The organism is Alkalimonas cellulosilytica (assembly GCF_036325985.1).
Lineage (GTDB): Bacteria > Pseudomonadota > Gammaproteobacteria > Enterobacterales > Alteromonadaceae > Alkalimonas > Alkalimonas cellulosilytica.
Genome location: NZ_JAUHLI010000008.1, coordinates 1 through 115,343 on the forward strand (window position 1 = coordinate 1; position 115,343 = coordinate 115,343).

98 protein-coding genes, 4 tRNA genes, 1 other RNA gene and 1 pseudogene (1 of these 104 running past the window's edge) are annotated in these 115,343 nt (G+C 51.2%); 31 read left to right on the plus strand and 73 right to left on the minus strand.

What is annotated here, in order from left to right; genetic code table 11:
- The 8 genes from QWY20_RS08995 to pspA all read right to left on the minus strand — a co-directional run.
- Positions 1 to 507 (minus strand): hypothetical protein (locus QWY20_RS08995; protein ID WP_330128690.1); only part of this gene is annotated, 507 nt, incomplete at its 3' end.
- Between the two features lie 20 nt (positions 508 to 527).
- Complete coding sequence (locus QWY20_RS09000; protein WP_330128691.1) at positions 528 to 1,274, minus strand: hypothetical protein; 747 nt, start codon at positions 1,272 to 1,274, stop codon at positions 528 to 530.
- Positions 1,275 to 1,465: 191 nt separating this feature from the next.
- Entirely contained in the window at positions 1,466 to 1,807 is a 342-nt protein-coding gene (locus QWY20_RS09005; protein ID WP_330128692.1) for a 4a-hydroxytetrahydrobiopterin dehydratase, read from the minus strand.
- Positions 1,808 to 1,817: 10 nt separating this feature from the next.
- Complete coding sequence (gene phhA / locus QWY20_RS09010; protein ID WP_330128693.1) at positions 1,818 to 2,618, minus strand: phenylalanine 4-monooxygenase; 801 nt, start codon at positions 2,616 to 2,618, stop codon at positions 1,818 to 1,820.
- Positions 2,619 to 2,777: 159 nt separating this feature from the next.
- Positions 2,778 to 3,983: a methionine gamma-lyase gene (gene megL, locus QWY20_RS09015; RefSeq protein ID WP_330128694.1), complete on the minus strand. Its 1,206-nt coding sequence runs from the start codon at positions 3,981 to 3,983 to the stop codon at positions 2,778 to 2,780.
- Between the two features lie 130 nt (positions 3,984 to 4,113).
- Positions 4,114 to 4,524, minus strand: coding sequence for an envelope stress response membrane protein PspC (pspC, locus tag QWY20_RS09020; RefSeq protein WP_330128695.1), 411 nt, complete (start codon positions 4,522 to 4,524; stop codon positions 4,114 to 4,116).
- Positions 4,517 to 4,753 carry an envelope stress response membrane protein PspB gene (pspB, locus tag QWY20_RS09025; protein ID WP_330128696.1) on the minus strand — a complete coding sequence of 79 codons (237 nt, stop codon included), beginning with the start codon at positions 4,751 to 4,753 and terminating at the stop codon, positions 4,517 to 4,519. Before pspB ends, pspC begins: the two co-directional genes overlap by 8 nt.
- 27 nt (positions 4,754 to 4,780) lie before the next feature.
- Positions 4,781 to 5,458, minus strand: coding sequence for a phage shock protein PspA (gene pspA / locus QWY20_RS09030; RefSeq protein WP_330128869.1), 678 nt, complete (start codon positions 5,456 to 5,458; stop codon positions 4,781 to 4,783).
- Between the two features lie 176 nt (positions 5,459 to 5,634).
- Between pspA and pspF the strand changes: the two genes are divergently transcribed.
- From pspF to QWY20_RS09060, 6 genes are read left to right on the plus strand one after another with little or no spacing between them, the layout of a single operon-like run.
- Positions 5,635 to 6,756, plus strand: a complete 1,122-nt coding sequence (gene pspF / locus QWY20_RS09035; protein ID WP_330128697.1) for a phage shock protein operon transcriptional activator — start codon at positions 5,635 to 5,637, stop codon at positions 6,754 to 6,756.
- Positions 6,737 to 8,371, plus strand: a complete 1,635-nt coding sequence (locus QWY20_RS09040) for an ABC transporter substrate-binding protein (RefSeq protein ID WP_330128698.1) — start codon at positions 6,737 to 6,739, stop codon at positions 8,369 to 8,371. Before pspF ends, QWY20_RS09040 begins: the two co-directional genes overlap by 20 nt.
- On the plus strand, positions 8,368 to 9,396 hold the full coding sequence (locus QWY20_RS09045; protein WP_330128699.1) for an ABC transporter permease: 1,029 nt from the start codon (positions 8,368 to 8,370) through the stop codon (positions 9,394 to 9,396). Before QWY20_RS09040 ends, QWY20_RS09045 begins: the two co-directional genes overlap by 4 nt.
- Positions 9,389 to 10,282, plus strand: a complete 894-nt coding sequence (locus QWY20_RS09050; RefSeq protein ID WP_330128700.1) for an ABC transporter permease subunit — start codon at positions 9,389 to 9,391, stop codon at positions 10,280 to 10,282. The genes QWY20_RS09045 and QWY20_RS09050 overlap by 8 nt, the downstream gene beginning before the upstream one ends.
- Complete coding sequence (locus QWY20_RS09055) at positions 10,282 to 11,277, plus strand: peptide ABC transporter ATP-binding protein (RefSeq protein WP_330128701.1); 996 nt, start codon at positions 10,282 to 10,284, stop codon at positions 11,275 to 11,277. Before QWY20_RS09050 ends, QWY20_RS09055 begins: the two co-directional genes overlap by 1 nt.
- On the plus strand, positions 11,274 to 12,035 hold the full coding sequence (locus QWY20_RS09060; RefSeq protein ID WP_330128702.1) for an ATP-binding cassette domain-containing protein: 762 nt from the start codon (positions 11,274 to 11,276) through the stop codon (positions 12,033 to 12,035). Before QWY20_RS09055 ends, QWY20_RS09060 begins: the two co-directional genes overlap by 4 nt.
- A gap of 74 nt (positions 12,036 to 12,109) precedes the next feature.
- On the opposite strand, the gene QWY20_RS09065 is transcribed toward QWY20_RS09060, so the two are convergent.
- The 11 genes from QWY20_RS09065 to QWY20_RS09115 all read right to left on the minus strand — a co-directional run bounded on the left by QWY20_RS09065 (position 12,110) and on the right by QWY20_RS09115 (position 28,055).
- Entirely contained in the window at positions 12,110 to 14,026 is a 1,917-nt protein-coding gene (locus QWY20_RS09065; protein WP_330128703.1) for a SurA N-terminal domain-containing protein, read from the minus strand.
- Between the two features lie 211 nt (positions 14,027 to 14,237).
- Positions 14,238 to 14,510, minus strand: a complete 273-nt coding sequence (gene hupB / locus QWY20_RS09070; protein WP_330128704.1) for a nucleoid-associated protein HU-beta — start codon at positions 14,508 to 14,510, stop codon at positions 14,238 to 14,240.
- A 207-nt stretch (positions 14,511 to 14,717) separates the two neighbouring features.
- A complete protein-coding gene (gene lon, locus QWY20_RS09075) occupies positions 14,718 to 17,114 on the minus strand; it encodes an endopeptidase La (protein WP_330128705.1) in 2,397 nt (798 codons plus the stop codon).
- Positions 17,115 to 17,267: 153 nt separating this feature from the next.
- Positions 17,268 to 18,548, minus strand: coding sequence for an ATP-dependent protease ATP-binding subunit ClpX (gene clpX / locus QWY20_RS09080; protein ID WP_330087854.1), 1,281 nt, complete (start codon positions 18,546 to 18,548; stop codon positions 17,268 to 17,270).
- 76 nt (positions 18,549 to 18,624) lie between these two features.
- Positions 18,625 to 19,251: an ATP-dependent Clp endopeptidase proteolytic subunit ClpP gene (gene clpP / locus QWY20_RS09085; RefSeq protein WP_330128706.1), complete on the minus strand. Its 627-nt coding sequence runs from the start codon at positions 19,249 to 19,251 to the stop codon at positions 18,625 to 18,627.
- A gap of 109 nt (positions 19,252 to 19,360) precedes the next feature.
- Positions 19,361 to 20,674 carry a trigger factor gene (gene tig, locus QWY20_RS09090; protein WP_330128707.1) on the minus strand — a complete coding sequence of 438 codons (1,314 nt, stop codon included), beginning with the start codon at positions 20,672 to 20,674 and terminating at the stop codon, positions 19,361 to 19,363.
- Positions 20,675 to 20,910: 236 nt separating this feature from the next.
- Positions 20,911 to 22,173: a glutamate-5-semialdehyde dehydrogenase gene (locus tag QWY20_RS09095; RefSeq protein ID WP_330128708.1), complete on the minus strand. Its 1,263-nt coding sequence runs from the start codon at positions 22,171 to 22,173 to the stop codon at positions 20,911 to 20,913.
- Positions 22,170 to 23,297, minus strand: a complete 1,128-nt coding sequence (gene proB / locus QWY20_RS09100) for a glutamate 5-kinase (protein WP_330128709.1) — start codon at positions 23,295 to 23,297, stop codon at positions 22,170 to 22,172. The genes QWY20_RS09095 and proB overlap by 4 nt, the downstream gene beginning before the upstream one ends.
- A 294-nt stretch (positions 23,298 to 23,591) precedes the next feature.
- On the minus strand, positions 23,592 to 24,611 hold the full coding sequence (locus tag QWY20_RS09105; protein WP_330128710.1) for a malonyl CoA-ACP transacylase: 1,020 nt from the start codon (positions 24,609 to 24,611) through the stop codon (positions 23,592 to 23,594).
- On the minus strand, positions 24,608 to 26,833 hold the full coding sequence (locus tag QWY20_RS09110; RefSeq protein ID WP_330128711.1) for a thiamine pyrophosphate-dependent enzyme: 2,226 nt from the start codon (positions 26,831 to 26,833) through the stop codon (positions 24,608 to 24,610). The genes QWY20_RS09105 and QWY20_RS09110 overlap by 4 nt, the downstream gene beginning before the upstream one ends.
- 46 nt (positions 26,834 to 26,879) lie before the next feature.
- Positions 26,880 to 28,055, minus strand: coding sequence for an acyl-CoA dehydrogenase (locus tag QWY20_RS09115; RefSeq protein ID WP_330128712.1), 1,176 nt, complete (start codon positions 28,053 to 28,055; stop codon positions 26,880 to 26,882).
- Between the two features lie 101 nt (positions 28,056 to 28,156).
- Between QWY20_RS09115 and QWY20_RS09120 the strand changes: the two genes are divergently transcribed.
- Positions 28,157 to 29,032 carry a LysR family transcriptional regulator gene (locus tag QWY20_RS09120; protein WP_330128713.1) on the plus strand — a complete coding sequence of 292 codons (876 nt, stop codon included), beginning with the start codon at positions 28,157 to 28,159 and terminating at the stop codon, positions 29,030 to 29,032.
- Between the two features lie 338 nt (positions 29,033 to 29,370).
- On the opposite strand, the gene QWY20_RS09125 is transcribed toward QWY20_RS09120, so the two are convergent.
- The 4 genes from QWY20_RS09125 to QWY20_RS09140 all read right to left on the minus strand — a co-directional run bounded on the left by QWY20_RS09125 (position 29,371) and on the right by QWY20_RS09140 (position 29,774).
- A tRNA-Pro gene (locus tag QWY20_RS09125) sits at positions 29,371 to 29,447 on the minus strand.
- Positions 29,448 to 29,462: 15 nt separating this feature from the next.
- A tRNA-His gene (locus QWY20_RS09130) sits at positions 29,463 to 29,538 on the minus strand.
- A 28-nt stretch (positions 29,539 to 29,566) separates the two neighbouring features.
- Positions 29,567 to 29,643, minus strand: a tRNA-Arg gene (locus tag QWY20_RS09135).
- A 54-nt stretch (positions 29,644 to 29,697) separates the two neighbouring features.
- A tRNA-Pro gene (locus tag QWY20_RS09140) sits at positions 29,698 to 29,774 on the minus strand.
- 234 nt (positions 29,775 to 30,008) lie between these two features.
- Between QWY20_RS09140 and folD the strand changes: the two genes are divergently transcribed.
- A complete protein-coding gene (gene folD / locus QWY20_RS09145) occupies positions 30,009 to 30,869 on the plus strand; it encodes a bifunctional methylenetetrahydrofolate dehydrogenase/methenyltetrahydrofolate cyclohydrolase FolD (RefSeq protein WP_330128870.1) in 861 nt (286 codons plus the stop codon).
- Between the two features lie 56 nt (positions 30,870 to 30,925).
- Here folD and QWY20_RS09150 read toward each other — a convergent pair whose 3' ends face one another.
- Together QWY20_RS09150 and cysS are read right to left on the minus strand one after the other, a co-directional pair.
- Positions 30,926 to 32,497 (minus strand): methyl-accepting chemotaxis protein, encoded by a 1,572-nt coding sequence (locus QWY20_RS09150; protein WP_330128714.1) that lies wholly within the window; start codon positions 32,495 to 32,497, stop codon positions 30,926 to 30,928.
- Between the two features lie 172 nt (positions 32,498 to 32,669).
- Positions 32,670 to 34,067: a cysteine--tRNA ligase gene (cysS, locus tag QWY20_RS09155; RefSeq protein ID WP_330128715.1), complete on the minus strand. Its 1,398-nt coding sequence runs from the start codon at positions 34,065 to 34,067 to the stop codon at positions 32,670 to 32,672.
- Positions 34,068 to 34,188: 121 nt separating this feature from the next.
- Here cysS and QWY20_RS09160 point away from each other — a divergent pair, with 121 nt between their 5' ends.
- Together QWY20_RS09160 and QWY20_RS09165 are read left to right on the plus strand one after the other, a co-directional pair.
- Complete coding sequence (locus QWY20_RS09160) at positions 34,189 to 34,683, plus strand: peptidylprolyl isomerase (protein WP_330128716.1); 495 nt, start codon at positions 34,189 to 34,191, stop codon at positions 34,681 to 34,683.
- Positions 34,676 to 35,413: a UDP-2,3-diacylglucosamine diphosphatase gene (locus tag QWY20_RS09165; RefSeq protein ID WP_330128717.1), complete on the plus strand. Its 738-nt coding sequence runs from the start codon at positions 34,676 to 34,678 to the stop codon at positions 35,411 to 35,413. The genes QWY20_RS09160 and QWY20_RS09165 overlap by 8 nt, the downstream gene beginning before the upstream one ends.
- A 44-nt stretch (positions 35,414 to 35,457) precedes the next feature.
- On the opposite strand, the gene QWY20_RS09170 is transcribed toward QWY20_RS09165, so the two are convergent.
- Both QWY20_RS09170 and miaE read right to left on the minus strand, forming a co-directional pair.
- Entirely contained in the window at positions 35,458 to 35,628 is a 171-nt protein-coding gene (locus QWY20_RS09170) for a hypothetical protein (RefSeq protein ID WP_330128718.1), read from the minus strand.
- A 100-nt stretch (positions 35,629 to 35,728) separates the two neighbouring features.
- Positions 35,729 to 36,502 carry a tRNA isopentenyl-2-thiomethyl-A-37 hydroxylase MiaE gene (gene miaE / locus QWY20_RS09175; protein WP_330128719.1) on the minus strand — a complete coding sequence of 258 codons (774 nt, stop codon included), beginning with the start codon at positions 36,500 to 36,502 and terminating at the stop codon, positions 35,729 to 35,731.
- Positions 36,503 to 36,728: 226 nt separating this feature from the next.
- Between miaE and QWY20_RS09180 the strand changes: the two genes are divergently transcribed.
- Complete coding sequence (locus QWY20_RS09180) at positions 36,729 to 37,328, plus strand: Yip1 family protein (protein ID WP_330128720.1); 600 nt, start codon at positions 36,729 to 36,731, stop codon at positions 37,326 to 37,328.
- A 60-nt stretch (positions 37,329 to 37,388) separates the two neighbouring features.
- On the opposite strand, the gene purF is transcribed toward QWY20_RS09180, so the two are convergent.
- The 10 genes from purF to fabB form a co-directional block, all read right to left on the minus strand.
- Positions 37,389 to 38,906, minus strand: coding sequence for an amidophosphoribosyltransferase (purF, locus tag QWY20_RS09185; RefSeq protein ID WP_330128721.1), 1,518 nt, complete (start codon positions 38,904 to 38,906; stop codon positions 37,389 to 37,391).
- 44 nt (positions 38,907 to 38,950) lie between these two features.
- Positions 38,951 to 39,439 (minus strand): CvpA family protein, encoded by a 489-nt coding sequence (locus tag QWY20_RS09190; RefSeq protein ID WP_330128722.1) that lies wholly within the window; start codon positions 39,437 to 39,439, stop codon positions 38,951 to 38,953.
- Between the two features lie 58 nt (positions 39,440 to 39,497).
- The gene (locus tag QWY20_RS09195) at positions 39,498 to 40,145 is read right to left on the minus strand and encodes an SPOR domain-containing protein (protein ID WP_330128723.1); all 648 of its coding nucleotides are present in this window, start codon (positions 40,143 to 40,145) and stop codon (positions 39,498 to 39,500) included.
- Positions 40,142 to 41,431: a bifunctional tetrahydrofolate synthase/dihydrofolate synthase gene (gene folC, locus QWY20_RS09200; RefSeq protein ID WP_330128724.1), complete on the minus strand. Its 1,290-nt coding sequence runs from the start codon at positions 41,429 to 41,431 to the stop codon at positions 40,142 to 40,144. The genes QWY20_RS09195 and folC overlap by 4 nt, the downstream gene beginning before the upstream one ends.
- Before the next feature lie 19 nt (positions 41,432 to 41,450).
- Positions 41,451 to 42,311: an acetyl-CoA carboxylase, carboxyltransferase subunit beta gene (gene accD / locus QWY20_RS09205; protein WP_330128725.1), complete on the minus strand. Its 861-nt coding sequence runs from the start codon at positions 42,309 to 42,311 to the stop codon at positions 41,451 to 41,453.
- Positions 42,312 to 42,448: 137 nt separating this feature from the next.
- A complete protein-coding gene (gene truA, locus QWY20_RS09210; RefSeq protein ID WP_330128726.1) occupies positions 42,449 to 43,243 on the minus strand; it encodes a tRNA pseudouridine(38-40) synthase TruA in 795 nt (264 codons plus the stop codon).
- A gap of 129 nt (positions 43,244 to 43,372) precedes the next feature.
- Positions 43,373 to 46,093, minus strand: a complete 2,721-nt coding sequence (locus QWY20_RS09215) for a FimV/HubP family polar landmark protein (protein ID WP_330128727.1) — start codon at positions 46,091 to 46,093, stop codon at positions 43,373 to 43,375.
- 274 nt (positions 46,094 to 46,367) lie between these two features.
- On the minus strand, positions 46,368 to 47,387 hold the full coding sequence (locus QWY20_RS09220; RefSeq protein ID WP_330128728.1) for an aspartate-semialdehyde dehydrogenase: 1,020 nt from the start codon (positions 47,385 to 47,387) through the stop codon (positions 46,368 to 46,370).
- Between the two features lie 17 nt (positions 47,388 to 47,404).
- Positions 47,405 to 48,520: a 4-phosphoerythronate dehydrogenase gene (locus tag QWY20_RS09225; protein ID WP_330128729.1), complete on the minus strand. Its 1,116-nt coding sequence runs from the start codon at positions 48,518 to 48,520 to the stop codon at positions 47,405 to 47,407.
- Between the two features lie 78 nt (positions 48,521 to 48,598).
- Positions 48,599 to 49,813, minus strand: coding sequence for a beta-ketoacyl-ACP synthase I (fabB, locus tag QWY20_RS09230; protein WP_330128730.1), 1,215 nt, complete (start codon positions 49,811 to 49,813; stop codon positions 48,599 to 48,601).
- 171 nt (positions 49,814 to 49,984) lie between these two features.
- Between fabB and mnmC the strand changes: the two genes are divergently transcribed.
- The 4 genes from mnmC to QWY20_RS09250 all read left to right on the plus strand — a co-directional run bounded on the left by mnmC (position 49,985) and on the right by QWY20_RS09250 (position 53,383).
- The gene (mnmC, locus tag QWY20_RS09235; RefSeq protein ID WP_330128731.1) at positions 49,985 to 51,859 is read left to right on the plus strand and encodes a bifunctional tRNA (5-methylaminomethyl-2-thiouridine)(34)-methyltransferase MnmD/FAD-dependent 5-carboxymethylaminomethyl-2-thiouridine(34) oxidoreductase MnmC; all 1,875 of its coding nucleotides are present in this window, start codon (positions 49,985 to 49,987) and stop codon (positions 51,857 to 51,859) included.
- 123 nt (positions 51,860 to 51,982) lie between these two features.
- Positions 51,983 to 52,612, plus strand: a complete 630-nt coding sequence (locus tag QWY20_RS09240) for a response regulator (RefSeq protein WP_330128732.1) — start codon at positions 51,983 to 51,985, stop codon at positions 52,610 to 52,612.
- A complete protein-coding gene (locus tag QWY20_RS09245; protein WP_330128733.1) occupies positions 52,605 to 53,006 on the plus strand; it encodes a response regulator in 402 nt (133 codons plus the stop codon). Before QWY20_RS09240 ends, QWY20_RS09245 begins: the two co-directional genes overlap by 8 nt.
- A 29-nt stretch (positions 53,007 to 53,035) precedes the next feature.
- A complete protein-coding gene (locus QWY20_RS09250; protein ID WP_330128734.1) occupies positions 53,036 to 53,383 on the plus strand; it encodes a hypothetical protein in 348 nt (115 codons plus the stop codon).
- Positions 53,384 to 53,386: 3 nt separating this feature from the next.
- On the opposite strand, the gene QWY20_RS09255 is transcribed toward QWY20_RS09250, so the two are convergent.
- Complete coding sequence (locus QWY20_RS09255) at positions 53,387 to 54,262, minus strand: OmpA family protein (RefSeq protein WP_330128735.1); 876 nt, start codon at positions 54,260 to 54,262, stop codon at positions 53,387 to 53,389.
- Between the two features lie 113 nt (positions 54,263 to 54,375).
- On the opposite strand from QWY20_RS09255, the gene rnt reads away from it, so the two are divergent.
- On the plus strand, positions 54,376 to 55,047 hold the full coding sequence (gene rnt, locus QWY20_RS09260; protein ID WP_330128736.1) for a ribonuclease T: 672 nt from the start codon (positions 54,376 to 54,378) through the stop codon (positions 55,045 to 55,047).
- A 51-nt stretch (positions 55,048 to 55,098) separates the two neighbouring features.
- Here the strand turns inward: rnt and QWY20_RS09265 are convergent, their stop codons facing one another.
- Positions 55,099 to 55,443 carry a Grx4 family monothiol glutaredoxin gene (locus tag QWY20_RS09265; protein WP_330128737.1) on the minus strand — a complete coding sequence of 115 codons (345 nt, stop codon included), beginning with the start codon at positions 55,441 to 55,443 and terminating at the stop codon, positions 55,099 to 55,101.
- A 254-nt stretch (positions 55,444 to 55,697) separates the two neighbouring features.
- Here QWY20_RS09265 and sodB point away from each other — a divergent pair, with 254 nt between their 5' ends.
- The 4 genes from sodB (at position 55,698) to QWY20_RS09285 (ending at position 60,854) form a co-directional block, all read left to right on the plus strand.
- A complete protein-coding gene (gene sodB / locus QWY20_RS09270) occupies positions 55,698 to 56,282 on the plus strand; it encodes a superoxide dismutase [Fe] (RefSeq protein WP_330128738.1) in 585 nt (194 codons plus the stop codon).
- Positions 56,283 to 56,486: 204 nt separating this feature from the next.
- On the plus strand, positions 56,487 to 58,409 hold the full coding sequence (locus QWY20_RS09275; RefSeq protein ID WP_330128739.1) for a PrkA family serine protein kinase: 1,923 nt from the start codon (positions 56,487 to 56,489) through the stop codon (positions 58,407 to 58,409).
- Between the two features lie 19 nt (positions 58,410 to 58,428).
- Positions 58,429 to 59,709 carry a YeaH/YhbH family protein gene (locus tag QWY20_RS09280; RefSeq protein ID WP_330128740.1) on the plus strand — a complete coding sequence of 427 codons (1,281 nt, stop codon included), beginning with the start codon at positions 58,429 to 58,431 and terminating at the stop codon, positions 59,707 to 59,709.
- Between the two features lie 110 nt (positions 59,710 to 59,819).
- Positions 59,820 to 60,854, plus strand: coding sequence for a competence protein CoiA family protein (locus QWY20_RS09285; RefSeq protein ID WP_330128741.1), 1,035 nt, complete (start codon positions 59,820 to 59,822; stop codon positions 60,852 to 60,854).
- Positions 60,855 to 62,202: 1,348 nt separating this feature from the next.
- On the opposite strand, the gene QWY20_RS09290 is transcribed toward QWY20_RS09285, so the two are convergent.
- The 7 genes from QWY20_RS09290 to QWY20_RS09320 all read right to left on the minus strand — a co-directional run bounded on the left by QWY20_RS09290 (position 62,203) and on the right by QWY20_RS09320 (position 68,073).
- Positions 62,203 to 62,550 (minus strand): hypothetical protein, encoded by a 348-nt coding sequence (locus QWY20_RS09290; protein WP_330128742.1) that lies wholly within the window; start codon positions 62,548 to 62,550, stop codon positions 62,203 to 62,205.
- A 64-nt stretch (positions 62,551 to 62,614) separates the two neighbouring features.
- Positions 62,615 to 63,655 carry a phage major capsid family protein gene (locus tag QWY20_RS09295; protein WP_330128743.1) on the minus strand — a complete coding sequence of 347 codons (1,041 nt, stop codon included), beginning with the start codon at positions 63,653 to 63,655 and terminating at the stop codon, positions 62,615 to 62,617.
- A gap of 441 nt (positions 63,656 to 64,096) precedes the next feature.
- On the minus strand, positions 64,097 to 64,507 hold the full coding sequence (locus tag QWY20_RS09300; protein ID WP_330128744.1) for a hypothetical protein: 411 nt from the start codon (positions 64,505 to 64,507) through the stop codon (positions 64,097 to 64,099).
- Positions 64,508 to 64,536: 29 nt separating this feature from the next.
- Entirely contained in the window at positions 64,537 to 64,737 is a 201-nt protein-coding gene (locus tag QWY20_RS09305; RefSeq protein WP_330128745.1) for a hypothetical protein, read from the minus strand.
- Positions 64,738 to 65,260: 523 nt separating this feature from the next.
- Positions 65,261 to 65,896, minus strand: coding sequence for a helix-turn-helix domain-containing protein (locus QWY20_RS09310; RefSeq protein ID WP_330128746.1), 636 nt, complete (start codon positions 65,894 to 65,896; stop codon positions 65,261 to 65,263).
- Between the two features lie 55 nt (positions 65,897 to 65,951).
- Entirely contained in the window at positions 65,952 to 66,212 is a 261-nt protein-coding gene (locus QWY20_RS09315; protein WP_330128747.1) for a hypothetical protein, read from the minus strand.
- A 310-nt stretch (positions 66,213 to 66,522) separates the two neighbouring features.
- On the minus strand, positions 66,523 to 68,073 hold the full coding sequence (locus QWY20_RS09320; protein ID WP_330128748.1) for a recombinase family protein: 1,551 nt from the start codon (positions 68,071 to 68,073) through the stop codon (positions 66,523 to 66,525).
- 108 nt (positions 68,074 to 68,181) lie between these two features.
- On the opposite strand from QWY20_RS09320, the gene QWY20_RS09325 reads away from it, so the two are divergent.
- Complete coding sequence (locus QWY20_RS09325; protein ID WP_330128749.1) at positions 68,182 to 69,696, plus strand: SpoVR family protein; 1,515 nt, start codon at positions 68,182 to 68,184, stop codon at positions 69,694 to 69,696.
- Here the strand turns inward: QWY20_RS09325 and QWY20_RS09330 are convergent.
- Entirely contained in the window at positions 69,691 to 70,677 is a 987-nt protein-coding gene (locus tag QWY20_RS09330) for a sensor domain-containing diguanylate cyclase (RefSeq protein WP_330128750.1), read from the minus strand. The genes QWY20_RS09325 and QWY20_RS09330 overlap by 6 nt on opposite strands.
- A 2-nt stretch (positions 70,678 to 70,679) precedes the next feature.
- Positions 70,680 to 71,696 carry a response regulator gene (locus tag QWY20_RS09335; RefSeq protein WP_330128751.1) on the minus strand — a complete coding sequence of 339 codons (1,017 nt, stop codon included), beginning with the start codon at positions 71,694 to 71,696 and terminating at the stop codon, positions 70,680 to 70,682.
- Positions 71,697 to 71,813: 117 nt separating this feature from the next.
- Here QWY20_RS09335 and tpx point away from each other — a divergent pair, with 117 nt between their 5' ends.
- Positions 71,814 to 72,425, plus strand: coding sequence for a thiol peroxidase (tpx, locus tag QWY20_RS09340; protein ID WP_330128752.1), 612 nt, complete (start codon positions 71,814 to 71,816; stop codon positions 72,423 to 72,425).
- An 87-nt stretch (positions 72,426 to 72,512) separates the two neighbouring features.
- On the opposite strand, the gene adk is transcribed toward tpx, so the two are convergent.
- The 7 genes from adk to apt form a co-directional block, all read right to left on the minus strand.
- Entirely contained in the window at positions 72,513 to 73,157 is a 645-nt protein-coding gene (gene adk / locus QWY20_RS09345) for an adenylate kinase (RefSeq protein WP_330128753.1), read from the minus strand.
- A 231-nt stretch (positions 73,158 to 73,388) separates the two neighbouring features.
- On the minus strand, positions 73,389 to 75,320 hold the full coding sequence (locus QWY20_RS09350) for a methyl-accepting chemotaxis protein (protein ID WP_330128754.1): 1,932 nt from the start codon (positions 75,318 to 75,320) through the stop codon (positions 73,389 to 73,391).
- A gap of 151 nt (positions 75,321 to 75,471) precedes the next feature.
- Complete coding sequence (gene htpG / locus QWY20_RS09355) at positions 75,472 to 77,394, minus strand: molecular chaperone HtpG (protein ID WP_330128755.1); 1,923 nt, start codon at positions 77,392 to 77,394, stop codon at positions 75,472 to 75,474.
- A 141-nt stretch (positions 77,395 to 77,535) separates the two neighbouring features.
- Positions 77,536 to 78,138: a recombination mediator RecR gene (recR, locus tag QWY20_RS09360; protein ID WP_330128756.1), complete on the minus strand. Its 603-nt coding sequence runs from the start codon at positions 78,136 to 78,138 to the stop codon at positions 77,536 to 77,538.
- A gap of 14 nt (positions 78,139 to 78,152) precedes the next feature.
- A complete protein-coding gene (locus tag QWY20_RS09365; RefSeq protein ID WP_330128757.1) occupies positions 78,153 to 78,479 on the minus strand; it encodes a YbaB/EbfC family nucleoid-associated protein in 327 nt (108 codons plus the stop codon).
- Positions 78,480 to 78,556: 77 nt separating this feature from the next.
- On the minus strand, positions 78,557 to 80,605 hold the full coding sequence (gene dnaX, locus QWY20_RS09370; RefSeq protein ID WP_330128758.1) for a DNA polymerase III subunit gamma/tau: 2,049 nt from the start codon (positions 80,603 to 80,605) through the stop codon (positions 78,557 to 78,559).
- Positions 80,606 to 80,697: 92 nt separating this feature from the next.
- Positions 80,698 to 81,246 carry an adenine phosphoribosyltransferase gene (gene apt / locus QWY20_RS09375; RefSeq protein ID WP_330128760.1) on the minus strand — a complete coding sequence of 183 codons (549 nt, stop codon included), beginning with the start codon at positions 81,244 to 81,246 and terminating at the stop codon, positions 80,698 to 80,700.
- 409 nt (positions 81,247 to 81,655) lie between these two features.
- Here apt and QWY20_RS09380 point away from each other — a divergent pair, with 409 nt between their 5' ends.
- Positions 81,656 to 82,006 (plus strand): TraR/DksA C4-type zinc finger protein, encoded by a 351-nt coding sequence (locus QWY20_RS09380; RefSeq protein WP_330128761.1) that lies wholly within the window; start codon positions 81,656 to 81,658, stop codon positions 82,004 to 82,006.
- Positions 82,007 to 82,008: 2 nt separating this feature from the next.
- Here the strand turns inward: QWY20_RS09380 and QWY20_RS09385 are convergent, their stop codons facing one another.
- Entirely contained in the window at positions 82,009 to 83,406 is a 1,398-nt protein-coding gene (locus tag QWY20_RS09385) for a putative 2OG-Fe(II) oxygenase (RefSeq protein WP_330128762.1), read from the minus strand.
- Positions 83,407 to 83,559: 153 nt separating this feature from the next.
- Here QWY20_RS09385 and QWY20_RS09390 point away from each other — a divergent pair, with 153 nt between their 5' ends.
- Positions 83,560 to 84,261 (plus strand): SapC family protein, encoded by a 702-nt coding sequence (locus QWY20_RS09390; protein WP_330128763.1) that lies wholly within the window; start codon positions 83,560 to 83,562, stop codon positions 84,259 to 84,261.
- 30 nt (positions 84,262 to 84,291) lie between these two features.
- Here QWY20_RS09390 and QWY20_RS09395 read toward each other — a convergent pair whose 3' ends face one another.
- The 3 genes and pseudogenes from QWY20_RS09395 to QWY20_RS09405 form a co-directional block, all read right to left on the minus strand.
- Positions 84,292 to 85,236, minus strand: coding sequence for a class I SAM-dependent methyltransferase (locus QWY20_RS09395; protein WP_330128764.1), 945 nt, complete (start codon positions 85,234 to 85,236; stop codon positions 84,292 to 84,294).
- A gap of 79 nt (positions 85,237 to 85,315) precedes the next feature.
- On the minus strand, positions 85,316 to 88,189 hold the full coding sequence (locus tag QWY20_RS09400) for a TonB-dependent receptor plug domain-containing protein (protein ID WP_330128765.1): 2,874 nt from the start codon (positions 88,187 to 88,189) through the stop codon (positions 85,316 to 85,318).
- Positions 88,190 to 88,797: 608 nt separating this feature from the next.
- Positions 88,798 to 91,635 (minus strand): annotated as a pseudogene (locus tag QWY20_RS09405) (TonB-dependent receptor plug domain-containing protein); the annotation flags it as partial.
- A 278-nt stretch (positions 91,636 to 91,913) separates the two neighbouring features.
- Between QWY20_RS09405 and dinG the strand changes: the two are divergent.
- The 4 genes from dinG to QWY20_RS09425 are packed head-to-tail and all read left to right on the plus strand — an operon-like array spanning position 91,914 to position 96,233.
- A complete protein-coding gene (gene dinG, locus QWY20_RS09410) occupies positions 91,914 to 93,959 on the plus strand; it encodes an ATP-dependent DNA helicase DinG (protein ID WP_330128767.1) in 2,046 nt (681 codons plus the stop codon).
- A 10-nt stretch (positions 93,960 to 93,969) separates the two neighbouring features.
- The gene (locus QWY20_RS09415; RefSeq protein ID WP_330128768.1) at positions 93,970 to 94,749 is read left to right on the plus strand and encodes a sulfite exporter TauE/SafE family protein; all 780 of its coding nucleotides are present in this window, start codon (positions 93,970 to 93,972) and stop codon (positions 94,747 to 94,749) included.
- A 1-nt stretch (position 94,750) separates the two neighbouring features.
- Positions 94,751 to 95,302, plus strand: coding sequence for a primosomal replication protein PriC (gene priC, locus QWY20_RS09420; RefSeq protein ID WP_330128770.1), 552 nt, complete (start codon positions 94,751 to 94,753; stop codon positions 95,300 to 95,302).
- A gap of 1 nt (position 95,303) precedes the next feature.
- Positions 95,304 to 96,233: a histone deacetylase family protein gene (locus QWY20_RS09425; RefSeq protein WP_330128771.1), complete on the plus strand. Its 930-nt coding sequence runs from the start codon at positions 95,304 to 95,306 to the stop codon at positions 96,231 to 96,233.
- Here the strand turns inward: QWY20_RS09425 and QWY20_RS09430 are convergent.
- Positions 96,207 to 97,301 (minus strand): tryptophan 2,3-dioxygenase family protein, encoded by a 1,095-nt coding sequence (locus tag QWY20_RS09430; RefSeq protein ID WP_330128772.1) that lies wholly within the window; start codon positions 97,299 to 97,301, stop codon positions 96,207 to 96,209. The genes QWY20_RS09425 and QWY20_RS09430 overlap by 27 nt on opposite strands.
- Before the next feature lie 134 nt (positions 97,302 to 97,435).
- On the opposite strand from QWY20_RS09430, the gene QWY20_RS09435 reads away from it, so the two are divergent.
- Positions 97,436 to 97,696: a late competence development ComFB family protein gene (locus QWY20_RS09435; protein WP_330128773.1), complete on the plus strand. Its 261-nt coding sequence runs from the start codon at positions 97,436 to 97,438 to the stop codon at positions 97,694 to 97,696.
- 22 nt (positions 97,697 to 97,718) lie between these two features.
- Here QWY20_RS09435 and ffs read toward each other — a convergent pair.
- An RNA gene (gene ffs / locus QWY20_RS09440) (signal recognition particle sRNA small type) lies at positions 97,719 to 97,815 on the minus strand.
- 68 nt (positions 97,816 to 97,883) lie between these two features.
- A complete protein-coding gene (locus tag QWY20_RS09445) occupies positions 97,884 to 98,789 on the minus strand; it encodes a DUF3014 domain-containing protein (RefSeq protein ID WP_330128774.1) in 906 nt (301 codons plus the stop codon).
- Between the two features lie 167 nt (positions 98,790 to 98,956).
- Here QWY20_RS09445 and QWY20_RS09450 point away from each other — a divergent pair, with 167 nt between their 5' ends.
- Positions 98,957 to 100,099: a patatin-like phospholipase family protein gene (locus QWY20_RS09450; protein ID WP_330128775.1), complete on the plus strand. Its 1,143-nt coding sequence runs from the start codon at positions 98,957 to 98,959 to the stop codon at positions 100,097 to 100,099.
- Positions 100,100 to 100,259: 160 nt separating this feature from the next.
- Positions 100,260 to 101,159, plus strand: coding sequence for a GGDEF domain-containing protein (locus QWY20_RS09455; protein WP_330128776.1), 900 nt, complete (start codon positions 100,260 to 100,262; stop codon positions 101,157 to 101,159).
- Between the two features lie 4 nt (positions 101,160 to 101,163).
- Here QWY20_RS09455 and tilS read toward each other — a convergent pair whose 3' ends face one another.
- The 11 genes from tilS to rseP form a co-directional block, all read right to left on the minus strand.
- A complete protein-coding gene (gene tilS, locus QWY20_RS09460) occupies positions 101,164 to 102,504 on the minus strand; it encodes a tRNA lysidine(34) synthetase TilS (RefSeq protein ID WP_330128777.1) in 1,341 nt (446 codons plus the stop codon).
- Positions 102,505 to 102,537: 33 nt separating this feature from the next.
- Entirely contained in the window at positions 102,538 to 103,494 is a 957-nt protein-coding gene (gene accA / locus QWY20_RS09465) for an acetyl-CoA carboxylase carboxyl transferase subunit alpha (protein ID WP_330128778.1), read from the minus strand.
- Positions 103,495 to 103,522: 28 nt separating this feature from the next.
- On the minus strand, positions 103,523 to 106,996 hold the full coding sequence (gene dnaE / locus QWY20_RS09470) for a DNA polymerase III subunit alpha (RefSeq protein ID WP_330128779.1): 3,474 nt from the start codon (positions 106,994 to 106,996) through the stop codon (positions 103,523 to 103,525).
- A complete protein-coding gene (rnhB, locus tag QWY20_RS09475; RefSeq protein WP_330128780.1) occupies positions 106,993 to 107,589 on the minus strand; it encodes a ribonuclease HII in 597 nt (198 codons plus the stop codon). Before rnhB ends, dnaE begins: the two co-directional genes overlap by 4 nt.
- A complete protein-coding gene (gene lpxB / locus QWY20_RS09480) occupies positions 107,582 to 108,742 on the minus strand; it encodes a lipid-A-disaccharide synthase (RefSeq protein WP_407935420.1) in 1,161 nt (386 codons plus the stop codon). The genes rnhB and lpxB overlap by 8 nt, the downstream gene beginning before the upstream one ends.
- Before the next feature lie 62 nt (positions 108,743 to 108,804).
- Positions 108,805 to 109,575 carry an acyl-ACP--UDP-N-acetylglucosamine O-acyltransferase gene (gene lpxA / locus QWY20_RS09485; RefSeq protein WP_330128782.1) on the minus strand — a complete coding sequence of 257 codons (771 nt, stop codon included), beginning with the start codon at positions 109,573 to 109,575 and terminating at the stop codon, positions 108,805 to 108,807.
- Between the two features lies 1 nt (position 109,576).
- Positions 109,577 to 109,990 carry a 3-hydroxyacyl-ACP dehydratase FabZ gene (gene fabZ, locus QWY20_RS09490; protein WP_407935421.1) on the minus strand — a complete coding sequence of 138 codons (414 nt, stop codon included), beginning with the start codon at positions 109,988 to 109,990 and terminating at the stop codon, positions 109,577 to 109,579.
- 59 nt (positions 109,991 to 110,049) lie between these two features.
- Positions 110,050 to 111,093 carry a UDP-3-O-(3-hydroxymyristoyl)glucosamine N-acyltransferase gene (gene lpxD, locus QWY20_RS09495; protein WP_330128784.1) on the minus strand — a complete coding sequence of 348 codons (1,044 nt, stop codon included), beginning with the start codon at positions 111,091 to 111,093 and terminating at the stop codon, positions 110,050 to 110,052.
- Complete coding sequence (locus tag QWY20_RS09500; RefSeq protein WP_330128871.1) at positions 111,094 to 111,615, minus strand: OmpH family outer membrane protein; 522 nt, start codon at positions 111,613 to 111,615, stop codon at positions 111,094 to 111,096. It abuts the gene before it with no gap.
- A 19-nt stretch (positions 111,616 to 111,634) separates the two neighbouring features.
- Positions 111,635 to 114,127, minus strand: coding sequence for an outer membrane protein assembly factor BamA (bamA, locus tag QWY20_RS09505; protein WP_407935418.1), 2,493 nt, complete (start codon positions 114,125 to 114,127; stop codon positions 111,635 to 111,637).
- A 25-nt stretch (positions 114,128 to 114,152) separates the two neighbouring features.
- Positions 114,153 to 115,343, minus strand: the 3' portion of a protein-coding gene (rseP, locus tag QWY20_RS09510) for a sigma E protease regulator RseP (RefSeq protein WP_330128786.1). The gene runs 165 nt beyond the window's last position; 1,191 of the gene's 1,356 nt are visible here — the last part of the coding sequence; the start codon falls outside the window, past its right edge; the stop codon is at positions 114,153 to 114,155.

The following is a 115,343-nucleotide window of genomic DNA, read 5'->3' on the forward strand; positions in this document are numbered from 1 at the left end:
GACAATATTTACAAAATAATCAATGTCACTTGTAGTACCAACCTGACCTAATGTCCGAATCACATCAACCTTCAAACCTACATCCTGTGTATCCTTATATTGGATAGCATAATCACGTAATGTTGCTCTGGAGATATTTATAGGGCAGCCCCATGCTTTCTCAGCATTTGCCAGATGAAAAGCCACATCCAAACGGAAGCTCGCCTCACTCATCAGCTTATAACGATCATGGTTGTAAAGTGGGTGCTCTTGTCGCCACAACCGCTCCAGCTCCTGCACAAACAGCCAGCGTATTTGCTCATTAGCACTTGCCACAGCCTTATCACGGTGCAAGCCATTTTTAAAATATAAATAGCGCTCATATAATGTTAATTTTCGTGGAAACCAAGCTGATTTGCGCCAGTCGTTATACTCATTAAGTGCATTCTGTAAGTTCACTAGCTCAAAACTATCGGCCCGGCTTAAACTTGAAAATGCCAGCAACATATAAATCAACAAAAAACGCATACAGTCCTCACTCACTGAGTTTATTTAGCTGTTGGTGCGCGTCGTGTAAAACGCCACTTTGTGTCTGTACTAATAGCTGTTCTCGTCACTGTTGTCGAAGACATCGGCACTGCAAAGTCGATGGTACGGCCAAGCGATGGTGAATACGCTGTATAGTTCCGCGTCCAAGTCGTTTCTGTTCCGTGAACACGATACACAGTTAAAGTATCTTTGATCAGGCGAGTATGGTACCACTTGGCTTCTATTCCTGGCCCAATTGGCATTCCCATAGGGCCCCTTAATGCTGGTAATTGCCCTTCAACCGTAAAATAAACCTCACCCGGAAAGTCCAGCCTAAACTTAGCATCCGTGGCCCACTCATAATCTAAGTAGTCAATTAGTATTTCTTCATGGCCTGTATCACGCCATTCTGGAATTGCGCTTTTCGAGTAATGATTATACAAAGCCTGCATAGCCCCGGTAACAGCCCCATTGGCAAACTTGCCGCCCGCTATCACCGAAGCAGTGCCGCCGATGGTAGCTGAAATCACCGTGCCGCCCACCACGTTTTGCGCAAAGCTGGCATCCATAAGCGGCGTGCCCAGCCCTTTAGTGACACCAGCACTAAAGAAACCATGCCCAAACTTGCCGCCTTGCAGGCTGGCGCTAACCCCACCGACCATCGCATGCGAAAAGATTTGACCGGCTACCTGGCCTGCGGTTAATAGGTTGCCACCAAAATCAAGATAACTCCCAAGCTGGGCACCATTGAATACCACATTATCCACATTAGCGGCACTTAAATCCGAATAAGCGCCGCAAGCAGCAGACTGTCAGAATGGAATGAATCTATGCTTGAAAGGAAGGTTGTATTTTTATTGGGTTTCTTCGACTGAAATAAGACTGTTAAAGATCGAAAACCAACAGGAAGGTAAAAGAATACGCCACAAGCCAAGACTAGCTTGTGGCGGTAAGAAGACTATTCTGCTAACAACGCATCCGTTTTAGCAGCACAGATAAAGTCATTTTTATGCAAACCTTTGATGGAGTGCGACCACCAGGTTACGGTCAGCTTGCCCCACTCCAGCAGCAAGGCCGGGTGGTGGCCTTCATCTTCCGCCATTTCTGCCACTTTGTTGTGAAAGGCCCAGGCGGCTTTGAAGTTTTTGAACTTGTACTGGCGTTCCAGTTGCAAAATACCGTCACGAACGACTGGGGTCCAATCCGGGATTTGTCGCATCAATACCGGCAACTCGTCATCGGATACTCGGGGTGCATCGGCGCGGCATGCCTCGCACTTCATGGTGGTTAACTCTGACATCGATTCCTCTCTAACTTGCTTGTTTTTGTTTAGGCGGAAATTTAGGCGCATGCAAACCCAGTTGCTTGGCCTGCTGCACCAGCGACATCATGTCCAGGTGCGCAATATCAAACAGATCGTTAATTTGGCTGATGGTAAAGTAAATCGGCTGCATGATATCAATGCGGTACGGTGTTCTTAACACATCGATGGCATCAAAGGGCTTCCGCTCTGGTTTTTCCGACTCCAGCGCATAAATGGTTTCGCCCGGAGACGATAAAATACCGCCACCGTAAATGCGCAGGCCGTCTTTGGTTTGCAGCAAACCAAACTCAATGGTGAACCAGTACAGACGCGCCAGGTAGACCCGATCTTCTTTGCTGGCAGCCAGGCCAATTTTGCCATAAGCGTGGGTGAACTCGGCAAAAGCCGGGTTGGTGAGCATGGCGCAGTGACCAAAGATTTCGTGGAAAATATCCGGCTCTTGCAGATAATCGAACTCTTCACGCGAGCGAATAAAGGTCGCGACCGGAAAACGCTTGTTGGCCAGCAGCTCAAAAAAACGATCAAAGCTGATCAGCGCCGGCACTTCGGCACATTCCCAGCCGGTGGTTTCACGCAGTACTTTGCTCACTTCTTCCAGTTGCGGAATGCGATCCGTCGGCAGTTGCAGCCGTTCCAGCCCAGCCATAAACTCATCGCAGGCTTTGCCTTCTATGCAGCTAAGCTGACGTGTGATCAGTTCATGCCAGATTTGATTCTCTTCGTCCGACCAGGCAATAACACCATGCTCGTCGGACTGCCTCGATACATAGTTGCTTGACTTACTCATAGATACCCTGTTGCTTGTATTCTTAAATGGGACCAGCCCTTGTAGCTGTGACCGATACTAGTCGAAATGGGTTCGGCTGTTAATCAGGCCAGCGCAACTTAGCGTGCAGCTGGCCGTAAAGATTAAATTACAACGGGGGGCATGGCGAGTAGTCAACGATCAGGCCGAGCGAGCCTGCTGAGCCTGCATGGCAGCTAAAGCCTGGGCCAGATCCGCTACGATATCCTCTACCTGCTCCAGCCCTACGGAGACCCGGATCAAACCATCGCTGATGCCGGCCATGGCACGCTCATCTGCGGTGTAGGGACTATGCGTCATCGAGGCTGGGTGCTGAATAAGGGACTCGGCATCGCCAAGACTGACTGCCAGACTAAGCAGCTGGCATTGATTGATAAAGTAACGGCCATCGTCCAGACTGCCATGCAGTTCAAATGCCAACACCCCCCCGGCGGCTTTCATTTGAGTACCCAGAAAACGGTGGCCGGGGTGTTCCGGCAACCCGGGATAATACACCGTGGCTATTGCCGGATGTTGCTGTAAAAACTCAGCCACCCGCTGCGCATTCTGACAATGGCGCTCCATCCGCACAGCCAGGGTTTTCATGCCACGAATGATCAGCCAGGCATCGTGCGGACTAATGGTTCCGCCAATGTCTTTTAAGGTAGTCATTTTGATTTGATGGATCAAAGCACTGCTCGCTACCACCAGGCCGGCGACCACATCGCCATGGCCATTGAGGTACTTGGTCGCGCTGTGAATGACAATATCAATGCCAAAGTCGACCGGGCGCTGCAGCAGCGGGGTTAAAAAGGTATTGTCAATGACCGAAAGTAAACCATGCTGACGGGCAAAGCTGCCCAGAAAGGCCAAATCCAACACCACCAGGTTGGGGTTAATTGGGGTCTCGGCAAACAGCAATTTGGTGTTGGGTCGAAGCGCAGCCTGCACCGCCGCATGATCGGTCATATCCACAAAGCTCACCTCGATGCCATAGCGGGCAAACTGATGACTAAACAGTGCAAAACTGCAGCCATAGACGGCCTTGCTGCAAATCATGTGATCGCCCTGCTGCAAGAACGTCAGCGTAGCAGCCGATACGGCGGCCATGCCCGTGGCTGTTGCAGCGCCATCTTCCATGCCTTCCAGCGCAGCAATTTTCAGTTCCAATTCGCGAGTCGTGGGATTACCAAGCCGGGTGTAGATGTAACCGGCTTCTTCACCGGCAAAGCGGGCCGCACCTTGCTCGGCATTGTCAAAAATAAAGGTAGAACTTTGGTACAAAGGGGTGGCTAAACTGCCATGTTCATTGCGTGTTTTACCAGCATGAATGCATAAAGTGGCTGGAGATTTTGACGTGCTGTGCATACGATCTATTCATTATTCAACGGATGGATGGATGCACTACAGATAGCAGAAATTACCGTGATTGGAAGCAAGCCAGACGGCTTGCTGTCCGGATGATGCAGCAGGCCATCGGCAAAGTGTCAACCAAAGTTCACAAGTTGTTGAACTCACGGTTGAGCTGGAAGGTGCTGGAAGTGACATGACGCTCGATATCACGCAGCCGCAGCTCCAAACTGGTAAATTTGTGATTCAGATGCTGCAAAGCTTGCTTAGGCGGCTCACCCTTTTGCCACACCTGGGTTTTTACCTCGACACTGTCTTCATCCCTGCCCGGCTCTATACTGCCATGACTGGCCTCGTACTTGGACTTCTTCTCCAGCACCACCCAGGCGGCAAAATAAAGCACCAGCACAAAGCTGCCCATACCAAGGAACAAAGCGGCCAGGGTAATGATCCGAACCAGCCAGTTTTCCATGCCAAAGTAGTCGGCAACCCCGGCACAGACGCCGGCAATTTTACCATTGCGATCATCGCGCAGCAGCGGTTTACGTGGCTTAGTCATGACGTTGTCTCCAGCGCGGGCTTTCGGCATCTAAAATCGCTTCCAGCGTTTTAATCCGCTCCGCCATTTTATCGGCTTTACGCGCCAGCTCATTGAGCTGGCCGAGCTCCTGATCGGTCAGTCCCTGACCGATTTTGTTTTTGCTACGGTAGTGCATAATCACCCATAGCGGTGCCACAAAGATCGTAAATAAGATCATGGGCACAAAAATCATTTCCTGAATTCCCATAGCTGGCTCCTGGTTTGCTTGGTCCGCTTAGTCCGCTTTGCTGTCTTTTTTGCTGACAACTTTGGCTTTTAATGCTGCCAGCTCATTCTCAATCTTATCCTGCGCGGCCAACTCGGCAAACTCATCTTTCAGGGTTTTCTTGCCCAAATCATAGGATTCGACCTGCGCCTCCATCGAGTCGATCTTCTGCTCGTAACGCTCGAACTTGTACATCGCATCGTTGAGCTTCTCGCTGTTCAGCGTCCGCTTTACATCCAGGCGACTGGCGACGGTTTTTTGCCGCATCAGCATCGACTTCTGCCGGGCCTTGGCATCCGCCAGTTTCTCCTGCAGCTGCGCCACTTCATGCTGCAGTTTGTTGATGTGCTCATCCAACTGGGCAATATCTGTTTCCACCGCATTCACCTGCTCGGCAGCTTTTTCCCGCTCGACCAAGGCTGCCCGGGCTAAATCTTCCCGCTCTTTCGATAATGCCAACTCGGCTTTGCTCTGCCAGTCGGTGACTTCATCGTTCAGGCGATTTAATGCCCGTTGCAAATCTTTTTTCTCGGCAATGGTCTTGGCAGAAGAAGAACGCACCTCTACCAGAGTGTCTTCCATCTCCTGGATGATCAGCCGTACCATTTTTTCCGGATCTTCGGCTTTATCCAGCAGCGAATTTAAATTTGAGTTGATAATGTCTGTAAAGCGACTGAAAATACCCATCGTAGTTACCTCTTCAATTGGTCGGGATACACCAGAGTACATTCACATTCCTTGCCAACTTTTTAATAGCTGTTACCCATTGAATTTATTAAATAAATAAATTAGGCAGAAAGAGCTATGGCAAGACGCTATAATGAAATACACTACTATTTGGTCATTTTCACTAAAGTTATCCGATGCGCAGAACACAACAACAAGATAATCTGATCGGCCAGTCCAACAGCTTTCTGACCGTGCTGGAGCAAGTATCACAAGCTGCGCCGCTGAACAAACCGGTGCTTATTATTGGTGAACGCGGCACCGGCAAAGAACTGATAGCTGCCCGCCTGCACTTTCTATCACAACGCTGGGATCAAAACTACCTGACCCTGAACTGCGCGGCCCTCAATGAAAACTTGCTGGAAAGTGAACTCTTTGGTCATGAGGCCGGCGCTTTTACCGGTGCCAGTAAACGCCACGAAGGCCGCTTTGAGCGGGCAAATGGCGGCACTTTGTTTCTGGACGAGCTGGCCAACACCCCAAGCCTGGTGCAAGAAAAGCTGCTACGGGTTATTGAGTACGGCGAGTTCGAACGGGTCGGTGGCAGTCGCTCAGTGAAAGTAGATGTGCGTTTAATTTGTGCCACCAATGAAGACTTACCTGCCCTGGCCGAGCAAGGCGAGTTCCGCGCTGATTTACTCGATCGACTAGCCTTTGATGTCATTACCCTGCCCCCGATGCGTGAACGGCGGGAAGATATTCTATTGCTGGCAGAACACTTTGCCATCAACATGGCGCGGGAGCTGGAGTTCGAACTATTCAGTGGCTTTAGCGAAAAAGCCAAAAAGACCTTACTGGATTACCACTGGCCGGGCAATGTCCGGGAGCTAAAAAATGTGGTAGAGCGCAGTGTGTACCGTACCAACAACCCCTATGTGCCGGTACACGACATTCTGCTGGATCCCTTTGCCTCACCATTTCGGCCTCAGCAACGGGTCAAAACACGCGATCGGCAAAGCAGTGTCCCTTCCGAGCCTGCAAGCAAATCGGTTGTCGGTGAGGCAACAGCAGCGCATAGACCCCAAGGACAGGCCGCAGCGGAGCTACCGCAGATCCATCCCGAAAAGCCACTGGACTTTAAAGCAGTATCGCAAGAGTTTGAGATTAACCTGCTCAAGCAAGCGCTTGCTACCTGCCAATACAATCAGAAAAAAACGGCCGAATGCCTGGGATTAACCTATCATCAGTTACGTGGCTACATGAAAAAATACCAGTTACTGGACAGCCAGCAGGACCAGCATGCCGAAGCCATTGATTAAAGGTAGCTTAGCAACTGCCCTGCTTGTCACCTTGCTCACCGCCTGCCAACCGGATATGCCTGCGGAAGTTCGCTCGGGTTTGGTGTACTGCAGTGAAGGATCGCCTGAGAGTTTTAATCCACAACTGGTCACGTCTGGCACCACCATAGACGCTACCAGCCGGCAGCTGTTTGATCGCCTGCTGGACATCAATCCCAACAATGGCGAGTTCAAACCAGCGCTGGCAACCCACTGGGAAAGGCGGGAAGATGGGCTTAGCTATACTTTTTATCTGCGGCCCAATGTTCAATTTCATCAAACCGACTATTTTACCCCGAGCAGGTCATTAACCTCTGCGGATGTGCGTTTTAGCTTTGAACGGGTAATGCACTCGAATCATCCATTTCATAACGTGAGTGGTGGCGAGTACCCTTATTTTCAAACGGTAGACTGGGCCAACCGTGTTGTGCGTATCGCCACCCCGACCGATGATCAGGTGGTGTTTTATTTGCGCCAGCGTGACAGTTCGTTTTTATCCAATCTGGCAACCGACTTTGCCGTGATCCATTCAGCAGAATATGCCGAACAGTTGTTGCAACAAAACCAGCGGCAGCGCCTGGACTCTCATCCGATTGGCACCGGCCCCTTTAAATTTCGCGAATACCGAAAAGATGTGTTTATTCGTTACTACCGCCATAACGACTATTGGGGCGAACCAAGTCAGCTGGAGCAATTGGTGTTTGATATCGAGCCCAATAATGCCAAACGTATGGCGCGCCTGCTGACCCATGAGTGCGACATCATTGCCTACCCGCGTATGGCAGAGCTCGAACTCATCAGCAAACGTGCGGATGTCAAGGTTCAGCAACAAACCAGCATGAATGTGGGTTTCTGGGCTTTTAACACCAGCAGAGCGCCATTTGATAACAGCAAAGTACGCCGGGCACTGTCGATGGCCATCAATCGGGATGCTATTCTGCAGGCGGTGTATTTTGATCAGGCCGAAGCGGCCACCTCGTTGTTGCCTCCAACATCCTGGGGACACAACCCAACCTTGCTACCGGTGCAGTTCGATCCAGACCGAGCCAGAACCTTACTGGCCGAAGCGGGTTACCCTTATGGCTTTAACATGACCATCTGGGCCATGCCGATTCAGCGGCTGTACAACCCCAGTGCCACGCGCATGGCAGAAATGATGCAAGCGGATCTGGCCCGTATTGGTGTGCGGGCCAGCATTGTCACGCTGGAGTGGAATGCTTTTCGCCGCCAACTCAGACAAGGCGATCATGACTCGGTATTGCTGGGCTGGAATGCCGATAACACGGATCCGGATAACTTCTTTCGCCCCCTGCTGAGCTGCAATGGCGTTGAAAGCGGCACCAACCGCGCGCTTTGGTGTGATCCTGCTTTTGATGCGTTGCTGGCCCAAGCCCTGCTGACTGATGATCAAGCCATTCGCCGCAGCTATTACTGGGCGGCCCAGCAGTACCTGACTGAGCACCTACCGCTGCTACCACTGGCGCACGCCAAGCGCTTTCAAGCGGTGAACCAGCGGGTTGAGGGGGTTGGCATTAACCCCTACGGTGGTATTGACCTGTCAACCGCTTTTATACGTTCGGATGAGGAGACGCCATGATCTGGCATTATCTGATCCGACGATTATTCCTGCTCTCTTTTGTATTCTTTGCCCTGACCTGCTTTGCATTTAGTTTAGGGCACTTATTTCCCGGCGATCCACTGGTCAATTTCAGTGGCATCAGCCAGCCAGACGATGAGCTCATGCCCGTTTTGGTGCAACAGTACCGGCTCGATGATGGTTATTTACAGCAATACATTGCTTTTTTACAGCGGATTTTGCAAGGGGATTGGGGCTTGTCACTGGCCAGTCAACAGCCGGTCTTGCACGAACTGAAACAAGTGTTCCCGGCCACCCTGGAGCTGGTAGCCTATGCTTTGTTGATCTCCTTTGTACTGGGTGTACCGCTTGGCCTTATGGCGGCAATTAAAGCCAACCACTGGTCTGGCAAAGCCATTTCCACCATCGCTTTGCTCGGCTACTCCCTGCCCATTTTTTGGTGGGCCTTACTGATGATTATGCTGTTCAGTATTGGTCTGGGCTGGTTTCCAACCTCCGGGCGCATCAGTGTGCTGTATGAAATCCCTGCGGTGACCGGTTTTATGCTGCCAGATATCCTGTTATCTGGTCAAACCTACTGGCAAGCAGCGCTGCAGGATGCCATCCGCCATCTGTGGTTACCCGCTTTTGTACTGGCGACCTACCCCACTACTGTGATGATCCGCTTTACCCGCGATGCCATGCTGAATGTCTGGCAACAAAGCTACATCAAAACAGCGCGTGCCAAAGGATTAAGCCGCAGCCAGGTGCTGTACCGTCACGGATTGCGCAATGCCATGCTGCCGGTTATGCGCCAACTGGGCCTGCAATTTAGTACCCTGGTGACGTTGGCGATGATTTCTGAGTTGATATTCTCCTGGCCAGGCATTGGTCTTTGGCTTCTCGACAGCATCAGTCAGCGCAACTACCCTGCTATCCAGGGAGGCTTGCTGGTGATCTCCAGCCTGGTGATTCTGGTGAATATCCTGATGGATGTGCTGCATACTCTGTTCAATCCACTGGCAAGGAAGCAAGCCAATGGCTAAATTTCAATGGCTGCATCAGAAAACTCAGCATGGCCCACTAAGTCAGCTTTGGGATAGCTTCCGTCAACAACACGCTGCCGTTGTCGGGCTGATGCTGTTTGGCTTCTTTACTTTGATTGCCCTGTTCGGCCCTTTGCTTACGCCTTATGATCCTTACCTGCAAAATCCGGATGCATTGTTGCTGCCGCCATCCTGGGATGATTTGGGTGATGTGCGCTACTTGTTGGGTACCGATGACTTGGGCCGGGATCAGTTATCCCGGTTGATTAAAGGGGCCAGCTACACCTTTGGTATTGCCCTGGTCACCGCCCTGGGTGCTCTGCTATTCGGCCTGTTGCTGGGCGTACTGGCCGGGATGAGCAAAGGCTTTCGGGCCAGCGCGTTTAACCATGTGCTGGATCTGGCTCTGACCATCCCATCTTTGTTACTGGCCATCATCATTGTTGCCATTTTGGGGCCTGGGCTTGTCAATACCATCTGGGCCATTATGCTGGCCTTGCTGCCACAATTTGTGCATGGTATCCGCAATACCATTTTGCAACAACTGGAGCAGGAATATGTCATTGCCTACCGGTTGGATGGAGCCAACAACTGGCAGATTTTGCGTTATGTGATTCTCCCTAATACCTGGGAGCAACTGACGGTGCTGTTCAGTATGGCCTTATCCACCGCTATACTGGATATAGCAGCGCTCGGCTTTTTAGGCCTGGGGGCACAGGCGCCTGCTGCGGAATGGGGCCTGATGGTAGCGGATGCACTGGATCTGATTTATTTATCGCCCTGGAGTATTGCCTTGCCTGGCTTGCTGATTTTTATTGCAGTACTCAGTGTCAATCTTGTTTCTGATGGCTTAAGAACAGCAGTTCGCAAACGGCAGGAAAACTAATGTTGCTTTTGGATATCCGAAATCTGACACTGGAGCTGGAAACCAGTCAGGGCTTGATCCGGGCCGTGGACAGGGTCAGCTTAAGTTTGCGTGAAGGCGAAATCAGAGGGCTGGTCGGTGAGTCTGGCTCTGGCAAAAGCCTGATTGCAAAAGCCATCGTTGGTGTGCTGAATCAGCGCTGGCGCATCAAAGCCGATCGCTTCCATTGGTGTGGGGTCGATCTGCTGCAACTTCCCTTCGATCAGCAGCGCAAAATCATAGGCCGGGACATTGCCATGATTTATCAGGAACCAAGCAAATGCCTGGATCCAACCGCACTGATTGCAGAGCAATTGCATGAGTCCATCCCTAACCAACTGTTGAAAGGTGGTTGGTGGAACCGGGCCAGGCAAAAGCGTAAGAAAGCCATTGCCTTGTTGCATAAGGTTGGGATCAAAGAGCATCAGTCGGTCTTGGAAAGCTATCCATATCAGCTCTCTGAAGGGGTATGCCAGAAGGTCATGATCGCCATGGCCATAGCGAAAAACCCCAAATTGCTGATTGCCGATGAACCCACCACAGCCCTCGAAGCCTCTACCCAGGCACAACTGTTTCGCTTGATTAGTAGCCTGAACCAGCTCAAGGGCATGTCGGTACTGCTTATTAGCAATGAACTGGATAGCATCGCCCGCTACACCCACCGTTTGTCCGTCCTGTACTGCGGGCAGTTGGTTGAGTCCGGCGAAACAGCCCGGCTATTGGCGCAACCTTTTCATCCATATACCGATGCACTGATTAAGAGTGTACCGGAATTTCAACCTGATTTGGCTCCCAAAAGCCAGCTCTACGCCCTGCCTGGCAGCATCCCTACTTTACAGCATCTGCCAGTCGGCTGCCGGCTTGGCCCTCGCTGTCCGAATGCCAGAAAAGAGTGCGTACATACCCCGGCATTAGAACGCAAGCAGCACCACTTTTACAGCTGTCACTTTCCGTTGCAGTACAAGGAGCCACAATGAGTCAGTTACTGGAGGTGGTTAGCTTAAGCAAACACTATCGGAAACAACTTGGACTGTTCCGCCAAACGACAATTCAGGCGCTGGATAACGTCAGTTTCAGCTTAGGAGCTGCACAAACGCTGGCTGTGGTTGGCGAAACCGGCTCTGGCAAAAGTACGCTGGCTAAAGTACTGGTTGGGATTGAACAACCGGATCAGGGGGAAATTCGTTTGGCCGGTAAGGCGGTGACCTTAAGCCATTACCGCAAATACAATCATGTGATCCGCTACATGTTCCAGGATTCGGAGCGGGCTCTGAACCCCAGCCAGAAAGTGGGTAGCATGCTGGATCATGTGCTACGTTTCAGTACCGTGCTGGATGAACCTCAGCGGCAACAAAAAGTCCTGCAAAGTCTGCAGCAAGTGGGTTTGATGGATGAGCATATTGATTTTTACCCGCACATGTTATCCGCCGGACAACAGCAACGGCTCGCCCTGGCCAGAGCTTTAATCCTCGATCCCAAAATCCTGATCCTGGATGAAGCCCTGACGGTGTTGGATCCAACCCTGCGGGCACAAATCGTCAATCTGTTGCTGGAATTGCAGCAACAAAAAGGGCTGTCCTATTTATTGATCAGCAAAAATCTGAGGCTGGTGCGCCATATCAGTGATCACTGCCTGGTGATGCAACATGGTCAGGTCGTCGAAGCAGGTGAAACCGAGCAACTGTTAAACCAACCTCAGCATCCACATACCCGCAAACTTATGGGCCTGAGCTAAACAGCTGATCCATGTTCTGATTCTGTATAAAAAAACCCCGCAAATTTGCGGGGTTCAGCTTGTGGGTTACATGCTTAGAAACGTTCTTCCGGCATATCCAACCGTGGTCGCTTGATCTTAGCTTCCGACTTTAAGGCTGCCAGCATGGCTTCATAAGCTTGCTGGGCGTGTTGATTGGCAAAACGCTCCAAATCTTCAGCATCTGGCACCTCAGTAACTTCACTATCACGTACCGCTGTGACTGCAACTAATGCCATATCACCATTCATCAGCTCAGCCAGATCAGCACTTACCGGACGTGCTTCATTCGGACGCGGTAAGGCAAAGGCCTTGGCGCGAATTTCTGTGTCCAGGCTACCACCGAAGCGTGCCGTGTTGCTGGCCAGTTGAGGCTCTATACCAACAGCCGCTGCCGCCGCTGCAAAATCACCATCTTGCTGGAACTGGGCCAAAACCTGAGCCGCTTGCTGACGGGCCAGCTCAGAGCTTTGCTGACGACGTAACGAAGCCACTACTTGCTCCCGCACCTCATCCAGCGATTGAGTTCTGGCAGGCTGGTGCTCAGTCACCCGCGCTACCACCAAATGCTGTGCACCCACTTCGATTGGTTCACTGTTTAAGCCCTCACCGATAAAGCGTAAGTTAAACAAGCGCTGCAAAACCTGAGGATGATTTAAAGGCGCTGCCGCTTGCTGACGAGAGAACAATGCCTGGCGACGCAGTGGCAACTGAGTGACATCAGCAGCTTCTTGTAAGTTATCCGGCACATCAAAACTGACATCGGCCAGCAGTTGCTGTATTTCAAAGAAACGATCATAGGCACGTTCCTGTTGCAGCGCCTGGATGATCTCTGCCTGAACTTCAGCAAAGTCACGTACCTCTGATGGCTCAAAGCGGTGCAATTGCAGAATATGATAACCAAAGCTGGTTTGGACCACCGCACTTAGCTCGCCCGCTTCCGTCAGTGCAAAAGCCGCGTCCTCAAAGGAGGGCTCCATATCACCGCGGTTAAGCCATGGCAGTACGCCGCCTTCAGCAGCAGAAAAGGTATCATCCGATACACGGGCCGCTACTTCAGCAAAATCGGCACCGGCTTGCAACTCTGCTAATACCTGCTCGGCTTTGGCTTTAATGTCGGCATTGCTACCCATGCTTTCAAACAGAATATGCGCTACCTGACGACGCTCATCAGTGCTATACAGTGGCAAATTTGCGTTGTAAAAAGCACGTGCTTCTGCTTCAGTCACGCTGATATCTTTAGCTATTTGCTCGATAGAAAGCTCGATGTATTCCACCGCAACTTTTTCTTCGGTCTCATAACGGGCTAGATTGTCGTAATAGTATTGCTCCAGCATCGCATCGGTTAGCTCAACCTGATCAACAAAGTGCTCTGCCTGGAACTTAATGTATTGGATATCACGACTTTGCTGTTGCAGAGCCATTAAACGCTGCAACTCAGCAGGCGTGGCAAACTCGGATAAAATCAGTCCACGCACCAATTGCTGACGCACCATTTGATCGCGCAGCATATCGCGAAACTCGCCGGTTTGCAGACCGGCCTGACGCAGCAACGCCAGATAACGATCATTGTTAAAAACGCCACCAACCTGAAACTCAGGCATGGAGCGGATTAAATCGCGTACCGCATCATCGCTAACCCGTAAACCAAGCTGCCTGGCATATTGTTTTTGCAACGTCTCATCAATCAAGCGCTCCAGCACATCGGCACGAAAGCCAGCCATGTAGGCAGGATCCGATGCCAACATCTCAAACATATCACCAAACTGCTGCTCCATACGGGCGCGTTCATTTTGATAAGCTTGTTCCAGGGCAGCACGGGTTACCCCTTCGCCATTGACTTCAGCTGCTGGCGTTTCCTTGGTCGAACCAAGGTAACCACCTACCCCGGCCAGGGCAAACGTCAGGATCACCAAACCAAGAATGATCTTGGCGGTTAGCCCTTGTGAACCTTCTCTGATTTTCTCTAACATCGTGCCTTAATCTCTGTTTGCAACGCATCAAACTTCATCGTGAAGCTACGTCATAAAAAAAGCGCATCTTAACAGATGCGCCTTTCTGATTGAAGCCTTGGCGAAGCAGTTACCGACAGAACCTGGATTCTTTGCGACCACGCCAGTGGCGATGGTTAGGTACAGTCTGCTGCCTGGCTAAGTTACCCGGCGCGCCGGGTAACGCTCATTCTTAGTTGACAGCGTCTTTTAACGCTTTGCCAGGCTTGAATGAAGGAATTTTTGCTGAAGCGATCTGGATAGTGGCACCTGTTTGTGGGTTACGGCCAGTACGGGCAGCACGCTCACGAACAGTGTAAGTACCAAAACCAACCAGAGCAACAGAATCGCCTTCTTTCAGTGCATCAGTCACGGCACCGATAAATGCATCCAGCGCACGGCCAGCATCCGCTTTGGACAGTTCAGCACCAGCAGCAATTTTGTCGATAAGTTGAGACTTGTTCACAATATCATCCCCTTCAATTGTTATTGTTTTCAACAACTACACGTATTGATGTTGTAATTACGCGCTCTTGTTATAACAAGCATTCAGAGCGCTTGCAAGCAGAAGAGAGCTTCATACAACTTTTTTTCCACTTTGAGCCCAGCCCTTATCTGATAAGGGCTGGAGAACTTTCCCTAAGTTAGCACAGCCATAGAGAATGAAAAGCCTTTAATGGGCATTTTTTTCTATTTTTGCACTTTTTGCTGCTTTTTTTGGCAAGATCTCAGGCTGGAAGCGGCTTAGCGGCTCCTGCAGTGCCAGTTCCAGCACCTCATCTATCCATTTTACCGCTTTAATTTCCAGATCTGCTTTGACGTTTTCTGGGATTTCTTTCAGATCACGCAGGTTATCATGCGGGATCAACACCCGTTTAATCCCACCACGATGGGCCGCCAGTAGTTTTTCTTTTAAACCTCCAATTGGCAGTACTTCACCACGCAGGGTAATTTCACCCGTCATAGCAACATCTGCCCGCACCGGATTACCGGTTAAACTGGAGACCAGGGCGGTAACCATACCGATACCAGCGCTTGGGCCATCTTTTGGCGTCGCACCTTCCGGTACATGCACATGAATATCCCGGGTTTCGTAAAAGTCATCGTTGATACGCAATACCTCTGCCCGGCTACGCACTACGGTCATCGCCGCCTGAATCGACTCCTTCATCACATCCCCCAGTGAGCCGGTAAAGGTCAGCTTGCCCTTACCTACCACTGCCGCTGCTTCTATCGTCAGCAAATCACCACCAACTTCGGTCCAGGCCAATCCGGTGACCTGACCAATGCGGTTGTTGTCTTCCGCTTTACCGTAGTCATAACGCTGCACCCCCAGATAGCTTTCCAGGTTCGCTTGCTCAATCACCACAGTTTTGGTGTTCTTGCTCAACAGGATTTCTTTCACTGCTTTACGACACAGTTTGGAGATTTCGCGCTCGAGGCTACGCACGCCGGCTTCCCGGGTGTAATAGCGAATAATCCCGACAATGGCATCATCTTTAATGTCGATTTCATGCGGTTTTAAGCCATTACGTCCCACTTGCTTACTGATCAAGTGCTGCTTGGCAATATTCAGCTTTTCGTCTTCGGTGTAACCGGATAAACGAATCACTTCCATCCGATCCAGCAAGGGTGCCGGAATATTCAGGCTGTTGGACGTGGCCACAAACATCACATCGGATAAGTCGTAATCGACTTCCAGGTAATGATCGCTGAAGCTGGTATTTTGCTCCGGATCCAACACCTCCAGCAATGCAGCTGCCGGGTCGCCACGAAAATCTGAGGCCATCTTGTCAATTTCATCCAGCAGGAACAGTGGATTGCGTACACCTACTTTGGCCATTTTCTGAATAATCTTACCCGGCATCGAGCCAATGTAGGTACGGCGGTGGCCACGAATTTCAGCCTCATCTCGCACCCCACCCAGCGCCATCCGCACATACTTACGGCCGGTGGCTTTGGCAATCGACTGCCCTAACGAGGTTTTACCCACCCCTGGCGGGCCAACCAGGCACAAGATCGGGCCTTTTAATTTATTGACCCGTTGTTGCACCGCCAAATACTCAATGATGCGCTCTTTAACTTTCTCCAGACCGTAATGGTCCGAATCAAGAATTTTTTCAGCCCCTGCCAGATCTTTTTTCACTTTACTGCGAGTTTTCCAGGGTACATTACTCAGCCAGTCGATGTAACTACGCACCACCGTGGCTTCCGCCGACATCGGTGACATCATCTTTAACTTTTGTAGTTCGGCTTTGGCTTTATCAGCCGCTTCGGCTGGCATTTTCGCCTGCTCAATCTTGTTGCTCAGCGTTTCGAACTCATCGGGCGCGTCTTCCAGCTCACCCAATTCTTTTTGAATGGCTTTCATTTGCTCATTCAGATAGTACTCACGCTGGCTTTTCTCCATCTGTTTCTTAACCCGGCTGCGAATACGACGCTCGACCTGCAAGATGTCGATTTCGCTTTCCATCATCGCCATTAAGAATTCAAGCCGCTCAGTCACATCGCTGATTTCAAGCACCTTTTGCTTGTCTTCGACTTTGAGCGGCATATGGGCCGCCATGGTATCGGCCAGGCGGGCAGCATCTTCGATGCCGCTCAGTGCCGTCAGAACTTCCGGTGGGATCTTCTTATTTAATTTGATGTAGCCTTCAAACTGGTTGATGGCAGAGCGCAGGAACACTTCCTGCTCACGGCTGTCCACTTCCAGCGACGCTATCATTTCGATGTCTGCAGCAAAGCTATGCTCCGTCTCGGTAAATTCGAGCAAACGGGCGCGCTGGCTACCCTCGACCAGCACTTTCACCGTGCCATCCGGTAATTTCAGCAGCTGCAAAATAGTTGCGACTGTACCGATTTCGTACAAATCTTCAGCTTTGGGATCATCCTGGCTGGCATCTTTTTGTGCCACCAAAAAGATTTGTTTGTCATTGTCCATGGCGGCATCAAGGCATTTGATGGATTTCGCCCGACCGACAAACAAGGGGATCACCATATGCGGGTACACCACCACATCGCGCAGAGCCAACACCGGCATATGACGACGTTCAATCTGTTGTTCAGTCATTTTTCACTCTCGAGTAAGTTGCATGCAGCTGCAAAAGGATATGTATCTATATGAGGCCGGTTTTCAGAACTTCAATTGCTTGCTGCCGATTTCCTGCATCTGCATGGTTCAAGCCAGAAAAACTCGGGCAGCAGCCAGCTGCCCGATGAAGGTTTAATGCGACTCAGCGACCGCTGGATCTTTACGTTGGTAAATCAGTATCGGATCGGACTCACCGCGAATCACGGTGTCGTCAATCACCACCTTGCTAACATCTTCCATTGATGGTAATTCGTACATGGTATCCAGCAACACACCTTCGACAATAGAGCGCAGACCACGAGCACCGGTTTTCCGCTCCATCGCCTTTTGCGCGATGGCTTTAAGCGCATCTTCACGGAATTCCAGCTCAACACCTTCCATATCAAACAAGGAAGCAAACTGCTTCACCAGTGCATTCTTTGGTTGGCTGAGGATTTGCACCAGCGCATCGGCATCCAGCTCAGTTAATGTCGCGACCACCGGCAAACGACCGATGAACTCCGGGATCAGACCATATTTGACCAGATCTTCCGGCTCAACATCTTTGAAGGTTTCAGTCAGGCTGCGGCTGCTTTCTCTGCTTTTGACTTCTGCGCCAAAACCGATGCCGGCGCCTTTTGCTGAGCGCTGCTCAATCACTTTATCCAGCCCGGCGAAGGCGCCGCCACAGATAAAGAGGATTTTGGAGGTATCCACCTGCAAAAACTCCTGCTGCGGGTGCTTGCGACCACCTTGTGGTGGCACGGATGCAATGGTGCCTTCAATCAGCTTCAGTAAAGCTTGCTGCACCCCTTCACCCGACACGTCACGGGTAATGGAAGGATTGTCTGACTTGCGTGAAATCTTGTCAATTTCATCGATGTAGACGATACCACGCTGGGCTTTTTCCACATCATAGTCGCACTTTTGCAGCAGCTTCTGAATAATGTTCTCGACGTCCTCACCGACATAACCGGCTTCGGTTAGGGTCGTGGCATCAGCCATGGTAAAAGGAACGTCCAGCAGACGGGCCAGCGTTTCTGCCAACAGCGTTTTACCGCTACCGGTTGGACCAATCAGCAAAATATTGCTTTTACCCAGCTCAACATCTGGCTTATTGCCTGCATTACGCAGCCGCTTGTAGTGGTTGTACACCGCTACCGCCAGTACTTTTTTGGCATGCTCCTGACCAATCACATAATCATCCAGGTGATGGCGGATTTCATGTGGGGTTGGCAGTTTATCTGCTTCACGCTTGGGTGAAATATCCTTAATTTCTTCCCGGATAATATCGTTGCATAAATCGACGCACTCGTCGCAGATATACACCTGTGGTCCAGCGATCAGCTTGCGCACCTCATGCTGTGACTTGCCACAAAAGGAGCAGTACAACAATTTACCGCCTTTGTCACCGTCAGTGCGGTTATCAGCCATGTAACTTCCTCTTCCACTTCGCCCCCAGTAACACACTGAGCGCTTTGTATCCTAATACCATAGCAAAAATTTGCCGTTATTTCGCGTCCCGCTGTGTCAAAATTGCATCCACCAAGCCGTAGTCTTTTGCCATATCGGCCGTTAAGAAGTTATCCCGCTCGGTGTCATGGCAAATTTTCTCATAGCTCTGGCCGGTATGTTCCGCCAGTAAACGATTCAATCGTTCCTTTATACTTAAGATCTCACGGGCATGGATCTCAATGTCGGTAGCCTGGCCCTGAAAGCCACCCAATGGTTGATGGATCATCACCCGGGCGTTTGGCAGACAGAAACGCTTGCCCTTGGCACCACCGGATAACAGAAAAGCCCCCATACTGGCAGCCTGCCCCATACAGACGGTTGCCACATCTGGTTTGATAAACTGCATGGTATCGTAAATCGACATACCAGCGGTGACGACACCACCTGGTGAGTTGATGTAAATATAGATGTCTTTTTCCGGATTCTCAGACTCTAAAAACAACAACTGAGCACAGATCAGGTTGGCCATGTGATCTTCTACCGGCCCGGTCAAAAAAATAACGCGCTCTTTCAGTAAGCGGGAATAGATATCAAAAGAACGCTCACCTTTAGCGGTTTGTTCAATCACGATAGGAACGAGGGCGTTGATTAAATCCTGATGCGAAGTGCTGTGTAACGACATAGATGATTTCCTGATGACTGGCGCTGAAACGCCTGAAAATAAAATGGCCCGAACAAAACTGTCCGAGCCATTAAAACTGCGTTACCAACAGAAGTCAATCCTAGTTGACTTAGCTGGCAGCCTGTTGTGGATTCATGATCTCATCAAACTTAGCAGGAGCTTCTGTCACAGTCGCTTTGCTCAATACCAACTCGATGGCTTGATCTTCCAGTGCGACATTGCGCATGCTTTGCAGCAGTTCCTGGTTGTTGTTGTAGTACTGAACGACTTCCTGTGGGTCTTCGTAAGCAGATGCCACATCGGCAATCAGTTCCTGCACACGGCTGTCGTCGACTTTCAGCTCGTTGGTTTTGATGATTTCACCCAGCAACAAACCGACTTTTACCCGATCTTTCGCCTGTTCTTCAAACAAAGAAGCCGGCAGCTCAGGCAGTTGCTTTGGATCCATGTTCTGGCCAAAGCGTTGCATGGCTTGTTTACGCAGCACGTCGACTTCACCGGCAACCAGCGATTTAGGCACTTCCACTTCGTTGTTGGCCAGTAAACCTTTGATCACCTGATCTTTCACTTTACCACGCACGGTTTGCTTCAGCTCACGCTCCATGTTCTTGCGAACTTCGGCTTTCAGCGCGTCTACAGTGGCTTCGCTCAAGCCAAACAGTGCAGCGAACTCATCGTTCAGCTCAGGCAATACCTGCTTTTCCACTTTCTTCACAGTCACTGCGAAGCTGGCAGCTTTGCCTTTTAAATTTTCGGCATGGTAATCTTCCGGGAAAGTCACTTCCAGCGTGGTTTCTTCAGCGGCTTTCTTGCCAATCAAGCCATCTTCAAAACCTGGGATCATGCGGCCCTGGCCCAGTTCCAGAGTAAAATCAGAGGCTTTGCCGCCTTCAAATTCTTCACCGTCAATGCTGCCAACAAAATCGATGATGATACGATCGTTTTTGGCTGCTTTGCCTTTTTTCTCAGCCCAGGTCGCGTGTTGCTTACGCAGGGTTTCCAGCATCTTGTCCAGATCTTTGTCAGTGATTTCCACTACTGGCTTGCTGACTTCAATTTTGTCCAGTGCCTGAACTTCGACTTCTGGATACACTTCGAAAGTCGCAGCGAACTGCAAATCTTTGCCTGCTTCCAGCGCCTGTGGAGCAAACGTAGGAGAGCCAGCAGGGGTGATTTTCTGTTCGATGATGGCTTCGTAGAAACTACGCTGCATTTGCTCGGAAGCAACTTCCTGCAATACCGCCTGACCATAACGCTTTTGAATGATGGATACTGGCGCTTTGCCTGGACGGAAGCCGTCGATACGCTGGCGCTTGGCCAGATCACGCAAACGGTTTTTGACTTCGGACTGAATGGCATCAGCCGGCACGGTAATGGTTAAACGGCGCTCTAAACCCTGAGTGGTTTCCACAGAAACTTGCATCTTGTTACCTCAAAATCAAATTCAGGCGCTTGATGTCACGCCGAAAAAAATCGAGTCTGATTCTCGCCTGAGCCGCAGCTCAACAGACTTGTAGTTGAATAGGACGCGGCATTATAGCGAGCGAAAAACAGCAAGTCGAGCCCCCTGTTCCAGTTTCGTCATTTGCCCCTAAAATCAGGGCTTCCAGATAACAACAAGCCGCCCGTGGGCGGCTTGTTGTAACTGAGCTCAACCTGTTATCGGGTCTGGCCCTGGCCGGTCACCACAAAGCGCTCTGTAGTCAGTGCTTCTAAACCCATTGGGCCGTATGCATGCAGCTTGCTGGTCGAAATACCAATTTCAGCACCCAAACCGAGCTCGCCACCATCCGAAAAACGCGACGAAGCATTGTGCATCACCACAGCCGCATCGACCTGATTGATAAAGGTATCGGCGCTGGCCTGATCCTGAGTACAGATCACCTCGGTATGGTAACTACCAAACTGATCGATATGCGCCATGGCCGCAGTGAGATCGTCCACCACCCGGATGGCAATTTCCGGTGCCAGATATTCCTGGCCAAAATCATCTGCCGCAATCGGCTCGGCGCCATCAAAGTAACCGATACTGCGCTCACAGGCATGCACTTTGACCTGATGAGCACGGAAGGCTTCAGCCACCATCGGCAAAAAGTCGGCCGCCTGATGCTTATTGACCAACAGGCATTCCAAAGCATTGCAGACGCCAGGGCGCTGTACTTTGCCGTTTAATAACAGCTCCAGCGCCATATTCAGATCAGCACTTTGATCCACGTACAGGTGGCAGACACCTTTGAAGTGCTGGATCACAGGCACCCGGCTGTTGTCGGTGACAAAGCGGATTAAACCTTCTCCACCGCGCGGGATCACCAGATCGATGAAATGATCCTGCTGAATCAAGTCCAGCATCAGCTGTCGATCCGGGTCTGGTACTATCGTAATCACATCCTCTGGTAACTGATGCTCGGCCAGTGCCTGGTGCATGGCTTTGGCAATCGCCAGACTGGTTTGAATCGCTTCACGGCCACAGCGCAAAATCACTGCATTGCCGGATTTGAAACACAAGGCACCAGCATCGGCGGTGACATTGGGCCGTGCTTCGTAAATCATACAAATCACGCCTAAAGGAATACGGCGCTTTTCAATGCGAATGCCATTGGGACGCTCTTCAATAAAGCGTTTGCTGCCCACCGGATCTGGCAAATGAATGATTTGCTCGATGGCCGCGGCCATCGAATCAATCCGCTCTGGTGTTAAGGTCAGACGATCCAGCATGGCTGCACTAGTATTGTTGCTTTTGGCCGTTTCCAGCTCAGCTGCATTGGCAGCTAAAATAGCCGGGGTAGCAGAGCGAATGGCATTGGCCATACTTTGCAACACGTAATTCTTTTGTTCCGTTGATAAATGCGCAACGGCTTTGGCTGCTTTAGCAGCCTGAGCGGCAAGAGTCGCCGCACTAGTTCCCAAACTAAGGGTACTCATAATCTCTCCAATAATGTCATCTCATCACGATGAATCACTTCGTAGGTGCTACCCGGCAGGATATCCCCCAGGTGCTCTGCGATTTCACTGGTCTGCTGACCTTTGATGCTAAATAGTTCACGTGCACTGTAACGACTGACGCCTTTGGCAATGGATACTTTACCACTGCCACAACGAACAATCACCGCATCACCAGGTTCAAATTCGCCCTGCACATGCACGATACCACTGCAAAGCAGGGAAGCCCCCTGATGGCGCAGTGCTTTCATACAGCCATCATCCACCCAAATTTCGCCTTTGGCGCGCAGGGTATGGCGCACCCAATGCTTTTTACCGGACATCGGATCTTTGTGACCATGAAAAATGGTGCCCGGATTAAAGCCATCCAGCAATCGGGTAAAGGTATCCTGCATATGGCCATCAACAATCAGGGTATCCACGCCGTGGGTGGTGGCCTTTTCGGCCGCCTGCACCTTGGTCCGCATGCCACCTGTGCCTACGCTCGAGCTGGCCCCGCCGGCCAGGCTGTAAATGCGCTCATCAATGGTCCGTACTTCCGGGATCAGCTGGGCTGATGGATCCTTGTTAGGATCAGCGGTAAAAAGCCCGGTAATGTCCGAACAAATGATCAGCGCATCCGCGTCTGCAACAGTGGCAACCATAGCCGCCAGGTTATCGTTGTCTCCCACTTTGATTTCTTCAGTGGCAATGGTGTCGTTTTCATTCACAATGGGCAGCACCTGATGGTCCAGCAAACGCCGTAAGGTATTGCGCACATTAACGTGACGCACCCGATCACTGAGATCACCATGGGTGAGTAGTACCTGAGCACAAGGAAAATCAAAACAGTTGGACCAGAAATTCATCATCTGGTTTTGGCCAACCGCTGCCATAGCTCGCTTTAAGGCGATGGGGACCCGGTGATGATTGAAATTAAAATGATGCCTGCCTGCAGCAACACTGCCTGATGAAACCAGGATCACCTCAATACCGCGGTCGCGACATTGACGGATGAAATCAGCGATGGGGCCTAAAAACTTTTCACTGCAACCGGCCTGGGGATCGGGGGCAATTAATGCACTACCGACTTTGAGCACTATCCTGCGCCAGGATGGGTTCAACATAACTCCTCCGTTTTTGAAACCGCGGCTATGATAGCAAATTTTGTAACTCGGCACCACCGGCTTTCAGAAAGCCCTCAGCGAATAAGCAATATAACCCATAGAAATATCCATATTAAACATATATTTATTCAAACTCCCTCTATAAAAGCTTGTTTTTCAGTCAAAACAACTCTGTTCTTCGCTTAATTATTCTGTAATAAAATTACAAGGAACCGCAGCATCACGGCTGCGGTTTTGGAGGATGAATAGGCTCAGCAAAGCAGGAAAAGCTTAGCCACTTCAGTAAAAAAGCAGTTACAGCACAAGGCTGCGTTGCTCTGCCAGCCCCATCGACAGCAACAACGGGTCCTGTTGCTGGCGGGCACTGAAATCAGCTTTGCTGCCAAGCCCCTGCCAGTTCAGCCGGATCAGGCTTTGTGCCACGGCGCCCCCTAAACTGCTGCCCGGGCCAAGCAGGATCAACGCATCGGGGGCAAATTCTTTCATCGCCACTTCAATCGCCAGGCTAAAGTCGTAGCACCCCTGAACCTGACGATCCAGCGTGTAGCGTTTGAGCGCTGCGGCCTCGGTGCTATAAGGCTGCCAGATGTGACCACAGCCGTCGATTAAAGGCAGCCTGGGCCGGTCAAAAGCACTCTCAGGGATCGCTGCCATGGCTTTGCTGGCAGCAGCAGCCATCAACGGTGAGTGGAAGGCGGCATGGCCAGGTAACAGCAGCGGGAAGCGCTCATCGACCTTGGGTAACCGGCTTAGCACAGCTTGCATCGCTGCTTCGCTGCCAGCCAGCACCGCATAGCCGCCAAAACGAATCGATTCGAACAGCTCACCGGCATAGTCGGCCAGCAGCGCCTTGACCAGCGCAATTTTTTCCGCGTCGGGTTGCCACTCGCTGTTGACCAGTGGGTAAATGCACTGACCTCCTGCTGCGCCAGCGGTGAGTGTAGCCATCTGGCAAACATACTGCATTGCAGCCGCCGGATGCCAGACACCGGCGCAGCCAAGGGCTGTGTACCAGCCCATCGAATTGCCGGTAATAGCCACCACCTCGTACTCTGCCGGATTGATGCTCTGATAATCCAGCAGGCCGGCACTGAAAATAAGGCCGGCAGCGTTTTCTGCCTGTTGATGCAGCCGACTGGCATAATGCGCCGCACCATCCAGCTCAGCAATGCCAGTTAGACCAAGCTCAGCCCGCACTTTATCGAGCTCAGCCAGCACAGCGGCTTTATCGCCATGCCAGCGGCCAATGCTGCCAAGCTCAGGCTTGTTGTAACTGCCCCGTCCCGGGCAAACCACCACAGCGGTTTTTTTCATGCTCTGCGCTCCTGTGGTTGTAGCTTTTCCTCTGAACCCAGCATGCGCTGGATGCTGGCCATGATCTGCTCTTTTGAAGGCAACACCTGATAGGCAGCAGCCCCGAGTGGAATAAAGCTGTCTTCGCCCGTGATCCGTTCCATCTGAAACTGTCCGGGTTTGGCTTCATGCAGCAAGGTCATCAGCTCCTCACTGACTGAGCCGCGGCGTCGGCATTCATCAACCATCAACAACTTGCTGCAAGGTCCGATGGCGCTGAGGATGGCATCCAGCTGCAATGGGATCAGGCAGCGAAGATCCAACAGCCGCAGTGCATAGCCTTTGGCTCGCAAATCCAGTTCGGCCTGGCGTGACAGATAATAGCCATTGCCGTAGCTCAGAATGCAGAGCTCATTACCATCGCCAAACACCGCAGGCTCGCCTAAAGCGGGCAGTGGCGTATCCGGGCTTGGGTAATCACGCAGCCACAGGCCATCGCCCGGCTGCAGCAGATCCCGCGTCATATAAAGCGCAATCGGCTCCAAAAAAACCACCAGCCGCTTTTGCTCGTGTGCCAGCCGCACCGCCTGGCGCAGCAGCAAAGCCGCATCTTCGCCATGGGACGGGCACAGTAGAATAAGACCAGGTATATCCCGGAACACCGCAAAGGAGTTGTCGTTATGAAAATGACCGCCAAAACCTTTCTGGTAAGCCAGGCCGGCAATACGGATCACCATGCCATTGTGGTACTGGCCATTGGAGAAAAACGGCAGAGTGGCCGCCTCACCCCGAATTTGATCCTCGGCATTGTGCACATAAGCCAGAAACTGAATTTCCGGCATGGCGACAAAGCCCTGCTGCGCCAGCCCTATTGCCAGCCCCAGGATGCTTTGCTCATCCAGCAAGGTGTTGATCACCCGGTTGTAGCCAAAGGCATGCACCAGATGCTGGGTTACGTTGTACACCCCACCTTTTTTGGCAATGTCTTCACCACAGAGCACTATCTCGGGGTATTGCGCCATCAGATCATGCAGCGCCCAGTTCAGCAGCTTGGCCAGATGCTGCGGTTTGCCTTGATTGTGTTTATCAAACGCAAATAAATCCTGGCGCAGAGCCGCATCCGGTAGCGCTGGCAATGGTTGAACTGGCCGCTCTGGTGCGATGGAGGCCATCACCGCGGTAGCTGAGGTCAGTTTTGGCCGGCTGCTGGCCTGTTCGGCAATGCGCTCAAGGCGCTGATCCAGTGCCTGCACCCAATCGCTTAGCTCGGTCGGGTTCATCCAGCCCTGCTCAAGGATCTGTGCCGTACTAAACAGCAAAGGATCCAGCTCCAGCTCATCGGCAATGCGTTCTTTTTTGCGATAGGCCACTTCCGCATCGGAGCCGGCGTGGCCAAACAGCCGTACTGTGGCCAAATGCAGCACAGCCGGTTTGCGGTAGCGCCGCACATAATCGGCGGCTTGCTGCGCCACCTGATAGGTGCCGGCCAGATCGCGGCCATCGGCATGAAAATATGTCAGACCGGGTCGGTTGTTCAGGTTTTGCTGCACCCAACCGGTGGGAGTTGGGGTGGAAATACCCAGCCCATTGTCTTCGCAAACAAACAGCACCGGCACCGGCACCTGCTGAAAAGCAGCCCAACAAGCGGCATTCAGAGCTCCCTGGGTGGTAGAGTGATTGAGCGAGGCATCGCCAAAGCTGCAGTAAGCAATGCTGTCATGCGGCCAGCTGCCGTCATGCTGCAAGCGCTTGGACAGCGCAATGGCAAACGCCGTCCCAACGGCTTTGGGCAAGTGCGACGCTATGGTGCTGGTTTGTGGTGGTATATTTAGCGCCAGGCTGCCCAGTACCTTGTGGCGGCCACCGGAAATAGGATCCTCGGCCGAGGCGGCGAACGACAGCAGCATATCGTACAGCGGCGTTTGGCCTGCTACCTGCTTGCTGCGCTGAATAAAAAAGGCACCGCTGCGGTAATGCAAAAAAGCCGGATCGGTTGGCCGAAGTGCTGCTGCAACGGCGGCATTGGCTTCATGTCCACTGCTGCCGATGGTGTAAAAACTCTGCCCCTTGGCTTGCATCAGCCGCGAGCGTAAATCCAGCAAGCGGCTTTGCAGCTGGCTTTCAAACAACTGAAACAACAAGGCTGGGGCTAAATCGCCCCGGCTGGCAGCAACTTCGGGTAACTGCTGCTGCTCGATACGCTGCAGATAGGTCTGCAGCCAGGGATGCGCTGAACTGGCCATCGGAACTCCTGTTGGGTTTTACCGGGGCCGCAGCCCCGAAGCGCTGTTAGCCAAAGGCCTGCAGGCCGGTCTGAGCACGGCCTAAGATCAGCGCATGCACATCATGGGTGCCTTCGTAGGTATTGACCGCTTCCAGGTTCATCACATGACGGATCACATGGTATTCATCGGCGATGCCGTTGCCACCGTGCATGTCGCGGGCCTGACGGGCGATGTCCAGCGCCTTGCCACAGGAGTTGCGTTTAATCAGTGAAATGGTCTCCGGTGCCAGGGTACCGGCATCCATCAGGCGCCCAGCCTGCAAACAACTCAGCAGCCCAAGACTGATGTCGGTTTGCATATCAGCCAGTTTTTTCTGCACCAGCTGAGTGGCTGCCAGTGGCCGGTTGAATTGGGTACGATCCAAGGTGTACTGACGGGCAGCGTGCCAGCAGAATTCGGCGGCACCAAGCGCGCCCCAGGCAATGCCATAACGGGCTTTGTTCAAGCAGCCAAAGGGGCCTTTCAAACCACTGACATTAGGCAATAATGCCTCTTCGGTGACTTCCACCTGATCCATCACGATTTCACCGGTAATGGAAGCACGCAGCGAAAACTTGCCTTCAATTTTCGGAGCGCTCAGGCCTTTTAAACCTTTATCGAGCACAAAACCACGGATTTCACCGTCCAGTTTGGCCCAGACCACAAACACATCAGCAATCGGCGAGTTGGTGATCCACATCTTGCTGCCGTTTAGCAGATAGCCACCATCGATTTTTTTGGCGGTGGTCCGCATGCTGGCCGGATCTGAACCGGCATCCGGCTCGGTCAAACCAAAGCAACCTACCCATTCACCGGTGGCGAGTTTAGGCAGGTACTTTTTACGCTGGGCTTCGGTGCCATAGGCATGAATGGGGTGCATCACCAGGGAGGATTGCACACTCATGGCACTGCGATAACCGCTATCAACCCGCTCTACTTCGCGGGCAACCAACCCATAACAGACATGGTTCACACCAGCGCAGCCATATTCTTCCGGTAAGGTAGCCCCCAGCAAGCCGAGCTCGCCCAATTCCGTCATAATGGCGCGATCAAACTGCTCGTTACGATTAGCCAGCAAAATGCGCGGCATCAGCCGCTCCTGGCAATACTGATGCGCACTGTCGCGGATCATTCGCTCTTCTTCGCTCAGCATGTCGGATAAATGAAAAGGGTCTTGCCAGTTGAATGGAGCTCTGCTCATGGTGTGTTTTCCTTAAAAAACAGATCGGTTACTAGCCAGATTAGCCAGCCTTGTTATAAAGTTAAAATATATTATTTTGGTATCAGGTATAGTTTTAAACTATGGATATACGCCATCTGAAGTATTTTATCGCGGTGTACGAACAAGGCAGTGTCAGCGCCGCCTCACGCCAATGCTTTGTAGCCCAGCCGTCGCTGTCGGCCGCCATTCGCCAGTTGGAGCAGCAACTGAATGTCACTTTGTTTCTGCGCCAGCCCAAAGGGGTTACCCCCACCGAGGATGGCGAGCGGCTCTATGGCCATGCCTGCCGGCTGCTGGGACAGTTTCAGGCGCTGCAGCGCTCTTTTACCGAACCGGTCGATAAAATTCGTTTTCGGCTTGGGTTAATACGAGCGCTCGGCGTTGAGCGAATGAGTGATTTACTACGACAGTTCAGCCTGCAATTACCCGGCCTGGAGTTGCAGCTGGTGGAGCCGGATGAGCCTTGTGATGCCCGAATTATCAGTCCGGAGCTGTTAAAAAGTGGTGAGCAATTTCAGCCGATGTACCATGACCACTTTCAGCTGGCCTTGCCAGCCGGTCACCCTTTGGCGCTTAAACAACGGATCGATTTGCAGGATTTCTCCGGGCTGGCCCTGATTAAACGTACCCCTTGCGAGGCCTGGCAAAAGTTGTATCCGGAGTTGGTGCGCCAGGGCATCAAACCGGATATCCGGGCCGATATTCATACCATTGAGTATGCGCTTGGTTTGGTATCGGCTGGAGTGGCTTGTGCCCTGGTGCCGGATTTTGAGCAATTGCAACAACGGCAGGATCTGCTGCTGCGCCCTATTGCCATAACAGGGCTGGAACGGCGGATAGGCCTGGCCTACAGCCCGATGCAAGCCAGTGGTTTGGCACTGGAGACGTTATTACGGCTCTGCCAAAAGCTGGCAATCCCCCTTGCAGACCAAACGCTAAGCCAGAATGAGGCCTAAGGTGCAAGCGCCCGGGGTTACGGACATTTTTCCGGGACACGCTGTGAATCCATCCCTGGACGCTCTTGACACGCCGTCCGGGCGTGTCAAGTTCCCGGAAAAATTCCATCCCCCCCCGGACTTAACCAAGTCCTGGTGTTGTATTCAAGAAAAAAAGATTGTACTACGATGAGCAATAATCGGTGATGCAGGATTTGAACCTGCGACCCGTTCTGATAGAGAGTACCCAAACCAAGTGCGCTATTGCGATGGAGAAATGGTCGGTGATGCAGGATTTGAACCTGCGACCCGTTCGGATAGAGAGCACCCAAACCAAGTGCGCTATTGCGATGGGGAAATGGTCGGTGATGCAGGATTTGAACCTGCGACCCCTTGGACCCAAACCAAGTGCGCTACCAAGCTGCGCCAATCACCGACATTTCGAACGAGTTGGGGTGGATGATGGGGCTCGAACCCACGACAACCGGAATCACAATCCGGGGCTCTACCAACTGAGCTACAACCACCACAATATAAACTTACTTTGCACCCAAATGGCGCGCCCGATAGGATTCGAACCTATGACCCACGGCTTAGAAGGCCGTTGCTCTATCCAACTGAGCTACGGGCGCACATGTCAAACGCCTACGCGGGAGTTTTGTGTGCGGCAACGCCGCTTTAAAAAATGGTCGGTGATGCAGGATTTGAACCTGCGACCCCTTGGACCCAAACCAAGTGCGCTACCAAGCTGCGCCAATCACCGACTTTGCTGCATCGCTGCAACGGGGCGGAATATTAACGCCCGGACAAGGTATCGTCAAACCTTTTTTTAGTCCAGCCCCCCGATTGCTGTTTATTTATACCAGCCGGCTGATAAAAGCCAAATCAGTACCTTGGCAGGTACGCAAACCACTATCTGTCAGATCAGCGGCAAGTATCTGGTCATCCGGCGGTGGGTATGAGAAAATAACAGCATTCACTTATGCTGAGAGAAGTTATGACCGCCCAGTTGATCGATGGTAAAGCCGTCGCCCAGTCGATAAAAGCCAAAGTCGCCGCCAAAGTACAAAACAGAATTCAGCAAGGCAAACGTGCTCCTGGACTAGCCGTGGTGCTGGTAGGCCAGGATCCTGCTTCCCAGGTGTATGTTGGCAGCAAACGCAAAAGCTGTGACGAAGTCGGCTTTCGTTCCTTTTCCTACGATTTACCGGCTGACAGCTCAGAGCAGCAACTGTTGGATTTAATCGACCAACTGAATCAGGATCCTGATGTAGATGGTATTTTGGTGCAGTTGCCTTTGCCCGCTGGCCTGGATGCTTCCGTCATTTTAGAGCGCATTCATCCGCATAAAGATGTCGATGGCTTTCACCCTTACAATATCGGCCGGCTGGCCCAGCGGATGCCGGCACTGCGCCCCTGTACCCCCAAAGGCATTATTGCGCTGCTGGAAAGCACCGGTCAGAACATTAAGGGCTTGCATGCGGTCGTGGTAGGTGCTTCCAATATCGTTGGCCGACCAATGGGATTGGAGCTACTGCTGGCAGGATGCACCACCACCATCTGCCATCGCTTTACCCGCGATCTGGAATATCATGTACGCCAGGCTGAGCTTTTAGTGGTTGCCGTGGGTAAACCAGACTTTATTCCGGGCGACTGGATTAAACCAGGTGCCCTGGTGATTGATGTCGGCATCAATCGGCTGCCATCGGGCAAGCTGGTAGGCGATGTCGGTTTTGCCGCAGCCGCCGAGCGTGCTGCTTTTATCACCCCGGTACCCGGCGGTGTTGGCCCTATGACGGTCGCCTGCCTGATTGAAAACACGCTGGAAGCCTGCGAGCGCTACCACGACCAGCCTTAATCGGACTACAAAAAAACGCAGCGACTGGCTGCGTTTTTTTCAGAAAAGCCCTTTGTTTAATGCAGCCGGCTAAAACGCTGTACTAAGTCTTTTAAGTCATGGGCAGTATCCTGCAAGCGGAACACACTTTCGGCCGCTTGCTGGCCTTTACCGGTACTATCCTGCGCCAATTCCGAGATACTGACCACCTGGCGGTTAATATCATCCGCTACATGCGCCTGCTGTTCCACAGCGGTAGCCATTTGCATCGCCATAGCAGCAATGCTGTTAATGGCCTGACTGATGCCATCCAGCATCTTTTCTGCATCGCCCACCATAGCCACGCCTTTTTCTGCATCGCCTTTCCCTGACTCGGCCACCTGCACCGCAGCATCCGCTTTGCGGGTCAGCTCGGTGATAATGCCATGAATGTCTTTGGTTGACTCGGTAGTGCGCGCCGCCAGTTGCCGCACTTCATCGGCAACCACCGCGAAACCCCGCCCCTGCTCGCCAGCCCGGGCTGCCTCAATAGCCGCATTCAGAGCCAGCAAATTGGTTTGATCGGCAATTTGTTCAATGATCTGAGCTGCTTTGGCAATGCTACTGGTTTGAGCTGCCAGCTCCTGTACCGAACTGCTGATCTGATTGACCGACTGCTGCAGATGGACGATGGCGCCACGGGTATCGCCGGCAATTTGCAAGCCGGATTGCGCCAGCTTGTCGGCATCATCCGCCTGAGAAGCCGTTTCCTGCACATGCACCGATACTTCGGCAATGGTGGTGGTCATTTCATTCATCGCCGTAGCCACCTGCTCGGTTTCCTGCTGTTGCCGGCCAATCTGTTCAATGGCTTGCTCAGAGGTCGTTTTGGCGTCGCTGGAAAAGTCGAAAACCCGCTCAGCAGCATCTTCAATCCGGGTCAGTACCGTATTCAAATGCGCCTGTTCGGCCAGGATAGCGACTTCAAAGGATGCCTCAACCCCCTGACTGTCACTGTAGGATTGCATGGCCAGAGGATCGCGAAAGGCCTGCGGTAAAAGGGCATCCAGCCGGCCAAGCCGGGCGCTGCACTGCCACTGCGCAATGGCATAAACCAGCACGGTGGTCAACGCCAGAGATAGCGCCGCAGCACCCACGCCAAACAACTGCCAACCGCCAAACGCCAGCACTAAAGCAGCTGCCGGTGCCCAACCAAGCTCTGCCCAACGTTTAGCACGCGACAACAAAGGATTGGTGCTATTACCTTGTCGAATACGTTGATATAAGTCTTCGGCCCGTGCAACATCCTCGCGATTCGGACAAACCCGTACCGACTCATAACCAATCACTTTGCCGCCTTGATGCACCGGTGTAACGTAGGCATTCACCCAATAGTAGTCACCATTTTTACAGCGGTTTTTCACCAGCCCCATCCAGGGCTTGCCACGCTTTAAATAAGACCACATCGTCTCGTAAGCTGCTGGTGGCATATCCGGGTGCCTGACAATATTATGTGGCTGACCAATCAGTTCTTCGCGGCTAAAACCGCTGATTGCAACAAAGGCATCATTACAGTATTGAATAACACCTTTGGTATCGGTGGCAGAAATCAGCTTTTGCTCTTTCGGGAATGTCCGCTCTCGTTGTGTCACTGGCTGGTTGTTGCGCATACACCTACCTATAAGTTGGCCTTGATTTTCTTCGCTGGATCAACAGTATACCACCTTTTAGGTAGTTTGCTGTACCCAGGTTGCTGCATTAAGCCTAGCTGAAATAAACCAAGCCACCAGTTTAGCTGGTGGCTTGGCTTTGAGAGGGATATGCGAAATGCAGGAAACTCCGCTAATTACGACGCCAGCTGGTTACTCCGTTTTTATCCTCCAACACAACTCCCATCGTGCTTAACTTATCGCGCGCCGCATCGGCAGCCGGCCAGTTTTTATCCGCCCGGGCCTGATTGCGCTCGGCAATCAGCGCTTCGATCTCTGCTACATCATCTTGCTGCTGGCCTGCGGTACCACCGCGTAAGAATGCCTCGGCATCGCCTTGCAAAATACCTAAGACGCCACCCAGCATATGCAGCAGGCTGGCCAGTTGGCGCGCTTTTTCTACATCACTCTCTTTGCAGCGATTGGCTTCACGCGCCAATTCAAACAGTACCGGCAAGGCTTCCGGCGTATTAAAGTCATCATCCATCGCTTGCTGAAAGCGCTCGACATACTGAAAGCTCTCGTCATCACTCAGCTCGACCTCTTCGGCTGGTGGCAACTCACGCAGTACCGTGTATAAACGGCTGAGTGCCGCATGTGCCTGTTCGAGGTTCTCGGTACTGTAATTCAGCTGGCTGCGGTAGTGGCTCGAAAGCAAGAAATAACGTACCGACTCGGCATTGTACTTCGCCAACACTTCACGCACCGTGAAGAAGTTGCCGAGCGACTTGGACATTTTTTCTTTATCCACCTGCACCATGCCGGTGTGGATCCAGGTATTGGCGTATTTGCTGTCATGGGCACAGGTCGACTGGGCAATCTCATTCTCGTGGTGTGGGAACTGCAAATCCGAGCCACCACCATGAATATCAAAATGCGAACCCAGATGGCAGGCACTCATGGCCGAGCATTCAATGTGCCAACCTGGCCTGCCTTTGCCCCAGGGAGACTCCCAGCTGGGCTCACCCGGCTTAGCTGATTTCCATAACACAAAATCCAGCGGGTCATCTTTGTTGTCATTGACATCCACCCGGGCACCGGCCTGCAGCATCTCCAGGTTCTGTTGACTCAACTTACCATAAGCATCGTACTTGCTGACATCAAACAGCACATCGCCATCCTTGCTGACATAGGCATAACCTTTGTCTTGCAGTGTCTGGATAAGCTCAATGATCGGCTGCATATGGCCGGTGACGGTTGGCTCAATATCCGCAGGCAATAAACCAAGTGCTTCGAAGTCTTCGTGCATCGCCTTGGTAAAACGCGCGGTGAGTGCATCGCAGCTTTCGTTGTTTTCCGCCGCCCGCTTGATGATTTTGTCATCCACATCGGTGATATTGCGCACATAGGTGACCTCGTAACCGGAAAAGCGCAAATAGCGGTTGATCACATCAAAGGCAACATAAGTCCGGGCATGGCCGATATGGCAGTAGTCGTAGATCGTGATACCACAAACATAAAGTCCCACTTTGCCTTCGACCAGTGGCTGAAAGGTCTCTTTTTGTCGGGTAAGGGTATTGAAGATCTGCACTCGGGACTCCTGCCTGCTCTTTGAACGAAAGCGCTAGTTTAGCATCGCACCGCCCTTTCGCGCTATGTCGCAGCAGGCAAAAAAAGGCTACAATGACTTTTTTTCTTAGAAGGAAGATCCCATGGTTCAATTGCATACCAATTTTGGCGTTATTACGCTGGAACTCTTCGCCGACAAAGCACCTGCCACGGTGGAGAATTTTTTAAGTTATGTAAAAGACGGCTTTTTCGATGGCACCATTTTTCACCGGGTGATTCCGGGCTTTATGATTCAGGGTGGCGGCTTTACCAGCGATATGCAGCAAAAGCCCACCAAAGCAGCCATCAAAAATGAAGCCAACAACCAGGTAGCCAATACCATTGGCACCATTGCCATGGCCCGTACCTCGGATCCACACTCAGCCACCTGCCAGTTTTTTATCAATGTGGCAGATAACGACTTCCTGAACTTCCGGGCCGAAAACAGCCAGGGCTGGGGCTACTGCGTGTTTGGCAAAGTAAGTGCCGGCATGGATGTGGTGGAAAAAATCACGGCGGTACAAACCGGTCGCCATGGCCCTCATGCCGATGTTCCTGCCGAGCCGGTGGTGATCGAGCGCGCTGAGCTGAATGGTTAAGCCGCACACGCTTTTTATCGCCGATCTGCATTTAAGCGCTGAGCGAGCCGATATCACCAGCGCTTTTTTGCAGTTTCTTCAGCAGGATGCCGTGCAGGCGGATGCGCTCTATATTTTGGGCGATTTGTTTGAAGTCTGGATTGGCGATGATAATCCGGAGCCACTGCTCTGCGAGGTTGCCAGCCAGCTAAAACAGTTAAGCCAGCAGGTACCGGTGTACTTTATTCACGGTAATCGTGACTTTTTACTGCGTGAGCGCTATGCGAAAAGTGCCGGCATGCAGTTATTACCGGCCCACAAGGTGATTGAGCTGTACGGTACCCCTACCCTGATCATGCATGGCGATAGTCTCTGCACTGCCGATATCAAGTACCAGAAGTTTCGTCGCTGGTGGGATCAACGCTGGTGGCAAAACCTGATGTTGTCGTTACCACTGTGGTATCGTCAGCGTTTGGCCAAAAAAGCCCGCCATAAAAGTGCGGCCTACAAAGCAACATTAACCGGTGACGCAAATCAGATTATGGATGTGACCCCGGAGGAAGTAGTACGAGTGATGGAGGAGGCGGGAGTTCGCCATCTGATCCACGGCCATACCCACCGACCCAAGGTGCACCAGGTACCCTTAGCGCAGGGCACAGGCCAGCGTTATGTGCTGGGTGATTGGTACCAGCAAGCCAGCTATCTGAAAGTCAGTGCCGACGACTGGCAGCTGTTCTTTCAGGATCTATAAGACCCTGAACGCAAAGCAGCCAACCGTCGGAACTGGCGGCTCACTTAGTTGTAGCCTAGGATAGCGGTTGGCTCTAACTCTGGCCGCTCACTAAAAGGTTTATTACCAGCCAATAAGGATGGTGCCTCGCCAAAATGGCCACGCGCTGGTTGATAATGGTCTTTCGACTGGTTTGAGCTGCGGGTAGTCTCTTGCGATTGTGGTAGTGCATTCATGGTGTGTCTCCTTCACCTTTAGCGTACACAAGCATCATAATCCATCGATGCTGAAGCTAAGCTTAATCGACAACCGCTCATTTTTCAAGCACTGCTGCCATTAGGCTGCAGCCGGCACCCCACTATGAAAACGAAATTCGGCATCGGGCTGTAAAATCAGTGTCGCTTCAATCAGCGCCAGTTGCTGTACCCTTTCATCAATTGGCTCTGCACTGATTTCAGCCGCCAGTTGCAGATAATCCTGATAATGGCGTGCTTCAGAGCGCAGCAAAGAGATATAAAAGCGCTGCAACTCATCATCCAGCAAGGGGGCCAGAGTGGCAAAACGTTCACAGGAGCGGGCTTCAATCAAAGCACCAATGATCAACTTATCGACCAGTAAACCAGGATCACGGCTGCGCACATGCCGCAATAAACCCGATGCATAACCTGCTGCACTCAGTGGCTGAATGGCAATGCCGCGCTGACGGATAAAATCGAGTACCTGCTCAAAATGATGCAGCTCTTCTTTAATCAGCCGCACCATTTTATCCAGCACTTGCGACTGCCAGGGTGCGGTGCCCTTAGCCGTGAGCTGGCCTATCAGTGCATTTTTACTCTGACTAAAGTTGCCATCCCCTACTTTGCGATAAACAAAGTCTTCATAGGGCTTAAGCCAACCGAGCAAAGCCTGAGCTGAAGCATCATCGGTGGCATAGCGACGGATCAGCAAGGCTGCACTTTGGGCTGCTTTTAATTCACAGTGCATATGATCAATCAGTAATGCTGGTAATCGATCCGGTAAGGCCGCTTGTTCAAGCCAGGCATCTGGTGTTCGGCAATGCAAAAATTGGTGAATAGGTGCCAGCAAGTTGGCAAGTTCAGCAGTATTCATTCGGTTACAAAGAAGCTTTAGAAAAAGGCATTATAGCGATTTCCCCCCGGTGCAACCAGCGTTTAGGTCTAGAGAACTGATCCGGATCAAATTTTGTGCAACATGACTTGACGGCCGGGCTAAATTTGGCCATAACTGAACTATACCTAGTAGGTACTCTGGTATAACCCAATTGGTACAACAGTGCTGATTGCATAAGACGTAGGCAGTGTGAAGGATAATAATTATGATATTGAACCACCTATGGGGACTTTATGCCCACCCGAAAGAAGAGTGGCATACCATCGACCAGCGCCATGAAAGTTTTCGTTACAGCCTGGCGCACATTTTGATTATTGCGCTGATTCCATCCATCTGTGCTTATTACTCAGCCGTGCATATTGGCTGGAGTATTGGTGTGGGGGATACCATTAAACTAACCTCGGACAGTGCCCTGATGCTGTCTGTTGCCATGTACTTTGCCTTGATTGGCGGTGTTTTTGCGCTGGCCTTCCTGGCACATTGGATGGCGCATACCTTTGGCTCTGAGCCCACCTATACCCAAACACTGGAACTGGCGGCTTACACCTCTACGCCTTTGTTTATGGTGGGGTTTGCCGCTCTGTATCCAGAGCTATGGTTTGTGATGCTGGTTGGTTTAGCAGGACTGGCATACTCGGTCTACCTGCTCTACGTTGGTGTGCCTATTCTGATGCACATCCCGGAAGAGCGAGGCTTTATCTATGCCAGCTCTGTGGTCACCTGCGGTTTAATTTTGCTGGTATGTGTGCTGACCGGCACCGCCATTTTGTGGAGTTCCGGCTTTGGCCCAGCCTTTACACACTAGTTAACTGCCACAGATACAACAAAAGCCGCAATTGCGGCTTTTGTTGTATGAAGCGAAGGCTTAATCGGCTTCGTTGTAGGTTTCCAGGTTGGTTGCCATCGCCATGGCAGCATTACGATTTTTTGCTCCATCGCTACGCTGTTGATCCAACCGGTTCAGGTAATCCTGATCGATATCGTTGGTAACATAAACCCCATCGAACACCGAGGTTTCAAAGCGCTTGATCTCCGGGTTGACCGTGCGCACAGCGGCAATCAAGTCTTCCAGCGACTGGAATATCAACCCATCTGCACCGATGTTCTCACAAATACTGTCGACATCATGACCATGTGCAATCAACTCATTGGCTGATGGCATATCAATGCCGTACACATTAGGAAAACGTACTTCTGGTGCAGCAGAAGCAAAGTACACTTTTTTAGCACCGGCATCGCGGGCCATTTCAATGATTTGCTGCGAGGTAGTACCCCGTACAATGGAGTCATCCACCAGCAACACATTTTTGCCTTTAAACTCTTGCTGGATGGCGTTTAATTTGCGGCGCACTGATTTTCTGCGCTCTACCTGGCCAGGCATAATAAAAGTACGACCAATGTAGCGATTTTTCACAAAGCCCTGCCGGTAAGGCAAGCCCAGCTCATGGGCAATCTGCAGCGCCGCATCATTGCTGGTTTCCGGAATGGGGATCACCACGTCGATGTCCAGATGCGCCCACTCCCGCTTAATTTTCTCACCCAACTTGGTGCCCATAGCGACCCGTGAGGCATAGACCGAGATATTGTCAATGGTTGAGTCTGGCCGGGCGAAATAGACATACTCAAAAATACAAGGGCTGTAGCCCGGATTCTCGGCACATTGCTGGGTGAACAGCTCACCATCTTCGGTAATGTAGACGGCTTCACCTGGATACACATCCCGCATCACCGTAAAACCATCCGCATCCAGTGCTACGCTTTCCGAGGCTACCATGTATTCGGTACCCGCTTCCGTCTCGCGCTTGCCAATCACCAATGGGCGAATGCCGTTCGGATCGCGAAAGGCTACCAGACCATGGCCAATGATCAGGGAGACCACGGCATAGCCTCCCCTGACTTTGCGATGTACAGCTGTGACTGCCTGGAACACGTCCTCGGCGGTCAATGCCAAGGTGTTGTTTTGTTGCAGTTCATGCGCAAACACATTCAGCAGGATCTCGGAGTCCGAGGTGGTATTAATATGGCGCCTGGCCCGTCGGAAAATCTCTTCAGTCAGTTGCTCTGAGTTGGTCAGGTTGCCATTGTGTGCCATGGCAATGCCAAAAGGGCTGTTGACATAAAACGGCTGCGCTTCAGCAGTGCTGGAGGAGCCGGCCGTTGGGTAACGGACATGACCAATGCCAATATTGCCAGACAAGCGCAGCATATGGCGGGTATGAAACACATCTTTCACCAGGCCATTTGCTTTACGCAAACGCAAGGTGTTGTTATCCACCGTCACGATGCCAGCGGCATCCTGGCCCCGGTGTTGCAACACCGTCAGGCCATCGTACAACGCCTGATTGACCGGATACTTACCAACAATACCAACAATACCACACATGGAATTTTCCTCGCCTAAAACTAATAACCCACGACAAACAGGTATTAGGGCTGTTGCATAAAACTCGAGTGATGCTGCAAATAATCGAAGAACCACTCAATGATAAATCGGAACTCAGGGATCAATAGCGAGCTCTGCCACCAATCGGTTTTGCCGGCACCGGTAAAGGCATCGACAAAAAACAGCACTGCGCTAACTAACAGTACACCACGTAAAGCACCAAAAATAAGACCCAGCACCCGGTCTGTTCCACTTAAACCGGTGGATTGGACCAGCTTGCTGATAAGAAAGTTGACTAAAGCTCCCAGGATGAGGGAACAAACAAAAAGGATGGCAATGGCCAGGGCGTTGCGCAGGATCTCATCATCCAGGCTGGTAAAGTAAGCAGCCAAATGCGGGTAGTAATAACTGGCAATAAAAAAGGCAAGGATCCAGACGATCAAAGAAACCGCTTCTTTGACAAAACCGCGCACCAGACTGATCACTGTTGAAAGCGCGATGATAGCCAGAATGACAAAATCAATCCAAACCATGAAATACCAAAGGATGTCTGATCACGGCGCGCATTCTATCAAAGTCACCAGCCCTTGCCTAATTATTTTCCAGCGGCTGGTAGTTGCTGATCACCAGGCGATCATCCCGGGCAATGGTTCTAAGCTCTGTTAAGCGTTGTTCCAGCACTTCTCGGCGCAGATCTGGCCCTACAAAAACACTGGTCAGCTGAACACCCTGACTGTTGGTGACCTGACGAGTGTAAGTACGAAAACCAGCATCGTTCAGGCGCGTGACCAGCTCTTCAGCATTTTGTGCCCGACCAAAACTACCAACCCGCACCGTCCAGGCCCGCTCCGTCAGCAGTTGTGAGGAGGTTTCTGCTACCGCTGTCGCCGGACGCGCAAGGCTTGCCGAGCTTTCCCCAACCGTGACCTGAGCGTAGGCTTGGGAAGGCAATTCGTCACTATCAGCGCTGCGGCTTTGGGTTTCAGCAGTTGTATCTGCATCTGCAGGCTCAATATCCAGCGTTGGCTCCGCCAAAGCTTGCTCACGCCGGGCAATCACCGCGGCACTATCCAACAACTGCTGCTCCTGTACACCCTGAAACTCAGGGCGGGCTGGGATTTGCTCGAAATCATCTTTCAGCACCTGTTTTTCACCATCCAATAAGTCCGGTAAAAACACCACGGCTGCAATCATTAAAATGCAAGCGCCCAATAAGCGTTGTTTAAAAGCTCGTGTCATTTCGCCTCCGGTAAAGCGGTGCTTAGGCCAAGTACCGCTGACACAGTAACAAATGAACCAAACACCAGCAATAAATCATCCTGCTGCAACTGTTGTAGAGTCTGTTCAAACCCGCTCTGCACATCGTTAAAGCAGCTGACCGAGCAGTTGTCTGGCAGAATGCTCAACAATAGTTCCGCTGCCGCGCCTCGCGGCCGTGGCAAGCTAACTAAAACCCAGTGATCGATCAATTCAAGCAATGCATCCAGCGCTCCTGGTTTTATTTTGTCCGTCATCATTCCACAAAGCGCTATCAGCCGGCGGTGCCCTATTCTCAAGGTCTTTAATTGCTCTGCCAAATACTGAATGGACTGGGGGTTGTGCGCCACATCCAGCAACACGGCTGGTTTTTGTTGCAACCAGTGCATGCGTCCGGCTAATGAAACTTCGGCCAGTGCCTGAGTAATTTGAGCAGGCATTTCCGACAGCAGACCCAGTTGTTGCAAGGCCATCAGCGCCGTCGCAGCATTTTGTAGAGGGATCGACAGCAGTGGCAGTTCAGTCAGTGCAACTGAGGCACTGTGCCAGCTCCAGCTATTCTGCCCTGCTTGCCAGTGATAATCCTGACCAGCACGCAGTAGTTGAGTTCCCAGACAAGCAGCAACGTCAACTACACTGGCTGGCAATTGTTGCTCTGCCACCACGGCCACCTGATTTGCCCGGAAAACACCCGCTTTCTCACGGCCAATGGCCTCGCGGTCTGGTCCAAGCCAGTCTTGATGGTCCAGATCGATGGTGGTAAGAATACTGAGCTCTGGCTCGACAATATTGGTTGCATCGAGGCGACCACCCAAACCGACTTCGATCAGGGCTATATCTGGCTGGAAATCTTTGATGAGATAAAATGCAGCAAGCGTCGTGAACTCAAAATAGGTCAGTTCAATATCCTGGCGCAGCTGTTCAATAAACGCCAGTGCTCTGATCCAGTCGGCATCGGTGGCATCCTGCAGATTGAAACGCAAACGCTCGTTAAACCGTAATAAATGTGGCGAACTGTAGACAGCAACCGTCAATCCCTGTGCCAGCAGCAATTGCTCCATGCAACGGGCGGTGGTGCCCTTTCCATTGGTACCGGCAATCAATACTACCCGGCCAGGCAGTTGCTGCAAGCCAGCTCGCTCTGCCACCTGGCGGACACGTTCCAGGCCAAGTTCAATTTTATGTTGCGGGTGTTGCTGCTCAATAAAGCAAAGCCAATCGTCCAGAGTTTGACACGATTGGCTGGTGAGGGAGGTTAAGGTGCTCATAATTCCCTGAGCAGTTGACTTACTCCTGTTGTGGAGCGGGCAACTGCATAAATTTAGCCACAAGTCGGGCAATTGTATCGCGCATTTCGCGGCGGTCAACAATCATATCAATAGCACCATGGTCCAGCAGAAATTCGCTGCGCTGGAAACCTTCCGGTAGCTTTTCCCGCACGGTCTGTTCAATCACCCGCGGACCGGCAAAACCAATCAGCGCTTTTGGCTCGCCAATATTGATATCCCCAAGCATCGCCAGACTGGCAGAAACCCCGCCCATGGTTGGATCCGTCAGTACCGACACATAGGGCAGCCCTTGCTCACTTAACTTGGCTAACGCTGCACTGGTTTTCGCCATTTGCATCAAAGAGAGTAAGGCTTCCTGCATCCTGGCGCCACCACTGGCAGAAAAACAGATGTAGGGAACCTTGTGCTCGATCGCATACTCGACGCCTTTCACAAACTTGGCACCCACTACTGATGCCATCGAGCCGCCCATAAAGTTAAACTCAAAGGCTGATGCAACTACCGGCATGCCTTTCAGCTGGCCATGCATCACCAGCATGGCGTCTTTTTCACCGGTTTCTTTTTGCGCCGCAGTAATACGGTCCTTGTAACGTTTGCTGTCTTTAAACTTCAGCAGATCCTGCGGTTCTAAATCCGCCGCCAATTCCGTGGCCGTGTTGCTATCAAGAAACATGGTCAGGCGATCACGGGCACTGACCCGCATATGATGATCGCACTTCGGGCAAACGCCAAGCTGCCTGTCCAGATCAGCCTTGTACAAAACGGCATCACAAGCCGTGCATTTGGTCCAGACGCCCTCAGGAATATTGCGGCGTGCAGAAGTCGAAGTTCGGGGAAGGATCTTTTCTAACCAACTCATATCGATTCCTAATCGGCTTTCGGTGTTCACACCATAAAGCCTTACTTATTTGGGCTGAAATGCACCGAAATTCTGAAAACGGTGGCTATTAAAGCATAAAAACGGCGCATGTTAATATAAAAAACTGGTCTTAGTAGTCAGTCCAGTTGTGCCGGTAAAAACAGTGGCCCTGGCTCAGTCACTGGTAGCTGATATGCTGCAGGATAGTCTACCGCGACCAGATAAAGACCACCAGCTTTGGCTGTCGCCGCCGCTTTGGTCCGATCTTTAGCAGCCAGTAATTCAGCCAACCAGTCGACTGGCTGTCGTCCCATACCCACTTCAAGCAATGACCCGGTAATGTTGCGGACCATATGATGGACAAAGGCGTTGGCTTTGATATCAATCACCACATAAGGCCCAACACGTTGCACATTCAGATGATGAATAAAGCGATTCGGACTTTTCGACTGACACTGGATGGCCCGAAAAGCACTAAAGTCATGCTCGCCCAGCAAGCACTGACCAGCCTGGTGCATTCGCTGTGCATCCAGTGGCTGATGATAGTGGCTTAAACCAGCCTGCAAAATGGCTGGCCGGTAGGGCTGGTTCAAAATAATGTAACGATAGCGCCTGGCAGTAGCAGAAAAACGGGCATGGAAATCATCCGGCACCTGTTTCGCCCAACGCACACTGATGCCCGCAGGCAAGTGACTGTTGGTTCCCATAATCCAGCCTTTGTCTGAACGCTCCGCGCGGCTATCAAAGTGCACTACCTGCCCGGTAGCATGAACCCCTGCATCGGTTCGACCAGCGCATTGGGTCAGAATGGCTTCATCAGCAACCCGGGACAAGGCTTGCTCCAGATGCTGCTGTACGCTGGCCACTTCCTGCTGGCGCTGCCAGCCATAAAATGCCGAACCATCGTACTCAATTCCAAGCGCAATCCGCATGCACACCTCATTCAGCCACATAAAAAACCAGGCGCAGCGTTTCACCAGCCTGGTTTTATAAAGTGGGCATTATAACAACCCGAATCGCTGCTGCCCAGCAAGCGGTGTTACTGATTACTGCATCAGAGCCTAATCCGCTGATTTGCTCTGCTGCAATTGCTTGACTTCCTCTTTCATCGCAGCCGGTGCATCGGAGTTGAGTAGTTCTTTAATCACTTGCCCGGCACTGTCCTGATCGTCTATTTCCAGATAAGCCCGGATCAAATCCAGTTGAGCGGCGTATTCGCTGTGCTCATCGGCAAGCTCAGCCTGATCCAGCACCTGCTGGTAATCCTCCAAATCCAACGCCATGTGTAAGTCTGGCGTTTGAGCTGAAGCAGCACGTTCATTGGCTTCTGCCAACAATCGATCAATATCCTGAAAATCGTCGTCAGAAACTTCACCTACCTCAGGACCAGCGGCACTATCTGGCAAATCAGCTGCCTCATCACTCTGCTCAGAGACACGCTCCGCCATCTGTTCCAATTCTGATAACAAGGCGTCAAAATCAGTTTCGTCATCCTCACTCAGCTGCACCTCACTACCAAACTCATCGGCTAAGTCCGTCTCATCCTGTGCTTGCAGCAAATCATCATCAAAGCTGTCGTCCTGATCGGCTGCTGGAACCTGAGCAGATTCAATTCCTTCAGCAGCATCATCGTCCTCAACCACAGCCGAAGCGGTCAACGCCTCGTCGTCCAGGTCAGCTTCTATCCGACTGTCTGTTTCAGAGCCAGTGACGTCTTCAGTCAACTCCAACTCAGGGTATTCATCCAACACTTCACTCGGATTCTCGACCGAGCGCGCGGCAGCTGAAGGTGGGCTCACTGAGTCATCATCGAGATCAGTCAAGTTAGGGGTTTCAAGTTCACTGCCATCGACCGTCTCTGCCGGGAAATCATCTTCTAAATCAGCAAAATCAGTCAGGTATTCAGCCTCTGTCTCCGCTTCACGCTGAAGTTCATCTTCTTCAGACACCATCAAATCGTCATCCTGATCGGTCGACAACTCATCTGGCATCGCAACAGCACTGTCGTCCTGTTCAGAGTCTTCACGCAGTAACTGCATCAGCGCATCCTGTCCTGTTTCACCGGTGACATCTTCCAGTTCGGTATCGTCCAATTGCACACTGCTCGGACTCTCTGACTGCGGCTCTGTGCCATCTGCTGCTAGTGCGTCGAGCAGTGCGTCTACATCTTCAACCACGTCATCGTCGTCCTGGTCGAGACCTGCCGAGGCTTCAGCAGCCAGGCTTTCTTCTACCAAACTTTCGGCAAAAGCATCCAACTCTGAACTATCAAAGCTTTGTTCTGACTCCAGCGCATCTGCGGCTAAAGCCTCATCCGACACGACCTCATCCGCTTCATCATCCAGCAGTGACGATGGCTCCGGTTCCAGTTCGTCATTCAACGGATCTGGCTCCGTTGCCTCAGCAGCTTTCGCCTTGGGGGTTTCCTGCTCAGCTGGTTCGTCTTCTGGTATATCCAGCTCTATCTCTTCCAGTATCTCATCATCAAAATCATCCGTACTAGCGGATTGGGTATCAGCTTCATCATCGGCCTCAGCGAAGAGTGAGTCCAGGTCGGTTCCTGACAGGATGTTGTCGGGGTCAAACTCTGCCGCATCGTCACTCAAGTCTGTGTCAGACTGAGATAAGCTGGCATCCTCCAACAAACTTCCTTCATCCAACAAAGAATCCTCTTCGAGCAAAGAGTCATCTTCGAGCAAGGCGTCATCATCCAGAAAATCATCAGACGCCCCTATACTGCTGTCGTCCAGCAAGACTTCATCATCCAGCAGATCATCGCTTAAATTGACCGGGCTATCATCCACATCCTCACCGAAAGCATCATCCAGCAAAGAGTCATCCAGACTAAAGAGTGAGTCATCCATATCCAGGCTGTCATCCACCTCTGGCAATGGTGACTGATAGTTACTGGTAGCCTTGGGCTCGGCTGTCGCCGCTTCGATAGTTTCCTGAGCACGTTTACTCCGCCGCTTGATCCAGACCAGTAGCCCCAACAAGATCCCAAGCGCTGGCACCGAAGCCGCCAGCACCCAGAATGCCGGACTTGTGACTAGTTGCTGCCACCCCGAACCGCTTTCAAGTTGCTGCATGGCTTGTTGCTCGGCCATCCACTCAGCCTGTAAGCGGACCATCTGCTCCAGCTCGCGCTGTAGTTCTGCATCCTGAGCCATTTGTGCTTTTAACGCATCCAACTGCTGCTGGACTGAGTCCAGGGTATTTTTCAAGCCCTGATTTTCCTGCATGATGCCTTCCACCAACAGCATCGACTCACCAAACCGATAGCGCAATTGCTGCAATTGTTGCTGCTGCTCTTGCTCCAGCCGCTCCACCGTTTGCTGCAGTTGCTGACTGACTGCTGGTTGTGCTGCCTGGGCAGGCTCGGTTGCCGCTGGCTGACTGGCTCTGGCACGTCTGGCCCAGCTCTCATCATCGGCGGTTGATTTTTGCCGCGCTTGTACCGGATCAACCGCACGAATTTCACGCAGTGAGGGCACATCCAGCATGGCACCGGTACGAAGGTGATTGAAGTTGTTGTCTAAAAAGGCTTGCGGGTTTTTCAGGTAGATCGCATACATCACCTGATACATATCAGCTCCATCCGGCCGCACTTGCTGCGCTAAGCGCCAGAGTGTATCCGTCGGTGTGATTGGGCCAAGTTGCTGCACCCGGCTTTGTTGATCCGCAGATCTTGGGCCGCGAATAGGGGTGCTACCATCATTGGCAATCGCCAGCGTCGGTAAATTGACAAGACAAATCAGAAAAAAAATTCGCCAGAGCTGCATGTATGCTTCCTAATCCAACCGGCACCTGCCGGGCTTTCGTGGCTGTCTGATGCGTTAAAATCGGCCACCAGGGCATCGCTACCCTGAATCACTGAAAAATTCAGACAGAATCTACACGGGGTCTATCTAGTAATCTATGCAAAAACCTATGCAAACAACATTCCATCTCGTCTATAACGGCACTATAAAGCAGAACTTTACCAGCTGCCAGCCAAGCGGGATTTAGAAATGAAAAAAAAGCCAACACAAGGTTGGCTTTTTTCAGGCAAAACGCTTACAGATAATCCCGTATCAAGTGCTCTGCAATTTGAATGCTGTTGGTCGCAGCGCCTTTGCGGATATTGTCTGCTACCACCCATAGGTTTAAGCCAAGCTCATGCGAGATATCTTTGCGTACCCGGCCAACAAAAACCTCATCATGGCCGGCCGCATGACTCACCTGGGTCGGGAAATCTTCATTCTGCTCCAACAATACCACGCCAGGAGCATTGGCCAGTAGTGCTTTGGCTTGATCCGCATCCAGTGGCTGACGGGTTTCGATATGGACCGCTTCAGCATGACCATAAAAGGCCGGTACCCGCACCGCCGTGGCATTGACGGCAATGCTGTCATCCCCAAAGATTTTCTGGGTTTCCCAGTGCATTTTCATTTCTTCTTTGGTGTAGTCATTATCCAGGAACACATCTATCTGTGGGATCACATTAAACGCGATCTGACGGCTGAACTGGCCTTTTTCTTCAATCGGGCGGCCATTCATTAATTGCGCTGTCTCATGCGCTAAGGCTTCAACCGCTTGCTGGCCTGCACCACTGACCGACTGATAAGTTGCTACATTGATACGACTAATCCCAACCGCATCGTAAATCGGCTTTAAGGCGACCAGCATCTGAATGGTGGAACAGTTCGGGTTGGCAATGATGTTGCGATTGCGAAAATCAGCCAGAGCGGCAGCATTCACTTCAGGCACCACCAATGGAATATCGGCCTCGTAGCGGTAGTGCGAAGTATTGTCGATCACCACACAGCCGGCATCAGCCGCTTTAGGTGCATAAATTGCTGACACACTGCCGCCTGCGGAAAATAATCCAATTTGTGCCTGAGTCCAGTCAAATTGCTCTACATCCAGTACAGTCACTTTCTTGCCGCGAAAATTGACTTTGCTGCCAGCAGAGCGGCTGCTGGCCAAAGGGAATAACTGATTGACCGGAAAATCACGCTGTTCCAGTAGTTCGATGAGGTGCTGACCAACCAGGCCGGTCGCACCCAGCACGGCAACATTGTACTGCTGAGCCATAATATCTGTTCCTCTTGTTACGCTTGCCTAAAGCCAATTTGATACAGCCAATCGGGCACCTTGGTGCCATAGAGCGCTATGCTGCTGCACTCTCGCCGGGCCGGATAGTGTTTACGAAGCCAGTCAAACCCTTGCTGATGAATGTGATGACGCAATAAGGCATCATCACGTCGCACATCATATACCAATCTGAATAGATTTTGGACATCTGGAAGCCCAAAATTTTCAGTTATTTGTACCGCACTGATCGCCGGCAAGGGGCAAAAATCACTCAAACGATGCGTCACAGGCATGTCCAGCAGCTGACACAGTTGTTGATACAGCTGTTCGGTGCCTCTGGCTTTGCCTTCAATGCTGTGACCGGCAATGTGCGCTGTGGCGATGTCCAGATAAGGAAGTAGTGGCAATAAAATAGTCGGCTCCTGCTCCCAAACATCCAGCACCAGTGGCCGTTGCCGGCCGCTTTGTGCTTCGACCAGCAGTGCCTGATTGTCAAATACCGCCCCACGGCAGGCATTCAGTAAAGCGCAGTTGGGCTTGAGGCGCGCTAATGTATCAGCATTAATCAGATGATGGGTCGGGTGCGGCCCCTGCCTGGTATGTGGCACATGAAAACTGAGTACATCCGCCTCAGCGAGCAATGCTTCCAAAGGCTGATGCGGAAAGTCGGGCTCGCTCTGTGCCCGAAGCGGATCGCACAGCAAGACCTTGCAACCCAACAGTTGCAACACATCAGCCAGCGGCTGGCCAATATTGCCCACCCCAACAATACCAATGACTTGCTCTGTCAACGACCACTGGTAACGCTCCGCCAGGCAAAATAAACTGCTGACAATGTATTCCACCACAGCCCGGGCATTGCAACCTGGCGCACTGCTAAAGGCAATGCCGCGCTCTGCCAGATAGGGTTGATCGACATGATCCGTGCCAATTGTTGCGGTACCGACAAAACGCAAGTGACTGGCTTTGGCCAATAAGGCCGCATTCACCTGAGTGATGGAGCGCACCAGCAGTACATCCGCATCCTGCAGTTGCTCTGGCTGCAGTTGGCGGCCGGAAAACAACCGCACTTCGCCAAAACCGGCAAAGAATTGCCTGGCATAAGGCATGTAGTCATCAGCATAAATAATCATCTGAGCGCACTCCATAAAAAAACCACCGGCCAGCGGTGGTTTTGTACCCAAGTCTATCCAGGTTCACCAGTGGCTATTCTACCCATGGTAACGTTTCATCACCAGTGTGGCATTGGTGCCACCGAAACCAAAGCTATTCGACATTACGCTGTTCAGCTCGCGCTTGGTCATTTCGGTAACAATATTCAAACCTGCAGCGGCTTCATCCAACTGGTCGATATTAATGGAAGGAGCAACAAACTGGTGCTTTAACATCAACAATGAATAGATGGCTTCATGCACGCCCGCTGCGCCAAGGGAGTGACCGGTCATGGCCTTGGTCGCACTGATTGCAGGTGATTGACCGGCAAACACTTCCTGAATCGCTGCCAGTTCTTTCACATCGCCAACCGGCGTGCTGGTACCATGGGTGTTGACATAATCAACCGGGCCATCCAGCTGCTGCATCGCCATTTGCATGCAGCGCACTGCACCTTCACCACTGGGTGCTACCATATCAAAGCCATCCGAGGTGGCACCATAGCCCACCACTTCAGCGATGATATTGGCGCCACGTGCCAGGGCATGCTCCAGCTCTTCAACCACCACCATGCCGCCGCCACCGCTAATCACAAAGCCATCGCGATTGGCATCGTAGGTACGGGATGCTTTTTCCGGTGTCTCGTTGTATTTGGTCGATAAAGCACCCATGGCATCAAATTCCATTGCCAGGGTCCAGTGCAGCTCTTCACCGCCACCGGCAAAGACCACATCCTGTTTGCCCAGTTGGATCAGCTCGACCGCATGACCGATGCAGTGTGCGCTGGTGGCGCAGGCAGAGCTGATGGAATAATTGACGCCTTTGATTTTAAAAGGCGTGGCCAGACAAGCGGAACAAGTGCTGGACATGGTTTTAGGCACTGCGTAAGGACCAACCCGTTTTACCCCTTTCTCGCGCAGGATATCGGCCGCTTCCACCTGCGTTTTTGAGGAGGCGCCACCGGAGCCGGCAACCAAACCAATACGGGGGTGAGAAATCTGCTCGGCAGTTAAACCTGCATCAGCCATGGCTTCTTGCATGGCAATGTAGGCATAGGCAGAAGCATCGGCCATAAAGCGCATGGCTTTACGATCAATCAGACTGGATGGGTCGATTTTCAGATTGCCCCAGACTTGTGAGCGTAAGCCCAGATCGGCGAACTCCTGCGAAAACGTAATGCCCGAACGCCCAGCCTGCAGCGATTCCAACACTTCTTGCTGATTGTTGCCAATGCTGGACACAATGCCCATGCCGGTAATAACGGCTCTTTTCATGGTTTACTCCTGTCTCGGTACTCGCAGTACCGACCCTGATTGCACTATAATTGCTGGCTATTTTACGAATTTTTGCCGGCCAAGTGGTCCGCTTTCAGCGAACACTTGTACACTGACTGCTATTTTGTCGTCTTGCCAGCAAAACTACAAGTCCATTTTGTCAGGGGTCTGATGAAAGTTGTCCAACACGCCAAAATTCATTTTAACGAACAGGGTACCCCTGTCGCTGAACGCTTTGATGATGTTTATTTCTCCAATGAGGGAGGGCTGGCTGAAACCGACTATGTGTTCTTAAAACACAACGGTTTGCCGGAGCGCTGGCGCCATCACCCGGCTGCTTTTTTTCATATTGCCGAGACCGGCTTTGGCACAGGCAGTAATTTCCTGTTGGCCTGGTTGCGCTTTCGCCAGCATCGTCAGCAACACCCGACCGCAAATTGCCAGCGGCTTTATTTCACCAGCTTTGAAAAATTCCCACTCAGCCGATCGGACTTAAGCGAAGCTCTGTCTGCCGTGTCTGAGTTTACTGCGTTGGCGCAGCAACTAGTTGCGCAGTATCCGGTGGCAACGCCAGGCTGTCATCGGCTGGTCTTTGACCAGGGCGCTGTGGTCCTGGATTTATGGCTGGGTGACGTACTGGAGACCTTACCTGAGCGAAATTGCTCGGTTGCGGTCGATGCCTGGTTTTTGGATGGTTTTGCTCCCAGTAAAAACCCGGATATGTGGCAACCCGACTTGTTTGCGCAACTGGCCAGGCACAGCCGAACCGGCACCACAGTCGCTACCTTCACTGCTGCCGGCGTGGTGAAGCGGGGTTTATTGGCAGCAGGCTTTTCGGTGAGTAAGGTCAAAGGGTTTGGCCGTAAACGTGAGATGCTGATCGCTAGCTACACCGAAGCACACTCAACACAACAGACAGATCAGTTTTCGCAGCAGCCAGCAGACGAAGTCACACTTATTGGGGGAGGCATCGCCGCCGTCTGCCTGAGCCTTGCATTGCTTCAAAAAGGCGCTAAAGTCCGCTTGCTGTGCGCTGATGCTGAGCTGGGGCAAGGTGCCTCAAAAAACCGCCAGGGAGCACTCTATCCAAACTTGCATGCTGAGATGAGCAGCGCCAGCCTGATCCAGGCCAGTTGCTTTGACTTTGCCCGTCAGTTTTTCTCGCTTAGCCAGCAGCACTTTGACTTCCCACTGGATTGGTGCGGTGTGATGCATCAGGCTTGTACCCCTCAGTTGCAAAAGCGCCTGAGCAAAATGTCGTCTTGTTGGCCTGAAGATTTGGTGCAGAGCCTTTCAGCCAAAAGCGCCAGCGAAAAGGCCGGCTTAGCACTCCCCTTTGACGCAATCTGGTATCCAAGTGCCGGCTGGCTCAGCCCACAGCAGTTTTGCCGGACTGCGGCCGGTTATTTGGTCACTCAGCCAAACATGACCATCCAGTATCACTGGCCCATCAGGCAACTGGAGGTCCTATCCGATGGTTGGCGATTGCACAGCAGCAAACAACCACCTCTGGATGCGAAAACGCTGGTGTTGGCGCTTGGTCATCAAAGCAATGAGTTGCTTAGTGAAAACCCACTGCCACTGCGTGGCATTCGAGGCCAGGTCAGTTATGTCCAGGCCGAGCCACTGGCAGCATTAAAAACGGTGCTTTGCCACAAGGGCTATATCACACCAGCATGGCAGGGACTGCAAGCCATTGGCGCTACCTTTGATCGAAGTCGTAGCAGTGATGAATGGCTGGCGAGTGATGATGAAGCCAATCTGGCTTTGGTGCAGCACAGCTTACAGCAACCTGCATGGATGAGCTCCGTCCGCGTCATTGAGTCCAGAGCAGGCGTTCGGGCAACGGTGCCCGACCATTTGCCGCTTTATGGCAGCTGGCAACTGGCAGGTAAAAACTGTCAGGTACTGACCGGCTTTGGTGCCCGGGGACTGTTGTTTGCACCATTGCTGGCGGAGGCCTTAGCTTCGGATCTGATGCAGGAGCCAAGCCCACTGCCGTTGAGCTGGCAACAACTTGTCGCGGCCAGCCGTTATCAGGAATAAGCCATTGTCTGTCTGAAACTTGGGCCTGCAGCCTATTTACCGCAAGATAACACTTGTTCAATCTGAACCTTGGTTTTAGGATGAAAGCAGAACATAGCTTAGATGGCTGGCGGGAGTGTCCCAATGATTAAAACGATTCGCTTGATCCTGGCCGAGGATGATGAGTTTTTGCAGCAGCTACTGCAGATGCAATGCGAAGCTCTTGGTGCTGAGGTCACCAGCGTCTCCAACGGTGAAGAAGCCATCAGCCTGGCTCTTACTTACGAGTATGATGTGCTGTTAATGGATATTCAGATGCCAGTGTGCGATGGCATTCAGGCCATGACACTGTTGCGCCAATTAGGTTATGAGCGCCCGATTTACGCGATGTCTGCCGATCACATCACTGCCGATGGCTTTACCGGTGTACTGACAAAACCCTTACAAGAAGCCGATTTGCAGAAGCTGTTGCAACATCAACCCCCTAAAGCACCAGTTGCGCTGGTGATTGCACCAGAGTTGATGCAGCAATTTTTGCAAAGCCTGCCCTTGTTGCTGCAAGAGTTTGCGCGCTGCTACCAGCAACAGAACCGGGCCGAACTGCAGCGGCTCAGCCATAAACTGGCGGGCTCTGCCGGCAGCTTTGGTTACCCCGCTATCAGCGAACAAGCAAAGCAGCTGCAACTGGCTCTGCTGCAGCAAGAGCCCGAAGCTGTTATTGAAGAGCGCCTTGCTCGCTTGCAGCAACAGCTGCAGGAGGTCATGCATGGCTGAGCGTAAAATACTATTGGTCGATGATGTTGATTACACCCGTCAGCTGCTGCGCAACAACATTATGGCCATTTGTCAAAGCGGTAAGATTCACCATAGAAACTTCACTTTTTTTAACGCCGGTAAGGCCTCGGCCGCCATGGACTTGTTTAGCATGCAGCTGCCTGGCATGGTGTTCCTGGATATCGAGCTGCCCGATGCATCAGGCCTGGAGCTGTTGAAAAAGTTTAAAGCGTTAAAGCCAGATTGCTTCATCGTTATGGTAAGTGGCGTAAGCACCCTGGACAATGTGAAACAAAGTATGGCGGATGGCGCAGCCAGTTTTATCGTCAAGCCCTTTACCGGTGATAAAATCCTGGCAGCCCTTCGATTGTATGAGCGATACCTGACACAATAACGATCAATAAGAACCAAAAGGAAAATCCGATGCGACTATCTCCAGCAAAGTTGGCGTTGTCTTTTATCATGCTATTCGCCACAGCAGGCGTTCAGGCGGCGGTTAATTTTGACCAATGGCAAAAACCGCAGGATGCCCGTGAGTTTGCAAGACTGGACGATAAACTGCCAGCAGTGCTCAGTTACTTTAGCCAGCAAAGTCAGCAAGCACTGCAGCAGTTTTATCTGCAGCAATTGGGGGAACCAACCAGCCAGCGGCAGCGGTATGGGCAGTTAGAACTGCACTACCACCAGTCTCAGCAACGTATTCGGATTATCATCTCCGAGCAACAGCAGTGGCGACAGGTAGATATGATGGTGCTGCCTGCCAGTGACTAGGTACTAAGGCCGGGTCATCTGCACCACCACTCTGCGATTGATGGCCCTATCCTGCACGCGTTGGTTGGGAGCAACATTGCGCCGCTGACCAAAGCCTTCGACCTCAATACGATGCTCAGGCAAACCGGCTTCAACAAAAAAGCTTTTGACCTTTTCGGCCCGACGAATCGATAATTGCTCGTTCATCCAGCGGCCGCCGTACGTATCGGTATGCCCCTGTATCTGCACCACTTCAATGGCATCATCATGCTTCAGGTACTCAGCAATAGCTGCCAGGCGGCGCCTGGACTCGCGGGTGAGTTGATCGCCCCCAACTTCGTAACTCAACACGGTAAAAGCAATATCATCAAATCGATAGGGCAATAACAACGAGATACAGTGGTTGAAGTCCCGGTAAACCGTTGGAAATTGCACCGGATTTAAACTGGCCACTACCTTGTTGTCTGGCCGGTACCAGTCGGAGAAGTAAAATGTGGGCTGATAGCCACGCTCCAGCTCATGCAACATAGCCCAGGCAGACTCTTTCGGCAGATCCCCGTCAAACTGTTTCAGCAAACGCATGCTGGCAATGGCTCTGGGCTGTTCTCCCGGCCGCCAACGCGGTGGTAATGACAACACTTCTGCCAGCGCATAGGCATCCGGTTGTTGCAGCATTTTGAGTTCAAACCAGAGATTCACCTCTTTGCCAGCCTCGCTATGAAAGACCGCTTCGCCAAAACCCGGGATCGGATGACTGATCTCACAGCGCAGCGGTGTATTGTGCCGCAGTTGCCACTCGGATTGCTCCAGGGCGGCAGAATATTGCCGGATATAGCTTTGCCCGGCAAAAGCCAGCTGAGTACACAGCAGAAATAGCAGGGTTGGCAACAAAAACCGCATAAGCGACATCCTTGATGAAGATTCTGAGTAAAAACCTAGCAAACACCGTGCCGACACGAGATCTATACCGGATCTTTTGGCATAATAGCACTTTCAGCATAGCAGGCGGGTTCATGGCGCAAACAACTTCTTTACTGGCACAGCGTTTTCGGGGGTATTACCCGGTAGTGATTGATATTGAAACTGCCGGCTTTAATGCAACAACCGATGCACTGCTGGAAATAGCGGCCACCCTGCTGACGATGAATGAAGATGGGTTACTGCAGCCCATGCAGACCCTGCATTTTCATGTTGAACCCTTTGCCGGAGCCAACCTGGAGCCAAGTGCTCTGGCCTTTAATGGCATAGATCCTTATCAGCCGCTGCGCGGTGCAGTCCCTGAGCGTGAAGCCATTACCGAGATATGCAAAGCAGTGCGTAAAGCGCAAAAAGCCGCTGGCTGTCAGCGCTCTGTGATCGTGGCACACAATGCAGCTTTTGATCAGGGGTTCTTTAATGCCGCCTGTCAGCGCATACACCTTAAGCGTAACCCCTTCCACCCTTTTGTCTCTTTTGATACCACCAGCCTGTCGGCATTGGCCCTGGGACAAACGGTGCTGTCAAAAGCCTGCAAACAGGCTGGTATTGATTTTGATAACAAAGAAGCCCACAGCGCCTTGTACGATACCGAGCGAACGGCCGAATTGTTCTGCCATATCGTCAATCAGTGGCAACAACTCGGAGGCTGGCCTTTGGCTGGCGACATCGAGCCTTCCGCTGCTGTGCATAGCGATCAACCGACATAAAAAAACCGCCGCGGCGGTTTTTTTATTACTCACGGCACTCACGCTGTGGCTTTACTCGCCAGCAGTTTCGCCCTGGCTGTGCTTAGCAGCGGCTTCTTTGATCAGTGGCTGCAGCTCACCACGTTGAAACATTTCCAGAATAATGTCACAACCACCGATCAACTCGCCTTCTACCCACAACTGTGGAAAGGTTGGCCAATTGGCATAAGCTGGCAGCTCGGCACGAATATCCGGGTTCTGCAGAATATCCACAAAAGCAAACTGCTCACCGCAGTTGATCAATGCCTGGGATGCCTGAGCTGAAAACCCGCAACTCGGCAGTTTTGGCGATCCCTTCATGTACAACAGTATTGGGTTTTCAGCAATTTGCTGCTTAATTCTATCCAGAGTTTCCATAGCATATCCTCGTATCTGTACGGTATCTATTCGGCTGTGCTGACATTGTACCTTGTTCCAAGCTGAAATTCATGACCTGCCCCTTGTTTTTCGGCTCACTGACCCAATCTTGGTAGACAGTCGTAACAAAGCTTCTGCTCGCCCTAGCAGGTACACCTAGGGGCTTTTTGGAACCGGTTAAAACTTGAGTATTTTACTCAGGTATTGTAGTCTAATCCGTGCAGACACTCTTAACAACGTGAATGGAGAATAAAATGGCTTTCGAATTACCCGCCTTGCCGTACGCAAAAAATGCGCTTGCGCCGCATATCTCTGAAGAAACGCTGGAATACCATTACGGCAAGCACCACAATACCTATGTGGTTAAGCTGAATGGACTGATTGAAGGCACTGACTTTGCTGGTAAATCGCTGGAGGAAATTGTTCGCACCTCTGAAGGTGGCGTGTTCAATAATGCCGCTCAGGTGTGGAACCACACGTTCTACTGGCACTGTTTAAGCCCAAATGGTGGCGGTGAGCCTGCGGGTGATCTGGCTGCAGCCATCAATGCGAAGTGGGGCTCATTTGCCGACTTTAAAGCTGCGTTCAACGATAAAGCCGTCAACAATTTTGGTTCCAGCTGGACCTGGCTGGTGAAAAAAGCCGATGGCAGCCTGGATATCGTCAATACCAGCAATGCGGATACCCCACTAGCCCATGCTGGCCTGACGCCAGTAATGACCGTTGATTTGTGGGAACACGCTTACTACATCGATTACCGCAATGCCCGCCCGACCTACCTGGATGCGTTTTGGGCCTTGGTGAACTGGGATTTTGCCAGCAAAAACTTCGCAGCCTAATTCAACTTAGCACTATCAAGCCCGGTTTTAACCGGGCTTTTTTAATCCAATCCCGCAGCACGCCGTACATAATACAACACCATTGCGCTGTATTTGAGCTCGATTAAATCCATCTTTTTGCGATGAATTCTGAGCGAATTTATTTTTTAGTGTCTAACCTTAAAGTAACTGGTACCTATTTTCGTCAGCTGATCGGAGGTGCATATGAGCATTGTTGAGCACTATAAGTCCAGATACGAAGCCACCAAGGAAGAGGAATACAGCATTCAGGAGTTTCTGCAGCTGTGCAAAAACGATAAAAGTTGCTTTGCCAGTGCCGCTGAACGCTTGTTGCTGGCTATTGGTGAGCCGGAACTGATTGATACCTCGAACGATCCCAAACTCAGCCGTTTGTTTTCAAACCGGGTCATCAGTCGCTACCCTGCGTTTGCTGACTTTTACGGCATGGAAGACGCCATCGAGCAAATTGTTTCCTACTTAAAGCACTCAGCCCAGGGATTGGAAGAAAAGAAACAAATTCTGTATCTGTTGGGGCCGGTCGGCGGTGGTAAATCCTCACTGGCAGAAAAGCTTAAGTACCTGATGCAGCAAGTTCCTATCTACTACCTGAAAGGCTCACCGGTGTACGATCATCCACTGTGCCTGTTCGATGCCGATGAAGATGGCCAACTGCTGGCAGAAGAGTTTGGCATCCCACGGCGCTATTTATCCACCATTATGTCCCCCTGGGCCAGTAAGCGGCTGCATGAGTTTAATGGAGATATCAGTCAGTTCCGGGTGGTCAAGCGGCATCCATCCATTTTGAATCAGGTTGCCATCGCTAAAACCGAGCCGGGTGATGAAAACAATCAGGATATTTCTGCCCTGGTTGGTAAAGTCGATATTCGTAAACTGGAGCATTTTGCGCAGCATGATCCAGATGCTTACAGTTACTCCGGTGCCTTGTGCCGGGCGAATCAAGGCCTGATGGAGTTCGTTGAGATGTTCAAAGCACCGATCAAGGTGCTGCACCCACTGCTGACAGCAACCCAGGAAGGCAACTACAACGGCACCGAAGGTTTAGCAGCCCTGCCCTTTGATGGCATGATTTTAGCCCATAGCAATGAGTCGGAATGGCAAACCTTCAAAAACAATAAAAACAACGAAGCTTTCCTCGACCGGGTGTACATTGTCAAAGTGCCCTATTGCCTGCGGGTATCCGAAGAGCAAAACATTTACCACAAGCTGATAGACCATTCTGAGTTGCGCGAAGCCCCTTGCGCTCCTGGCACCTTGTCTTCATTGGCCCAGTTTGTGGTGCTATCTCGGCTTAAAGAGCCGGAGAACTCCAGTCTTTATTCCAAAATGCGGGTGTACGATGGTGAAAGCCTGAAAGATACCGATCCGAAAGCCAAATCCTATCAGGAATACCGGGACTATGCCGGTGTCGATGAGGGCATGACCGGTTTATCAACCCGCTTTGCCTTTAAAATACTCTCCCGGGTGTTTAACTTTGACTCAACCGAAGTTGCGGCAAATCCGGTGCATTTGTTTTATGTACTGGAACAACAAATTGAGCGCGAACAATTCCCAGCAGAGATGGCAGAACGACTGCTGGAGCACTTGAAAGGCTACCTGATTCCTAAATACGTGGAATTTATCGGCAAAGAAATTCAAACCGCTTATCTGGAGTCCTACTCCGAGTACGGACAAAATATCTTTGATCGCTATGTGATTTATGCCGACTTCTGGATCCAGGATCAGGAGTACCGCGACCCGGAAACCGGCCAGTTGTTCGACCGGGCATCGCTGAATGCCGAGCTGGAAAAAATTGAAAAACCAGCCGGCATCAGCAATCCGAAAGACTTCCGCAATGAAATCGTCAACTTTGTGCTTAGAGCCAAAGCAAAGAACAATGGTAAAAATCCGGTCTGGACCAGCTACGAGAAGCTGCGCACGGTCATTGAGAAGAAGATGTTCTCCAGCACCGAAGAGTTACTACCCGTTATTTCGTTCAATGCCAAAACCTCAACCGAAGATCAAAAGAAACACGACGATTTTGTCAATCGTATGATGGAGAAAGGTTATACCCGCAAACAGGTCCGGCTATTATCGGAATGGTATCTGCGGGTGCGCAAATCGCAGTAAAGACGCTACCGGAGGCAGTATGGTGCATTTTATTGATCGACGACTCAATGGCAAAAACAAAAGTGCTGTCAACCGGCAGCGCTTTTTGCGCCGCTACAAGCAACAGATCAAAAAAGCCGTGTCCGATGCCATCAGTAAGCGCAGCGTTACCGATATCGACAGCGGGGAAAGCATCAGCATTCCCGGCAAAGACATTACCGAACCCATGTTTCACCATGGTAAGGGGGGGCATCGCGAAATTGTCCATCCGGGCAATGACCAGTTCAGTCCAGGTGATCGAATTAAGCGACCAGACGGAGGGGGTGGTCAGGGCAGCGGCCGCGGTGATGCCAGTGCCGATGGCGAAGGGGAAGATGATTTTGTTTTTTCTATCTCCAAGGACGAGTACCTGGATTTGCTGTTTGAGGATTTGGAACTACCCAATCTGAAAAAAAACCAGCTGGATAAACTCACCCAATACAAACAGGTACGGGCCGGTTACCGGGCTGAAGGTGTGCCAAGCAATATTGACATTGTCCGTTCACTGCGGGGCTCGCTGGCCAGGCGCATTGCCATGTCGGCGGATAAAAAGCGTGCTCTGGCAGAGCTGGAGGCACGGCTGGAGGCTTTGCAAAACGAAGCCGTGCCCGATCAGCGGAAACTAATGCAACTTGAAGCAGAGATTACGCATTTAAAACAGCGTATTGCCGCCGTGCCTTACATCGATAGTTTTGATTTACGTTACCGTAACTATCAAAAGCGACCAGAGCCTACCAGCAAAGCGGTGATGTTCTGTCTGATGGATGTCTCCGGCTCGATGGATCAAGCCACCAAAGATATGGCAAAACGCTTTTATATTCTGCTTTACCTGTTCCTAAGCCGCAGCTACAAGAATGTCGATGTGGTCTACATTCGCCATCACACGCAGGCCAAGGAGGTGGACGAGCAAGAGTTTTTCTACTCCCAGGAAACCGGTGGCACCATAGTCTCCAGTGCCCTCAAACTAATGCATGATATTGTGCGCGATCGTTACAACCCACAGGAGTGGAATATTTATGCCGCTCAAGCTTCCGATGGCGACAACTGGACCGATGATAGCCCCTTGTGCCAGCAAATCATGGCCAATCAGATTCTGCCGCTGGTACGTTACTATGCTTACATCGAAATAAGCACCCGTGCGCATCAAAGTCTGTGGCAACAATACGAAACCCTGCTGCCACAGTTTGATAATTTTGCGATTCAGCCCATAAGGGAGCAAGCCGATATCTATCCGGTATTCCGGGAGCTATTCCGCAAGAGTGTAAATAGAGTTAATACCTAATTTTCGCCCCTTCTCCGAAAACTAAGGCCAGTTGTGGCAATATGTCGATCATACCCGCATGGCCGAATATGTATCGGTATTGCTTGTAGACGTCACATGGTGAGGAACAGATGCCACTGAGAGCAGAACTCCAAGGGGAGACCTTGTTCTCCCACAAGATGTCCCCTGCTGAATGGGACAAGCTGAAAAAGTCGGATTCAAATAAACTGTTAACTCTACCTTGCTGCAATCAAAGAGCGGTCGTTAAGACCAGTCCCCTTGGTACTCAGTTTTTTGCTCATTACCGGAAGTCTGAAGACTGTATTTCACAGCCTGAAAGTAAGGAGCATTTGCGCTTAAAAGCCATAGTTTCAGCTGCCGCAGAATCTGCCGGTTGGACCGTTACGACGGAATACATGGGCCACAGTAAAAACGGCGACAAATGGATCGCTGACGTTTATTGCACAAAAGGAAAGGCCAAAGTCGCTCTCGAGATCCAGCTCTCGCCACAAACAGCAAAAGAACTTAAAGTCAGACACAAAAGATATTTTGATTCAGGGGTTCGCGCTGCTTGGTTTATGAAAGACAGCGTTTACGTCAACTCAGGCCATTGTTCGATCCAGGCCTTTCCAAGGTTCCAGATAAAGCACTTCATGGACGACAGGTCAACGCCGCAGATGGCAGACTATCCATTATCGGTAGCTGATTTCGTTAAAACCTTACTCACTGGAGGGCTAGTCTGGAAAGAGGATAAAGACAGCACCCTTCTTTATTACATGGAATCTAACTGTTGGAAATGCAAGGTAAAGCTTCATATTCCCATAGGGATGGGCGACACCATGAACTCTAATTTTGATAACTATATTAAAACAGTGCCGAATTGCTCCACCTTTTACAGCGATCTTGTCGCAGAAATCGGCAATGATGGACTTAAAAGCCTTGGTCTTACAGCCATAGGGGCCCACCCCAATATGAAAGGCAATGCCCCAAAATTTCCTTACTGTGTTGAATGTAATAATTGCGGCGCACCACAAAGCAACTGTTACACTCTGGAGAATTACCACGACTGGGCAAGAAAAGCTGAGGAAGACAGATGCTCGATCGTGCTTTCCACATACTCCCATAGTGGTCGATACGAATTAGCACCACTAAGCAAGGATAAGTGAGCTCCCGGCATCGACTGGGGGCCCCCATGTTGACTTTCATCCCGGTTCTCCTCTCGGGTGATTAATGGAAAGGGCACAAAATCCCTCGCACAAGTGAAAGATCGCGGCGCGAATGACCCACGACGGATCGGCCCGGAAGGACCCGTCCCCGCGACCTGTCCCCTCGCTTCCTGAGCGGCGTTCTCCGCGAACTTCTCCGCGTTTGAATATGAGAACAAGGGGCGAGACCTCGCGGCCTCTGTGCGTTTCTGGGGGGTTTCCGTGGGGGCTTTTATTTGTCGGAGGGTGGAAGCAAGGCGTCGAGCTTCTGGACGAGGATCGCCTCGTAGGTATCAGCGACAAGCCGGGAGAGTGTCTCCTCGAACTTGAGCCGCTTCTGATACTCTGGACGCTGGATTCCCACAAGGACAACGGAGAGATCGTCCCCGCGACTTCCCCGCTCCATGACGAGGGTTTGTCGGGACCCGTCGGGGGTAAACAAAAAGAATTTACCGCCGGGACGCCGGGCTTCTTGTAAGATGCGCCGGGCGTAGCCTTTCGGGAGGTTCCCTCGAGCGTCGACACGAGCTCCAGACCCCGGGACGAAGTACGTCGACGAGCCTCGAAGACCCCCTTTAAGGCGAGGGGATCAAGCTGCCCTCCGGGACCCTCTGATTGCGGCAGGGGTGGAGGGGGAGGAAATCGGGCCATAAGCTCGAATACGTGAGGGGGCGGCTAATGTTCTTTGGATGCCAAAGGTCGCTATTTGGATAACAGACACGATCCGCCATCCGACATCGTGGGAGACCCTCATCGCCTCAGAGATACGTCGAGGGGTCAAGTCTCCCGGCAACGTGCAAAGGGTCTTGATAACCTTTGACAGCGAAACGTAAGGTCCTTTCGTTGTTGAACGTCGATCCTTCAGACCAGCCGCTCTGATCGCACCTGTAAGCACATCGTCCAACCAGATAACCGCTCGTCCCTCGTCAAGGTAGACTGAGGACGGAACGTCATCTAAGGGATTTTTGACAGTTAACGGAGGTCTGCCTCGCTTTTTCTGTGGTGGTTCGTCTTCAGTTTCAAAATGAAGGTCGTCAACATCGATAAAGTCATATAGATCAAAGTCTTGAAAGCTCATAATTAATTTATCTGGTAATATAAAGGGATCATAAAGACAGCCCCAAACACCCCCTAAAAGACCCCCCTCGATTAACCAAGGCAGGACTTAAAGACAGGAACGATGGAGCACTTAAAGAAGGACGGATCAGTCTCAGAGGTTCGAGGGGCGGTCCCTAGGGTGGGTTGTTGGTGGAGATGAAACAAACAACCTCACTTAAAGGCGTCTTAAAGTCTCATCTCATAGACAGGCTTACCAACTCCGCATGATCTCCCAGATGCTCGGGGTCTTGGATCTTCTCCTGACGTCACGCTCATAGACTTGTATCTCTTTCCGAGCCTTCGCAACTAAAAGGCGGTAAACCTTCGATGCCTCTTTGTCGGTCAGCTCATAGGCCCTAGCGATCCAGTCCTTCGACCCCCTCATTAAGATAAACGGCATGTAAGGCCCAAAGTCGCTAATCATGACCCTGAGGCCCTCGTCTCCTGCTCTGAAGTCGGAATCGACGTCGCCGGGTCTAAAGGTCACTTTACAAGCCTGAGCCTCGGCCAACGCTATCTGTAAGTTAGTTGTCGTTACTTTTTTCTTGTTGAAAAACATTGTGATGTCTCCTTTTGGTTAAGCCCCGGAGAAAGTCCCCGGGGGCTAGTCTTTGGGGCGTCGCTTAGGCGATCCCTGTTACCTTGACGAAGCTCTCCTGATTCAGGACTTTAGCGTCGACGTCAAACAGAGAGCGGATGCGGGTCGCTCCAGTTTCTGCAACGTGTTGCGGTGTGTACGTATGCGCTAGGAAGCTGATCTCGTTACCTGTGACAGCCTGAAAGTCGCTATACCGTCCTGCGATCAGGGTTCCCGAAGGCATGAACTTAGAGACCAGCATTTGAGGCGCTGGAATCGACAACGCCGGATGGGCTACTGAGGCTAACTCTTGGCGGAACTTCTTCGCGACATTTGGGGCCATTACCACCGATAAAGCGTCTTTGTCTAAGCCGTTGCCCTCCAGAATCTCGACGGCCTCACTAAGAATGACCAAGCCAGTCTTAGAGGTGCCCATTAAGCTCTGATCGACAACTTGCTTCACAAGACCATCAGGGGCGTTCGGGTTCTTAGTCTTGTTGCCAGCAATCAGGGCTTGTTCGACAGCGTTCTTAATTGCGATGGCTTGTCCGATCTGAACCTGTGGCAATGCTTGAGGGGCCAACTTAATGATCCGACGGCTGGCAAGCGAGAAGGCCCCGACCGTGTGGATCTCATAAGGGAAGTTGATCGTCGTTGCGGTGTGCTCCGGGATCTCTGCATTCTCGCCGAGCCAGACAGTCCCGAAGTGGGAATCAAAGCCGGAAAAGAACGGGGTCCCCTCAAAGTTGCCGCTCATATCGAACGAGGTCCCGGCACGACCAAGGACGCCAGACGCCAAGATCATATGCTTCCATGTGAAAGGGTTTGTCTTGGCGGCGTTGGCGGTGGCCTGACTATTGGTCGTATTCATTTCGCGACGAAGGGCGGCCCGGGTGGCAAGCGGCAATAAGGCTTGCTCGTCGTGGGTCAAGACCGCGTCGTCAAGGCGGACCGTTAGGGTCGAGGGTGAGCTCAAGCGGTAGCCTTTGATCTGATCCGTTGCATCGTCAAACATTGGGATCTGCTCTGGCTGAGCATTGGCGATCAGGTCTGAAAAGTTACGGTTTTGGATAACTTTGTGTGGCATCGTTTATGTCCTTTTGGATTGGTTGTTGTGGTGGTCTTGCGGGGCGGAGCATTGCGCTCCAGTGGGACAACTGAGGGCTCGGGGAAAGCCCCGGGGGGATAGTTTTCGGAGGCTTACTCCTCAAGAACCAGACCTGAGAGAACCTCGAGATTAGCGCCAGCGGCGATTAAATGGGGCTGCCCTTGCCTTGGTATTACTGACAAGTAACCGAGGGCCCTAAGGTCATTCAGGGCGTTTCTTAACGATGATCGGGAGACCCCGGACAGGGCCTCAAGACGGCCCAAAGGCTCAGAGCAGAATCGACAACTGCCGATGCAATTCAGGACAGCCAGAAGAACTGATTTATTGTTCTGGGCCTTGCGTCGCTCTTTGAGGTCTTTGGGTACAGTCTGGAGGAACTCCGCCGCATTTGTGAGGCGGATTCGTTGCAGAACATAAGGGCTAGGCATTGCTGATGCCCTCATCGGCTTGCCTCGGCTCGCTGAGGGCGTTTAACAGGCGATCGGCTATTGCCTCATATTCTGCATTAGCGGCTTGGGTGTCATGCTGGCGCATCTTATGGGCAAATTTACGAGCTGAATTAAGACGAACCGCGACGACGGCCCTAGGTGCTCGCTTAATCTCCATTAGCCAGTAATGCAGCAGCATCTCGAAGGCAATCAGGGGGCTGACATTATGGCCTGAAACGAAACGGACATCGCTCATCAGCTCTTTGAGGGCTTTCCTCGAAGACTCGCACGTCAGGGGGATGTCGAGGATCTTCTCGTCTTTGTCCTGACGGCCCATCTTTGAGAGGCGGACAGCGGCTTGAGGAGTTTTTAGCTCGCTCTGAACGTCGATAAGTTTTTTCATGGCTTGGGCTCTTATGGTTGGTTGTAGGGTTAACGGTTGTTCACGGCGGCTTTATGACCTTCTTTCACGAGGTAAGCGATCGCGACGGATAAGCTCGGGGTCATGCCCGTAAGTTCAGACAGTCGCGTCTGCGCCTCGAGAATGAATCGCTCAGTTTGCTGATCTGCACAGACGACAATTCGACGACGTGTCGAACCGTACTCTTTGCGCATCTTGTTGGTGGATTTCATGGCGAGTTACTCCGGTATCATTGAGTTAAAGGAGGTATGCGAATTGGCAAAAAAAGACGTGGCACAGAATGTTAAGTGCCCGGCAGCTTTCCAAAGCTCGGGAAGTCTTACACCGGGGCTTGATTGCCCACAAGGAAGGAGAAGACCTTGAGGACGATTCGAGGGGTGTTCGTTCTCTTATATGAGGTGACCGTGTGGGAGGCCCCGTCCTGTAAGAGCTCGAGGAGTTGTCTTTAAGGGGGCCTTAAAGCTTCCCTTGTGGAGATGTTCTAGGGGTGTTCTTCTCTTATATGGGGGGACTGTTGGAGGCCTCGTCGTTTCTTCCTTACAGAGACGAGGAGATCGGTCCTCTCCCACTCCCGGGTGAATAGAGAGAGACGTCCGAAGAGTGTCTTTAAGATTGTCTTTAAGGGGTCTTAAAGGATGTCTTAAAGTTTCACTTTGGGGATGTTTCCCGGGGGTGTTCTTTCTCTTATACGCAGGGACTGTTGGAAGCCCTTACAGGAAAGGGCCGAAAGAAACTCTAAGTTGACACTTTTTCTTGCTTTAGTTGCGCCAAATCGAAGCCCAAAAGCGGACCGAGTGCCCGAACTTTAGCCTGTTCCCGGAGCAGGTATCTTGTGGCCCAACTAGATCCCTCGGGGGCCGTTTGGAATGCTTGCCGACCAACCTTCGTTATCAGCCCTTTCGCGCACTGTTCCTCGTATTCTTTGTGCTTAAGCTTTTCGATCGCCTGATAGAGGGCTTGACGGGAGATCTCTAATTCCCGAGCGATCTCCGCTTTGGGACGCTTCTTCGCGATCAGCTTCCTCAGGCGAATAAGTTTTTCTGGGGTCAACTTCCGATCAGCCCGATGCCTCGAGAAGCGGCCCTCATGGAACGAAAACCAAGCCTCCCGCACTACGCTTGTGACCTTGAGAATGTTAGAGCAAGGACAATCGAGTATGTATTGATACAAGTCCGCAAGACTAAGCTCCTCGACCTCCATAGAGCCGGGCAAGTCGTTGCCAGCGATTAACATTGTGGACATCTCAAAGACTCTGGTAAGGGCGACTTGTGGAATGAATCGGTTGAGCAACCTTGGGACGACCTTGTCTCCGTCTTTCATGCTTACAACGTAGGTACTATGCCGCCCGTATTTAATCTTAAAAAACTGCATCTCGGTATCTTTCCATTTTACGGGCCCCACCAAAGGAGCCCCCTCGCCGTTTCCCTTAGGCGGCCTTAGCCACTCGCTTTACGCCGACGAACACAAGCGAACCGATAACAATGTGAGGAAGCCCTTGAGAGACGATCTCAGCGGCTTTAATCGGGTCCTCCAGCTCATCCCATTGATAAAGAAAAACGTCACTCTCTGAGACGTTCCGGAGGTCATTCGGAGAGGCTCCCCACAGCATATCCGGGACGAGTTCCTCGGGGTAATTCGCGGCGGCTAACTTAGCGTCATCAAATAGGTAAGGATCAGTAAAGTACATTTGGTTTTTTCCGTGAGTATCGAACGAGGCCGCATCCTAACAAATGAAAAATAACGATGTAAATCAGTATTTTAAGATCCAAAACTGGGATTATCCCGAAAGTGGTCCTTGTGTCCGGTTCCCAAAGGTCGGAAGGAGGCTTTTCTCGGGGACTGACGGGGGGCTTGTGCCTTAAATTATCCCCTTGGGGCTTGCCTAAAAAATTTAAGGGACGTCGGGTAACTTGGGAGCCAATAGGGGGAACCTTAAGGCCGCGCCACTCATAACACGGCCTTTGAATTGCTTAGCTTAGCTGTCGACTGGTCTTTCCTTAAAGGTCCCCGTTATAACCATAGCCGCCGCCTAATTGGATCGGATACTCGCCAGTCGGATCTTTGAAAATCTTCCCGATGGTTTTGTCGGGTGACTTGAGGGCGATCTCTTGCCAGCTCAGGACCTCCGCTCGAATATCGCCATCCAAAATGCTCCCATCCTGAATAACGGGGTTAATGCCGATCTGCCGGAATAAAGCATTCAGCTTTTCAGAGGCTCGGGGATCGCCCTCAATGACCTGATCCATGAGATCCGGACCGTCGCCGAGGAGGAAGTCCATCATTCTCTCGAAGACCCCATCCTCTTGGTTTGTCTTGAGGAGTGCCTTCTCGATTGCTGTTCGCTCTGCCTTTGCAGCTTTAAGCCTCTCCGCGACTTCGTCGAACTGATCATCTCCTAACTCGTCAACCAGTTTGATCCAGCGTTGGATCTTTGCGTCGGCTTCCTTGAGCTTCCTCTCGAGCTCGGCTCGCTGGTCCTTCTCGTCAGGGCTTTGAGCCTTGAGATGGAGCACTGCATCCAATGCTCTCACGTAAGTAAACAGTAAGGAGGCCCGATAGCTAAATCCTTTCCGGTTTGAGCAACCATCCGCCCTAGCAGCTCTGCAATAGCCAGTCCTCCCGGTCTTTGTCTTGATCCATCGAATATAGCCGCCACAAGTCCCACACTTAACAATACCATTCAGGGCGCTTAGCCACTCCCCTGTCGAGCCCCTCGAGGTCCGCCTCCCGGTAAGGATCTGCTGCGCTTCGTTAAACTGACTAAGGCTGATCGCTGGCTCATAAATAGACAGTCTCCTGTCATTCGTTAGATCATGAAAGACCCCGATTACCGCCTCATTTCGCAACAGGTGACTAATACCCTCGGCCCTCCACTTAGAGCGACCGTTCGCACTAGGGATGCCCCTCGCGTTCAGTTCCCGGGCAATCGCCTGAGACCCTTTGAGCTCCTCAGTCTGGAGACGGAAAACCTCGCGAACGACCTCCGCTCGCTCGTTCAGCCTGCCCTCTTTATCCAGCCAAAACGGACGACGCATAGATGGAGCCTTACCCTCACTCGCTTGTTGTCGCTTCGCTAGCCAAACGTCTTTAGCTCTCATCGACTTAACTTTCGATTCGTCATGGCCACGCTGTAACCTCAGGATCAGGGCTAAGAGGTTATGGAAGTCTGTCGTCAGGTTCTCGCGGCTGTACCTCAGACCGTCGTCGAGTGTCACGATAACCAGACCAGCGGAGACGAGAGATTGGATCAAGCTGATAGCCTCGAGGGCATTTTCCCGGGTGAGGCGGCTTGTTTCCTCGATCAGTAGGTAGGTTCCCTGTGGTATAGCGCCGGACTGCACCCTCTCAAGGAGAATCGAGAGATCGCCCTTTGAGCGGTTCACGCCGTGGAAGCCGCTAAGCCCCTCGTCAAAGTATCTGTCGGTTAACTCTAAGCCGTGGACCTCGCAGTATTTTTTGGCGGCTAACTCTTGCCGCTCGACGCTGCGTCCTTCTCCTTGAGCTATACTGGAAAAACGACCGTATGAAATAGCAACAGGATTTGTCATGAGTATTTTTCTCCGTGTAAGCATTGGGATTATATTACGACTTACACTAATACCAAACAGTGAGCTCTTTAAAAAACAAGCAGCTTAGTTTTTCAGCGGAGGTATATGATGGCCAAAGCACAACGTAAACCTACACCTTTGTCAGATGGGCCTGACTGGACCTTTGAGCTGCTGGATGCCTATCACCAGAACATCGCCCGGGTGGCAGCTCATTATGGTCTGGATACCTACCCCAACCAGATCGAGGTGATCACCGCCGAGCAAATGATGGATGCTTATTCCAGTATTGGGATGCCACTGGGCTACCATCACTGGTCTTACGGCAAAAAATTCATTCAAACCGAGCAAAATTACAAGCGTGGTTACATGGGGCTGGCCTATGAGATTGTGATCAACTCCAATCCGTGCATTGCCTACCTGATGGAAGAAAACACCATCACCATGCAAGCCCTGGTGATGGCGCATGCCAGCTATGGCCACAACTCTTTTTTCAAAAACAATTACTTGTTTAAAACCTGGACCGATGCCTCCTCCATCATCGATTACTTGCTTTTTGCTAAAGAGTACGTCAGTCGCTGCGAGGAGAAATATGGCATTGCTGAGGTCGAGGAAATCCTCGACTCTTGCCATGCACTGATGAATTACGGGGTTGATCGTTACAAACGGCCACAGAAAATTTCGCTGGAAGAAGAGCAAAAGCGCCAGGAAGAACGCGAGGCTTACCTGCAATCCCAGGTCAATGATTTATGGCGCACCATTCCAACCAAGCCGGTAACAGAAACCGAACACAAGCAACGCTTTCCCTCGGAGCCTCAAGAAAACATCCTGTACTTTATTGAAAAAAATGCACCTTTATTGAAACCCTGGCAACGTGAGCTGGTGCGAATTGTACGTAAAATATCGCAGTACTTTTATCCGCAAAAACAAACCCAGGTGATGAATGAAGGTTGGGCCACCTTTTGGCATTACACCATTTTGCAGCACCTGTACGATGAAGGAGTAGTCAGTGAGCGCTTTATGATGGAGTTCTTGCATACCCATACCAATGTGGTAGCGCAGCCGCCCTACAACAGCCGCTATTATTCTGGGATCAACCCCTACGCTCTAGGCTTTGCCATGTTTACTGATTTACGCCGTATTTGCGAACAGCCTACTGCTGAAGATAAGGAGTGGTTTCCGGATATTGCCGGCTCAGACTGGCTTGAGACCTTGCACTTTGCCATGCAAAACTTCAAAGATGAGAGCTTTATTAGCCAGTACTTATCACCCAAAGTCATTCGCGACTTTCACTTATTCGCCATTGTTGATGATAGTCAGGATCCCAGCCTGGAAGTAGCTGCCATTCACAATCAGGAAGGCTACCGCAGCATTCGTCAGATGCTATCGGCGCAGTATAACTTAAGCCAGCTGGAACCAAACATTCAGGTGTACAACGTGGATGTGCGCGGTGATCGCTCACTCACACTGCGCTATGTACCGCAACAAAATATACCGCTGGAAGAAAAGAGTACTGCCGAAGTCATGAAGCATCTGCACCGGCTGTGGGGCTTTCAGGTGAGCCTGGAGCAGCAGCAAGACGATGGTGTGATTAAAGAGTTGTGCCGCTGCCCGGTTGCTTTATAAGGCTTCTGGCTGTTCTGCAGGCATTTTACTAGCCAGCGTGACACGATTGCGACCATTCGCTTTCGAAAAGTACAAGGCTTTGTCAGCTTGTTCAATCCACTGTCGGTGGTTTTCCATCGCTTTGGCAGACTGAGCAATGCCGATACTGACCGAGCATTGAATGCTCAATTCATGGTGTCGTATGGCCGTTTTCTCCACCGATTTTCGCAGTCGCTCGGCAAAGTAAACCGCCTGTTCTTCAGGGGTATCAACCAGAAGCACAGCAAACTCTTCGCCACCATAGCGCCCGGCAATATCGGTTTCGCGCAGGTTCTTTTTCACCAACTTGGCAATTTCCCGAATCACCTCATCACCGGCAGCATGGCCATAGTCATCATTCACCCGTTTAAAGTGATCGATATCGATCATCAGTAAACTACTGACATGTTGATGACGTTGAATGCGCTTGTATTCCTGCACCAGGGTATTTTCCCAACTACCGCGATTATGCAGCTGGGTTAAAAAGTCCGTTTTCGACAGCTGATGCAACCGATGATTCATTGACTCCAATTCCAGCCTGCTAACCGCTACATCGGTGACATCGTAAATAATAAGACACAGATTAGTCACTTCACCGCGGCTATTGGTAAGCGGAAAGATAGTACTGTTTTGGTACATAAACTCGGCGGAGCCGGTGATAGGCCGGTAATTGCGGAATTTGAAAATATAGGGGCGCTGCTCCCAGATGGTAAAGGCACGATTTTTCAGCAACAACACTGGATCGCATTTACGACGCAGCCAGTCTTCGTCTATTTCCGGAAACAGATCGAACAGATAACGATCGCGTACCTGGCGGGGGCTCAAGCCGCTATGGCTTTCCATAAAGCCATTCCACACCTGGATACGATAATCACAATTCAGCACCACTAAGCCGACATCCACCGTCTGAAACATATCCATCAGCCAGTGGATCTCAGAAACTTCAACCTGTGCATCTGACATAACTAATCTTCCAGTAAGAACGCGACTTTGTGTTTCAATGTTTTCAGGCTATCTTCAGTAAACAGCAGCAACAAATCACACATGATGTTGTAATTTTCAATGCCATAGCTAATTTCAATTGCCAGGGTTTTGCGCCAGCGGCCCGAGTTGGCTTTAATCAGCTCACTGACTGCAGCATGCTGACCAAGCACCACCGGATGGCCCTGACTAAAGCTCATATCCAGTTGTTCTGCCAACCCCTTTAGGACTGAACCGATCAAGATATTGGCAATATCCATCAACAACTCTAACTCGACCTGATGGGTCAGTTTGCCGTGATAATTCATCAGGCGGGCGATGTCTTTAAAACTAGAGTCGGTTAAAATTAGCAGTGCCTCACCAGAAACACCACCCCCGATAAAGCCCTGACAAACGGCTGAGGTACTGCTTTCTTCTTCAACCGAAGCCAGCGCCATATGCAGCTCACTCACTTCAATTAAATTGACATTCGGGATAGGAAGTTTAACGAAGACATTGAGTAAACGAGCCAACAAGTCTCCGGCCTGACCCATGGCCACGTTAGTAAGCTCCTGAAACACGTCTCTGAGCTCAGCATCAACCTCCACTGTTTGCTGCAGAGGTTGAACAGACACTTTAGCCTCCGGCATCGACTTACGCTCTGAGGCCACCGTATCCAACAAGGGGGCTATTTTGTTGGCATCGACCGGCTTTTTAACGAAATCGGCAGCTCCCAGCTGCATCACCCGCTCATAAGCTTCAGGTTGCACATCGCCGGAGACCACAATCACCCGAATCGTCGAGTGCATTTCTTTTAAAGCAGACAGCACCTGATAACCATCCAGCACAGGCATATTCAGATCCAGAAACAGCAGATCAATCGAGTTGGACTTAATGACTTGCAGAGCTTCAGCCCCATGAGCGGCAAAATGGATAGCACTCTGCCAGCTATCAGGCAAACAACGTGCCATTTGCTTTCTGGCCAAATTAGAGTCATCGCAAATTAGCACGGCAGGGATCATAGGCTCTTCATTTTTATTTGTGTTTGATTATAGTTTATACGCTCATTCTACAAATAGCCATCATCTAAACCCAGGGTTCTGTGTTAGGCTAGCTCTTTGCTTAAGGAGGTCCCTTTCATGAAAACAAGCTTATTGAACGTCTGTATCCTGCTCAGCGGTTTTGTGCTGAGTCATACAGCACAAGGCATTGATCTGACAGAACAGTTGCCCAGTCGGTTGAGTGATATCCGGGCCGGACAACAGCAGGTTGTTCTATTGGGTCATCCGGTCGAGGTGGGCCAAAAAGCTCCCGCATTTCGGGTAGTCAATCAACAATTTCAGGCCGTATCACTGCAGGACTTTGCCGGCAAACCGGTGCTGATTAGTGTGGTACCAAGCATTGATACCGGCACCTGCTCGCTGCAAACCAAACGCTTTAACGATGAAGTAGCCGGGCTTCCAGCCGATGTGGTGCTGTTGACCATCAGTACCGATTTGCCGTTTGCCCAAAGACGTTTTTGTGAACAGGAAGCGGTGGACCAATTGCAGGTATTATCCGATGCTGTCTGGCGTGATTTTGGCAGCAATTATGGCTTACTGATTAAAGATATGGGCTTATTGGCCAGAACGGTACTGTTATTTGATAGTGATGGGGTGATCCGCTATATCCAGCAAGTGAAATCGCTGACAAACGAGCCGGATTATCAGCAGGTACTGGATGCGCTGGCCAAAATGTTGGCGAACACTTAGCCAGTAAAGAAACGACAAGCTACTCAGCAAAAAGCGATGCACTGGCATCGCTTTTTTGTATCACCGGCTCGCTTGTAGATGCAGGCGCTATGCCAGCAAGGTCGTGAGCTGCGCGGCAATGGCATCCACTTTCTGAGTACCATCCAGGTGATGGTAGTGGGTTTTACCGGCACCAGCTGCAGCACGGTAAAAATCTACCAACGGTTTGGTTTGATCGTGGTAAATTGCTAACCGCTTACGAACGGTTTCTTCGGTATCATCGGCTCGAATCACCAGATCTTCTCCGGTCTGATCATCCTTGCCTTCTGCTTTAGGCGGGTTGTACACAACATGATAAACCCGGCCAGATGCCGGATGAACCCGGCGACCGGCCATACGCTCGACAATCACATCATCCGGTACATCAAATTCAATCACATGATCAATGGCGATACCCTGAGCATCCATAGCTTCTGCCTGTGGAATGGTACGCGGGAAACCATCGAGTAAAAAGCCCTTGGCACAATCCGGCTCTGCAATACGCTCTTTCACCAAACCGATAATGATGTCATCCGACACCAACTGGCCAGCATCCATCACTTGCTTGGCTGCCAGACCTAACTCGGTGCCTGCTTTGATGGCGGCTCGCAGCATGTCGCCCGTAGAAATTTGCGGGATGCCAAACTTGTTCATCAGAAACTGAGCCTGAGTCCCCTTACCGGCACCTGGGGCACCCAACAAAATAATCCGCATACAACACCCTCATGTGTTCTAAATTTTTCAAATATGGACGGTCTGGATCTTTACACAATGATGGCATTGAAACAAGAATTTTGTCCTGTGACTGGCAGTTACTCTGCTGCGACTGTCTTTTAGTCGAAGTGCTGCAAGCAGCATTGATGCTGATAAAAAAGAGCCTGCACATCAGCAAGGCTCTTTTTTTAACGGCAATTACCACTTTGGTCGAATAAAACAACCACAAGGTCAGACTTTAAAACGGCGTACAATACGTTGCATTTCCTCGGCCAGCTTCGACAGATTTTCACTGGCGATGACTGATTGCTGCATATTTTCTGAGGTCTGGTAAGAAATATCACTGATCTTGTGAATGTTTTTATTAATATCACGCGATACTGTGGTTTGCTCTTCGGTCGCACTGGCAATTTGCTGGGCAGTCTGATTAATCAGCTCAATGGCACTGCTTACCTGCTCCAGTGCATCACCGGCTTGCTGTGCCCGCTCGGATGTTTGACTGGTTGCATTGGCGCTTTGCTCAGATGCATTCACTGCTTTATCAGCCCCTTGCTGCAAGCGCTCAATCATTCCCTGAATTTCCAGCGTAGAGTCCTTGGTTCGGCTGGCCAGGCTTCGAACCTCATCGGCTACCACAGCAAAACCACGGCCAGACTCACCGGCCCGGGCCGCTTCAATGGCGGCATTCAGCGCCAACAAGTTGGTTTGTTCAGCGATGCTTTCAATCACCTGCAAAATATTGCCAATACTGTCACTGTTGGCTTTCAGTGAATGGATAATACTGACGGCTTCCTGCATATTGCCGCTCAGCGCATTGAGATCAGCTATGGTAGCCTGCACTACCTGACGCCCACCGACAGCAGCCTGATTCGCTGTTTGAGCTGCATCTGCAGCTTCCTGAGTATTGCGGGCCACTTCCTCCAGGGTCGTGGTCATCTCATTCATCGCGGTTGCGGAGTTATTGATTTCCTGATGCTGCTGTTCGATACCACCGTTGGTCTCATCGTTGATTTGTGCCAACTCAGTCGATGAAGATGCCACTTGCTCGGCATATTGACTGACTTCGGTCAGCATACTGCGCAAGTTTTGCTGCATCTGAGCAATATCAGCCAACAAGCTACTGCTATCATCACTTTTTAGCTGAATTGTCTGAGTCAGATCCCCTGCAGCAACTGCTTTTACCATGCTGGCAGTATACTCAGGCTCACCTCCCAACAAGCGGGTCACGGTACGAACGACCAGCAAAGTGATAAATGATGCCACTACCAAGACCACAATAGAGATCAGCAGAATTTGCCACAAGGCTGTTCTTATCGAAGCCATAGCAGCATGCTGATTGGCTTCCAGCACCAGACCCCAACCAAGCATCGGAATATAGTTGTAACTTCCCATCACCTGCTGCCCACGGGCATCCTGATAAATACCACTGCCGCTGCGCTGAGCAGCTATGGCTCGGGCAGGCTCAGTATCAAGGGCTCGGCTGGGGTCCGGAATCGCAGCCGAAGGCGTGATCCCCATACCCTGGCGATCCAAGACAAAAATTTCGGTGAAGTCTGTTCTTGGTAAAGCGGCAACTTGCTGATGAATAGTATTGAGTTGCACGGCGCCACGCATCACGCCAATAATCTGGTTGTTCTGACGAATAGGAATAGCGATGGTGCTAACTGTGTTGCCTGTTGCTCTGGAGACCACTGGCTCGGAAAAAACATCCTCACCTGCAATCGCGCTGCGAAACCAGGCCCGATCTGCCACCATAAAGGCCTCGGCTTCACTATCGGGTAACACTCTGGCCCGGCCATTTTCGTAACTTACACCGACCAGCCCCCGGCCATCCGGCATCACCACAAAAATGGTATCCCAGGTACCTTGCAATTGCGCCAAATCTCGCAGCAAGCCCTGAAGTACCGGCTTATTCAGCTGCCTGGCAGGTTCAACTGTGGCCAGATAACGCATATCATCTTGTCGCATGGTTAGCCAGCGCGTCATGGCTTCCGTGCCATTTGTAGCGTTAGCCTGCAATGACTCCATAATGGTTTCAACGCGAGAGCTGTGATATTGCGCATAGAAAAAGCTACTGATCAGCACGATAGTGACAAACAACATCGAGACCATCACCAAGGTCAGTCGCAGGCCAAAGGCCAGATTGCTCCACCAGTTTTTCATGGTTTATCCTCTGTATTTTTCCCTGTACCCAGCTGATTATAGTCAAGCTGACTACAACTACAAACTAATAACAGTTTATAGTTAAGTTTCTGTCAGGTATAAAAAAACGCGAGCTGCTAGCTCGCGTTTTTTTATACCTGATGGCACAGTATTAGCGTGTCAGAGATAGCAACAACTTATTCAAACGGCCGACAAAGGTAGCCGGGTTCTTTAAGCTACCGCGTTCAGCCAGTAAGGCCTGCTCCAGCAACACTTCCGCCCACTCCGTAAAGCGGCTTTCATCCTGCTCATCAGCAATATGTTTCACCAGCTCGTGCTCAGGGTTGATTTCAAAAATCGGTTTCACATCCGGCACTTTCTGGCCAACCGACTCCATCAGTTTCATCATCTGAGTGCTCATATCAAACTCATCGGTCACCACACAGGCCGGGCTGTCGGTCAGACGATGGCTGACTTTAACGTCTTTCACCTGTTCGCCCAGTGCCGTTTTGAAGCGCTCGACAGTGCTGGCAAAAGCTTCTTCGGTTTGCTTTTGCGACTCTTTGTCGGCTTCATCATCCAGTTTCGATAAATCCAGCCCACCTTTGGCGATAGAGCGGAATTTCTTTTGCTCAAACTCGGTCAGATGCTGCATCAACCACTCATCGATCCGATCCGACAGTAGCAGTACTTCAATGCCTTTTTTGCGGAACACTTCCAGATGCGGGCTGTGTTTGGCCGCGGCAAAGTTATCCGCCACCAGGTAGTAGATTTCTTCCTGGCCTTCTTTCATCCGGCCAATGTAATCGCTTAAAGCAACCGTTTGCGCAGCATCGTCATTGTGGGTGGAAGCAAAACGCAACAAGGCGGCAATTTTTTCTTTGTTGGCAAAGTCTTCCGCCGGCCCTTCTTTTAACACCTGGCCAAACTCAGTCCAGAATTGCTGGTATTGATCGCTGTCTTTGGCCAGCTTTTCCAGCATCTTCAGTGCCCGGCTGGTGCAGCCTTTGCGCAGTGCCTGGGTCGCTTTGGTATCCTGCAGAATTTCGCGCGAAACGTTCAACGGCAAATCGCTGGAGTCGAGCAGACCTTTGAAGAAACGCAGGTAGCTCGGCATAAACTCTTCGGCATCGTCCATAATAAAGACGCGCTGAACATACAGCTTTAAACCATGACGAGCTTCGCGGTTCCATAGATCAAAAGGTGCTTTTTTCGGGATATACAACAAGCTGGTGTAGTTGTTGCTGCCTTCCACCTTGTTGTGGCTCCAGCTGAGTGGCTCAGTCCAGTCATGGGAAATATGTTTATAAAACTCCTGGTACTCTTCGTCGCTGATGTCCGACTTATCGCGGGTCCAAAGCGCTGTGGCTTTGTTAATCGCCTGCCACTGTCCCGGTACCGCCGGAATGGTGTCTTCGTCGGTTTCGCCTTTTTGCTCTGGCTGCTCATCCTGCCACATCTCAACCGGAATGCTAATGTGATCAGAATATTTGGTAATGATGGACTGCACCCGATATTTTTCCAGAAACTCATCTTCACCATCACGCAGATGCAAAATAATATCAGTACCACGCCCTTCTTTTTTGCAAGGAGCCAGGCTGTACTCGCCTTCACCGGCCGACTCCCACTCTATCGCTTGATCTGCCGCTGCACCTGCTTTTAAAGTCCGCACAGTGACTTTATCGGCTACGATAAAGGCGGAATAAAAACCAACGCCAAACTGGCCAATCAGCGAAGCATCTTTGCTTTGATCGCCGGATAGTTGCGAGAAAAACTCCTTAGTACCCGACTTGGCAATAGTCCCCAGATTATCCTTTACTTCCTGCTCGGTCATACCGATGCCGTTATCGCTGATGGTGAGCGTTTTCGCATCCTTATCCATGCTGATCCGAACCCGCAGTTCGCCATCATCACCATACAAGCCAGGCTCAGATAAGGCCAGGAAACGCAGCTTATCGGCGGCATCGGAGGCGTTGGATACCAGCTCACGCAGGAAAATTTCTTTATTGGAATACAGCGAGTGGATCATCAGGTGAAGTAACTGCTTTACCTCAGCCTGAAAGCCATGCGTTTGCTTTTGTGCGGTCTCTGCCATAGCAACAAAATCCTCTTTCAATGGTGTAATAAACAAATGTTGCTTCAAGCCAGCTCAACGTCTGCAGGTTTGAAGCAACCGCCGGACCAGCCGGCGTTAGGATGCTGACTATATGGGGAGGAAAGCAGAGAGTTTCAAGGTTTAAAAACGTTTTCGGCCACTAAAGGCATGAGACAAAGTTGAGCCGTCCAGATATTCCAGCTCACCACCAACCGGCACGCCCTGCGCCAGGCGGGAGACGCTGATCTGCTGCCGATGACACATTTCGGCTATATAATAAGCAGTGGCCTCACCCTCCATCGTAGGGTTGGTGGCAAGAATCACCTCTTCGACATTCCCTTGCGCCAACTGCTGCTCCAGCCGATCTAAGCCCAGTTCCACCGGGCCTATGCCATCCAGCGGTGACAGTTGTCCCATCAAAACGAAGTAGCGGCCATCAAACTGGCCGGTTTGCTCGATCGCTTGTAAGTCTGCCGAAGAGCCAACCACACAAAGCAGAGAGGATTGACTGCGCGACGGATCACTGCAAATAGCACAGAGTTCCTGCTCGGAAAAAGTACGGCAACGTTGACATTGGCCAATATGCTCCATTGCATTTAGCAAAGCTGAGCCAAGCTTACGGCCACCTTCCCGGTTACGCTCCAACAATTGAAATGCCATGCGCTGAGCGGTTTTCGGCCCGACACCAGGCAGAGCTTTTAATGCATCAATCAGTTGCTGCAGCAAAGGCGTATTGGCAGTCATACAAGTCGCCTGGTTTAAAATGGCATCTTAAAACCAGGAGGCAGCTGCATACCGCCAGCAACCTGCGCCATCATTTCGCGGTTGGTATCCTCAACCCGGCGTACGGCATCATTGATTGCTGCTGCCACCAAATCTTCCAGCATTTCTTTGTCATCGGCCATCAGGCTGTCATCCAGATGCACACGCTTCACCTGGTGCGACCCTGTCATGGTGACTTTCACCATGCCAGCGCCCGACTCGCCAGTCACTTCCATATTGGCGATTTCCTGCTGCACCTTTTGCATTTTTTCCTGCATGGCTTGCGCCTGCTTCATCATGTTACCCATACCACCTTTAAACATGGTTTATCTCCTTTGATCTATTCTGAACACCCGCAAGCGCCCTACTCTTAATGGCCGCCAGCATACACAAAATGAATTTAATTCACCACCAAACTGTTGTCGATCCACTCAGCAGCCAAATTTGTCTGCAGCGTTAGTAAAGCCGGATCTGCAGCCATCACCCGCTGCACATAATCCCGCCTCGCGTCATCCAGCTGTTGTTGAATATCACGAGGACAGCCGGTCACTTCCGACTGGTAGACAATCTGTACTTCGTTCGCATCAGGAAATGCCGCCAGCACCAGTTGCTCGATACGACTACGAAACTCGGTAGTTTCGAGGTGCTGCTCTGAACTGGCTACCGTCAGGGTAAGGCATCCGCCCTCCAGATGAGGGACCGAGTGCAATAAGAACAAGCGGTACAAACCAGTTGCATTCACCTGTTCAATACGAAAAGCCCACTCATCAATTTCGTGCGCTGCACGATAGTGAAAGCCCTCAGCATCCAGCGGTTGAGCAAGCAGCTGCTGCGCCCTTGGGCGCTTAGACTTTTTTTCCGTAGAGACCTCTGGCGGCACTTCCAATACTGGTGTTGCAGCACTAGTGGGCTCAGCGTCTTGAGCCGGTAGCAGCTCATCTGCTGTTGGTGTTGCTGGCACAGGTTGCGTAGCAACAACCTCAGGCTTGCTCTGAGGCTCTGGCAGAGGTGACGTATTTGCTGATTGTTCAAACGAAGCTATCGCCGGGGTGTTGCCAGCACTCTTGGGCTGCACCCCTCGCCTGGCAATAATACTGGCTGTGATCGGGTCCATCTGCACAGCTTCAGGCTGTGCAGCCGTGGTTGGCTTCTCTGAGGTTTCGAGCTGTTGAGGCGGCTCTGGCAGCACCAAAGACTCAGCCACTTGCTGATACGTTTCACCCTTGGGTGTGACCGTACCACTTACTGGCTCTTTAGGCTGCACAGACAATGGCAGCATCACTCTGGGTTGCGGTACAGCTTGTTGGTGTGCGCGCTGATTCTGGCCGCCTACCCCTGGTGGCACTGATGCAGGCGCATCAGCAGCTTGTGGTACAAACAGCAGAGCCCGCAATAGTGCCATCTCAAGGCCAGTGCGCACATCCGGAGCATAAGGCAACTCACGCTTGCCACTGATCAGCAACTGATAATACAGCTGCAGTGTTTCAGCACTCTGGCTGGCAGCGAGCTCCGCCACAAAACCTGCCTGCTCGCCTGCCAACTCAGCAGCACCCGGCTGGAACTGGCTAATGGCGGCAAAATGCAGTAACGCCAGCATATCATCCAACAATTGATTGGGCTGACTGGTTTGCAGCATCAGTGCATCCAGCTGCTGGCGCATCTCTGCCACATCTTGCTGCAACACGGCTTGCAGCAGATGCTGCCCCCATTGCTGCGGCAGTAAACCCAACATGTCGCGCACCGCAGTGCTGGTAATTTGGCCGTTGGTTTGCGCAATGGCCTGATCGGTAAGGCTCAGAGCATCCCGAACACTGCCCCGGGCCGCTTTGGCCAGAAGCGCTAACGCTTCTTGCTCTGCCGATACCTGCTCTTGCTGCAGCACCATGGTCAGCTGTTGCAACAACTCAGCTTCAGTGAGAGCCTTTAAACTAAATTGCAGACAGCGCGATAACACAGTGACGGGAAGCTTTTGCGGATCTGTGGTGGCCAGTAAAAATTTAACATGCGGCGGCGGCTCTTCCAATGTTTTTAACAGGGCATTGAAACTATGCCGGGACAGCATGTGTACTTCGTCAATCAGATAGACTTTAAAACGGCCACGGGTAGGCGCGTACTGCACGTTATCCAGCAAATCACGGGTATCTTCTACCTTGGTGCGGGATGCCGCATCTATTTCCAGCAAATCGACAAATCGGCCTGCCTCGATTTCAAGGCAACTGCTGCACTTGCCACAGGGAGTAGCCGTGACGCCCTGCTCACAATTCAGACTTTTGGCAAAAATTCGGGCTATGGTAGTTTTACCGACACCCCGGGTGCCGGTAAATAAATAGGCATGGTGCAAACGTTCGGAGCTAAGCGCATTACTCAGGGCTGACTTGACATGCTGTTGTCCCAGCAGTTGGCTGAACTGCTGGGGCCGCCATTTTCGTGCCAGCACCTGGTAACTCATACGAATGCTTACTCCTCGTTTAGGGCCATCTCGACGTTATGATTGCAGCAATGCCTCAACAGATACCAGAACAGCTGCCAACCAGATCGTCATTAGTGACCATCATAATCAACCAGAGACAGCACTTCGAGGCCTAATTTCTCCAGGCGCTCAATACCACCCAGCTCTGGCAAAGCAATCACAAAAGCAGCCTGCGTGACCTCACCACCCAAACGGCGGATTAGCTGAGTGGTTGCCTCAATGGTACCACCGGTAGCCAGTAAGTCATCAATCATCAGCACCTTGTCACCCGGGTGAATCGCATCCATATGCAGCTCCAGAATATCCTCACCATACTCCAGCTGATAGCTCTGCGAAATCCGCTCACGTGGTAACTTGCCTTTCTTGCGCACAGGAACAAAAGCTACTCCCAATGCATAAGCTAAAGGTGCTCCAAAAATAAAGCCACGGGACTCCGTGCCAACAACCTTGTCGATGCCGTGATCAGCAAAATGCTGTTTCAATGCATCAATCACGCTAGCGAAGGCTGAGCCATCCTGCATCAGACTGGTGACATCACGAAATAAAATGCCTGGTTTCGGGTAATCAGGAACTGTCTTAATGACTTGTTTTAATTGCGCACTAAGGGCGGGAGTAATCATGGGTCTAGGTTATCCTGTATCAGCTTTGCTTTATCAAGAAACTGGGGTTAGCCAAAAATTTGTAGCCAGCGCACAATGGGCCCCTGCAACAGCAAGGCCACAAACACCACCAGAAAAACCAAAAACTGCTTCAGATTAAAACTTTCTTTAAAATTCTCGTCAGCCACTGGAATACCTCATCGAATGCGTTGGGACAGAACCCGTTATTCTAGCGGAAGTGAGCTGCTTGCACTATCCTTTTTGCCGCATAGTGCTGCCGAAATCTCGGTTGGTAGTCAATAAAGTAAACACTCATACTGACGTTGGTTTCTTTTCATCTGATGAAATTTGCTTGCAATTTGATGTACATCACATCAAACGGCTAGCAGGTCAGCCATACTGTTTCATATCATCCTAGCCAAGGTGTTGTATGTCCATCCGCCTGAATCAATTACGTACCCGACTGCTGGAAGAGCAGCAACAACTGCAGCAGCAGATTGCCAGCTTCCTGGCGGCCCAACCCAGTCAGGATTATCAGCAGTTGCACCTGAAGCTGGAGCAATTGCCCCTACCCCGTTGGCCAGAACTATTGCTGCACTGGCATACGCCAGAACTGCGAGGGCCAAGCAAACGGTTAGAAGCGGTACAAGCTGCGCTCAGCCAAATGGAGATTGGGCTCTATGGAATTTGCTGTGACTGTGAGAGCCGCATCGAAGTCGAACGGCTGGAGCTGGATCCAGCCGAACAACGGTGCGCCAAATGTAGCTTAGGTGTTGGGTAGCATTAAGGTTTTGGTACCAGGTCAAACGCAATAGTCATACGAGATTCACTGCTACTAAAAGGCACGGTACCATGCCAGAAGTACGAAGGAAACAACACCAACTGACCGACTTCCGGTTTAACATAACGTTCCACAGCCAGTTTAGGTTGGGTAGCCATGCCTGGCTCGCCAAACTTCAACCAGCCATCAACATTGCCCTGCTTTACTGTTTTCGGCAACTCCAGATAACAGGCAGAAGAGATCCAGCCTCTTGAATGCACATGATTGCTATGAAAACCCTGAGACTTTAATAAAACCGACCACATCCCATTAAATTGCCAGTCCTGCTTATTGCGTCTGGTTAGCGGGTGCTGCTTATCCATGCCAATATGTTGCAAGTACTGCTCAATAGCAGGTGCTATGGCTTGTGGAAATGCCTGAATTGCCGGATCTTTAAAACGCAAAATGCTGGGCTGTTGACTGCCATGACGAACAGACTGACCAAAAGGATGTGTCTTAAAATGGTGATGCGTTCGCACAGCTTGCTTGAGCTCTGCCAGGTAATCAGGTAACGAAGACCAACCTGGCGGAGTTTGTAACGAATAGGATTGCACCATGGATTGGTAATTACACAAAGCTTTATAGCGTTCATCCTGCGCCAGCTTAAGGGCAGTAGCCTGTAAAGCCAGTGCCAACTGATCATCTGGCTGCTGTTCAAGATAGGCATCAATCATCGGTAAGACCTGAGCAGCCTGCTCATTGGCCATCAAGGCGTAACAATACGCCATTAAGGCTGGGGCATACTGTGGAGCCATAGCATAGGCCCGCTTGGCATGCACCAGCGCCTGCTGATAGTCACCATGATCCAAAGCAAGATGCGTAGCTGTACTTTGCAATACTTCATCTTCCATAAACTGCAAAGTATCGGCCAAAACCTTGTAGCCAACCACAATATCCCCTGCGCCTTCAAACACCCGGGCCAACGTCAGCCGCAGCACCGGGTTATCGGGGTGTTGTTTAATGCTCGCAATCAAAGTAGCTACAGCCTGTTGGATATGACCAGTTTGCATCCAAATCAGTTGAGCAAGTTCTAACTGAGCTTCAGCCAACACAGGATCAATCGCCACAGCCCGGCGATAAGCCTCTTCCGCAGCGGAAAAGTGATGCAGTCCCTGCTCTACACGAGCCAATACCAACCAAGTAGCCGCGTGATTCGAACCAAGCTGCAAAGCCATGCGTGCATGATAACGCGCATCGTGCAGCAATTCTGCATCGGCATAGGCAGTCGCCAGGTTGTGTTCAGGAATAGGGTCCCGGGGTGATAACAAACATGCTTGCTTGTACAAAGCAATGGCCTCGTCATACCGTTGCTGTTGCTTGAGCTGTTTGGCCTGTTGTGTTAACGCTGATAATTCACTCATGATGCCAGAGGTCTTAACTTGGAATGCCGATATATGTACCACAACCGGGCTTATCGACCAAGTGAAAACCCCTATCCAGCAGCAGTGTTGACAGCTTGGCTGATGGCAAGTAAGTTAGCGACACAAGAATAGCGAACAAGGAATCAAGTCCAGATGTTTAACAACCCAGTACCAGTGAGCCCCGAGCAGCACAGTGCAATCAAAATTCGTCAACAAGGTACCATTGAGCACCTGGTAGACCGGCAATTTGCCCCGGTTTTTTTTGGAGAATTCAGTAAGGTTTCAGCCCACTACCCGATCTTTTTCGTTTATGAAGAACAAAGCAAACAATACCGGCCCATCGCGGTTTTTGGCTTGCTGGAAAAACAGAACCTGTTCCTGCAACAAGGGCGTTGGGACGCATCCTATGTACCGGCCTCATTACGCAGCTATCCATTTAGCATTGCCAGGGCTGAAAACACCGATGACCAGTGGATGGTCTGTATCCACCCCGAGTCTGAATTGGTCAGTAGTACTGAGGGTCAGGCCATCTTTGATGACAATAAACAACCGACCGAGTTTTATCAAAACCTAACCAATTTCCTGCAAGACTTACTGGCACATGAAATGGTCAGTGTTGAAATTACCACCCTCCTGCAACAACTGGACTTGTTTAAAGAGGAAGCGCTCAAATTTACCGACAGTTCAGGAAAACAAGGCGCATTAAATGGATTCCACGTAATTGATCATGAAAAACTGGCAGCATTAAGCGATAGCGACTTCCTGAAATTGCGTCAACACAATGCCCTGGATGCCATTTACCATCATTTAAGTTCTTTGGACCGGGTGAGCGATTTAGTGCGTCGCCTGGGCTAAGCTAAATAGTTTGTACTGTTTCAAAGCCCGCTAAGCGGGCTTTTTGTTCGCCTTAACAAACCATCCTAAGGTTTTACCTGCTAACTCAAATGGTTGAATGTGGTATTCCAGCTGCCTGGATTGCCACTGTGCGCGGCACAATGCATCCAACTGTTGGTAATCCATAGCAACCTGCTGCATGGCATCTCCTCGCTTTTGACTATCCAGTAACTCAGCTTCCATTTGCTCTAACCAGCTGATTAACTCTTCCAGGCGATAAGCATGGACCCTGGCGGCCATGTCGGCGCAATCCTGATAAAACTGTCGGATTTGCTTACTAACCAGACCGGTTTGCTGTAACAGCCGCTGTGCATGCTGCAAAGCCTGCATCAAAGCATTTCGGGCTGCTGCCATCTCGTTCTCCGTTGTTGCAGAGTCGTGCTGCACCACACGAAACCAGTGACTGGCTTTAGCAAAGAATTGCTCATCCTGCATCGAACGAATCATGCGGTTATTGCGGGCAGTTTGCCGGAAGATTTCACTGTCACTGTGATGCACCAGTAACAAAATAACACCATCAACAGCAACCAAACGGCCTGCCTCAGCAAAGCCCGCTTCACCACCATATTCAATACCAAACTGACTGGCCACTAGCTGCTGACTGCTATCAGCCAATGGCACTTCTGCTAAATCAGCTTGCAACGGTGCAATATGAGTAAAGCGGTTTTGCAACTGTTGTAAGGCTTGTGAGGAGCTATCCACAGCATACAAAGCTGGCTCTTGCTGACAGGTAACGAAAAAACGCACAAGTTGCGTAGTGAGATCGCCACAACCAGCAGCCAACTCAACCACAGAGGTGATGGTTTGCGGTGTATTGTGCAGCAATTGTGCTTGCCAGAATTGGCCGAGTTGGTCTTGTTCCTCATCGCTTAAAGGCAAAGCCGATGCACCACCCTTAGCCCAATACCTGTCCCAGCTTGCTTTCGTATCTATCATGTCACTGCCTGTCTAAACTCGTTGTAAAACAGAAATAAAAAGCCCTCACAAGGAGGGCTTTACATAGTGATTGCAACTATCAGAAGCGTTGCTGGATTCCGAAGAATACATAGCGACCAGTTGAGTCCCAGAAACCTGGGTCAGTGTTCGCAGACAGTGCCGCTGAGTAGTATGGTGGGTCATTATCCAACACGTTGTTGATACCGACACTCAGACGGGTACCTTCACCAACCATCCATTGAACGGTCAGATCCAGGTAGTTCTCAGAAGAGTGATTTTCTGGGTTAGCAGCGCGGCTTGGGTGGTTATCCACTTTGCCGAGGTGACGCCAGTTGGCAGAGATGGTCACATCCCATGGAGTCATCCAGGTTGCACGGAAGTTATGCTGCCACTTAGGTACCGGATCACACACACCACCCCATTTGCCAGCACACTCGTTCAGCGTACCACCTGCAACCGGCTGGTTATCAAACTTCTGGAAGTAAGTACCGGTTAAGGAGAAACGCATGCGTCCCATGTCGTTCAAGTTCATGGTGTACATGGAGTTGACATCGATACCAGTGCGTTGTAGGAAGCCGATGTTGACGTTGGTAGTAATAACGCGGCCACCATCTAACCACAGTGACTGGTTGCCAGGAGCACGTTGTACCAAGCTACAGAACAGATCATCACCGGTATCCAGACAGTTGTTTACTGCAGTGATCGCCGGGATAGTCCCAATGGCTTTTTCAACTTTGATATCGAAGTAGTCGAGAGAGAAGTCAAACCCATCGATAAAGCTTGGACGGAAAACAAAACCAACAGATTTGGTTTTGGACTCTTCTGGATCCAGATCCGGGTTACCACCACGCAAATCATTGTACTGGTTAGCCGGGCTATTCGGGATGGAGCCGTAACGATCAGCCGTCACGCCAGTGCGCTGACAGTCTGCCAGAGAACGTTGTGGTGTTTCACCGCCACATGGATCGGCGTTCCACTGGAACAAACCAGCACCTTGTGGTGCAAACAACTCACGGATGTTGGCAGCACGGGCTGCGATCTGGTAGCTGGCACGCAGTTTGAAGTCTTGGGTAATATCCCAGCCCAATGCATACTTCTGAGTAGTTGTGGTTTTACCGGTATCGTACTCGGAATAACGGAAACCTAAATCAAGTACCAGACTGTCTGCAAATGGAGCATCTTCTACCAGATAGATTTTAGCTTCAGAGAAAATTTCATCTACGCTAACAGAACCAGAAACCGGTAAGGTTGGACCGCCCTGACCAGCACCTTCAAAGTCGATAAAACCACGGTCAGGAGCAAAGCTCAGACTATCACGACGGGTAGACACACCTAACAACAGCTCAGCACCGTATTCAGCAAATGGTGATTTAATGCCGTAATCGGTTAAGTCACCCAGCACATAACCGGTGAACTCAGTCAAGCCAGTAGTACCACGTGAGAACAATGGCAAGGTCAGGTAATCGATCTGCGCCTGATCAATAGCACCTTCGGTAAACAGGTTGTAAGGCACACAGCCAGGATCTGTGCCATCTGTGGCTGAACGACAAACAGCATTGCCATTTGCATCTGTAACCACATCTAATGCTTTGGCTAAGCGAGACTTACTGAAGTCGTTGAAGTAGGTTTCTGAGAAGTTAACCTGAGCAACGTTGAAATACACATCGTAAGTCCACTGGTCATTGATCTCACCACGCAAACCAAGCACTGCCCGGTGTGAATTGTGCTCAAGATCATTGATCCGAGGACCACCTTCAATATTACGTTTAGCTACAAACAAATCAACAGAGTCATCTGCTGTTAAGCCTCGATTGCCACACAGCGCATTAAACTGCTGCGCAGACATCAGTGGGTTAGAGCATCCCAGGCTCACAGGAACAAAGAACGCACCTGACTCAGCAATTTGCGATACACTGTTGTTGTGGGTATAACCGACTTCAGCATACAACTCAACATTGTTGTTAAAGGCATATTTACCAAAAGCACCTAAAGCAACACGCTCATCCGGACGCTGGAAGTAGTTGACCGGACCATAGTTGTACAAGCGACCATCGTTAGGCACAAACTCAGAGCCTTGCACGATAAAGTCAAAAGTATCGAAATCAGAGAAGCGTGGGTCTGGTGCAGTACCTGAACCGCCACAACCAAAGCCATTGACTGAGCCTCCGGTCAGGGCACAAGCACTGAAATCACGATCGGATTGGAATACCGGCTTAATACGACGGTAACTACCGAACATGGTGACGTTGCCTTTACCATCGTCCGAGTTAAAGCCCATGATCAAGTTGTACATGTTGGAGTGACCATCACGTACATTGCCATCTGGCAGTTCAAAACCTGCATTGCGAACAGCCTGAGCTGCAGAGCTGCTGTTGCTGTTGTTATGCTGGTAGAAACTGTGCTGGTAATCGAACTGAATGCCTTCGAAGTCATCTTTCAGCATAAAGTTCACAACACCAGAGATTGCATCAGAACCGTAGGTCGCTGAGGCACCACCAGTTAACAGCTCAACATTTTTAATCAGCTGTGCCGGGATTTGGTTCAAGTCCGGTGAAGATGCCAATGGTGAGCCATTCACCATCCGACGACCATTGATCAACGTCAAAGTACGCTGAGAACCCAGACCACGCAAAGAAATGGTAGCTGTACCGTTAGCACCGTTGTTGGTGGTTGCGGCCTGTCCTGCAAACACTTGCGGTAAATCACTGACCAGATCTTCCGTACGAATGGTTCCGGCAAACTCAAACTCTTCAGAGGTAACCTGGGTAATCGGGCTGGAGGTAACCACGTTGGCAGATTGAGGAATACGGGAACCCGTAACCTGAATACGCTCAACGCGCTCAGCTTCTTGCTCGTCAGCGGCGGCAACTTGTGCAGTCAGAGCTGTCGCCGAGGCGGCTCCAAAAGCAATCGCCAAGCGCACAGCTTTGCTTAATTTATTATTCGTATACATGTATTTCTCCCTGGACCACTATGAATTAGTGATTCTATTTTTCACCTAAGCCAGAACTTTACGGCATCCGGCATTCCGCTTAAACCGGGGAAACCCCGATCCGTCACTCTTTGATGATAAACGCAATTTTTCGCCAGGGTCAACTAGTTTGATGAATGTTTTTCGGAGTTTAATGGTCTTGCTTTTGAAGGGAGGCTGATGTAGTAACAACTGGAATATCACGTGCAGGTAGCACAATCAGTGTAAAATAAATGATTTTTGCCTGTAAGTTCTATTTCATAAAATTTTAGCCTGCAATCAACACCGCTCATTTGTACAAAATTCATGACAGTAAGACAGAATCATCCAATAATTAATTGCATCAGCACAAGCAGCAAGTCGTGTTCCAATCCTGCATACAGCAGCTGCGCTCTACCCACAAAAAAACACCAGCCGAGGCTGGTGTTTTTGAAGTTGATTTAAACGCTAAATCAGAAGTTGTAAGTAATGTTGGCAAATACACGGCGACCAAGCAGGTCGTACTGCGAGTACAGCGGAGCATTACCAGTGCGCAACAGGCCAGAGGCCAAGCTCACTTGCGGTGGCTCTTTGTCGAACAGGTTACGAACACCAACCGTTACGTCAAAATCACCGAAAATCCGGCTGGCTGACGCTGTGTGATAGATAGTGGTTGGAGTATCGGCGATGAACTCATACTGAGCACCACGGTAGGTAGTGAGGTTGCCGTTGGCAAAGTATTTGTAATCATCGGTTTTACCGAAGTAGTTGGTGGTCCAGTTCAGACGCAGATCATCACGAATCAAAGTTACCCGTAATACACTGCTGTGCTTTGGATCACCCACATCACCCACGTACTGCGACGGCGTACTGGTAGAGAACAACTGGAATGAACGTTTCAGCTGAATATTGTGCTGATAATTCACTCGCAGGGTACCAAACGAGAAATCATTGGTGTAGTTAAAGCCAACATCCACACCACGAGCAATTTGATTTGCTACGTTGGTGTAACCACCAAACACTGTTTCAACTCCAAAGTCCAAGCCGTTCTGACCACCGTTACGACGAACGATTTGATTACACAGCGGCTCATTCGGGAAGTTTTCAGAGTTGTAACAGGTATTCAGAACGTTGGCCCCACCCACATTGCTGATTTGACCTTTGATATCATACTTGTAGTAGTCAATAGAGCCAATAAAGCTATCTGAAGCATTTTTCCAGACAATACCCAAGTTTTTATTTACGGAAGTTTCCGCGCCTAAACGACCTAAGCCACCACTGGTTACTGATGTAATTGAACTACCAGGAGTTGTGTACGTCGCAGGAACGACAGTAGCACAGTTATCAGCAACGCGCTGAGCAATAGTGCCTGCTTCCAGTCTATTTGCCCAATCCAAACATGGATCTACTGTCTGGCCCAGGAAGCCAGTTTGTGCGTCAAGATACAGCTCGAACAACGCCGGCGAACGGAAAGAAGTACCTTTCGAAGCACGAACACTCAAACCACCAGCCACTTCCCAGTGAGCAGACAGCTTGTAAGTGGTATCACTACCGTAGGTCGATACATCGGTCCAGCGACCAGAAGCAGTGACATCCAAGGACTCAACAAATGGCTTGTCGTGCAGTACCGGAATGTTTAATTCGGCAAATACAGCACGGGTATTAGATTTACCAGCCGTGATGCCTGCACCGGTTAAGCCCCAGGAGTTGCCATTACGGGTATGGAAGCCTGGAGTATCTTCAATTTCATCGGTCTGGAATGAAGCACCAACCGCTGTACCCACCATGCCCGCTGGCAATTCAAACAAGTCACCAGTGATGTAGCCTTCTACTGTTTGTTGCTTGTAAACCGTGTGGCCTACATCTTCACCAAACAGGAAGTTTCGCACGCTTTGGCTAGGGTTACCGTTAATCAGATCAGCATCCAGCCAGTTCATATTGATACAGGCTTTGTCCGAGAATTGGGTGCGCTCACCGATAGCACAGGTGCGCAGATTACCATCGGCATCAGCTTGCTGAGTGCGCTGGCCCATCAGCATGGAGTCACGGAAGATAATGTCGTTGGTATACCGGCCCCAGTTGTAACTGTTCTGATAAGACAGATCCCAGTCCCAATCGCCGATACTGCCTTCCAAGCCCAATACTGCACGGGTGTAGTGTACATCGGTTTCTGTGCCAAAATGATCGGTAATATTTACCGGCATCATGACAGCACCACCTTCCCAGCCATCCACCCGGCCACCCGGAATTTGTGGGAAATCAGCGTACCAGAACTGGCGCACGCTTTGCTGTTGGGTATTACGACGGTTGTGCAAAAACTCAGCGTACATACCCATGTTGTCGGTCAACTCGTAATCTACCTGACCATAAATAGACCACACTTCAGTCTCTGGTATCATTGAGCGTTTCTGGTTGAATGGATGAGCCTGGTCACCCCAGCCATCCGATTCACGGTCATATGAAACCGGGTACCAGCCAGCAGGTGCAGAAAAATTGTTTGCGTCTGGGTCGGTAATCAAATCAGCAAAAGTAGGACGGTTGAATTGCGCAAAAAAGCCATCATAATCGTACTGAGCTTTCACACCAGCGGGTACGTTGCTGGCGCCTGTTGCCCACATCCAAACTCCATACTGCGCATCAGCACAATGGTAGTTACCAGTACGCGGATCAATTGGGTCGCCCCGCTCGCCAGTGACCGGATCAAACAACAAACGCTCGGAACAAGCAAAGAAGCTACGATCGCCGCGCTTCAGCTCGCTATCCAGCCGGTAATCGGCCATCAGGCGGTAAGAGCCGCGATCAAAAGTACGGCCCAAAGTGGCGTTCAAATTAAAGCGCTCACCACCAGAGTTAAACGGTTGGTTAAAGTTAACGTTGATGCTGGAGTCATCGCCACGTTTGGTGATGATATTGATAACACCGGCTACTGCATCAGAACCATACAGTGATGAAGCACCATCTTTCAGGATTTCAACACGCTCAACCACAGATACAGGCAAGGTGTTCATATCAAAGGCTGCAACCTGACCACGGGTACCGGCAGGACCCGCACGACGGCCATTCAATAAGACCAGTGTACGGTTTGAGCCCAGACCACGCATAGATACAGATTCATTACCAGAACCACCGGCAGTAACATAACCCACCGTTAATGCAGAAGTAAGCTGGTTTGAACCAGATGCAATGGTAGACGTACGCAACAATTCACCCAGGTTGTTTAAACCTGAGTCTGCTACGACTTCTGAACTAATAATTTCAATCGGTGTCGCATTATCGAAACCGTCGGTACGGATACGTGAACCGACTACCTGAATACGCTCAGGTTTTTGTTCTTGTGCTTCTTCGTCGTTTAATTCTGCAACAGCAACAGCTGGCATAGCCAAAGCTGATACTGCTCCGAAAGCCATTGCCAAGCGCACAGCTTTGGACAATTTGTTATTTTTATACATTCATGTCTCCCTGGTTGTCGTACATAGCGACAATCAAATTTTGTGAGGTGTTTTTGAGCTTTTGAAAAAGCCTTGCTGAAATACCCTGTAACAAAAAAGCATTTCATCCCTGATGCTATACATTTCATCCCTATCAGGTCAACCTTCTTGCTAAAATTTGCGATGAATGCAGATGATCTGAGATGACTGTGCAGGCAAAAATAGCGACAATCTGAAGTAATAGTTACCAGTAGCTGAGCCAACCCCTAATAATGGGTACCCAGGAAAATCAAACACCTATGCTTACAACCAACATCCAGCAAAGTATCCGCTCTATTCAGCTTAAAATTAAAAACGCTTTACCCAACTACCGGGTACGACAGGGGCAAAACCAGCTGATCGCTGAAATTGCCCACACCATCGCTGGCAGCTACCACCGTCATCATCGCATTGCGCTGGTTGAAGCTGGTACCGGCACTGGTAAATCACTGGCTTATTTGCTGGCATGCATCCCTTATGTGCTGACGCACAACAAAACCCTGGTGATCGCAACCGCCACCGTCGCTTTGCAGGAACAGCTGGTACGCAAAGATTTACCATTTTTTCAGCAACACTCAGGGCTAGACTTTGAGTTTTGCCTGGTCAAAGGCCGCCAACGTTATGCCTGCATTGAGCGTTTGCAGGAGTTGCTGCAGCAGCCTGAACTATTTCCGGATAGCAGCGTTAAGCATCAGGCGACCGCCAGCAAGTTACTCAAAGCCTGGCAGCAGCGGCATTGGCTTGGCGATAGCGATAGCCTGCCATTTACTGTGCCGGATGCCCTCTGGCAACAGATCCAGGCCGATCCCTACCATTGCCATCGCGGCAGTCGGCGCCACCAACACTGCCCATTTCACCTGGCACGAGCTGAAATTACCGGCAGCCAGGTGCTGGTGACCAACCAGGCTTTTTTGCTGGCCGATTTAGAAGCAGGCTCAGCGCAGTTGCCAGCACCGGAAGACTGTGTATACGTGATTGATGAAGGCCATCACCTGGTGGAGAGTGCCCGCAGTTTTTTATCCGCCAGCGCTCCTCTGCTGCAGCAAGAGCTGTGGCTGGAAAAAGCGTTAAAGTTCAGTCAACGCATGCAGGCTAATTTACCCGAGTCGGCACTTAAAGCTGCCATCAAATTGCAGGAGCTGATCGATGATTACCGCCGCGATTACCAGCCGGTTAAACTGCAACTCCCCGCTTTTATAACAGCCTGGTTTAACGACAAACCGCAACATCGCTTTACCGATGCGGCTTTACCGCTGCTTTTAAGCCAGCAGGCTGAGTCATTGGCAAGATCCAGCCGCCAGGTGCTCAATCAGTTGGAACTGCTGCACCAAAAAGTTCGTGAGGCGATTGTAGAGCAGCAATTTCCCACCCGGGCGATCAGCAGTACCTTGCAGGATTTCTCGTCCTTTGATCAAAAATTCAGTCAGCAACAAGCGCTGTGGCAGCTGTGGGCCGAGCAGCAAGGAACACAGGTGTATCAGGCCCGGTGGGTGGAGCAACCTGAGCAACAGACCCAGCAGGTGATCGGCTATGCCAGCCCGCTCAGAGTGCAGGCACAACTAGAGCGTCTGCTGTTTCGGCCGGCGTTTGCCTGTGTGCTCTGTTCCGCTACCCTGACCGCACTCAACTCGTTTAACTACCCACTACGAGAGTTGGGCCTGGATCAGCTGGAAGGCGTGCGTACGCTCAAAGTAGAGTCGCCGTTCGCTTATGCGGAGCAAGGCCAGATTTTGCTGCCCAAAATGCAGCATGAACCCACGGCAGAAGGCTTCACTGCAGAATTGTGCCAGCAACTTCCCGACTTCTTACCCAAGGGACAAGCCAGCCTGGTACTCTTTGCCTCCTACTGGCAAATGAATGAAGTGGCAAAAGCACTTCGAGGCAAAGGCTTTGAGCTGCTGGTGCAGGGAGAAGCGGCCCGGCAAAAACTGCTGGAGCAGCATCAACAGAATGTTTCACAACAAAAAACCAGTATTTTATTCGGTACCCAAAGCTTCGCTGAAGGGTTGGATTTACCTGGCCAGCTGCTGACCAACCTGGTGATTACCAAGTTGCCATTTGCAGTGCCCACCTCACCGCTGGAAGAAGCGATGAGTGAAGCCGTAAGCAAACAAGGCGGCAACCCATTTTTACAGCTGACGGTACCGGCAACAGCAAAGAAACTGGTGCAGGCTTGTGGTAGACTACTGCGGCAAGAGCAGGACAGCGGTCAGATTGTGATTCTGGACCGTCGCCTGGTCAGCAAAACCTATGGCAAAGCGATGCTGGACGCGCTACCGCCATTTAAACGCAGCATTCACTATTAAGGATGCCTCTTTGTTCGCTGAATTTGCCATCGAACCCAGTGTTCTTGTTATTCTCTGTGCCGTCGCTTTTACCGCTGGCTATATTGATGCCATTGCCGGTGGCGGTGGCCTGTTAACCATTCCTGCATTACTCACCGCTGGTTTACCGCCGCATCTGGCACTGGGTACCAACAAGCTGGCAGCGACCTTCGGTTCGCTGACGGCTTCGGTGACCTATTATCGCAAACGGTTGTTTGACCCTGTGTTCTGGCGCCGCAGTCTGCTTTATACCGGCATCGGGGCGGCCTTAGGGACGCTGCTGGTCGATCAGCTCAGCAGCGCTGCACTGGAAAAGTATTTGCCGGTGGTGATTTTACTGGCTGCAGTCTATACGCTGTTTAACCGTATTGTGCCGGACGATCAGCTGGAGCTGCCCAAGCAAAACCGTCGCTTGTTCTGGCAACAACGAACGCAGGGATTGGCGCTGGGTTTTTACGATGGGGTAGCCGGCCCTGGCACCGGTGCCTTCTGGATGGTCTCTACCATGGCGATGTACCGCATCAACCTGCTACTGACCTGCGGTGTCGCCCGCACCATGAACTTTATCAGCAATGGTGTTTCACTGGCGGTCTTTTTATTGCTTGGCCATGTCTTTATTCTGCTTGGCCTGGCGATGGGGCTTTGTTTGATGGCCGGTGCCTGGTTGGGTGCTCATTCCGCCATCCGCTTTGGCAGCCGTTTTATCCGACCGGTCTTTATCAGCGTAGTGGTAGCGATTGCGCTGCGACTGGCCTGGCAGGCCTGGAGCTAGCATGTCAGCGCTTAGCGAGTTAAAACAGCGTTTGGCACAACTGCGCGAACAAGCCAGAACCCTGGATCAGGCACCGATGCCCGGCAAGCCTTTGGATTGGTTTCAAAGCGAGCTGTTCAGTTGCCATTCGCCTTACCTGACCGATTATGTCGATGAAGCTTTGCAGCAAGTAAAGCGGCTGGAACTGTACAGCTCTGACCAACAAAGTATAAGCACTGAGCACCAGCAGCGGTTGGCCGAACGCATCGCCGCTCAGTGCAATGCCCTGACCCGGGCCTTTGCCAACAGCCAAACCCGAAAAAACTTTAAAGTGAGTAAGCGCAAAGCCCAACAGGTAGTGCAGCACATCACCCAGTCCAGCCGTGATCTGTATCAGCAGCTGAGTCAGTACAAAGAGTTTGAGCAGCGGCTGGAAGATATGCTGCGCCTCGCTCAGCACCAAAACCAAGAGGTGCAGCAACAACTGGCGTTGCAAGCGCGCTTAGGCCGCTGTCGTCGCGCCATCAGTGAAGTAGAGCAGCAAATCCAGTTTCAGGAGCAGCACAAGCGTTGATATGACACTCCCGCTGATTTATCACCCCTGCTACAGCGCCTTAGCACTGCCGGAGCGGCATCGGTATCCTATTGGTAAATACCACGCCCTTCAGCAGCAGTTACTGGCATTAGGTGTACCAGACAGCGAATTTCATCAGCCCGAGGCCGTGCGTCAACACGAACTTAGCCTGGTGCATTGTCCGGACTATATCCGAAAGCTTTGCTCAGGAGAGCTGGATACCAAAGCAATGCGCCGTATTGGCTTTCCCTGGTCAAAAGAACTTATTCAACGCTCCCTCACTTCCATGGCCGGTACCCGGCTCTGTGCCGAGCTGGCGCTGCAGCATGGCATGGCGCTGCATTTAAGTGGTGGTTACCACCATGCCTTTTACGATCAGGGCTCCGGGTTTTGTTTGTTCAATGATCTGGCTTTTGCCGCAAAATCCATGCAGCAACAGGGGGTGAAACGTCTGCTGATTTTCGATCTGGATGTGCATCAGGGCGATGGTACTGCACGAATGTTGGCCGATGAGGCGGACATCATTACTTGCTCAGTGCACTGCGACAAAAACTTTCCGTACTTCAAACAACAATCGGATTGGGATCTGGCTTTGCCAGCCAATATCAGCGAACAAGATTACCTGGCAGAGGTTGAGCAGGCACTGAACTGCCTGTTGAACTGGTATCAGCCTGAGCTGGTCTTGTACGATGCAGGGGTGGATTGTCATCAGCAGGATGAGCTGGGCCACCTGCAGCTAAGCACCAAGGCTTTGTTGCAACGTGATCGCCTGGTACTTGGCAGCTGCCGGCAGCGTCAAATCCCGGTGGCAGCGGTGATTGGAGGCGGTTATCAGCGCAACCTGAAGGCTTTGACCCAACTGCATTTGCAACTGTTCAAAGCCGCCTTTGAGCTGGAAGCGAACTCAATCGCCAGAAAAATAGAAACCTAAACGCTTTTTCAAATCAGCAGGCAGTGCAGGTAACTCTGACTTTGGCAACAAGAAGGTTGCCATATGAAACAGATCGGTAAAAATACGATTTTTCTCGGTAGTCCGTTTTAAATAATCATGGCCGGAAGAGCCCCCAGTGCCAATTTTGGTGCCTAACATCCGTTGCACCATCATGGCATGCTTGTAGCGCCATATCGTCAGGTTTTCATCAATCTCGGTCAGGCAGGTCAGCAGCTGGAATGGCAGGTTAAACACCGGCTCCTCCTGATACAGGCTGATAAAAAGCGCGGATAACATAGCACGCTGACTTAACCGGAAAGCCCCTTGCTGTTGCAACTGCTGGTACTCGTCATTATCAAGTAAAGCCGCAAATTTCTGCCGGGTTTTGCCAATCTCTCCAAGCTGCAGCTCACGCTCTGCTTCCGCCAGCTGCTCGATACCGCGCACAATGCTTTCATCCCGGTCTAACATGCTTTGGGTAGCCTGCTGATACAACTGCCAGAAACTAAAATCACCGAACTCCAGAAAGGGCATGCGCTCCAGCCATTTTTCTATCAGCTCAAACAAGCTCGGCTGATGCTCCAGCGCCTGCAAGAAACTGCGATCTTTGTCATTCAGCCGGGTATAAAAGGAGTTTTTATCAAAGTCGATGCGGTAATCGCTTTTCAGCCCCAGGCCAATTTCCAGCATTTTAAATTGCACACTCTGAAAACCGGAGGCCGGTACCAGGTAATCCCGAAATGACATAAAATCCTGCGGGGTCATGGTTTCCATCACCGCAATCTGCTGGTTCAGTAGTTGCTGAATGCTGATCACCCGTTTCAGTTTATGCACAATGCCGGTCAGCTGCTCATCTTTCACTTCTTCTTCGGCAAAAACAGCCAGCACCGCCTTGAGTTCATGCAGGATTTGTTTAAACCACAGCTCATACACCTGGTGCACAATGATAAACAAGGTCTCATCGTGGGCTTCAGCGCCATAATGAGCACTCTCCGGTGCCTGGGCATTTAATAGCTGGTCCAGCTGAAGGTAGTCGCCGTAATAGCAAGGCTTTTGATTTTTCTGCATCTTTTTTATTCCACCACTTGAGTTGCTGGCATTGTAGCAAGCCAATCCAGTAGAACCAATGCGGTGGTTTTTTTCGCAAAAGCCGATTATGCTTGAGAGCAGTAGCGTCTGCTTTACAACCAAGAAGAGTAATCATGATTCTGAACGACGATATCCACAACTACTATGAGAAGCTGGTGATCGATTATTTAGCGCAGCAAGGCCTGGATCAGAACAAAGATCCCGACTATTTGGCCGACTTAAGCTGCATTATCCTCAATCAGCTACCGCCCCGCTATATCCGCTATGAAGTAGATATGGCCTTCTATTTGCCGCAAAGCGAGCGTTTTGAAATGCAGATGAAGGTACAGGAAGCTGTGCGCAAAGCAGTGGAGTTTCTGGATAACCAAGGCTAAACCGGTGGATGGTGGGTGGCAACCCCACCAGCCACATCCCGGCACATGCGTCATAAGCTGCGGCTGCTTCCTTCCGGACCTGACCGGGTTCACCTACTAGCATTGCGAGAGGACCCATGGGGTTACCATAGTGTGCCATCAAGATGGCAGGCGCGCATTATGCGCAAATCCTGCCGGGGTTGCAACCTCAGTTTGAATTCTGCTGATGGCTCAGCTCAGTTTTTAACCGCTGCAAATGCTGATTCAAACGTCGCTGGTTGTCCGGCCCAATGCGAATTAACTGTTTTTGCACATCGCTCATGGCTTCAATGTGTGGCTCGGCGAAGTGGTACATCACGCTGGGAAGCTCCAGCTCAAACACCCCATCCACCACAGGTTGTGCCAGCAAGTAATCGATGGCTTGCAATAAGCGCTGTTTGAACGGCTTATCGGGATAGCCCAGCTCAGCAAAAGCTTCATCCAGCAATGGTTGATAGTGCCGCAGCAATGCCACCTGGGTAGAGACAGGAACGCTTTCCAGCAAGGTCAAATAGGGTTCATAACGGCGAAAGCCAGCAGGGTCCAAAGTCAGTTGCTCGTCTTGTCGTCTTACAGCAAAGGGTTGTTCCGGGGTAGTGAACACCAGGTGGTCACTGCTGATTTGACCCCGGCTGACGTTATCGGTCAGCACGACCAGACGACGCAGCATATCTTCACGGACAAAGAGTCCGGCCAGACCGGGTTGCCAGGGCAGTTGCAATAAGGCTTGACTGACTTCGGCATCCGATTCATTCAGTGCAGGTAACTCAGGTTTTGGTTCTGGGTCGGGCTCAGGCAGAGCTTCCACCGGCGGTTCACTGGTCACCGCTTCAGGCGGCAATACAGGAATGATCTCAGTCAGGGGCTGTGGCTCAATAGGGTCTGGCACGTAGGGCTCAGCATCGGGTAATGGTACCAGCTCAACGGGTGGCATCGGCTCGGGTTCAGGTGCCGGGCTATCGGAGCGAAACAACAACCAACCAGCAATCAAAATAACCAGTACCACAGCAGCCAAACCCAGATAGTAAAGCTGCTGGCCAGGTGCCGATGCTTCCGATGATTCACGCTCTGTCATAATAGCCTCTTCGCTTGGAAAGTTGCATTCAATTCGTTGTCCGACCAGACTAAAGTCAGATCGTATTTGCAGTCTGCTCAGCATACAATAGCTTGAGATGTTGCAATAACCCTTTTTAGCCAGCAGCTTACCAAACAGAGCAGCAAAGCGAGTAAAAGTTCAGCCGAATGAAACAAACAGGTTCTGATAAGCGACGAAAAACAGCCTTGCTGCTGACCGGTGGTGGAGCCAGAGCTGCCTATCAGGTGGGTGTGCTCAAAGCCATTGCCACCCGCTACCCACGCAACAGCAAAATTCCGTTCGAAATTATTTGCGGAACCTCTGCCGGAGCCATCAACGGCACCGGTATTGCCTGCTATGCCTCCTGCTTTCATTTAGGCGTAAAAAAAATCGAGTGGGTCTGGCGGCACTTTCATACCAACCAGGTCTATTACTCCGATTATCCCCGAGTATTTCGTCATCTGCTGCGTGGTGCATTCAGTGCCTTTCAGGCCGATTATGCCAACAAACGCCCGGTCAGCATGCTGGATAACACCCCGTTAAAGCAGCTGCTTGGCAAGATCCTGGATTTGCAGCGTATTGATCGCAATATCATGGGTGGCTACCTGTCCAGCGTTTCCGTCACCGCCTCCAGTTACAACGACGGTGACTCCATTACCTTTTTTCAATCCGACAGTGCCAGTGACTGGCGCAGGGCCAAACGCTGCGGTCAGCGCACCTTGCTGGGTTTGCATCATCTCCTGGCGTCGGCAGCCATTCCATTGCTTTTTCCATCGGTACAGATCCACCAACAGTACTTCGGTGATGGCTCGGTGAATCAATTATCACCGCTCTCTGCCCCTATTCATCTGGGGGCAGAGAAAATTCTCATTATTGGTCTGGAGCAACCGCGCAGCCACGATTACAGCCAGCGCTTACCCCACCATCCGGGCCTGGCCACCATCGCAGGTCACTTACTGGATACCATCTTTGCCGATACGCTGAATTCAGATTTAGAGCGAATGCAGCGCATCAACAGCACCATAGCCACCATGCAGCAGCATGGCATTGAGACCAACCTCAAACCTATTGATAGCTTGCTGGTAAATCCCAGTCAAAACTTTAACCAAATTGCCAGCGAGCATTTTTTATCCTTACCACTGGCTGTCCGTACCATGTTCCGGCTGATGGGAATTGGCCAGCATTCGGACTCAAGCCTCGCCAGCTATTTATTATTTGAACAGGAGTATACCCGCCGGCTGATAGATATTGGCTTCGAGGATGGTATGCATCAATTGGATGCCATCATCGGGTTCTTGCAATCAGATTGAGAACAACACTGACGATTTCTTCGTCAAAAAAGTGTCAGCACTCAACAACGCTGAAACGATTGTCGGGTAGCTTATTGACTAAGTTATTGATGCAATTAACTATTAACATTTAGGCACAATTATTGCATTATAACCGTATTCCCTGAATCAGGAAGCGGTTATGAGCTTATGTCTACTTAACGAAATCAGTCTGCCAGATGCGCCCAGCTATGCTGCCGTCGCGACCGATGAGTACTGGCGTGCTCCTTCTGTACAGCAGCATCAATCCTTGCTGGCACAGTTGCAAACCACGCTTGATCTGCGTGAGCAGTTGCAGCTTTTCTCCATGGCAGCAGGCAATATTCTGCCGCTGACCGGTCTCGAGTTGCAGACCGCCATTGGTAATTACGGTGCTGCTGGCTCTGCCAGTGCTGACTATGAACATCGCAGCCTGCTGATGTTGAAAGAACAGTGCCTGGCAAAATTGCATTATTGCAGTGAGCACCCATTCACGCCGCTGATTTGCAGTAAGTTGCAAGCGCTGGAAGTGGAATGGCTGTACTCATTGCGAAATGCGCTGGTAGTCACGCGGTTACAGCAAATGGCACTGAAAGATACGCTCACCGGCCTCGGTAACCGCCGTTTCTTTGATGACAGCTTGACCAAAACCATTCAGCTCGCCAAACGAACACAGAGCCAATGCGCCGTACTACTGCTTGATTTGGATAATTTTAAACAGGTGAACGATCTCTATGGCCATAGTGCAGGCGACGATATTCTAATGGCGGTAGCCAAGGCCATGCATACGACCTTGCGGGCCACCGACTCACTGTTTCGGTTTGGTGGCGATGAGTTTGCAGTCTTACTAAATGATGACGATGCAGCCAGCAGTGAGTTGATTGCCAGACGGCTGGTCAAAGCCATCTCGCGCCAACACGATTGTCAGCAGCATCAGGTCACTGCCAGTATTGGGATTGCCCATTGGCAGGCTGAACAGACAGCTGCAGAACTGTTCGCTACAGCAGATAAAGCGCTTTATCAGGCCAAAGAAGCGGGCAAGAACCGCGTCCGGCGGGCCTAACCAATCAGCTGCCGGGTTGAAACCGGCACCACAAGGCCGCTTCGACTGGCGATACACAGCTGCTAAAGCCTGCCACCAGTTGCAGGGTACCTCCCTGCAGCACCAGTGGCAGATAAGGCCGCTGCCAGGGCGGGATCTGCCACTGCTTACACCACTGTTTTACAGGCTTGCTGTGCCTGGCACCAAACGGCTTGAAAGGCAGGCTAAGCTTGCCAAAACAAACTTCAAGCTCGGTAGTGGTTGTCAGCGGCAGCCAGTCATCGCCGGGTGCCTTACCCGAAGGATGAAAATACAAGCATCCCAGCCCCATCGGCAACTCAAGCTGAGCCTGCCCCTGCCAGAGCAGACCAGCGATTGGTTTGACTGGCAAAGGATCACACAAGTACAAAGCCTGTCGAAAACGCCTGAGCTGATACTGCTGCAACTGCAGCTTTGGCATGGCATCAGCTTTTGCTGCGATAACTTGCTGCTGCAAAGTAGTAAGCCAGGCCAGTTCCGGAGTTAACTGATGCAGTTTCAGCCAGGAGCGCAGCAAAGCATGTTGCTCTGACTGGTTTCTTCCTTGCAAAGCAGCCAACTGCAGTACCCGCTTATCTTCGCTCAGATAAGGCTGCAATTGCTGCTGCCAGCTCTTTTCTAACTGTTTATCTGCAGCGGCACAATGCGCCATACTGCGCGCAGCACTTCGCGCAAAGGCAGGCCAACGCTCAGTCAGTAGCGGCAGTACTTGCTGACGTAAAAAATTGCGATCAAACTGCACATCCTGATTGCTGGGGTCGTCCACCCAGCGCAGCTGCTGCAACGCAGCAAACTGCTCCAGCTCCAGCCGGCTATGCTGCAGCAATGGACGTACCAACAGACCGCCGGCAAAGGGTCGGCTTGAGGCCATGCCTGACAGTCCGGTCAAACCACTGCCACGCTTTAAAGCAAGCAGCAGGGTTTCTAACTGGTCATCGGCATGGTGAGCGGTCAATAGCAGGCTATCTGGTTCAACGCAGTGTGTTGCCAAGTGCTGATAACGCACCTCTCTGGCCCGTGCTTCCAGATTCTGCCGCCCTTTTATTCTCAATCGGTGATGCTGAAAAGGCACAGCTCTTTTGCTGCATTCCTGCTGACAAAAATGCAGCCACTCATCCGCCTGAGGTTGCAAGCCGTGATGCACATGCACCGCTTGCAACTGCCAGGGGGCTCTTGCGGATAAACCATGCAATAGCTCCAGCAGCACCATGGAGTCAAGGCCACCACTTAGCGCCAACACCACTTTTTTTGGCTGATGCAAATGCAAACAAGCAGCCAGAGTTTCCTCCAGCTGCTTGCTGATTGTGCTATCATCGCCTGCGGTCATGGCCGCTCAACTTACCATCAGTTGATTAATAGCCTAACAGTAACCGAACGACATCAGCCGTTGATAGCGCTTATCCAGCAGCTCCTGCACCGATAAGGTATCGAGTTGCTGCAAATCACCCAGAATCACTTCTTTCAGTGTCAGTGCCATTTGCTCCGGATTGCGGTGCGCACCGCCCAATGGCTCAGGTACCACCCGGTTAATCAGGTCCAGCTCTTTTAAGCGCTCAGCGGTAATGCCCATCGCATCTGCTGCTACCGAGGCCTTCTCTGCACTTTTCCATAAAATAGAAGCACAACCTTCCGGTGAAATCACCGAATAGGTACTGTACTGCAGCATATTGACCCGATCACCGACACCAATCGCCAAGGCACCGCCAGAGCCCCCCTCGCCCACAACAGTACAAACCACCGGTACCTTTAAGCCAGCCATTACTTTCAGGTTACGGGCGATGGCTTCACTTTGCCCCCGCTCTTCGGCACCAATACCCGGATACGCGCCTGGCGTATCGATAAAAGTAATGATCGGCATCTTAAAGCGCTCCGCCATTTCCATCAGACGCAGGGCTTTGCGGTAACCTTCCGGCCGTGGCATGCCAAAGTTGCGGCGGACTTTTTCTTTGGTATCACGACCTTTTTGATGGCCAATCACCATCACCGGCCGGCCATCCAGTCGGGCGGTACCACCCACGATGGCCACATCATTGGCGAAGGTGCGATCACCAGCCAATTCATCAAAATCGGTAAATACATGCTCAATGTAATCGAGCGTATAAGGCCGGTGTGGATGACGGGCCAGTTGAGCTACCTGCCAGGCACCTAAATCTGCAAAGATCTTTTTCGTCAGGGCCAGACTCTTTTCTTTCAGCCGGTTGACTTCCTCTTCCAACCCAAGATCGAAATCGCCATTGCGACTGACAGTACGCAGTTCATCAATTTTTGCTTCTAATTCGGCAATGGGTTGCTCAAATTCCAGATAATTTAACATCATGAGTCGTCAAACCTTCTTATGATTCGGTTCAATTATGAAAATCTAATTCTATCTCAGCCAGTTGCTTCAATTGATGCAACAACAAATCGGTAGGGGTTACCCACCATTCGCTGCCCAACCGCAAACTGACTTTTCCTTCCGGCCGCTGATAATGCAGCAAGACCGGTACCGTACCCGACTTGAATTCAGCTAACGTCTGCTGCAACTTGTCGAGGTACTTTGCATCACATTGCGCTGATTTTAGCGTAATTTGCAGCGATTTAAGATATTTTTCTCGTACTGACATAATTTCAGCCAGATCGCGGCCGGTCATTGTAAGGCCACCACTGAAATCATCAAATCGTACCTGTCCGGTGACCACCAACACTTTGTCTTTTTGCAGCAAAGACTCAAAGCTATCAAACTGGTCAGGAAACAAACGCACATCAACCCGGGCTGATTTATCATCCAGCGTCAGCAAGGCCCAACGACGGCCACGCTTATTCACCAACACCCGGACTGCCACCACCAAACCCGCCACGGTGATACTTTGCTCCCCCCGGGTCGGCTGCAGGTCCACTAAGCGGCAGCCAACATAATGCTTTAACTCATCAAGATAACGATTGATCGGGTGACCGGTTAAATAAAGACCCAGTGTCTCTCGCTCCCCTTCTAACCAGACTTCATCTGGCCAGGGTGCTACCTGGCGAAAGGACTGCATCGCCTGCTCGGGCTCTGGTGTTAAGGCACCAAACAGATCTTCCTGCCCAATGGCTTCAGCGTGTGCCTGCTGCTCGGCGGCACGCACGGCATCTTCCAGGCTGGCAGAAATAGCCGCTCTGTGCGGGCCTAACCGATCGAGGGCACCGGCCAGGATCAGTTTTTCAATCACCCGCTTGCCCAGCTTTTTCAAGTCAACTTTGTAGCAAAAGTCGAACAAGTCGGTGAAAGCACCCAAGCGCTCACGTGCTTCAATAATGGCAGCAACCGGGCCTTCACCCACCCCTTTGATTGCACCAATACCATAGATAATGCGTCCCTGCTCATCCACAGTAAACTTGTACTGGCCGGCATTTACATCCGGTGGCAGCAGCTTCAGTTTCATCCGTTCGCATTCATCAACCAGAGTGACAATCTTATCGGTATTGTCCATATCGGCCGACATCACTGCGGCCATAAACTCGGCCGGGAAGTGCGTTTTCATCCACAGCGTTTGATACGACACCAGGGCATAGGCCGCAGAGTGTGACTTGTTAAAACCATAGCCGGCGAATTTTTCTACCAGGTCAAATATCTTAATCGCCAGTTCGCCGTCGATACCGTTATTACGGGCACCTTCTTCGAATACCGCCCTTTGCTTGGCCATTTCTTCCGGTTTTTTCTTACCCATGGCCCGGCGCAGTAAGTCGGCGCCACCCAGGGTATAACCGGCCAGTACCTGAGCAATCTGCATCACCTGCTCCTGGTACAGGATGATGCCATAGGTCGGCTCCAGGATAGGTTTGAGCGACTCATGCTGATAATTCGCATCCGGGTAGGAAATTTCCTCCCGCCCCTGCTTACGGTCGATAAAGTTATCCACCATGCCAGACTGCAACGGCCCCGGACGGAACAGGGCCACCAGGGCAATCATGTCTTCAAAACAGTCGGGCTTCAGACGGCGGATCAAATCTTTCATCCCCCGCGATTCCAGCTGGAATACCGCTGTGGTATCCGCTCGTAGCAGGGTTTGAATGCTTTTCGGGTCGTTTAGCGGGATGGTATTAATATCGACCAGAGGCTGATTGTGCTGCTGCCGGCGGGCATTCACCATATCCACCGCCCACTGCAATATAGTCAGAGTGCGCAGGCCAAGAAAGTCAAACTTGACCAGCCCGGCAGTTTCAACATCGTTTTTATCAAACTGGGTGACCGGGTTATTGCCAGCATCATCGCAATAAAGCGGCGAGAAGTCGGTAATTTTGGTCGGCGCTATCACCACACCACCGGCATGTTTACCGGCATTCCGGGTCACGCCCTCTAACCGGCGCGCCATATCAATCAGATCGCGGACCTCCTCATCCTGCTCGTACAGCTCAGGCAAGCGCGGCTCTTCTTTAAATGCTTGCTCCAGCGTCATGCCGGGGGTGGGTGGGATTAACTTGGAAATACGATCAACAAAACCATAAGGATGGCCAAGTACCCGGCCGACATCACGAATGACCGCTTTGGCTGCCATGGTGCCAAAGGTAATAATTTGCGACACGGCTTCACGGCCATACATCTCAGCCACGTGTTCAATCACTTCATCGCGGCGATCCATGCAGAAGTCGACGTCAAAATCCGGCATCGATACCCGCTCCGGATTTAGAAAACGTTCGAACAGTAGATCAAACTCCAACGGATCCAGATCAGTGATTTTCAGCGCATAAGCCACCAGTGATCCCGCCCCCGAACCACGACCAGGCCCAACCGGAATACCATGGTCTTTACTCCACTGGATAAACTCCATCACCACCAGGAAGTACCCCGGAAACCCCATCTGATTAATCACGTCCAGCTCTATCTGCAAGCGCTCGTCGTATTCAACTCGCTTTGCTGCCCGCTCCGATGGATCGGGAAAGAGTTGCTCCAGGCGTTCTTCCAAGCCTTCTCGGGATTTAAGCACCAGGAAATCAGCATCCGACATGCCGCCGGTTGGAAAGGCCGGTAAAAAATACTCATACAGCCGTATGGTCACGTTGCAGCGCTTGGCTATTTCGACCGAATTGGCGAGGGCTTCCGGAATATCATGAAACAACGCCACCATCTCCTGCTCAGTACGCAGGTATTGCTGCTCGGAATAGTTTTTCGGCCGGCGTTTATCGTCCAGCGTATACCCATCATGAATAGCAACGCGAATTTCATGGGCAGAAAAGTCATCGGGGGTTAAAAACACCACTTCATTGGTCGCTACCACCGGCAATTCGTTCAGCTCTGCCCAATCGACCGCCAGTTGAATGTACTGCTCTTCATCCGGCCGGCCGGTGCGGATCAGCTCCAGATAAAAACGATCGTGAAAGTGCTGCTGATAAAAGGCGGTCAGCTGCCTGGCGACCTGCGGGTTCTGCTTAAGCAGCGCTTTCCCCAGCAAGCCATCTTTACCACCGGACAGCAAGATCAGACCGGCACTGTGCTCAGCCAGCCAGTCATGATCAATTTGCGGCTTACCATCCAGGTGACCGCGAAGGTACGCCTTGGAAATTAACAAGGTGAGGTTCTTGTAGCCGGTATTGTCTGCAGCCAGGATCAGTAAGCGGCCACTGTCCTGGCTAAACTCGGTGTCATGCACCCAAAAGTCGGCCCCGATGATGGGTTTAATACCGGCATCAATCGCTCCACCGTAAAAACGCACCAGGCCGCAAAGGTTCATTTGATCAGTCAGTGCCAGCGCAGGCATCTGATGCTGCACAGCAGCTTTTAAAATCGGTTTGACCTTAGCCAGGCCATCGACCATGGAAAAGTCACTGTGCAGACGCAAATGAATAAAAGCAGGTGTGCTCATCGTGCCGTCCCAAGCTGTTGCAAAACAGGTTTAAAGCTACGGCGATGCTCTGGCAAAACACCAAACTGCTGAATGGCAAGCAAATGATCCGCTGTGGGATAGCCTTTATGGCGATCAAAGCCAAACTGCGGATAACGATGGTGCAGGGCATGCATTTCTTCATCGCGGGCTACTTTGGCAAGGATGGATGCGGCGCTGATTTCAGCGACCTTGCTATCCCCTTTCACCACAGCTGTAGCCGGTACCGGCAGGTGCGGGCAACGGTTGCCATCAATCAATACCCATTCTGGCTGCACCGATAAACCAGCCACTGCTCGCTGCATGGCCAACAGGGTGGCATGCAAAATATTTAGCTGGTCTATTTCGGCAGGCTCCGCCCGGCCAAGCGCCCAGCACAGCGCTTTTTGCCGGATTTCAGCCGCTAGAGACTGCCGTTTTTTTTCTGACAATTTTTTTGAGTCGGCCAAGCCAGCTATTGGCTGGCTTGGATCCAGGATCACTGCAGCGGTCACCACGGCGCCGATCAAAGGGCCACGCCCTACTTCATCAACACCACAAACCAGCCGTACTTCCGGACGAACAAAATCAGTCATTCGATCCCCGTTTGGCAATCAACGCCAGAATAGCATCTGCGGCTTGCTCACTGGCATGGCAAGCAAGCTGTTGATGCAAAACCGTAAACTGCTGCTTTAGCCGTGTGCCGGCCTCGCCCAGCAAAGGCTGCATGGCCGCGACCAATGCATCCGGTGTCACCTGCTCCTGCAATAGTTCTGCCACCAATGGCTGATTGGCCAGCAGATTAGGCAGACTAAAATAATCAATCTTGACCAGCCACTTGGCCAGTTGGTACGTCAACGCATTCAGCTTATAGGCCACCACCATCGGGCATTTGGCCAACATGGCTTCCAGCGTAGCCGTACCGGATGCAATAAAGACCGCATCAGCTGCCGTTAAAAGCGTGCGCGATTGACCAACCACCACCCTGATCGAAAGTGCTGGAGCTACCTGCTGCTTGATGGCAGCAAATAGCTCAGCCTTTTGTTCAGTGACCATGGCACACACCAATTGCAGCTCCGGTTGCTGTGCTTTTAGCTTTTCAGCCGCCTGTAAAAATGCCGGGCTAAGTAATTTGATTTCATTGCTGCGACTGCCTGGCATCAACGCCAGCACCGGCTGCTCAGCTAAGCCAAGGGCTGCTTTAGCGCCAGTCTTATCAGGCTCAAGTGGCATTTGGTCAGCTAAGGTATGGCCGACAAAACGGCACGGTACCTGATACTTGTCGTAAAAGGCTTTCTCAAAGGGCAGTAATGCCAGCACCAAGTCGGTTGCAGCAGCGATTTTGTGAATCCGCTTTTGCCGCCAGGCCCAGACAGAAGGGCTGACATAATGGACTGTGGTAAGCCCGGCCTGTTTAAGTTTATGCTCGACGGGCAGATTAAAGTCCGGTGCATCCACGCCAAGTACCAAATCAGGAGGACTTGCCAGCAAGCGGTTCATCAATTGCTTGCGGATAGACAACAATCGTGGCAATCGTCCGAGTACTTCAACCAGCCCCATCACGGCCAGCTCTTCCATATCGAACCAGGCATCAAAGCCCAATGCCTGCATGCGTGGGCCACCAATGCCAAAAAATTCCGTGTCTGGTCGCTGCTGCAAAATAGCTTCCATCACCCCGGCAGCAAGAATGTCACCGGAGTGCTCGCCAACAATAATGGCAATACGAAGCGGGTTGTTTGTCGGTAACATAGGGGGCATAAGCAGGATCCCATACATCAGCGCGGGCCGCAGCATCTGCGGCCGGGATGCAATTAGCGAATAATACCGCGCTTAGACTGCTCGATAAACTGTGTTAAGCGGCGCACTTCAGCATTGGCCTTGCTCTGACTGGCAAGCGCAGCAACTGCTTCAGCCACGGTATGACCTTTGCGATAGATTTCTTTGTAAGCACGGCGGATTTCCAGCAGAGTTTCTGCAGTAAAGCCACGGCGCTTCAGACCCTCGGTATTGATGCCAACCGGTGTAGCCGGGCTGCCATTGGCCATCACAAAGGGCGGCACATCTTTGAGCACGATAGCCCCACCACCAATAAAGCTGTGGGCACCGATATGGCAGAACTGATGCACACCACTCATACCACCTAAAATGGCCCAATCGCCGACATGCACATGACCCGCAGTAGAAGCGTTGTTAGCATAAATCACATTGCTGCCAATCACACAGTCATGGGCAACATGGGTGTAGTTCATGAAGAGGTTGTGACTGCCAATCACGGTTTTGCCTTCGTCCTGAATGGTACCGCGGTGCACCGTGCAGCCTTCACGAAAAATATTAAAATCACCAACAATCAATTCGGTTGGTTCATTTTTATACTTCTTATCCTGACAGGCTTCACCGATGCTGGCAAACTGAAAAAAATGGTTACCACGGCCGATGATACTGGGGCCTTTGATCACCACATTGGACTCGACAATGCAATCATCGCCCAGAATGACATCTGGCCCAATGTAACTGAAAGGACCAACCTGAACATTGTTGCCTAGCTGTGCGGTCGCCTCTATCACTGCAGATGGATGGATCACGTCAGAATTCTCTCCTTGCACACATCAGCTCAGCACAACAGACCAGCTGACCGTCAACTTTAGCCTCACCGTAGAATTTCCACATATTACGGCGCTCTTTCAAAAACTTGACTTCAAGCACCATGGTATCCCCTGGTACCACCGGTTTTTTAAAACGAGCCTCATCGATAGCAGCAAACAGATAAAGCTCGTTCTCAGAACGTTCTGCGGCAGTTTTAAATCCTAAAATACCCGTTGCCTGCGCCATGGCTTCCAGGATCAAAACACCTGGGAAAATCGGCCGGCCAGGAAAATGCCCGGTAAAGATCGGTTCATTGATGGTGACATTTTTAATCGCGGTCAAACTTTCACCCGGAGTGAAGTCAATGACCCGGTCAATCAATAAAAAAGGGTAGCGATGTGGCAACAAAGCCATGATGTCCTGAACTTCAAGACTTGAAATGGGATTAGCCAAAGTGGATCCTCTGTTTGTCTTTATGCTTGCTTATCGTCAACCTGGCCTGCAGCCAGCTGCTGTTCAAGATCTTTCACGCGCTGATACAACTGATCGATTTTACGCAAACGAGCCGTGTTTTTTCGCCACTCTGCATTGGTAGTGGCTGGTATGCCTGAAGTATAGACGCCTTTTTCCGTGACTGGCTTCATCAGCATCGCCATACCGCTTATCTGGGCACCATCGCATATCTCAATATGACCATTGATTACTGCAGCCCCACCGATAATGCAATAACGGCCAATAGTGGCACTGCCTGCAATGGTGGTGCAGCCAGCAATAGCGGTATGATCGCCAATCCGCACATTATGTGCAACCTGACAGAGGTTGTCGATAATGACATTATTACCAATCACGGTGTTTTCAATGGCCCCACGGTCGATACAGGTTTGAGCACCAATCTCGCAGTCATCGCCAATCAGCACTGTACCCACTTGAGGTATTTTTAACCAGCGTCCGCGTTCATTGGCAAAGCCAAAGCCATCCGCTCCAAGTACCGCACCACTATGCACAATGCAGTTCCGGCCAAGCTCTACACGGTGGTAAATACTAACATTAGGCCAAATCTTACAACCGTCGCCCAGTTGGGCCCCTTCACCGATAAAACAGTGGGCACCAACCTCAACATTCTCACCAAGCACAACACCGGCCGAAATGACCGCATAGGGCCCGACCGATACGCCCTTGCCAAGAATGGCCCCAGCATCAATCTGTGCGGTCGGGTGAACTCCCAAAGCGGCAGGCGGCGTAGAGTCCAGCAATTGAGCCAGCTTGGCAAAAGCGACATAAGGATCGGCGACAACTAAAGCAGCACCCTGCCACAAAGCCCGGTCTTCAGCCCGAACTAGCAATAACCCAGCCTGACAATCCGTCAGCAAATGCTTAAGCTTGGGATTGGACAGGAAACTGACTTGATCCGGCCGTGCCCGCTCTAATGTGCCAACGCTGGTGATTTGCAGATCCTCAGAACCAATTAGCTCAGCATCCAGGTGCTGAGCTAATTGCAAGGCGGTCCAGCTCTTCATTTAGTTGCCGCTTTGAATTTGACGAACAACTGCAGCTGAAATATCGTAGCTGTCTTTGGCGTAAACGGCGGCACCAGAGTTCAGCACAATGTCGTAATTGCCTTGCTCGGCCACTTTATCAATGGCATTTTTAATGACAGCCAGTAATTTATTACGCTCTTCAGCCTGACGCTGACGCATTTGCTCATCCAATGGACGCGCCATTTGCTCATACTGAATTTGCTGTTGCTGAATGGTTTCAGCCAGACGTTGCTGCTCAGCCTCGCTCATAGTTGGACCATCGCGACGAATTTTTTCCACATTAAAGTTGATATCACGCTCAAGCTGGCCAATCGCTTCAATACGCTCACCAAACTCAGCCATGATTGTTTCCTGGATCTGTTGCGCCTGTGGCAGTTGGCTGGCAATTGCCTGGACATCAACAAAGGCAATTTTGGCAGCTTGTGCCGCCGTTGCACCCAACAAAAAAGCACCAAACACCAAAGTTGCAGCGGTCTTAACAAATAAATTTTTCAAGGTCATCATCCTATGTTCTCAATGTTCAGAAAGTAGTACCAATATTAAAACTAAAGTTTTCCTGCAAGTCACCGTCGTATTTATTGATGATTTTGGCCAGGCTAAAGGTCAGAGGACCCATCGGTGAAATCCATTGCAAGGATACACCGGTACTGACCCGGATCATAGACGGATCTGAGTAATCTGCCAAAAACGGCTCACGATCAAACTGCCGTTGTTGGGTCAGATTGGCGTAGCGATTAAAGTCAAATTCTGTGTCCCAGACGTTACCAGCATCAACAAAAATACTGGTTCGTACTGAGTTACGATTGTCCTCACCCAAGAAAGGTGTTGGTGTAATGAGCTCTAAAGTCGCAACCGCCATAGCATTCCCACCAATCGATCGCTGCGATACGCTGTAGCGATCGCTGGATGGATCACCCGGCAGATTTCCACTACCACCACTGGTTGGATCTGGCAAACCAGGGATCGAGGTTGGAATGCGGAAAATAGCGCGTGGGCCAATAATCCGGTGCTCAAAGCCACGGATATTGTAACCACCAGCGGTAAAGTTTTCATTAAATGGTAAGGTGTAATCATAGCCGTTGCGGCTGCCATAGCCATTACCATAACCAAGCTCCAACTTGCTCATGAAGGTCCAGCTGTGATCACGGCTCAGTGGGATGTATTTACGCGCTTCAAAGGTGGTTTTAAAGAACTGCAGATCGGAATTCGGAGTAGAAATCCGGCCATTTAAGCCAAAATAATGACCTGCTGTCGGGAACAAGCCGCGGTTCAGCGTACTTTGTACCCAGCCTGCCGTCAGTTCATAGTTGACGTACTTCAGGCGGCCATCCGGATCATTGCCGTCCAGCAATACATTCTTAAAGTGACGTAACTGATCGTAATCCTGCAGCAAGCTCAAATCATTGACGCTGATAGAACCACCAAAATTCAATCGGTTGTACTCGTTGATGGGGATCCCCATCGAGGTACCAATACCATAGCGTGTTTGGCGGTAAGCTTCCAGGTTGGAGCTTAGGCTGCTGTAATCCGTTTTGGTGTAAAATAACTGACCACCCAAACTGACCCCATCCAGGGTGAAGTAAGGGTTGTTGTAATTCAAAGCAACCGTTTTCTGGTACTTGTTGGTATTCAAATTGATACCGGCACTGTTACCAGAACCCATAAAGTTGGTTTGCTCTACGCCAATCTGGAATGCCAAGCCCTGGAAGTCACCGTACGAAATACCGGCATTAAAACTACCAGACGGTTGTTCACGGACATTAAAGGTAATATCCACCTGATCTTCGATACCCGGTACATCACGGGTTTCAAACTCAATTCGCTCGACATAAGGCAAGCGCTGGATACGCTGCTTGGAAAGCTCGAGCGCGTCGTTTGACAACCAGCCCCCTTCCAGCTGACGCAATTCGCGACGGAACACTTCGTCTTTGGTGTTGGCATTCCCAGCGATATCAATACGGCGCACATAGATGCGTTTACCCGGATCAACATTGATGGTCAGCTCCACTTCTTTGCTGTCGTCGTTGATATCGGGAATGGTGGTCACCCGCGAGTTGGCATAGCCAAAACGAGCCAGGATCCGGCTAATGGTTTCTTCGGTAAAAGTCACTAAAGCACCATTGTAAAGCTCGCCTGGGCGAATGGGTACGATGCGTTCAATCAAAGCATCCTGACCTATCAAATCGCCGGCAAAGCGAACGCCGGTGACGGTATACTGCTCGCCTTCAGTGACATTCAACGTAACATAGACAGAGGACTTGTCCGGACTGACCGAAACCTGAGACGAGTCGATGCTAAAGCGCAGATAGCCCCGGTCCAGGTAGTAACTTTGCACCCGCTCAAAATCGCCTTGCAACGTCTGCTTCTGATAACGGTCTGAGGATAAGAAGCGCCACCAGGGTTTATCCTGGCCAGACTCAAACACGCTCAGCAAGGTGTCATTGTCGAATACTTCATTGCCAACAATATTGATTTGCCGAACCGAAGCCGCATCACCTTCATCAAACTTAATTTTGACATTCACCCGGTTGCGCGGTAGATACACCAGCTCAACTTCAACATTGGCCTGGTACTTACCCACACCATGGTAAAACTCGGTCAGGCCATTTTCTACACTGCGTAAAATAGTGCGATCCAGCGGTTCGCCAACCTGAATACGCTGTGCCGATAAACTTTCATTCAGCTGATCATCCTTGATGTCTTTATTGCCATCAAATTCGATGCTGTTAATTGTGGGGCGTTCTTTCAAGCGGTAGATCACCGCATTGCCATCCCGCAATACGCGAATGTCATCAAAGTGGCCCGCAGAAAACAGTGTTTTGATGCTTCGGGACAAGGTGTACTCAGTGACCGAGTCACCAATACTGAAAGGAATGTTATTCAGAGCTGCACCTAAAGCAACCCGCTGCAAACCTTCGACCTGAATATCCTGCACCACAAAGGGTTCATCGGCATGGATGGTGTGACTGATTCCAGCAAGCAGCATGGCAGCTGCCAATCGTTTCATTATCATTCTGTGAACAACTTTTGATTAGTGATTACAAACGAGAAATATCGTTGAGTAGCGCAATTCCCATCAACAGCAGAAGAACCATGGCTCCTATCCGAAAACCTATCTCCTGCGCCTTTTCAGAGACCGGTTTGCCACGTATTAGTTCAACAACCATGTACATTAAGTGCCCGCCATCCAAAATCGGCAAAGGCAATAAATTGATGACCCCAAGGTTGACACTGATCAAGGCCAGGAAGGTCAAAAATGCGATCAAGCCAATACTGGCTGTCGTTCCTGCACCCTGGGCAATCGAAATAGGCCCGCTTAAATGCCGTACCGACACATCGCCAAAAATAAACTTGCCAATCATGCTAAAACTAAGCCGGGTGAGCTGCCAGGTTTGCTGTACCCCTACCTGCAGTGCTGTCAGCGGATTATGCCGCTTGGTATAGCGTATTCCTTCCGGCCAGCCACTACTCGCTGGCACTATCCCCAGATAGCCCTGCGTGAAGCCATCGGCAGTTTGCCGTTCTCCGGGTACAACTGTCAAGGCCAGTGACTGACCTTGCCGTAGAATGCGCATGTCAAGGGGAGTGGACGGGTTATTTTGTATCCATTCAGTTAATTGATACCAGCTTTGCAACGCTGAATTATCAACATGGGTAATTTCATCGCCGACTTCCAATCCAGCTAGCGCTGCCGGGGAACCTGGTTCGATATGGGCCAAAGTCGTCAAGGGAATTGGCATCATCAAATCGATGCCAAGGCTATCAAAAATCGTTTGCCTGTCCGGGTCAAACTGCCACTGACGGGTATCGAGCTGACGCTCGGTCAACTGGCCACTTTGCCTATGCTGCAACTGCAGCGTCATTTGGTTACGGCCAAGTTGCTCTACCAGCAATAAATTGAGCGTACGCACATCGGCAGCCGAACGACCATTCACCGCAGTGATTTGATAGTCGGGTTGCAATTCTGCACTGGCGGCTATCGAGCCGGATCGTACATCGGCAATCACAGGTTTGGCTTCAGGCACACCTATCATGTACATCAGCCAGAGCACAAAGATGGCAAAGATAAAGTTGGCCATCGGGCCTGCCACAATAATCGCCATACGCTGCTGCACGGTTTTCTGATTAAAAGCCAGATCTTTAAACTGCGGCAGCACTGGATCAAAACGGTCGTCCAGCATGCGGACATAGCCACCAAGCGGGATCATCGCTACCACAAACTCGGTGCC

Bases quoted from the DNA above. Each gene is read 5' to 3' on its own strand.
- QWY20_RS09005 (WP_330128692.1), bottom strand. From the start codon at position 1,807: ATGTCAGAGTTAACCACCATGAAGTGCGAGGCATGCCGCGCCGATGCA.
- phhA (WP_330128693.1), bottom strand. From the start codon at position 2,618: ATGAGTAAGTCAAGCAACTATGTATCGAGGCAGTCCGACGAGCATGGT.
- megL (WP_330128694.1), bottom strand. From the start codon at position 3,983: ATGCACAGCACGTCAAAATCTCCAGCCACTTTATGCATTCATGCTGGT.
- pspC (WP_330128695.1), bottom strand. From the start codon at position 4,524: ATGACTAAGCCACGTAAACCGCTGCTGCGCGATGATCGCAATGGTAAA.
- pspB (WP_330128696.1), bottom strand. From the start codon at position 4,753: ATGGGAATTCAGGAAATGATTTTTGTGCCCATGATCTTATTTACGATC.
- pspA (WP_330128869.1), bottom strand. From the start codon at position 5,458: ATGGGTATTTTCAGTCGCTTTACAGACATTATCAACTCAAATTTAAAT.
- pspF (WP_330128697.1), top strand. From the start codon at position 5,635: ATGCGCAGAACACAACAACAAGATAATCTGATCGGCCAGTCCAACAGC.
- QWY20_RS09040 (WP_330128698.1), top strand. From the start codon at position 6,737: ATGCCGAAGCCATTGATTAAAGGTAGCTTAGCAACTGCCCTGCTTGTC.
- QWY20_RS09045 (WP_330128699.1), top strand. From the start codon at position 8,368: ATGATCTGGCATTATCTGATCCGACGATTATTCCTGCTCTCTTTTGTA.
- QWY20_RS09050 (WP_330128700.1), top strand. From the start codon at position 9,389: ATGGCTAAATTTCAATGGCTGCATCAGAAAACTCAGCATGGCCCACTA.
- QWY20_RS09055 (WP_330128701.1), top strand. From the start codon at position 10,282: ATGTTGCTTTTGGATATCCGAAATCTGACACTGGAGCTGGAAACCAGT.
- QWY20_RS09060 (WP_330128702.1), top strand. From the start codon at position 11,274: ATGAGTCAGTTACTGGAGGTGGTTAGCTTAAGCAAACACTATCGGAAA.
- QWY20_RS09065 (WP_330128703.1), bottom strand. From the start codon at position 14,026: ATGTTAGAGAAAATCAGAGAAGGTTCACAAGGGCTAACCGCCAAGATC.
- lon (WP_330128705.1), bottom strand. From the start codon at position 17,114: ATGACTGAACAACAGATTGAACGTCGTCATATGCCGGTGTTGGCTCTG.
- clpX (WP_330087854.1), bottom strand. From the start codon at position 18,548: ATGGCTGATAACCGCACTGACGGTGACAAAGGCGGTAAATTGTTGTAC.
- clpP (WP_330128706.1), bottom strand. From the start codon at position 19,251: ATGTCGTTACACAGCACTTCGCATCAGGATTTAATCAACGCCCTCGTT.
- tig (WP_330128707.1), bottom strand. From the start codon at position 20,674: ATGCAAGTTTCTGTGGAAACCACTCAGGGTTTAGAGCGCCGTTTAACC.
- QWY20_RS09095 (WP_330128708.1), bottom strand. From the start codon at position 22,173: ATGAGTACCCTTAGTTTGGGAACTAGTGCGGCGACTCTTGCCGCTCAG.
- proB (WP_330128709.1), bottom strand. From the start codon at position 23,297: ATGTTGAACCCATCCTGGCGCAGGATAGTGCTCAAAGTCGGTAGTGCA.
- QWY20_RS09105 (WP_330128710.1), bottom strand. From the start codon at position 24,611: ATGAAAAAAACCGCTGTGGTGGTTTGCCCGGGACGGGGCAGTTACAAC.
- QWY20_RS09110 (WP_330128711.1), bottom strand. From the start codon at position 26,833: ATGGCCAGTTCAGCGCATCCCTGGCTGCAGACCTATCTGCAGCGTATC.
- QWY20_RS09115 (WP_330128712.1), bottom strand. From the start codon at position 28,055: ATGAGCAGAGCTCCATTCAACTGGCAAGACCCTTTTCATTTATCCGAC.
- QWY20_RS09120 (WP_330128713.1), top strand. From the start codon at position 28,157: ATGGATATACGCCATCTGAAGTATTTTATCGCGGTGTACGAACAAGGC.
- folD (WP_330128870.1), top strand. From the start codon at position 30,009: ATGACCGCCCAGTTGATCGATGGTAAAGCCGTCGCCCAGTCGATAAAA.
- QWY20_RS09150 (WP_330128714.1), bottom strand. From the start codon at position 32,497: ATGCGCAACAACCAGCCAGTGACACAACGAGAGCGGACATTCCCGAAA.
- QWY20_RS09160 (WP_330128716.1), top strand. From the start codon at position 34,189: ATGGTTCAATTGCATACCAATTTTGGCGTTATTACGCTGGAACTCTTC.
- QWY20_RS09165 (WP_330128717.1), top strand. From the start codon at position 34,676: ATGGTTAAGCCGCACACGCTTTTTATCGCCGATCTGCATTTAAGCGCT.
- QWY20_RS09170 (WP_330128718.1), bottom strand. From the start codon at position 35,628: ATGAATGCACTACCACAATCGCAAGAGACTACCCGCAGCTCAAACCAG.
- miaE (WP_330128719.1), bottom strand. From the start codon at position 36,502: ATGAATACTGCTGAACTTGCCAACTTGCTGGCACCTATTCACCAATTT.
- QWY20_RS09180 (WP_330128720.1), top strand. From the start codon at position 36,729: ATGATATTGAACCACCTATGGGGACTTTATGCCCACCCGAAAGAAGAG.
- purF (WP_330128721.1), bottom strand. From the start codon at position 38,906: ATGTGTGGTATTGTTGGTATTGTTGGTAAGTATCCGGTCAATCAGGCG.
- QWY20_RS09190 (WP_330128722.1), bottom strand. From the start codon at position 39,439: ATGGTTTGGATTGATTTTGTCATTCTGGCTATCATCGCGCTTTCAACA.
- QWY20_RS09195 (WP_330128723.1), bottom strand. From the start codon at position 40,145: ATGACACGAGCTTTTAAACAACGCTTATTGGGCGCTTGCATTTTAATG.
- folC (WP_330128724.1), bottom strand. From the start codon at position 41,431: ATGAGCACCTTAACCTCCCTCACCAGCCAATCGTGTCAAACTCTGGAC.
- accD (WP_330128725.1), bottom strand. From the start codon at position 42,311: ATGAGTTGGTTAGAAAAGATCCTTCCCCGAACTTCGACTTCTGCACGC.
- truA (WP_330128726.1), bottom strand. From the start codon at position 43,243: ATGCGGATTGCGCTTGGAATTGAGTACGATGGTTCGGCATTTTATGGC.
- QWY20_RS09215 (WP_330128727.1), bottom strand. From the start codon at position 46,093: ATGCAGCTCTGGCGAATTTTTTTTCTGATTTGTCTTGTCAATTTACCG.
- QWY20_RS09220 (WP_330128728.1), bottom strand. From the start codon at position 47,387: ATGGCTCAGCAGTACAATGTTGCCGTGCTGGGTGCGACCGGCCTGGTT.
- QWY20_RS09225 (WP_330128729.1), bottom strand. From the start codon at position 48,520: ATGATTATTTATGCTGATGACTACATGCCTTATGCCAGGCAATTCTTT.
- fabB (WP_330128730.1), bottom strand. From the start codon at position 49,813: ATGAAAAGAGCCGTTATTACCGGCATGGGCATTGTGTCCAGCATTGGC.
- mnmC (WP_330128731.1), top strand. From the start codon at position 49,985: ATGAAAGTTGTCCAACACGCCAAAATTCATTTTAACGAACAGGGTACC.
- QWY20_RS09240 (WP_330128732.1), top strand. From the start codon at position 51,983: ATGATTAAAACGATTCGCTTGATCCTGGCCGAGGATGATGAGTTTTTG.
- QWY20_RS09245 (WP_330128733.1), top strand. From the start codon at position 52,605: ATGGCTGAGCGTAAAATACTATTGGTCGATGATGTTGATTACACCCGT.
- QWY20_RS09250 (WP_330128734.1), top strand. From the start codon at position 53,036: ATGCGACTATCTCCAGCAAAGTTGGCGTTGTCTTTTATCATGCTATTC.
- QWY20_RS09255 (WP_330128735.1), bottom strand. From the start codon at position 54,262: ATGCGGTTTTTGTTGCCAACCCTGCTATTTCTGCTGTGTACTCAGCTG.
- rnt (WP_330128736.1), top strand. From the start codon at position 54,376: ATGGCGCAAACAACTTCTTTACTGGCACAGCGTTTTCGGGGGTATTAC.
- QWY20_RS09265 (WP_330128737.1), bottom strand. From the start codon at position 55,443: ATGGAAACTCTGGATAGAATTAAGCAGCAAATTGCTGAAAACCCAATA.
- sodB (WP_330128738.1), top strand. From the start codon at position 55,698: ATGGCTTTCGAATTACCCGCCTTGCCGTACGCAAAAAATGCGCTTGCG.
- QWY20_RS09275 (WP_330128739.1), top strand. From the start codon at position 56,487: ATGAGCATTGTTGAGCACTATAAGTCCAGATACGAAGCCACCAAGGAA.
- QWY20_RS09280 (WP_330128740.1), top strand. From the start codon at position 58,429: ATGGTGCATTTTATTGATCGACGACTCAATGGCAAAAACAAAAGTGCT.
- QWY20_RS09285 (WP_330128741.1), top strand. From the start codon at position 59,820: ATGCCACTGAGAGCAGAACTCCAAGGGGAGACCTTGTTCTCCCACAAG.
- QWY20_RS09290 (WP_330128742.1), bottom strand. From the start codon at position 62,550: ATGTTTTTCAACAAGAAAAAAGTAACGACAACTAACTTACAGATAGCG.
- QWY20_RS09295 (WP_330128743.1), bottom strand. From the start codon at position 63,655: ATGCCACACAAAGTTATCCAAAACCGTAACTTTTCAGACCTGATCGCC.
- QWY20_RS09300 (WP_330128744.1), bottom strand. From the start codon at position 64,507: ATGAAAAAACTTATCGACGTTCAGAGCGAGCTAAAAACTCCTCAAGCC.
- QWY20_RS09305 (WP_330128745.1), bottom strand. From the start codon at position 64,737: ATGAAATCCACCAACAAGATGCGCAAAGAGTACGGTTCGACACGTCGT.
- QWY20_RS09310 (WP_330128746.1), bottom strand. From the start codon at position 65,896: ATGCAGTTTTTTAAGATTAAATACGGGCGGCATAGTACCTACGTTGTA.
- QWY20_RS09315 (WP_330128747.1), bottom strand. From the start codon at position 66,212: ATGTACTTTACTGATCCTTACCTATTTGATGACGCTAAGTTAGCCGCC.
- QWY20_RS09320 (WP_330128748.1), bottom strand. From the start codon at position 68,073: ATGACAAATCCTGTTGCTATTTCATACGGTCGTTTTTCCAGTATAGCT.
- QWY20_RS09325 (WP_330128749.1), top strand. From the start codon at position 68,182: ATGGCCAAAGCACAACGTAAACCTACACCTTTGTCAGATGGGCCTGAC.
- QWY20_RS09330 (WP_330128750.1), bottom strand. From the start codon at position 70,677: ATGTCAGATGCACAGGTTGAAGTTTCTGAGATCCACTGGCTGATGGAT.
- QWY20_RS09335 (WP_330128751.1), bottom strand. From the start codon at position 71,696: ATGATCCCTGCCGTGCTAATTTGCGATGACTCTAATTTGGCCAGAAAG.
- tpx (WP_330128752.1), top strand. From the start codon at position 71,814: ATGAAAACAAGCTTATTGAACGTCTGTATCCTGCTCAGCGGTTTTGTG.
- adk (WP_330128753.1), bottom strand. From the start codon at position 73,157: ATGCGGATTATTTTGTTGGGTGCCCCAGGTGCCGGTAAGGGGACTCAG.
- QWY20_RS09350 (WP_330128754.1), bottom strand. From the start codon at position 75,320: ATGAAAAACTGGTGGAGCAATCTGGCCTTTGGCCTGCGACTGACCTTG.
- htpG (WP_330128755.1), bottom strand. From the start codon at position 77,394: ATGGCAGAGACCGCACAAAAGCAAACGCATGGCTTTCAGGCTGAGGTA.
- recR (WP_330128756.1), bottom strand. From the start codon at position 78,138: ATGACTGCCAATACGCCTTTGCTGCAGCAACTGATTGATGCATTAAAA.
- QWY20_RS09365 (WP_330128757.1), bottom strand. From the start codon at position 78,479: ATGTTTAAAGGTGGTATGGGTAACATGATGAAGCAGGCGCAAGCCATG.
- dnaX (WP_330128758.1), bottom strand. From the start codon at position 80,605: ATGAGTTACCAGGTGCTGGCACGAAAATGGCGGCCCCAGCAGTTCAGC.
- apt (WP_330128760.1), bottom strand. From the start codon at position 81,246: ATGATTACTCCCGCCCTTAGTGCGCAATTAAAACAAGTCATTAAGACA.
- QWY20_RS09380 (WP_330128761.1), top strand. From the start codon at position 81,656: ATGTCCATCCGCCTGAATCAATTACGTACCCGACTGCTGGAAGAGCAG.
- QWY20_RS09385 (WP_330128762.1), bottom strand. From the start codon at position 83,406: ATGAGTGAATTATCAGCGTTAACACAACAGGCCAAACAGCTCAAGCAA.
- QWY20_RS09390 (WP_330128763.1), top strand. From the start codon at position 83,560: ATGTTTAACAACCCAGTACCAGTGAGCCCCGAGCAGCACAGTGCAATC.
- QWY20_RS09395 (WP_330128764.1), bottom strand. From the start codon at position 85,236: ATGATAGATACGAAAGCAAGCTGGGACAGGTATTGGGCTAAGGGTGGT.
- QWY20_RS09400 (WP_330128765.1), bottom strand. From the start codon at position 88,189: ATGTATACGAATAATAAATTAAGCAAAGCTGTGCGCTTGGCGATTGCT.
- dinG (WP_330128767.1), top strand. From the start codon at position 91,914: ATGCTTACAACCAACATCCAGCAAAGTATCCGCTCTATTCAGCTTAAA.
- priC (WP_330128770.1), top strand. From the start codon at position 94,751: ATGTCAGCGCTTAGCGAGTTAAAACAGCGTTTGGCACAACTGCGCGAA.
- QWY20_RS09425 (WP_330128771.1), top strand. From the start codon at position 95,304: ATGACACTCCCGCTGATTTATCACCCCTGCTACAGCGCCTTAGCACTG.
- QWY20_RS09430 (WP_330128772.1), bottom strand. From the start codon at position 97,301: ATGCAGAAAAATCAAAAGCCTTGCTATTACGGCGACTACCTTCAGCTG.
- QWY20_RS09435 (WP_330128773.1), top strand. From the start codon at position 97,436: ATGATTCTGAACGACGATATCCACAACTACTATGAGAAGCTGGTGATC.
- QWY20_RS09445 (WP_330128774.1), bottom strand. From the start codon at position 98,789: ATGACAGAGCGTGAATCATCGGAAGCATCGGCACCTGGCCAGCAGCTT.
- QWY20_RS09450 (WP_330128775.1), top strand. From the start codon at position 98,957: ATGAAACAAACAGGTTCTGATAAGCGACGAAAAACAGCCTTGCTGCTG.
- QWY20_RS09455 (WP_330128776.1), top strand. From the start codon at position 100,260: ATGAGCTTATGTCTACTTAACGAAATCAGTCTGCCAGATGCGCCCAGC.
- tilS (WP_330128777.1), bottom strand. From the start codon at position 102,504: ATGACCGCAGGCGATGATAGCACAATCAGCAAGCAGCTGGAGGAAACT.
- accA (WP_330128778.1), bottom strand. From the start codon at position 103,494: ATGATGTTAAATTATCTGGAATTTGAGCAACCCATTGCCGAATTAGAA.
- dnaE (WP_330128779.1), bottom strand. From the start codon at position 106,996: ATGAGCACACCTGCTTTTATTCATTTGCGTCTGCACAGTGACTTTTCC.
- rnhB (WP_330128780.1), bottom strand. From the start codon at position 107,589: ATGACTGATTTTGTTCGTCCGGAAGTACGGCTGGTTTGTGGTGTTGAT.
- lpxB (WP_407935420.1), bottom strand. From the start codon at position 108,742: ATGTTACCGACAAACAACCCGCTTCGTATTGCCATTATTGTTGGCGAG.
- fabZ (WP_407935421.1), bottom strand. From the start codon at position 109,990: ATGGCTTTGTTGCCACATCGCTACCCTTTTTTATTGATTGACCGGGTC.
- lpxD (WP_330128784.1), bottom strand. From the start codon at position 111,093: ATGAAGAGCTGGACCGCCTTGCAATTAGCTCAGCACCTGGATGCTGAG.
- QWY20_RS09500 (WP_330128871.1), bottom strand. From the start codon at position 111,615: ATGACCTTGAAAAATTTATTTGTTAAGACCGCTGCAACTTTGGTGTTT.
- bamA (WP_407935418.1), bottom strand. From the start codon at position 114,127: ATGATAATGAAACGATTGGCAGCTGCCATGCTGCTTGCTGGAATCAGT.